This is a genomic window from Campylobacter suis, assembly GCF_905120475.1.
Classification (GTDB): domain Bacteria; phylum Campylobacterota; class Campylobacteria; order Campylobacterales; family Campylobacteraceae; genus Campylobacter_A; species Campylobacter_A suis.
The window spans coordinates 1-111,521 of record NZ_CAJHOE010000002.1 but is presented as its reverse complement, the minus strand read 5'-3'; the positions used below and the strand labels follow the sequence as shown (position 1 = coordinate 111,521).

Below are 111,521 nucleotides of genomic sequence, written 5' to 3'. Positions count from 1 at the left end.
CGGGCAAAACATCTAAGAAGTAAGGGATAGTCAATGACAGCAAAAGTATTAAAAAGAAAACTTGCTCTTAGAATAAAGAGAAAAGCAAGAGTAAGAGGTAAAATTTCAGGTATAGCTGCTTGCCCAAGAGTGTCTATTTTTAAATCAAATAGAACGATTTATGTCCAAGCTATTGACGATGTTACTGCTACAACACTAGTTGCTAGTGATGGTAGAAAACTTGGTATAAAGGCAAATAAAGACGGTGCTGTAGCTCTTGCAAAAGACTTTGCTAAGAAGCTAAAAGATAAGGGTATAAGTGAAGCAAAATTTGATAGAAATGGCTATCTATATCACGGCGTAGTTGCTGCATTTGCTGATGCTCTAAGAGAAAATGGCATCAAGCTATAACCCAAAGGAAGATCAATGCAAAAGTATAATAGAGAAGAATTTGAAGAAGTAATGGTCGATATCGGCAGGGTTACAAAGGTTGTTAAGGGTGGTCGTAGATTTAGATTTACAGCTCTTGTTGTAGTTGGTAACAGGAATGGTCTTGTAGGCTTTGGCTATGGCAAGGCAAAAGAGGTTCCAGATGCTATGAGAAAAGCGGTAGATGATGCATTTAAAAATATCATCGAAGTTAAGCTAAAAGGCTCAACTATACCTCATGATATCGAGGTAAAATATAACGCAAGCCGTATCTTACTTCGCCCAGCTAGCGAAGGTACTGGCGTTATCGCTGGTGGTGGAGCACGCCCTATTTTGGAGCTTGCAGGCATAAAAGATATCCTAACAAAGTCGCTTGGATCAAACAACTCAGCAAATGTTGTTCGTGCTACTATCAAAGCGCTTAGTATGCTAAAAAGCTAAGAGAAAGGAACGAAAATGGCATTAGAAAATTTATCTCCAGCTCTTGGCTCGACACACGAAACTAAGAGATTAGGTCGTGGTCAAGGCAGTGGACAGGGTAAAACAGCAGGTAAGGGTCATAAAGGTCAAAGAGCAAGAAAAGGCTATAATGAGAAGCGTGGTTTTGAGGGCGGACAGCAGCCACTTCAAAGACGCCTTCCAAAAGTAGGCTTTACTTCAAAATTTGAAAGACCTTATGTTATCAATGTAGAGAAGATCACGGCTGTAAAGGATCTTGCTGAGATTACGATAGCAAGCATTGCTAGCGTTCACAAGATCGCAAAAAGTGTTACAAAGATCAAGCTTATCGGTGCGAGCGCAAAAGCTCTTGCTCCAAAGGTAAAAGATAGCAACATTAGCGTTACCGGACAAAAATAATGGATAAAAATTTGCTCAACAAAATTCTCATTACGTTGGCATTTTTATTCGCATACAGGATACTGGCTTATGTGCCAGTTCCGGGCGTTAATGTTGATGTGATTAAAGAATTTTTCAACTCAAACAGCAACAACGCTTTAGGTTTGTTTAATATGTTCAGTGGCAATGCCGCTGAGCGTTTAAGTATCATCTCGCTTGGCATTATGCCTTATATCACATCATCGATCATTATGGAGCTTTTAGCTGCTACCTTCCCAAATTTGGGCAAGATGAAAAAAGAGCGTGACGGCATGCAAAAATATATGCAAATCATCCGCTACTTAACTATAGTGATCACGGTAGTACAGGCTATAGGCGTTAGCATAGGACTACAAAGTCTTGGTGGTAGAGGCGGCGAGCAGGCGATTATGATTGATCTAAATTTATTCATTGCTATTGCTGCAGTTTCGATGCTTGCAGGTACGATGCTACTTATGTGGATTGGTGAGCAGATAACTCAGCGCGGTATTGGTAATGGCATCAGCCTTATCATCTTTGCGGGTATCGTTTCTGGTATACCAAGCGCTATTGGCGGTACGATAAATCTTGTAAACACAAGTGAACTAAATTTCTTAGTTGTTATCGGTATCCTAATCGTTATCTTAGCAACTATCGGTTCGATTATATTTGTGGAGATGGGCGAGCGTCGCATACCGATCTCATACTCTCGCAAAGTTGTTATGCAAAACCAAAATAAACGCATTATGAACTACATCCCTATCAAAGTAAATTTAAGTGGCGTTATACCACCTATCTTTGCAAGTGCGATATTGATGTTTCCTAGCACGATTTTGCAAGCTAGCACAAATAAATACATTCAAGCTATATATGACTTTTTAAATCCAAATGGTTATATGTTTAACCTTCTGACTTTTATTTTTATTATTTTCTTTGCGTATTTTTACGCTTCGATAGTCTTTAATACAAAAGACATCAGTGAAAATTTAAAAAGACAGGGTGGATTTATCCCAGGTGTTAGACCTGGTGAGAGCACGGCTGCATATCTAAATGAGGTCGCAAGTCGCTTGACGCTTGGTGGAGCTATTTATCTGGGGCTTATATCGACACTTCCGTGGGTGCTTGTAAAAACGATGGGTGTTCCATTTTACTTTGGCGGAACATCGGTTTTGATCGTAGTTTCAGTTGCGCTTGATACTATGAGGCGTATTGAGGCTCAGATGTACATGAATAAATACCAAACCCTAAGCGCGGTTGGCCTATAATAATTTTAGCTGGCAAGCTATGCTTGTTAGCTAAAATCTCTTTTTAACATTCTCAAACTAAAATTTTGATATAATTTCCCAAAAAGATTAGGAAAATTTATGGCAATCTCTCTTAAACAACCATCAGAAATTCAAAAAATGCGTGCTGCAAATAAAATTGTCGCAAGGACTTTGGATTATATTCAAGGCGTTATAAAGCCAGGGATTTCGCTTTTAGATATTGATAAAATTTGTGAAGATATGATAAGATCACAAGGCGCAAAACCAGCTTTTAAAGGGCTTTATGGCTTTCCAAATGCTGCTTGTATAAGTGTTAATGAAGTAGTTATACACGGAATACCTAGCGAGTATAAACTAAAAGAGGGCGATATCGTTAGCGTTGATATAGGTTCAAATTTAGATGGATATTTTGGCGATAGTGCACGCACTTTTGGTGTTGGCAAGATCTCATCTGAAGACGAGGCACTTATCGCGTGTGCAAAAGATGCACTTTATTTTTCGATAGATTTTATAGAGGCTGGCATGCACTTTAAGCAGGTTTGCCATGAGCTTGAAAAATTTATCACAGCTCGTGGTTATGTGCCCTTGCGTGGCTTTTGCGGTCATGGTATCGGTAAGCGCCCACATGAAGAGCCAGAGGTGCCAAACTATCTTGAGGGTACAAATCCAAAGGCTGGACCAAAGATAAAAAATGGCATGACATTTTGTATAGAGCCCATGATATGCCAAAAAGACGGCACCCCTATCATAGGTGCTGATAAGTGGGCAGTTACTAGTAAAGATGGACTAAGGACTAGCCATTATGAGCATTGTATCGCCATAGTAAATAATAGAGCCGAAATTTTAAGTTTAGCAGATTAAAAGCTCAAAAATATAGCAATTTTAAAAATTTTACTATATTTTACATAGAGTAAAAATCAAATTTTCACTAAAACTGATAATTAATATTAATATAAGCAAAAATCGCTAAAATGCCAAAACCATTTTTAATCAAAGGATATAAATGAAAAAGACACTTTTGGCACTTTCTGCAATCGCGACTTTTGCTCTAGCAAGTGGAGAGGTAAATATCTACTCTGCTCGCCATTATGATGCTGACACAAAGCTTTATAAGCTTTTTGAGGAAAAGACAGGCATTAAGGTAAATGCAACTCAAGCAAGGGGCGGCGAGCTGATAAAAAAGCTAGAAACTGAAGGCGATAGCTCACAGGCAGATATTTTTATTACTGCTGATGCTGGAAATTTCCATACAGCTAAAACAAAAGGTGTTTTGCAGTCTGTAAAGTCAGAAACACTAGATAAAATCGTTCCAGAAAACTACCGAGATGATGAGGGATTTTGGTATGCTATCTCAAAAAGAGCTAGGATAATCGTCTATGATAAGCGCGACTTTGATGCAAGCAAGATTAAAAACTATGAGGATTTGGCAAATCCAGAGCTAAAAGGAAAGCTACTTATTAGAAGTGCAACCGCTCCATATAGCAAGTCGCTTTTAGCTGCTTTGTTTGAAGCCAATGGCAAAGATGAGGCGATAAAATGGGCAAAAGGAACACTGCAAAATTTAGCTCGCGAACCAAAAGGTGGCGATAGAGATCAGGCAAAGGCTATTTTGGCTGGAGAGGGAGATGTTGCTGTTATGAATACCTACTATATTGGTCTTTTATTAACATCTCCAAAGGCTGATGATGTTGAGGCGGCAAAGGTTTTAGGTATAATCTTCCCCAATCAAGACAATCGTGGAACACATGTAAATATCAGTGGTATAGGTATGACAAAAGCTGCTAAAAATAAAGAAAATGCTCTAAAATTTATGGAGTTTATGGTTAGCCCTGAAGCACAAAAGATCTTGGCTGGCATAAACTATGAGTATCCTATAAACAAAGAGGTTGAGCCACACGAGATAGTTAAAAATTTTGGCTCATTTAAAGAAGATACTACACCACTTTACAAAAGTGTAAAAAATACCAATGAAGCGGTTAAAATTTATGACATGGTTGGCTGGAAGTAAGTGCGAGCTATGAAATTTGGGGCGATCTTACTCGCCCTACTAGTTCTTGTACCGATACTTAGCATATTTTTTGAGATAGCTCTTGGAGATTATTCGCTTTTATCACATTTTTTTGAATATTTATTTTTAAGATACCTTAAAGATACGGTTATAGTATCTGTCGGTGTTTTGATGCTTAGTTTATTCATAGCTACGATTTCAGCGTGGCTGGTTGCAAACTACCGTTTTACTTTATCAAAATTTTTTGAATATGCCCTTATGTTGCCACTTGCAATCCCTGCATATATTTTTAGCTTTTGTTATGTAGGCATAATGGAGCATGGCGGGTATTTTCATGAAATTTTTGGTGTAAGAGTTGATTTTATGAATGTTTATGGGGCGATCTTTGTCCTGTCGCTTTCTTTGTATCCATATATTTATATGTTCGCAAAAACATCGTTTAAAACACAGTCTCAGACGCTTTTTGACGCCTGTAAAGTGTTTAAAATTTCTGCTTTTGCTATGTTTTATAGGGTTGGAATTTTTGTAGCTCGCCCAGCCATTATTGGCGGTGCGATGCTTGTTTTGATGGAGACTTTAAGTGATTATGGCACCGCTGCATATTATGGCGTGCATACATTTTCTGCTGGTATTTTTAAGCTTTGGTTTGATTTAGGAGATAGCTACTCGGCTGCATTTTTGGCTGGTATGCTCATGGTTTTTGTATTTATTTTAATGATTTTAGAGCACATAAATAAAAATAAAAAGTCATACAGCTTTAATACGCACAATATCTCAAAATTCTCTAAACCCATTAAACTGCGTGGCATAGCTTCAGTGGCTGCATTTTTATGGTGTTTAGCTGTTTTTTGTCTTGCTTTTTTATTTCCATTTATGTGGCTTTTTTATTGGTCTGTTGTAACGGCTGATCAGTTTTCATCAGAGTTTGTAAAAATGGCTACAAATTCTTTGCTTTTGGCGGTTGTGGCTTCAGTTTTAATAACAGCTGTTAGCTTTTTTCTAGTATTTGCCACTAGACTTATAAAAAGTAAAATTTTAAACACATTTTTACTTAAATCAACCTCTCTGGGCTATGCTTTGCCAGGTGCTAGTGTTGGACTTTGTGTGATGATTGTCTTTGGTTATTTTGATAGAAATTTTTCTACAACTTTTCTTGCAAGCGGCTTTGCAGTTCTTGTCTTTGGTTATATTGTAAGGTTTTTGGCTACCTCTGTTTATGCTGTTGAAAGCGGATATGCTAAGATACCAGCAACCATAGATGATGCGACGATAATGATTGACAAGCGCCCTTCAATGCTATTTTTTGGTATTCATTTTCCACTCTTGCGACACTTTTTCTCACTCTCGCTTATCGTAGTTTTTATCGATATAATTAAAGAGCTACCACTTACTCTTATCTTGCGCCCACTTGGTTTTGAAACACTTAGTATTAGGGCATTTTTTTATGCATCTGATGAGAGACTTTATGCTGCTGCGATGCCATCTTTTATCATTGTTTCACTATCGCTTGTGGCTGTTGTTTGGCTTGAGATAATTTCTAGGAAAAAGTATGAATGAAATTTTAAAAATCAAAAATTTAAGCAAAAATTTTGGCAAAAAACAGGTGCTAAATGGCATAAATCTGCAGCTAAAAAATAGTGAAATTTTAACTATTTTAGGCGAAAGTGGGTGTGGCAAAAGCACACTTTTGCGTATCATAGCCGGGCTTGAAAGCAAAGATGGCGGTGAAATTTCACTTCTACAAAACTATGGTGTCGCGATGATGTTTCAAAACTATGCTCTTTTTCCGCATCTAAATGTGCGTGAAAATATCGAGTTTGCTCTACATAAAATGGGCAAAAATGAGCGCAAAGCTCGTGTTGATGAACTTTTAGAAAAGTTTAAAATAGCTGAAATTTCAAAAAACTCATGTGATAAAATTTCAGGCGGACAGGCTCAAAGAGTAGCGTTTGCAAGAGCAGTGGCAAACAAAGAGCGATTACTTTTGCTTGATGAGCCGTTTGCAAATTTAGACCACAACTTACGATCAGCACTTCGATCTGAGCTTAAACAGATGATAAAAGAGAGCGAAATCTCAGCGATAATGGTAACACACGATAAAGAAGATGCCTTTGTACTTAGTGATAGTATAGCGCTTATAAAAAGTGGCGAAATTTTAGCCATCGATACGCCAAAAAATTTATATCTAAACCCAAGTAGCCTTGAAGTAGGGCGGTTTTTGGGGGATATGAACTTTATTGATCATGGTAGTTTAGATGGGCTTGATGATAGATTCATGGCTTGGCTTAAAAATAAAAATTTTATGTTTCGTCCAGAGCAAATTTTATCTGGTGGTAAATATAAGGCACAGGTTCTAAGCTCAACATTTTTTGGTTCATTTTATGAGCTTGATTTAAAATTTCATAAACTAAGCTTTAAAGCCAAAATTAGCTCAAATATAAAAATCGATGATATTTTTGAGTTTGACCTGGCTTAAATGAGTTATCATTTGCAAAGAAATTTGAGCTAAAATTAGCTCAAATTTCATCTATGCCTCTAAGATAGCTCCATTGCTAGCATTTGTAACTAGCTTTTGATACTGGCGTAGCCATTTTGAGCTTAAGTTCTTATCTATCGGTTTAAACTCAGCCTTTCTAGAAGCTATTTCGCTCTCATTTAATAGCACATTTATGGAGTATTCATCGACATCTATTTCGATTATATCGCCATCACGCAACAACCCTATCATGCCGCCCTCAGCAGCTTCTGGACTTACATGACCGATACTAAGTCCGCGTGTCGCACCGCTAAAACGCCCATCTGTGATAAGCGCCACATCAGCACCCAAGCCTCTTCCCATTATGAGTGAAGTAGGGCTTAACATCTCTTGCATGCCAGGGCCTCCGCGTGGGCCTTCATAGCGGATGACTACAACATCGCCTTTGCCGACCTTCCCGCTTGAAATTCCAGCTATGGCTTCATCTTGGCTATTAAAACAAACTGCCTTGCCCCTAAATTTACGCTCACCAACGATACCAGCAGTCTTTATAACGCAACCTTGTTCGGCTAAGTTGCCAAACAGTATGGCAAGCCCGCCGACTTTTGAGTAGGCGTTTTCTATCTTATGGATAACTTGTTCATCTTTTATATCGCTTGCTCCTACGCGCTCGCCCAGACTTTCGCCGCTAACGGTTAGGTTATCAAGTGCCAGCATTCCATTATCTCTGCGTGAAATCTCTTTTATCACGGCATTCATACCGCCAGCCCTGCCGATATCTTCCATATGGACATTTGGCAAAGATGGGCTGATTTTAGCTATGTGAGCTATGTTTTGGCTGATCTTATTAAGCTCTGAAATTTGCAAGTTCACTCCAGCCTCTCTTGCGATGGCAAGCATATGAAGCACGGTATTTGAGCTTCCGCCCATCGCCATATCGACCACAAGTGCGTTTCGAACGGCTTTTTCATTTAGGATATTTTTGATTTTAAATCGCTCATCAAGCGCTATCTCACAAATTCTTCTGCCTGCGCGGCGCACAAGCTCTTCACGCTCAGGCGTAAGCGCTAGTATCGTTCCATTGCCACTTAGTGCTATACCCATGGCTTCACATAGCGTATTCATCGAGTTTGCAGTAAACATACCAGAGCAAGAACCGCCACTTGGACAGGCGTTACACTCTATATCTTTTAGCTCTTCAGCTGTAATCTCATTTGTTTCAAATTTACCCACCGCCTCAAACGCAGTAGCCAAATCTATCGGCTCGCCCTTTTTCGTATAGCCCTTTTTCATCGGACCGCCACTAACAAAAACTGTCGGTACATTTACTCTAAGCGCACCCATAACCATGCCAGGCACGATCTTATCGCAGTTTGGCATGCAAACAAGCGCATCAAGCTGGTGTGCGTTCATCACCGTTTCTATCGAATTTGCGATGATCTCGCGACTTGGCAAAGAGTAAAGCATGCCACTATGACCCATCGCGATACCATCATCTACACCGATACAGTTAAACTCAAATGGCACACAGCCATTTTTTCGTATCTCATCTTTTAAAATTTCAGAATATTTATTTAAGAAAAAATGTCCCGGGATTATCTCTATAAAGCTATTTGCCACGCCGATAAATGGCTTGTTAAAATCATCATCTTTTAGCCCAGTTGCCCGAAGTAGTGAGCGGTGCGGGGCACGAGTGTAGCCATTTTTGATTAGATCACTTCTCATAGTTGTTTCCTTATTAAATTTTGTGTATTTTAGCGAAGTTTTGTGAGAATTTGAAACAACAAAATAAATATTTTTAAATTTTTATACAAAATTTGTTTCAAATAGTAGCCAATAATACAAAATCAAGGCTTTGCTCAAAATATAAAAAACAAAAAATCTTTATTTTTGTTACTATTTTTCACAAAGCCAGCTTTTGTTAAGCGTTTTTATTATCCTTGTTATTTTGATCGTTTTTTCGAATTTTGTTTAAAAAATCTCTTGCTACACTGTAAGCTCTGTCGCCTATCTTCTTGGCTTCTTGCTTAATGTCAAGCTGTTTCATCTCATCAAGCTTTTCGCTAGCCTTTTTCTCAAAACCTTCTATCTTTTCATCTAAATTTATATTTTTTGTTCGCTCGTTTAGCTCATTTTTTAACTTCTCAAATTTTTCGCTAGTGCTACTTAAAAATTCATTCACAGTCGCATTTTCTTTAATATCTTCAAGCTTTTGCACTAGCTCTTCGGCTGCTTGTTCGCTTATACGTCTTAGTTTTGCGACATTTGAGTCTAAACTCTCATCAAGTAAGTGCTCGATAGCGCTTCTGCTAGGGTCATTTGTCTGCGCGCCAACATCTTTTATCATCTGTATAAATTTATCTTCAATATCCCTAAGATCTCTAACGATCTTAGCAAGACCTGCCTCGGTTGGGGTAAATTTTGCATTACTTTTAAGATTTTCAAGTGTACGCAAAATTCCCTCTCTTGTACCCTCGATAGCGCCACAAACTAGCTCTTTTGCAAAAATTTTACTCTCATTTGCAACTTCAATCGCACCAGACACGATAGCTTTTGCTATCTCAATTATGCGCCCACTGCTTAGCTCTCCTTCATTTATTGCGTTATAGCTTATATTCTTTGCGATTTGCATAGCCGTCTCTTTTATGTCGCCACCGCTTTCTATAGTGGTTAAAAAAGCACTTTGCACGCTTTCATTAAGTATCCCAAACATCCTTGTTTCACGCATTATCGCACTATTGAGTAAAAGTAAAATTTCATCTTTTCGCTCAATATCGTTTGCGTTTACCAACTCTTCTGCTGCCTCAAATGAAGCTTTTAAAGTCTGCTTTATCTCTGTGCGTTTGTTGGCAATCTTTTTTAACATCTCATCAGCTTGTGCGATAAGTGAAAAAAGCTCACTCTCTTTTTGGCTAATCAGCCTTGCATTTATCTCGCTCATCGCATCTTGTAAATCTTGCATTTTATCCAAATTTTCTGCTTTAAGCTCGGCAAAAAGCTCTAACATCTTTGTATTTATGGCAGATTTTAACTCATCATCTTTTAATGTTTCAAGACCACCAAAAAGTTCGTTTACGCGTTTTTTAAGTTCCATTTTTTACCTCACAATACAAATTTTGCACTCTTTTTTAATGCTGAAAACAGCTCCAATCTTTCACGCTCATTAAATACATGTACGACAACGCTATGGCTTGCATATTTTTTGTCTTTACTAAAATTTGAAAACTCGATTTTGTGTTGCCTGCTGTCATCTATTAATCCACTAACCAACGCATTTATATCTACATGTGCTTCGACTATGACTTTGTATTCCCACATTACTGGGTAGTCTATGTGTGCTTTTTGGTTATTTAGATCGCATATACTCGCCACTTTTGCCTCCACTTTTTGTCTCTAAGACAATGTTTGAAATTTCCATGCTTTTATCTATCGCTTTTATCATGTCATAAATCGTCAAAAGCCCCACACTAACGCCAGTAAGCGCTTCCATTTCAACGCCAGTTTTGCCTTTTATTTTCACACTTACAAAAAGCTTAAAAGCAAAATTTTCTGGCTGCTCTTGGATGTCGCAGTCAACACCTAATATATTTAAAGGATGGCACATCGGTATTAGCTTGCTCGTCTTTTTTGCCCCCATAATGGCAGCTACTACGGCAGTTTGTAGGACTGGGCCTTTTTTACTAGTGCTATTTTTTACCGCCTCAAATGCCTCTTTGCTCATTGTGATAATACCACTTGCGGTTGCTACTCGTAAAGTGTCATCTTTTGGGCTTACATCAACCATTTTTGGACAATTTTTTTCATCTATGTGTGTTAGCATTTTTTACCTTAATCAAATTTTTTAAGATTATAACAAAATAAGTTAAATTTTTCTTGTCGGCAAAGATTAATATTATTTTAAATTATTAAATGAGAGAGATTTGCAAAAAATTTTTCTAAGCCGATTAAATCGACTCAAAATACAAAAATCGAATAATTTTTGTATGTTATTATTTATTAAAACAAAATTTACTGCAAGATTGTATAATTTCAGTGTCCAACAAGAAAAACCTCCTTTTTGTAATAAGCCTCTTTCCCCCAAAGAGGCTTACTTTAAGTTCATATATTTTTACAGTATCATAGCTCCTATAGTAGCACCAATCATCAGTGGAATGTTAAAAAATACAAATGTCGGCACGCAAGTGTCGTAAATGTGGCTGTGGTTGCCATCGGCATTTAGTCCAGATGTTGGGCCAAGGGTGCTATCACTTGCTGGACTTCCAGCGTCCCCAAGTGCTGCCGCTACGCCTATAAGTAGTATGATAGCAGGCGTGCTAAGCCCAAGAGCTAGGCTAAATGGCACATAGATAGAGGCGATGACTGGTATCGTGCCAAAACTAGAGCCGATACCCATCGTGATGAGTAGTCCGATGAGTAACATTAGTAAAATTCCGCCAAGTTTGCCACCGCTTAGCGCACTTGCAAAGCTCACTAGTTCGTCTATGCCACCACTCTCTCTTAGCACCGCGCCAAAGCCAGCCGCCACAAGCATGATAAACGCGATAAATGCCATCATCGCAAGCCCTGAGCTCATGATCTCATCTACTTTGTTATACTCAATGCCTTTAAAGACTATCATTGTAACAAGTCCGCAAAGTGCACCAAGTGGCATAGATGAGGTGTAAATTTGAACACCAAATGCCACCACTGCACCAGCTAGCACAGCCCACTCTTTCGCACTCATGCTAGCATTTAGACTATCACTCACTATCTCACTATCACTGCCAATATACTCACGCTTTTTGCTGTAAAAGATGATAGCTAGCATAAGACCAGCAAGCATAGACGCACCACCTATCCACATCACGCTTGCCACATCGCTTACGCTCACCGTGACACCGTTGTTTCCAAGCTCGCGCATCAAAATCGTATGAAAGATAAGACCAAAGCCCACGCCAAGCGAGACATAAGGCGCTTTAAGTCCAAATGTCAGCGCGCACGCGACTGCTCGGCGGTCGAGTTTTAGCTTGTTAAACAGTGGCAAAAGTGGCGGGATGAGAACGGGGATGAAGGCGATGTGAACGGGGATTAAATTCTGTGACAAGCACGCGATGGCAGCGATACTTAGCACTAGATAGGTTGCCTTTTTGCTCATGACATTGCTTATAGCTCGGATCAAAATAGCGGTCAAATTTGTCCTTGCGATCGCCGAGGCTAGCGCACCTAGCAAGATGTAGCTAAGGGCGGTTTCGAGGTTGCCTTTCATGCCGGTTATGAGGGTGTTTGTCGTGTCTATCATACTCGCGCCACTCACTAGCCCAGCGGTGAGCGCTGAGATGAGGATGGCAAGGAGGATGTTAAAACGAAGCAAACAAAGCACGGTCATAACTAGGATGCTGATTACAACGGGGTTTGTTAGCATTGATTATCCTTTTGGTTTTTTTGAGATTATACACAAAAAAACTTTGATAAAGTTTGTTTTATAAATATTTTTTAAATTAAGTGTAGTAAGTGTTGCGTTTTGAAATGTTTTTTGATTTTATTTTTATCAATTATCGTTTTGGGGCAAAAACCAAAATTTACACTCATCAAAAATGAGTAAAATTTACACCTTTTTATAAACTGCTGAGGTGCTGGTTAAAATGTCATGCAAATTTAGCCTGTCTTTACGAAAAAAGCATATCAGTAATCCTACCACACTAAAGCCTGCCAAAACAAAGCAGATGTAGCGAAAAATGGCGTGAATGAGTGAAATTTTGCGTCCAGTTTTTAGATTTATGAGATAAATTTGCTGTGCTTTATAGCCCGGTGTTTGAGCCTTGAGCGTAAAAAATAACGCACAAATCACGCCAAAAAGCGCTTGACAAACCCCGATGGTAAGCTGTGAATGCAAAAACTCGTCCTTGCCATCAAGAACGACATAGGTTGCGATGTATAAAATCGGCATCATAATGATAAACATATCTATCACAAATGCCTTTATACGGCTTGTTATAGGGGCGATGATAGCCTTTTGCTTTTGTGCTTTTTCAATCATTTTTTGCCTTTTTTATAAATTTAATCGTGCCAAATTTGCCGTGCTTTTTCTAGTTTTATCATAAAATTTAGCCAAAAATATGCTTTAAAAATCTCTTTTTTACCTTTTAAAATTTTAGCTCAAATTTTTTATCAAGTTAAAGTTTGGCTTAAATTTACCATCCAGCTTATATTGCCAATAACATACTTTTTACGGATATAAATTTTATGCCAAATTTGTTGTGCGTTTTAAAAACTAACCGCTTTTTACCGCACAAGCTAAAATTCAGCCTTTTTTGTTAAAAAGCTAAATATAAGTCTAATTTCCACGACTTCCGGGCTTTACAGCCACGCTTCCGTTTTTGCAAAGCGGACAGGACTCTGGCTCATAAATCTCAAACTCAAAATTTCCTAACGCAAAAAGTGGCTTGTCAAACGGCAGTTTGCACTCGGCTTTTCTATCACTTGGGATATTTGAAAGTGAGCAAAAGCCACGATTTGCCAGTGCTGCAAAGCCCGCGACCATCCCGCCAAGCTCCTCGATGATCTTCGCACTCTCAAGTGCTGAGCCACCAGTCGTGATGATGTCCTCACAGATGATAAAACGCTCACCTTCTCTTACTTCAAAATCACGCCTAAGGCTCATCACCCTCTCAACTCGCTCAGTAAAAATGAAGCGTTTTTTAGCCGCACGAGCCAGTTCATACCCCGCCAAAACTCCCCCAAGTGCAGGCGAGCAGACGCTATCATACTCCACGCCACTCCTTGCTATCACGCTTGAGAGCTCATCGGCCAAACGCCCCGCAAGCTCTGGGTTTTCCAAAACCTTTGCACTTTGCAAATAAAACTGCGAATGCTTGCCACTGCTAAGCAAAAAATGTCCCTGTAAATACGCCCCAGCGTCCCTGTAAATCTGCTCTATATTCATCTATGCCCCCTTAAAATTTATGCAATTTTAGCGAATTTGGGCTTAATCGCCAGTTAGCAATATTCGTGTTGTGGCTTTGATTTTACTTATATAGTCGCCTTTAAACGCTGTAAAAAGAGTAAAAATTTCATTTTTAGAATAATATAAAAACATTATAATATATTTGATATTGTTTTTAAAAAAATTGATAAGATTAAGATAACAACAAAAGTAAGGTTTTGTTTTTTGTGTGGTTTAAAATATAAAAACAAGCAAATTATAAAAACCTAGCCAAGAAAAATCTTGGCTAGGCTATCTTAAAATCGGATATATTAAATGGTTATACTTTTAAAAGCTCTGCCTCTTTTTCTTTTACGATTGTATCGATTTTAGAGGTGTAGGTGTCGGTGATCTTTTGTACTTCATCTTGACCTTTTTTGCTCTCATCTTCGCTTATAGCCTTGTCTTTTTCGAGTTTTTTGATCTCATCGTTTGCGTCTTTTCGGATATTGCGAATGCTGACCTTTGCCTTTTCACCAAAAGCCTTTGCGTGTTTAGCGTTTTCTTGGCGCTGCTCTATCGTCATCGGCGGAAAAAATAGCTTTACAGCTTCGCCGTCTGAGTTCGGATTGACCCCTATGTTTGCAGCTTGGATAGCTGAGCTGATGACCTTTATCATGGGTTTTTCCCATGGAGTGATAGTGATAGTTGAAGCGTCTGTGGCAATAACCGTTGCTACTTGATTTAGCGGAGTTTGCGAACCATAATAATCAACATAGACATTATCAACGATATTTATATTTACTTTGCCTGTGCGAAGTGTTGTAAAGTCGCGTTTTAAACCCTCCAAACACTTTTCGCTATGCTCTTTTTGTTTTGTGTAAATTTCATTCAACATTATTTATATCCTTTACTAGAATTTTTGTGCTTACTTTTTTGCCAACTTTTAGGGAGATCCTGACTTTATACTTATCAAGTGGATTTTTAAATTTATAATAAAATGTGTTATCCTTTATAGTTACAGGCATGTAGCTTTTCATGCCAGAAACAAAGAATTTTCCTTTGGTTGTGTTTATGTCATCGTGAATTTGTATACTTAACTCGTCAATGACATTGTTCTTAGGATAGCTTTTTGGGAAAAACCATGTTGCATCAAGGTACTCATCAGCAAAAGCTACGCGCATGTCTGTGTCATTTTTTAAAGGTGTTCTATTTAGGTCAAATACACTGCTTTTAGTAGAAACCGCGCCCGTATTTTGATTTAGCAGCGCTTCAAAGCCAAATTTCTTGGCTGTAGCGATAACCCTATCATCGTATTCGCCGTAGGGATAGGCTAGATACTTTGGTTTTCTGCCCATGTATTTTTCAAAAATTTTTACACCATCAGCAAAGTCTTGAGTAAGTTTTTCTACATTTAAGCCAACCATATGCGGATGAGCGTATGAGTGATACTCAACTTCACCGCCAAGACTTTCAACCTCTTTTATCTGATCAAATGTCATATAGTCGCTGTATTTTCTAGCGCTTGCTTCAACATAGACAAAAAGTGTAAAATCAAAACCATACTCTCTAAACACCTCTAGTCCATCTGTATAAAAGCTTTTAAAGCCATCATCTATAACTAAAACCACCCAGTTTTCTGGCACAGTTTCTTTATTTTGTAGAGTTTTTACTAACTTAGATAGTGCAACAACTTCATATCCATTCTCTTTTATGTAGTCAAACTGCTTGCGTAAAATTTCAGTAGAAATGTTTGCACTCGCATGATTTGGCTCGTTAAAACGGTGATACACAAAGATGTGCGCATCACCAAATAAATATGTAAAACCCAGAAAAAATAGTACTAAAAGTCGTTTCATTTGCTCTGAGGAGCTGCTGGCGCTGCTGGCGCCGAAGGAGTTTGCGCGCCTTGTGGGACTATGCTTTCTATATTTATGCTATCAACTAGCGACTTTTTCATATCTTTATTGTAGAAATATCCGAGTGCAACGGTATTTAGGATAAATAAAACTCCTACAAAAAATGTAAATTTTGCTAAAAAACCAGCTGGACCTTTTGCACCAAATAGGCTTTCGTTGCTCCCGCTGTATGCTCCAAGACCAATGCTTGAGCTTTTTTGAAGCAAGACTGTGATAGTGATGATTATGGCTAGGACAAACTGCAAAATTAAAAATAATAAACTCACGAAAATTCCTTTAAAATTTTAATCGGTCGTGATTATACAAAAAAAGTGCTAAAATTTGGTTAAATTTGCTTTTCTATCTCGTAAAGTTCGTAGCGAATTTCTTTAAAAAGTGCTGAGAATTCAGTATTTATAAGCTTAAAACACTCTTCTAAAACTCTGGCACTCTCTTGTGATCTTTTAAAATTTGCTGTTAAAATTTCACTTAAATTCTGACGCCTCATCTCGCTTTGCGTGCTTTGTTTTAGCACATCTTCACTAGCGTTACGAAATTTTATAAACTCATCTTGTGGTATCTTTGCTTTGTGGCGTAAATTTTTTATTTTTATGGCAAGGGCTTTGTCATTAAAGCCATATCTTTTAATGTCTTCAACGACTCTAAGCCCCTCTTTTAAACGGTTTAAGTTCGCGTCTATTACTCTATAGACGCGCTCATTTTCACTCATCTCTACCAAAAATGCCTAAAATTTGAAGCAGTGAAGTGAAAAGGTTTACAAAGTCAAGGTATAAAGCTACTGCACCTTCAACTGGAGTTTCGTAGTTTCCACGAATGATATTTTGTGTATCATAAAGGATATATGCACTAAAAAGTATCGCTGCTACGCTTGAGATAACAAGTTGCATAATTGGGCTGTGCATAAAGATATTTATAATGCTAGCTACGATAACAACGATAAGAGCGATAAAAAGCATTTTACCCATTGTAGTAAAGTCGCGTTTTGTATTCATAGCAAAAATGCTAAGTCCGCCAAATGCCACTGCTGTTAGTGTAAATGCTTGAGCTACAATGCTTGCACCACTTGGCATAGATAATATCGCAGAAAGAAGTGGAGTTAATGTAAGACCACTAATAAATGTAAAAGCAAACAAAAGCACTAAATTTAGCCCAGCTTTACGCTTAGCCGCCATAAGTCCAAAAAGTAGTGCAAGCTCAACTATTACAAGACCCCAAAACATAAATTTATTTTGTGCAAAGAAGCCAGATAGTGAGTAAATCCCTATATACGCACCCGCGCTCGCAGCAACTAGTGAAGCTGCAAAAAGCTGATAAGTTTGCTTTATAAACGCACTAAGAGAACTTTGCTGATAGCTTTGTTCAACGCTTTCTTGTTGTGAGCTATAATTTCTATTGTATAAACTCATTTTTTCTCCTTTTTAATTTTCTTGCAAATTTAACGAAAAAAAGGTAAATGTGAGATGAAAATTTGCTTAAAAAGACCAAAACTATTCTTAATAAATAAAATTTTGTTATAATATTATGGTTTTAAATTTGGAGGGTAGATGAGTTTATTTTTTCATGGTGCGATAGATTTTATGGAAAATGGCTTTTTAGAGCATAAAGAGCTTTTTGAAAGCTTAGAAAATAACCAAGAGCCAAGCGTGCTTTTTGTATCGTGTGCAGACTCTCGTGTGGTGCCAAATTTGATCACAAATACTTTACCTGGAGAACTTTTTACAGTAAGAAATATCGCAAATATTGTTCCACCGTACAGAGTTAGTGATGAGTTTTTAGCAACAACATCAGCTATCGAGTATGCGTTAAATGTTATTGGCGTAAAGACAGTTATTGTTTGTGGGCACAGTAATTGCGGTGGATGTGCAGCACTTTATGCAGATGAAAAAAAGCTAAAAAACGCACCAAATGTTAGGCGATGGGTGAAGCTAATGGAGCCTATAAAAAATGAGGTTTTAAAATTTTCTAAAGATCCAGCCAAAGTTGCGTGGCTGACCGAGCGACTAAATGTGATAAATTCTCTTGAAAATTTACTAACCTACCCAGGCGTGAGCGAGCGTTATGAACGAGGCGAGATAGAGCTTTATGGGTGGCATTATATCATACAAACGGGCGAGATTTTTAGCTATGATCTAAAAACTGAGAGCTTTAAGCTTTTGGGTTCGGAGTGAATATGAGAAAAATTTTTACTACATTTTTAGTTTTTTTCATAGCTTTAAATTTATATGCAAACACCCAAAATGAGCCATCAAATGAAGGAAATAAAAGTAAAGAGCTAGAGATCTTAAATATCATAGATGCTATACAAACGCTAAATTCACAGCTTAAAATTCTATCCACTCAAGACGATGCAAACAATACAAAAGCTGGCGAAAATATAGCACTTTTAAACACTCAAAAACAAAAACTACTTGAGGTTATACCAGCTGCTATAACAAAGATAAAGATAAAAGATGGAGATAGGCAGAAATTTTATAAGCAAAAAGAGCAACTTCAAAAATCAGTTACTCGCTATGAAAAATCAGGAAACAAGCATGCCTACACTGACTCCGCTATTGCTTTAGAGAAAATTTTAATTAACGAGACATTTGTTAGTGCTATACTTAAGGTTCAAGATGGTTTTAAAAGAGGCATAAGTGCAAAAGATGTAAAGTTTGCTATATCTGAGGCTCTTATCGAGCTTAGTGCGGGATCTTACGCTCGCACAAGGGCTTTAAAAGATGGCGTAGAGGCTGGGAAATTTGATGAGAAGCTCAGTGAGCTTGATATGTTGCGCCAGACATATGAGGAAATTTTAAACTATCTAAAAGATAATGCAGAGCTTTTATCCTCAAGCAAACTGCTTTCTGGACTAAATTTGCAAGTTGCCATTGACTACATTGATGAAAAGACAGAGTTTAGTTTATTTGGCGTGAGTGCAGGAAAGCTTGCTATCATCATTTTTGTGCTCATATTTTTTGTCTCTTTGACTAGAATTTTAGCACTTTTAACCTACAAACTAGCACTTTCGCTCTTTTCTAAAAATGTCCATGCTGAAGACATGAAAGATCAGATAGTAAATATCATCAAAAGACCTATCTCATCGCTACTTATAGCTTATGCGCTAAATGTCTGTGCTAGCATTATCTATCATCCAGCTCCAATCCCTATAAACATAACAAATATATTTATAATCATCTACACGCTGCTTTTTGCGTGGCTGGTTCTAACTATCCTAAATGGATATGGGCTTTTGCTAATTAGTGAGCTTACGAAAAAAACGGGGCGCAAAGAGGTTGTAAATTTAATACTAAAGATCATTTATTTCATTGTGATCGTTATAGCGATCCTTGCTGTGCTTTCTCATATGGGCTTTGATATCTCAGCCATCATAGCTTCGCTTGGTATAGGTGGTTTGGCTGTTGCATTTGCGGCAAAGGATATTATCGCAAATTTTTTCGCTTCAGTTATGTTGCTTTTTGACAACTCTTTTTCTCAAGGAGATTGGATAGTATGTGGCAAAATAGAAGGAACGATAGTTGAGATAGGACTTAGAAATACATCTATAAGAAGCTTTGATAACTCGCTTATATTTGTTCCAAATTCAAAACTAGCAAGTGAAGCCATAGTAAACTGGTCAAGGCGTAGGGTAGGCAGACAGATAAAAATGATAGTTGGAGTTACATACAACTCAACACCAGAGCAAATCGTAAAGTGTATAAATGATATTGAAACCATGCTTTTAGAGCATCCCGGCATATCAAAGCCAGAAAATGGCGGTAGCTTTAGAAGCGAAAACGCAAGATATAAATTTAGACAAAGTATTGTAAGTATAGACGATCTTGCTGGCTACAAGAGCAACCTTTTTGTCAAGCTTGACAAGTTAAATGATAGTTCAATTGATATTTTGATATACTGCTTTTCAAAGACAACGGTTTGGGGCGAATTTTTAGATGTAAAGCAAGATGTTATATTAAAAATAATGCACATAATTAAGGCAAATAATCTAAATTTCGCGTTTCCTAGTCAAAGCCTTTATGTTGAAAGTGGTGATGAGAGTAAAATTTTACCAGAAACAAAAAAAGAAAAAGATCTAATCTAAGGAGAAAAATATGAGTGGTTATGATGATGACTTTGAACTTGATGAAGAGTTTATAGATGATGAGGACGATAGGTCTAATGGCTATAACTATAACTACGATGAAAACGACTATGAGTACGATGACGGCGATAGTGATGAAGATAGTTATGATGGGTATTAATGACTAAATTTCAAATCGAGATCACTGATGAAAAGATAAAGTCTCTTACTAATCTTTACGACTTTGTCCTAGGGATTCTTTTTGTCTTTCATGCAGTGAGCTTGTCGCTTTTTGTTATCGCTAAGACTTACGCTTGTGCCGGTGTAGTTATGGCACTATTTGTAGGCACTGCTTATGTCAAAAATAATGTAAAAAATCAAGATCTCATCTCGCTTTGGATGCATATTAGCATTACTAGTGTAAGTGTCATGGCGACTATTATATTAGGCTTTGATAGTGGTTTTTATGTGCTTGTTATGGCGCTTATTTTTATTAGTTGTACTATCGGTAATAAGCTAATATCTTATATTTTGATATTTATTGAGATTGCCATAGTTTTAGTGTTGTATTTTTTCTTTCAAGAGGGTACTTTACCGCGAGATAACTGGCTTATCAAGCTTTCACATGGAATTTGCTATGTCACTGCATTTTTTATGGTATTTCGTGTAATTTTGTTTGTAAATTCTTTAATCCAAGATAGGTTTAAAAAGATACAAGATGAAAAAGATGAGATCGTAAAAAGCTCGATGTATGACCACCTTACTGGGCTTTTAAATAGGCGAAGCATAGAAGAAATTTTTGAAAAAAAACTAAAACATGCAAAAAATACAAACTCAGTAGTCTTGCTCGGTGATATTGATAATTTCAAGATGATAAATGACATTTATGGGCACATATGGGGCGATAAGATCCTTAAAAATGTAGCCGATGCCCTTAAGGGTACTTTTAGAAAAGATGACATAGTTTGTCGCTGGGGTGGGGAAGAATTTTTGATTATTTTGCCAGAAGTTAAGGTGGATTTTATAGGTGCACTATCAGAAAGGCTATTAAAAAATATAAACTCCATTATGCTTCCAAGCGGTGTGCCAGCGACCATGACTTTTGGTATGGTTGTTTATCTTAGGGGCATAACAGATGAGTTTAACATAGTGGTTCAAAGGGCAGATGCACTGCTTTATAATGGCAAAAAGGCTGGCAAGGATCGTGTAGAGATGGAGATAGTAAAATGATAAAATATCTTTACATGAAATTTGCTGGCAACATGCATATGACATTAAAGCTTCTGGTTGTGGCTGCGCTTTTTATGCATATTGGTTATTTGGTTATATTTGCATTAATGGGGGCTGAAAAGCTCGTGGTGACAAATATCTTTTCAGTTATCACTTATATTTTGCTTGTTGTGATAGTCTTTGAAGATAGTCAAAATTTAAAGATAGCCATTACTATTTTTCAGTTTGAAGTCTTGTTTCACGCAGTTATTTGCATGTTAGTTCTTGGATATGGCTTTGGTTTTGAGCTGTTATTTTTTGCTATGCTTGTAAATTTACTACTAATAACAAATAGCCACAGTAAGCTTACATATTTTGCGCTTATGGCTACTGTGTCGATGTTTGTTGTGCTATTTTGGATGCTTTTTGACAAGCGTGTAGATACTGGCTTTTGGTCGCATTTTTTATTTACTTATAACTTCATTTTGGTCGCATTTGTCTTTGTTTTAATGACTGATTTGCTTGAGGTTTCAAATTCATTTGAGTTACTAAATGTAAAAAAACAAAGAAGCGCCATAAAAGATGCAGCAAATAAAGACCCGCTAACAGGGCTTTTAAATCGCAAATCGCTTGATATATTTGTTCAAGATTATTTACACAATGATGTAAATTTTGCCGTGATTATAGGTGATATCGATAACTTTAAAATGATAAATGATACTTATGGACACAATGCCGGAGATGATGCTTTGGTGCGGATAGCAAGCGTGTTTAAGAGCGTTTTTCGTCACAACGACTTTGTTTGTCGCTGGGGCGGAGAGGAATTTCTTATCATTATCTATGATGTTGAGCCAAGCATTGCACTTGAAACGATGAATAGAGCTAAAAGCTTGATCACACAAACTCCATTAAATTTTGAAGATAAAAAAATAGAGCTAACACTAACTTACGGCATGGTGACACACATTAAAGGAAGTGATATCGATATAGAACAGATGATAAAAAAGGCAGATGATCTACTTTATAAAGGTAAGAAGAGCGGTAAAAACCGCATAGTTACATCGTAAATTTAGGGCATAAGCCCTAAATTTGGTTTATTTGTGAAGTTCGTTTATATAAAACTCAACTGAGCCCATACCCTCTTTTTTTGCCCACTCGTAAGCTTGTGAGACAAATTCCCAGTTTATGTTCTCGTAGAAAGCTTCAAGGTATTTTGGGCGAGCATTAAAGTTATCTATATAATAAGCATGCTCCCAAACATCAACTACAAGAAGCGGAACAAGGTTCTCATTTACTGGAGTTACGGCATTTGAAGTTTGAACGATACGAAGCTTTTTGCTAGCAGTGTCAAAAACTAGCCATGCCCAGCCAGAGCCAAATAGCGTAGTTGCAGCTTTGATAAACTCATCTTTAAAGTCAGCAAAATTTTCAGCCAATGCAGCTTTTAGCTCAGCGCTCGGCTCGCTTTTTTTAGCGATACAGTCCCAGTAAAAGTCGTGATTATACACTTGTGCTGCGTTGTTGTAAAGTCCGCCACTTGACTTTAGTAAAATCTCATACAAGCCCTTGCCTGCAAACTCTCCCTCTTTTGTGAGGTTGTTTAGGTTATTTACATAAGTTGCATGGTGTTTTCCGTGGTGGTACTCACAGGTTTGTGCGCTTACTACGGCGTTTGTATTTGGGTCAAATGGAAGTTCTCTTAGTTTAAACATCTTATCTCCTTTAAAATTATGTGTTTATCATTATATAACAAATTTATAACTAAATAGTTAATTAGATGATATTTTTTATTAGTTAGAATTTTAAACTACATGCCTTTTTCGTAAGATAATGTAAAGTTTTATCGTCGATACAAAAAATGTCACGATAGCAGGACCAAGGATTATCCCCCAAAAGCCAAATGTCGTAATACCTGCTATCATCGCAAAAAAGATCAACATTTCGTTTATATTTGTAGCTTGCTTCACAAGCTTTGAGTTAATAAATTTTATAACAAGCGGTTTTACAAAATTATCCGCTAAAAACGATATAACAACACATGTGTAGATGCAAATGACTATCGCAGCTGTTGTGTTGCCTTGAGCAAATTCATAAAGGCTTATAGGTGCCCAAGCCAAAAGCCCACCAACAACAGGTATCAGTGAACAAAAGGCAAATAAAATCCCCATCAAAAACCCATCATATCCATATATCATCGTGATAAAAGCAAAGAGCATGCCTTGTATGATCATATTTGCTATAGTTGAGTAAAAGACCACACTCATTACATTTGCTACCTCTGAAAGGATAAATCCACTATCTTTGTTATCCATCGGCAGGGCTGTTTTTAAGAAATTTATAAGCTCTGGTCCATACAGTAGGACAAAGAAGAAAAATATCAAGATGATAACTATATCAGTTAAAAATTTTGCGCTCATTTTGCCTAAATTTGCAAGGTTTTGCGCTATGTTTTTAGCGATGTTACCGATGTCTATTTGTGAAAGTAGGCTTTTGATATTTGGCGCTAAAAAATCAAGCGAACTTGGTAGCGTAAAATCATAGTTTTTTATGTAATCAATAGTTGCGGTGACATTTTGCATATTAAAATTCGCAGCGTGGCTTGCAATGCTTATGACTGCATATAAGAATGGAGCGATAAAAAGCGTAAAAAGTGCAAATGTTGTGATGGCGGCTGAGATAGTGCGGTTTTTGTGTGTTAGTTCAAAAATTTTTATATGTATGTTTGAAGTTGCCACCGCCAAAAGAGCAGCGATAAAGATATTTAACAAAAATGGCTGAAATAGATAAAGTAGCAAAGCTAAGGCAAAAAAAACAAAGCCACCGATAAAGATTTTTGAGTTATTCATATTTTTCCTTTTTGGGTGTGATTATAGCAAAAATTTGTGACATTTTATTTTAAAAATATATATAAAATTTTATCTATTTTTAAGTAAATTTTAATGGAGGGGGTAGAATATGGTTACTATTTTATTTAAAAGGAGATTGAATGAAAAAATTAGTTCAAGCGATTGTATTTAGCTGCGGTGTTTTGCTTTTTGGTGGTTGTGCAAGCATTATGAATAACAATCCAGAGAGTTTTAATTTGGTTTCTGAGCCAAGTAGTGCAAAGGTGATTGTAAAGGATGTTAAGGCCGATACGATAGTTTTGCAAAATCATACACCATTTAGTATTACACTAGAGAAAAAGCACGGATTTTTCAGCGGCAAAGAGTATTTGGTGAATGTTAGCAAGGCTGGCTTTAAGGATGTAAGCTTCGCTATAAAGCCAAGTGTTAGCGGTTGGTATATTGGTGGAAATTTGATATTTGGCGGTCTTATTGGCTATTTGATAGTGGATCCTGCAACTGGTGCAATGTGGAATTTGGTACCAGAAAAACATGAGCAAGTAAGCACAGATAAACAGATTATTACCGTTAAACTTTTAAGCGATTTAAGTGAGAGCGAACAAGCAAAACTTAGAGTTAGCGAACCAATAATAAAATAAAATAGGGGGGGGGAAGAGTCTCCCCGTTTTTACTCATCAAACAGCGTTTTTTCACCGTCTATATTTATCTTAAACACCTCATAAGCCTTTACACTAGCTATCCTGCCGCGAGCTGTTCGTTCTATGTAGCCATTTGCGAGCAGATACGGTTCTAGCACATCCTCAATCGTCCCCTCATCCTCGCTCATAGCCGCTGCTATTGTGCTAAGTCCAAGCGGACGGCGTTTGGCTTCGAGTAAAATTTCAAGGTATTTTATATCCATCTCATCAAATCCAAGCGAATTTACTCCAAGTGCGTCAAGTGCCTCTTTGCTACGCTCGTGTGAGATGAAATTCTCGTCATTTATCTCGGCAAAATCGCGTATGCGTTTTAGTAAGCGAAGCGCGATCCTAGGCGTGCCACGAGAGCGTCTAGCCACTTCAAGAGCGGCGTTTTTATCGCACTCTTTGCCAAGCTTAGATGAGGCTATCGTTACTATGCGAGATAGCTCTGATGGCGTGTAAAACTGAAGTCTAAAGTCCATTCCAAAACGATCGCGAAGCGGTGCTGAGATCATGCCAGCACGAGTTGTTGCACCGATGAGGGTAAATTTTGGCAGATCTATTTTGATAGTTTGCGCGGCTGGGCCTGAGCCTATGATGATGTCAAGGCGAAAGTCCTCCATCGCAGGATAAAGCACCTCCTCGATGGCAGGACTAAGCCTATGTATCTCATCTATAAAAAGCACGTCACCCTCTTGTAAATTTGTTAAAATCGCAGCCAAATCCCCACTTTTTTCTATCATCGGAGCGGCAGTCATCTTGATAGCTACGCCCATTTCGTTTGAGATGATGTGAGCAAGTGTAGTTTTACCAAGTCCGGGAGGCCCGTAAAATAGCACGTGATCTAGGCACTCGCCCCTTTTTTTGGCAGCTTTTATGAAGACATTTAAGTTTTGTTTTATCTTTTCTTGACCGATGTAATCATCAAAATTTGCAGGCCTTAAAGAGGTCTCAAATTCGCTCTCAAAACTCACTTTTTCTATCTCGACTATCCTATCCATTTTTCCTACTTTTGAAATTTTCTTTTAATTTTACCAAATTTTTGCTACAATACAAGCCATTATTTTAAGGAAAGCAATTATGGGTATATTTAAAAATTTGGAAGTCGAGTACTCTTATGATATCGCAGAGGAGTTCTTATCGCATTTTTCGCTGATGTGCGATGTGATGGAGCCGCTCATAATTGACTTAAGGCGCCCTGAGAAATACGACACAAACATCAAAGAGCTTTTTAGGATTTTTCACAATATCAAGTCTGCTTCGGGCTTTATGCACACTGATCCGATACTAAAGCTTACTACGCTTGCGGAGGAGGTTTGTGAAGAGGCGAGAACGCTTAAAGGTCCTGCTAATGAGAAATTTGTTGATTGGTTGCTTTTGGTAAGTGATCAGTTTAACAAATACAGAGATGATCTTGACCAAGACGCTGGGTTTTTTAGTATCCTTGAGCCGTTGATTATTAATATTCCGACAAAGCTTGACTAAAATTTAAAAACGCTGTAAAATACGCTTTCTTAATTTATGGGGACGACTTGGCTTCGACAGGAGCAGAGTGGTCGTGGTGGCATGTCGCTTTGGACAAAGCGTAAAAAGTCCAAATTAAATTTAAACGCAAACAACGTTAAATTCGCTCCTGCTTACGCTAAAGTTGCGTAAGTTCAGTTGAGCCCTTTGTCCTTTGATACTATCTAAGAGGATGCAAAGGTTATTTAGATAGTGTAGTTTTGGGGTCTGACGAGCCTTAAAGCGAAGCCTAGTCTTAGTCTAAATTTTGGTTTTGGAAAGTGAGCCTTTTTAGATGAAAATTTCACTTTTGCTAAGCATGTAGAGGCTGCGGTTGTTTTGTTTTTGGACAGGGGTTCGATCCCCCTCGTCTCCACCATTTAAGCTATTATTAAGTTACTTTCAATTCCATTTACTTCCTATAAATGCCTATATATCGTGCTTTAATGCTACTATTAGTTCTATTCACTTCTTTTTGTAGCATAACTGTTTACAATCAATTAGGGCACTTTTAAATTTTAAGGAGATAAAATTCCAAATATAGCCTCACAAACACTTATAGATAAAGATCTTACATTTTTGCAATCAAAAGACAAGCGATATAAAAAAGCCGTGGGTAACCCAAAGGAGCTATATATCTATATTAACCCAAATGGCATAAAGAGTTTTTTTATAAAATATTATAACAAAATCCTAAAGCTAAAAGAGTTTAGGGATGGCATATATGGCGTAGTAGAAGCACGCAAAGAAGCAAATAAACTAATAAAAGAGCTTGAAAGTGGTAAGAATATGGATCAGATTAAAGGAGGGGATGAGAAATATATTTTTAAAAATTTATTCAGTGCTTATACTCTAAAGCTTCTTGCTAAGGGCGATACACAAGACTATGTTAAAAGAGCTTGCAGAACAAATGATAAATACTTCATGCCAAAGCTTGCCAATAAAGATGTCAAGGATATAAAATACAGTGAGCTATATGAAATTTGTAACTCTATCTTTAATCCAGACAACCCAACCAAAAGCAGACTTGAAACATTGCATAGATCGATCAAACACGTTGAAAATGCTTTGCAAATTGCTGTAAAAGATAGATATTTAGAGTATAACTAATATACCTTTTTCTAAATCTATATCTCGCCATTTTGCAGCTGCTGTGTTTGCTGGTCGGTTAGATGTTAAAATTTGCAGATACAGTGCGTTTTTGGTTTGAAAGTCCATTTTTACATCATTTTTTAAATCACTTAGAAATTCTTTTAATGTCTGCTCATCAGTAAGTGCTGGCATATTTGTGCTGATGTTATTTTTCTGTGCAAACTTTTTAGCTGTTAAAAACTCATCTGATAAGCCAAAACTTTGGATCTTTTGCTATATAATCATCTTTGATAGCTATGCTAAATATGGCGTGTAGATGCGTGATGATCTCGTGTATCGTGCGAAGTCTTGACTGAGCAGGGTTGTTTGGATTGAAAATTGGCACTAATATATCACGCAAAGTGCTATATTTTATGTCCTTTGCATCTATTTCGCCTATTTTTGGCAAGATATAATGGGCAAAATGCCCTTTGATTTTGTCTGTGTAACTAGGGTTTAAACCTTTTGAAATTTTGCCATCAAGATAGGTTTGAAACAAGCTTTTGAATTTATATTTGTTGCTTTTACCCTTGATAGTATCTAAATCTTTACCACTTGCAAGCTCTTTTAATATTTTTAAAGCATCTTTTCTAGCTTCGCTAACGCCGTAAATGCTATCTCTAAATTCATCAAGCTTATAAACCTTCTCATCAGCTAGTTTTAGAAAAAATGTTTTCATACTGCTAGGATATATCCAAAGATATAACTATTTTGGGTTACCAATTGCTATTTTCTTTCTAAGATTAGCAGGTTTTAGGTTTCTAATGTCTTTGTTTTGCAGATTTGCCTTTGATATGTTTGCCATAACTTCCCTTTGTTTCGATGTTTTGAGATGATTTTTTAAAGAAAAGCCCCTTAATTTAAAAAAGCCCCCTAGTTATACCCTTCTTAATTGAATTAAAAACATTATATAACAAATGACTTCAAATAAAACGCAATAGAAAGGTTTTAAGCTAAAAAGCCCTAAAAATGGTATTTAATAGAACTAAAAAGAAAGGATTGAAACTTAAAAAAGCTTAAATGGTGGTTAGAGGCAGAATCGAACTGCCGACACGCAGATTTTCAGTCTGCTGCTCTACCGACTGAGCTATCCAACCACCTAAAAAGAAGTGTGATTATACAACAGTAAATATAATTTTTTGCTTAAATTTAAAATATTTTGTAAATTTATCAAAGTTGTGCCACAAATTCCTTAAATTTATCACCTCGTTCGGCATAGCTTTTAAACTGATCCAAACTTGCACAGGCCGGGCTAAGAAGTGCTACTTCATCATTTTTAAGCGATTTTGAAATTTCATTTACGGCATTTTGTAAAATATCGCATTTAACGCACTTTATGCCAAATTTCTCACTTAAAGTAGCTAGTTTTTGAGCATTTGAGCCAATCGCATACACTCGCACATCAAGCCCTTCAAGGCTATCAAAAACCGGACTCATATCCACGCCCTTATCATCGCCACCCAAGATGAGATGAATGCTTTTATTTGCGTATCTTTTTATCGCCTGGATACTCGCGTCGATGTTTGTAGCCTTCGTGTCATTTACCCAAACTCGCCCAAATTTATCGCTAAACTCTTCAAGCTTATTTGGCTCGATAACAAAGCTATGTAAAGCGCCAACATCGCACTTATCTAGTAAAATTTTCTCCACCGCAAGAGCTAAAAGAGCGTCCATTAAAAACGGCGTTTTAAAAGCTATCTCGCTCTCATCTGCACCACAAAATTTAGCCAAATCCGCTTCATTTTCATAGCTTATCACACAGGCTTTTGTAGGCGTTTTTTCGTATGCTTTTGGTACGATAGCCACGCCGTTTTCGCTCATCATACCAAGTGGCTTTAGCTTTGCTTTTTCATACTCATTAAAATCGCCATGCCAGCTAAGATGATCTGGCGTGATAGGCAAAAGCACGTAAATATCAGGCTTTGCGGTGTTTGAGTAGTGCATAGTAAATGAGCTAGTTTCTAGTATCCAAATTTTTGCTTGTGGGTCAAGCTTGGCTAGTGGCGTGCCGACATTTCCACCCATTGCAGAGCCTTGTTTTTCAAGCAGATGCTGCATCATTTTTGTAGTCGTGGTCTTACCATTTGTGCCACTTATCCAGATACAAAAGGGTAAATTTTTAGCGTATTTTTCATAAAAATAGTCATATTCGCTTATCAAATTTTTAGCTTTTTTGATAAGCTCATGGCTTGGTGCGATGCCGGGCGTTGTAATCTCAAGCTTTGAGTTTTCTGCCTTAAACTCGCTTACTGGCAAAAGTGTGTTGCCAAACTCATCGGTAGAAATCTCGCTAAATTTATCATCATAAATGTCCCAGCCACCGCTTTTTGCGATGGCTTTTATCGTGCCGCCATAGCCAAATAAGCTTTTTTTCATAATTCATCCGTTTTTTGTAAATTTTAACTGCGATTTTAACATAAAATTCACAAAATGGATTTAAATTTTAAAACATTGTATTGTTGTTTTCGCTCTTTTCTGGTATGTCTTGGATGATGTCCCAGTGCTCTACTATCTTGCCATCTTTTACACGGAAAATATCCATCGCAGCCTGTCCGCGATCATCTTTATGTAGCTTGATATGGTTGTGGATATAGACTAGATCGCCATCTGCTGTGACGCGTTTTATCTCGGCGCTACTTTGTGGAAATTCTTTAAAAAAGCCAGTTAGTCCGTCCTTGATAGTCTGCTTTCCATCTTTATAAAATGGGTTGTGCTGGATGTAGTCATCAACGATGAGCTTATCTATCATTTCTAGCTTATGCTCGTTAAACAGCTTATTCCAAAACTCAGTCACGAGTGCTTTGTTTTGCTCTTGCAAGCTTTGTTGTGCAAAAAGGGGTGAAAGTGCCACCAACATTACCATGCTCATGAAAATTTTTTTCATACTCAGTCCTTTAAAATTTTTTGGTTGTAATATAAAAAATTACAACGAACCAAAGTATAGTAAAATTTTCTTACAATGTCAATATTTATCTTAGCTTTAACGCAATGAGTGCGACTAAATTTGCCAAAAGTGCGATGATCCAAAAGCGAATGATTATCTTATTTTCCGCCCAGCCTTTCATCTCAAAATGATGATGGATCGGCGCCATTAAAAATATACGCTTTTTGTTTCGGTATTTGTAGCTTGTGGTCTGAAGTATCACGCTAAGAGTTTCTACAACAAAGACAAAACCAACTAGTAGGAGTAAAAATTCATTTTTACTAACAATGCCCATATACCCTATGAAAGCACCTATACTAAGACTTCCACTATCTCCCATAAAAACTTGAGCAGGATAGCAGTTAAACCATAAAAACCCCATCAAAGAGCCAACAAGTGCCGCGGCGATGATAATCACTTCACCAAGCTGTAAAACTTTTGGCAAAAATAGATAGGAGCTAAAAACTGCGTGCCCACTAAGATAGGCAAAAACGCCCAAAGTAAGGAGTGAAAATATCGCTGGAACAGCAGCAAGTCCATCAAGTCCGTCTGTTAAGTTTACAGAATTTGAACTCGCTACAATAACTAAAATCCAAAAAAATATAGCAAAAAAGCCCAAATTTACAATGGGAAATTTATAAAACGGTAAGAAAATTTCCCCACCAAGTGAAGTGAAAAAATAAAGCGAAGCACACACGACTACTGAAAAAAGGCTAAGAAGTATCATTTTGGCTTTGGGGCTGAGTCCTGCGTGGTTTTTTTTGCCTACTATCTTTGAGTAATCATCCAAAAGCCCGATAAAACAAAACAGCACAAGCGTTAAAATTCCTATCAAAACATAGCCATTATCAAGCTTTGCACAAAGAATGCTTGAGATCACGGCTGTCATGACAAATACAACGCCACCCATTGTGGGTGTTTTGCCCTTTTGTTGGTGAGTTTGCGGAGCTAGTTCATAGATTGGTTGATTGGCGTTTTTTGCCTTTGCCCAGCGTATAAATTTTGGCATAAGATAAATTGTAAGTGAAAACGCAATAAAAAACGCAAAGCCAGCACGAACGGTAATGTATTGAAAAAGATTAAGCCCAAAATACGAAAACAAATTTTTGCCCTTTATTTTTAAAAAGGCTAATTTTAGTATAATGCTACTAAAAAAATGATAAATTTGGAGCAAAAATGGCACAAAAAACCATACTTGTGATAACTGATGGCATAGGACACAACGAAAGTGAAAATTTCAACGCATTTGCCGCAGCTAAAAAGCCAACTTATGAGTGGCTGATTAAAAACACGCCAAATACTTTGATAAAGACTTCTGGACTTGCCGTGGGTTTGCCAGATGGACAAATGGGCAACTCAGAAGTAGGACATATGAGTATCGGAAGTGGGCGAGTTTTATATCAAAATTTGGTAAAAATTGACTTAGCTTTTCAAAATGGCGACTTTAAAACCGATGAAAATTTATGCAAAATGTTTAAAACTTGTAAGAGTATTCACATCATCGGGCTTTACTCAGACGGCGGAGTGCATTCGCACCTTGACCACTTTCACGCTATGTATGATTTAGCCCTGCAAAATGGCTGTGACGCACACGCTCACATCATCACAGATGGTCGCGATGTATCGCCAAAATCAGCCTTTGAGTTTGTAAAATCAGCCGAGCAAAAGATGAAAATTTCAACCATTTGCGGTCGCTTTTATGCTATGGATAGGGATAATCGCTTTGAGAGAGTAAAAGCGGCGTATGACGCGTATTTTGGGGTGTTAGAGCCACTTAGCAAAAAGCCAAGCGAGTACATAAACTCACGCTATGAAAATGATGAGCTTGATGAGTTTATAGAGCCTGCTTGTTTTGGTGATTTTAAGGGCATTGGCAAAGATGATGGCGTGATATTTATAAATTTTAGAAATGATCGTATGCGTGAGCTTGTGAGTGCGTTTGGGGGTGAGAGTTTTAGCGAGTTTGAGCGAAAATTTGTAGTTAAAAATCTAATCACTATGACAGAGTATGACGCGAAATTTACCTATCCAGTTTTAATCCCAAAAGAAAATTTGCAAAACACCCTTGCAAATGTCATCGCAAAGGCTGGTAAAACGCAGTTTCACACCGCAGAAACCGAAAAATACGCCCACGTGACATTTTTCTTTAACGGCGGAGTTGAGGAGGCGGAGCTAAACGAAACCCATATCCTAGTGCCAAGCCCAAAGGTAAAAACCTACGATGAAAAGCCACAAATGAGTGCTTATGAGGTGTGCGAGGCTGTGTTAAAGGCGATGGAGGCGGGATATGACTTTATCGTGGTAAATTTTGCAAACGGCGATATGGTAGGGCATACGGGCGATTTTGACGCGGCGGTTAGTGCGGTTGAGGCAGTTGATGAGTGCCTTGGCAAAATCATAAACAAAGCAAAAGAGAAAAACTACGCATATATCCAAACTAGCGATCACGGCAACTGCGAGGCTATGCGTGATGAGAGCGGTGAAATGCTGACAAATCACACGACTTTTGATGTGTATTGTTTCGTGATGGCTGATGGCGTGAGTGAGCTAAAAAGTGGCATGGGGCTTAGCAACATCGCAGCAAGCGTGCTAAAGTGCATGGGACTTGAAAAACCAAGCGAGATGAACGAAGCGATATTTTAAAACTAAACTAATAAAGGAGAAAAGATGAAAGATACAGCACTTGTAATAATAGACATACAAAATGACTATTTTCAAGGCGGCAAATCCGAGCTTTACGAGCCGATAAAGGCAGCACAAAATGCAAAAGCTTTGCTTGAAAAATTTAGACAGCTAGATGCGCCGATTTTTCATGTTCAGCATATTTTTGAGGGCGAAAATGCTCCATTTTTCGCACCAAATACAAACGGCGTGCAAATACATGAGCTATTAACGCCAAAAGATGGCGAATTTGTAGTTATAAAGCATTTTCCAGACGCATTTTTAAACACTGAACTAGGATATGAGCTAGAACGCTTAGATATTAAAAATCTCGTAATTTGCGGCATGATGAGTCACATGTGTATAGATACTAGCGTGCGTTCAGCCGTTGCAAAGGGCTTTAGCGTGAGTCTGGCTCATGATGCTTGCACCACAAAAGAGCTTGAGTTTAACGGCACAAAGATAGACGCAAATACCGCTCACATAGCATTTATGGCTGCGATGAATGGAATTTTTGCGGATGTAAAAACAACCGATGAAATTTTAAAAAATTTGTAAAATTAACCTAAAATTTGTTAAATTTATATGTTTAAAAAATAAAATACAAAGGAAAAAGATGAAAAGGTATTTAAAATTTAGTTTAGCTGTTGCCTTGGCTGGAGTTTTTGCTGGTTGTGCCGAGGTTTCAAATGCTCTAAATAGTATTAACAAAGTTACTAGCGGTGCAGTGCTTGCAACAGAGATAGAGCCAAATGTGATATGTAAGGAGTGGAAAGAAAATGAAGCAAGAGCGGTTCAAAACTACAATGAAAAAATGATAAAATTTAAAGCCAAACTAACCAACATATCATCTCATACACTGCTTGGCAACACCGCTTCATTTAAGTCAAATAGTGCAGATATCACCTATGTGCCAGGATCTGCAAGTGCCGATAATATCGCAACTCTAAGCAAAGGCAAAAACTACATAGTTACCGGCAAAATCACAAGCATATCATACAGCCTTGATCCAAAATCAAAATGTAATATCGGACTAAGAGGCGTTTCAATAGAGAAAAATTAATAAAAGGATAAAAAATGAAATTTTCAGGAAAAAATGTTTTAATCACAGGTGCTAGCCGTGGCATAGGTGCTCAAATAGCTAAAATTTTAGCTCAAATGGGTCTAAAAGTATGGATAAATTACCGCTCAAAACCAGAGATAGCAGACGCTTTGATGAGCGAGATCGTAGCTGCTGGCGGACAGGCTGCGGTTGTGAAATTTGATGTAACAGATGAAGATGAGTTCATAAAGGCTATAAATTTGATAGTTGAATGCGATGGTGAGCTTAGTTACCTTGTAAATAACGCAGGCATTACTAATGACAAACTAGCACTCCGCATGAAAACAGATGAATTTACGGGCGTGATAGATGCAAACTTAACAAGTGCGTTTATAGGATGTAGAGAGGCGTTAAAAGTGATGAGTAAAAAACGCTTTGGTTCAGTTGTAAATATCGCCTCAATCGTTGGCGAGATGGGAAATGCTGGACAGGTAAATTACTCTGCGAGCAAGGGGGGAATGATAGCGATGAGCAAGAGCTTTGCCAAAGAGGGAGCTAGTAGAAATGTGCGTTTTAACGCTATAACTCCGGGATTTATAGAAACTGAAATGACAGCTGTTTTAAGCGATGAAGTGCGTGCAAGTTATGAGCAAAATATACCGTTAAAACGCATGGGAAGTGCCGAAGAGGTAGCTTATGGCGTGGCATTTTTGCTGAGCGATTATGCGACTTACACGACTGGTGAGGTGCTTAAAATAAACGGCGGACTTTATATGTAGGGCTAATTTAAGCTTAAATATTATAAAATAGTGGCGATTTTTTATAAGGAGAACAAAAATGGCAATATTTGATGATGTAAGAGATGTGGTTGTAGAGCAACTTAGCGTTGAACCAGATGCTGTAAAGCTTGAATCAAAAATCATAGAGGACTTGGGTGCTGATAGTCTTGATGTGGTTGAGCTTGTTATGGCACTTGAGGAAAAATTTGGCATAGAGATCCCAGATGGTGAAGCTGAAAAGCTTATAAGTATCTCTGATGTAGTAACTTATGTAGAAAAAATAGGCAAGTAATCTCAAAATTTACTTACTTTACTTAAAACTAAGGAGAAGCATTGAAACGAGTTGTAGTAACAGGCATCGGCATGATCAACGCGCTTGGGCTTGATAAAGAGAGCTCATTTAAGGCTATTTGTGAGGGGAAAAGTGGCGTAAAACGCATAACATCATTTGATGTAACAGACTTTCCTGTTCAAATAGCAGCTGAGATAACAGACTTTGATCCAAACACAATTATGGATGGCAAGGAAGTTAAAAAGGTCGATCGTTTTATACAGCTTGGTATCAAGGCTTCACAAGAGGCTATCGAAGATGCAAATTTAACAGACTTTGACGCCGATATGTTTGGCGTAAGCTCAGCTGCTGGAATAGGTGGCTTGCCAAATATAGAAAAAAATTCACAAATATTAATGGAAAAAGGCGTTAAGAGAATTTCGCCATTTTTCATTCCATCTGCGCTTGTTAATATGCTTGGCGGTATAGTTTCGATAAACCACGGACTTAAGGGTCCAAATTTATCAAGCGTAACAGCCTGTGCAGCAGGAACTCACGCCATATCACAAGGTGCTAAATGTATAATGCTAGGACAAGCCGAGAAAATGCTTGTTGTTGGTGCTGAGGCTACGATATGCGGTGTTGGCGTCGGCGGTTTTGCTGCGATGAAGGCACTTTCTACAAGAAATGACGATCCGCAGCATGCTTCAAGACCATTTGATGGCGAAAGAGATGGTTTTGTGATGGGAGAGGGAGCAGGAGCACTTGTTCTTGAGGAGTATGAGAGTGCAAAAGCTAGAGGGGCAAAAATTTACGCTGAGATAGTTGGATTTGGCGAAAGTGGCGATGCTCATCATATAACAGCGCCTACCCTTGAAGGTCCAGTAAGTGCAATGAAACAAGCTCTTAAAATGGCTGGCGATATCAAGATAGACTATGTAAATGCGCATGGTACTTCAACTCCGACAAATGATAAGAATGAAACTGCTGCATTAAAAGAAATTTTTGGTAGCAACACCCCACCGGTAAGCTCTACCAAGGGTCAAACTGGCCACTGCTTAGGTGGTGCAGGTGCGATAGAAGCTGTTATCTCGTTGATGGCTATGCGCGATAGTATCATACCTCCTACTATAAATCAGTTTACAGCCGACCCTGAGTGCGATCTTGACTATGTTCCAAATGTTGCTAGAAGGGCAGAATTAAATGCCATAATGAGCAACTCTTTTGGCTTTGGTGGAACAAACGGATCGGTTATTTTCAAAAAGGTTAAGTAATGTCAAGCTATCTAGACTTTGAAAAGAGTATCAAGCAAATAGACGATGATATTGCAAGTGCAAAAATCAAAGGCGACGAGCACGCGGTTGAAATTTTAAATAAGAATCTTGAAAAAGAGGTAAATAAGGTCTATAAAAACCTAAATGAATACCAAAGACTTCAGCTGGCGCGTCATCCTGACAGACCTTACTCTATTGACTATGTTAAGCTTTTGCTTAATGATTACTATGAAATTCACGGCGATAGAGCATATCGTGATGATCCTGCCATAGTTTGCTTTATCGGATATTTGGCTGGCAAGAAAGTTGTTGTTATCGGCGAGCAAAAGGGCAGGGGAACAAAAAATAAATTAAAACGCAACTTTGGTATGCCACATCCTGAGGGTTATCGAAAGGCACTTAGAGTTGCAAAAATGGCTGAAAAATTTAACTTACCTATACTATTTCTGATAGACACTCCAGGTGCATATCCTGGTGTAGGAGCAGAAGAGAGAGGGCAAAGTGAAGCAATAGCTAGAAATTTATTTGAATTTGCAAATCTCAAAACACCAACCATAGCTGTTGTGATAGGCGAAGGCGGAAGTGGTGGTGCTTTGGCCATAGGTGTGGCTGATCGCTTGGCGATGATGAAAAATTCAGTTTTTTCTGTTATTTCGCCTGAGGGCTGTGCCGCGATACTTTGGAATGACCCAAGTAAACAAGAGCAGGCTACAAAAGTGATGAAGATAACTGCTGATGACCTTAAGTCTTTAAATCTTATAGATGATGTCATAGCTGAGCCTGTAAATGGAGCTCACCGCGATAAAAATAGCGCAGCAAAGGCACTTGGTGAGTACTTTGTAAATGAGCTTGAAAAGCTTGAAAAGCTTGAGATAGATGAGCTTGTATCAACTCGGCTAGATAAAATTTTAAGTATCGGAGTTTATGAAGAGAACAAATAAACCTTTTATTTTAAAATTTTAAAACTTTTTAAAATAAAGACTTTTTATTTGAAACCTTTTTTATAAAATTTATCCGCTTAATTAATATTTTGCTAATTATAAAGTACTTAAGATATCACTATGTATCTAACTAAAATATTCTAAAACTGCTATAAAAAGCCAAAAAGGCTTAAAAATTTTTCTTTCATAAGTCTATATATTTACAAAATTTAAGCTATAATATTACTACATTTTTATAAGGAGCTAACATGGCAAAAGACGCAGAGCTAGTGAATTTCTCAGAAGATCATGAGTTAAACAACATCCTTAAAAAGCATGGCAAGTCTCAAAGTGCTGATAATCGCAAGGTTTTAGTAGAACTTGGCAAAGAGGCAAAGGCTGCTCTTGGCGGCAAGCGTGTTTTGACACAAGATGAGTTTGGCGAGTTTTTAAAGGATAAGTTAGGCAAACTAGCTTAAATATATAGCTCTTGGTGGTTTTGCCAAGAGCTTATGATAGATTGTAATTAAATTTTTGCTTTTACTATCTCATTTTTTTCATTTACCATTACTACTTTTGGTTTATGCTTTTTAGCTTTTTTTTCGCTCATAGTCGTGTATGCAACGATTATTACGATATCGCCAGTGCAAACCTTGCGAGCAGCTGCGCCATTAAGACAGATCTGCCCTTTTGAGCCCTTTATGACATAAGTACTAAAGCGCTCTCCATTATTTACATTTAAAATTTCAACCTTTTGCCACTCACAAAGTCCAGCGGCTTCTATCAGTTTTTCATCTATACTGATAGAGCCCACATAGTTAAGGTTTGCGTCTGTTACTGTTGCGCGGTGGATTTTACCAGCTAGCACTTCTATTTTCATTTTTTATCCTTTAAAATTTCATTTACAATTTCAGCATCACTAAAATGGTGTTTTACACTCTTAATCTCTTGATAATCCTCATCACCTTTGCCAAGTATTACTAAAGCTTCGTTTTCTTGTAGATTTTCAAGCCCTATCTTTATGGCTTTTGCTCTGTCGGCTTCACGCAAAACCGAGTTATCCAGCTTCATACCAGTGCAAATTTCATCGATAATAGCCTCTGGCTCTTCACTGCGTGGGTTATCGCTTGTTACAATGGCTAAGCGAGCATAATGCTGTGCGATAGCACCCATTTTTGGGCGTTTTGTTCGGTCTCTATCGCCACCAGCACCAAAGACAACAACTAGCTTTTTATGGCGTAAAGCTTGCAAAATTTTCTCCATACCATCAGGAGTGTGAGCAAAATCTACAATAACAAGGGGGTTTCTTGAGACAACCTGCATGCGTCCTTCTACGCCTTTAAATGTCTTAAGGGCAGCAACTATTTTATCATCGCTTGCTACATTTAATCTCCAAAGTGCTGCAAATGCGGCTAGTAAATTTTGTAAGTTAAACTCGCCTTGAAGACTCGAATGCAAATTTACAGCTGTGCCGTTTGGCATTTTTATGTCAGCCATTATGCCACTATCTAAGCTAAAGCTATTTGGCGAAAAGTCAGCGTTATGAAGCGAGTAAGTGGTCGCATTTATAGGGTTAAATTTTACAAATTTATCATCTATGTTAATTATCTTTATACTCTCATCGGCTAAAAAGCTGTTTTTAACACGAGCGTATTCATCCATTGTTCCGTGATAGTCTAAATGATCTTGACTGAGATTTGTAAAAATTTTCAGCGCAAACTCTAGCCCATCAATACGGTTTTGTGCAATGGCATGCGAACTTACTTCCATTACCAAAAACTCACATTTGGCTTTTGTAGCCGCTACTAAATATCCAAGCGTGCCAAGAACGGGAGCAGTTGTGAGCGACTTTACATCTATGCGCTCATCACCGATAAATGCCCCACGAGTACCAGCCAAAGCTGTTTTATGACCAAGTGCATTTAGGGCGTGGGCTATGAGTGTTGCGGTTGTCGTTTTGCCATTTGTGCCAGTTATGCCTATGATGCGCAAATTTTGGTCTATACCCAGCAAGACTTTGGCTTGTTGTGCGTCAACAACCTCTGCCCCTTTGCGTTTTGCGTCATCTGCAAAGCGCTCATTTGCATTAGTTTTTAAAAAGTAACAACCGCTTTCGCACTCTGTGGAGTTGTCTGTTATAAAATTTTTATCTATGTAAATTTTCATCGTTTTTTCTCTTTTTTACTTCAGCAAAAAGTTCATCTATACGCTCATCGGCACCAAACATCACCGCTGCGCTCTCTAGGTAGTTTATGCTCATTTCCAAAAAGTCATTTTTTATAAGATCTCGAACGAACTCCAAAAAGTCATCCTTGTTCGAGATCATGACGCGAGTAGAAAACATGATATTTTCAAATGTTTTTTTAAAGCCATTTTGATTGCTTAAACGCTTAAAGTCATCATACATTATGGCATCTTGTTCTTCAAGCTCATCATCTGACTCGATACTTTTGCTTTCAAGCACTTCAAGTATCTCGTTTAGGCTGTTGTCTTCATTGCGAGCGTCTTTGCTAAATGAGTATTCAAAGAGCATTCTTGCCTCGTCCGGACTCTCTTTGGCAAGGCTACAAAGCATGATGAAAAAGAGTAAATTTTCGCTTTTTTCTTGCTCATAAGCAAGCGAAAAATATGTCGCAGCTTCATCAAATTTAGCTCGTTTAAAGCTTTTAAGCCCTAATTTTTTATAATTTGTCAATGTCAAAGTCCTCGCCTAGCGGTATATTTATAATTTCAAGCTCAGGGTGTATATCTATGCGAAGTTGTCGCTCTATGCCGTATTTTAGTGTCGTGCCACTAGCGGCGCAACCATGGCAGTGCCCGACCAGCCTAACATAAATTTTGCCATTTTTTATACCCAAAAGTTCCATATCTCCACCATCATTTTGTAGCATAGGGCGAACCTTATTAAGCGTTATCTGCACGGGTTTTAGCAGCTCTTCATCACTAAATGGTATCATCTTTCTCTCCAATTTTTACATTTATTATACAACTAAAATTTAAATTTTCACTCAACTAACTCACGGATTAACAGTTGCGGTGTTACAAGCCCGCGAAATGAGTTTTTTGAGATTGAAAATGTTATATCGATATTTTCTCCCACGCGAACATGGCGTGTGAAGTTAAAAAATAGTGCTTCAAGTGTTTTGCCATCTTTTTCTAAAATGAGCTTTAGATGGTTTTGCTCTTTGCCTATCACTCTTTCATTTTTGACTGTTGCTTGGCTTAGTTGAAATATTGGCCGAGGGTTTTTTTGTCCGTAAGGCTCAAAAAACTCCAAAATTTCAAGTAGCTCAAAATCAATCTCATTGGCACTTATATCGCCTAAAAGCTCATCAGAACGGCAAAATTTATGCATATCCATCAAAAAACATGAGCCATTTATAGCCTCTTTAAATTTTTGCAAATTCTCAGACTCACAAACAAGACCCGCTGCACCCTTATGACCACCGTAGCTGCTTAAAAGTGATGAGTGTTGGGCTATAAGCGAAAGTATGTCAAGCTTTCCAACGCTTCTTGCGCTGCCTTTTGCGCGCCCTTTATCGATACTAAAGACGATCGCTGGCTTTTTAAAGTGTTTTGCTAAACGGCTTGCAACTATGCCTATAACGCCCTCATGCCAGTTTTCGCCCCATGTAACGATGATATTTTCATCATTTTCTACATCTTTTAATGAGCTTTCAAAAAGTGCTCGCTCTTCCTCCTTGCGCGAGTTATTAAAATCTACAATCATATCAAGATAATCATTTGCCTCTTTTAAATTTTTGGTGTGTAAAAAGTTAAATGAATTAATCGCATCGTCCATCCTGCCAGCCGAGTTTATAAGAGGGGCGATGAGAAAACTAATGTCATCACACTCAAATTTATCCTTACCGTAGTACTCTTTTATAGCCCTAAATGCTACACGCTTTGAGCTATTTATACGCGAAATTCCAAGCCTTACAAGAAGACGGTTCATGTCGCGAAGCTCCATCATATCAGCGATAATAGCAATGGCAAGCAAATCTAAAAAATTTGCCATATCATACTCAATGCCAAGCACCTCTTTAAGTGCACCAACAACATACCATGCTACCTGCGCACCGCAAATTTCGATATTTGGAAACTCACAATCATCTTGTTTTGGGTTGATAATAGCGTAGGCTTTTGGAAGCTCTGGTGGTGGCATGTGATGATCTGTGATGATCAGATCTATCCCGCGTTCAGAGCAAATTTGTGCCGCTTCATGCGCGCTAATACCATTATCAACGGTTATTATCAAGCTTACATCGCCAAGCTCATCAATGATCTCAGGGTTTAGCCCGTAGCCATCTTTGAAGCGGTTTGGTATGCGAACTTGATAGTTTTTTACCCCTATATCATCAAAAAATTCAGCCATTATCGCACTCGAGATAACACCGTCCACATCATAATCCCCAACGATACCGATGTGTCCGTTATTTTTTATTGCCTCTTTTATGCGATTTGCACCCTTATATATGTCTTTTAGGGCGCTTGGTTTAGGAATTTCTGAAAGCTTTTTATGAATATCTTTTTCAAATCTAAGCTCAAGTAAATTCCTGATATTTTCCTTACTTAGCATTGTCCAAGCTTGCGCCGACAAAACCAAGTATAGTTGGGTTTGGTCTTGTTAGGCGGCTTGTAAATTCAGGGTGAAACTGCACTCCGATGAAAAATTTATGCTCTTTTAGTTCAGCAACTTCTATAAGCCCGTTACTTGTGCCACTTATTTGCAGTCCCGCCTTTTCAAATGCTGTTTTATACTGAGGATTTGCCTCAAAGCGGTGGCGATGACGCTCGATGATATGCTTTTGATTGCCATAAATTTTAGCTAAAAGCGAACCAGCCTTGACATCACATGAGTATGAGCCAAGTCTCATAGTCCCACCAAGTGGGCTTTTATGCGTGCGTATCTGCTCTTTTCCGTGAGCATCAATAAAGCTATCGATGAGATAGATTATGCTATTTTTACACTCTTTGTTAAATTCAACGGAATTTGCGTCCTCCAGTTTTAAAACATTGCGAGCAAATTCTATGAGAGCAAGCTGCATACCAAGACATATCCCAAGATACGGGATATTGTTTTCGCGGGCAAATTTGATTGCTAAAATTTTGCCATTTACCCCACGCTCACCAAAGCCCCCAGCCACAAGGACGCCATCAACATCTTTAAGTAGCTCATTGACATTTTCATCTTCTATCTTTTCACTATCTATCCACTTTAAATTTACCTTTGCATCAAGTGTGGCTCCAGCGTGTATGATACTTTCGGTGAGGCTTTTATAGCTCTCTTTTAGATCCACATATTTGCCAACAAAGGCTATGGTGGTTTCGTTTGTTGGGGCTATGATGCGTTTTACTAGGCTATCCCAGTTTTGCATGTTTGGTTTTAGCTCCCCAAGTCCTAAAAATTCTGAAATAGGCGTCAAAATATCTTGCTTTAAAAATGAAAGCGGTATTTGATATATGCTTTGACAGTCTTGACTCTCAATAACACAGTTTCGTTCAACTCCGCAACTAAAAGCAATCTTATCTTTTAGCTCACGACTTAGCGCCATCTCTGCACGACAAACGATCATGTCTGGCGTTATGCCTATGCGGCGCAATTCACCAACACTGTGTTGTGTCGGCTTGGTCTTTAGTTCACCAGCTACCTTTATATATGGGACTAGGGTTAGGTGGATATTCATCGCATTTTTGCGACCAACCTCACTTTTTAGAGCACGGATAGCCTCTAAAAATGGCAATCCTTCGATGTCTCCCACTGTGCCACCTATCTCGACAATCAAAATTTCCTTGCCCTCGCCAGCCTTTTTAATGCGCTCAACTATCTCGCCCACGATATGAGGGATAACTTGTATCGTTTTGCCTAGATAGTCACCTCTACGCTCTTTTTCTATAACAGAGCTATAAACTCTGCCTGTTGTAAAGTTGTTATCTTGGCTTAAATTTTCATCCAAGAAGCGCTCGTAATGTCCTAGGTCAAGATCGGTTTCTGCTCCATCATCAGTAACAAAAACTTCGCCATGCTCTAATGGGCTCATCGTGCCTGGGTCGACATTTATGTATGGGTCAGCTTTTAAGATGCTTACTTTTAAGCCAGAGTGCTTTAAAAGTGTTGCTATAGAGGCTGCTGCGATACCCTTGCCAAGAGAGCTTAAAACACCACCTGTTACAAATATGTATTTTGTCTGTTTGCTCATATCTTTCCTTTTTTATTTTTTTAATGCTTTATTATATCTTTTTTAAATTTAGTATGGGATTAAAAGGTGAAGTATGGGGGACAAAATCAATTTTTACAAGTAAAATTTAAAGCTGAGAATTTGTATGTAAAAAAGTAAAATATCAAAAAAGTGTAATATTCTAGAGAGCGTATGCTCTCTAGAATGTATAAATTATTCGCTAACTAGCTCTATATAAGCCATCTCGGCAGCATCACCACGGCGAATTCTAGTTTTAGTGATACGAGTGTATCCGCCATTTCTTGTAGCATATTTTGGTGCTACTTCTGTAACTAGTTTGTTTGTGCTCTCTTTATCTTGAAGACTTGCAAAAACTGCTCTATGAGCGTTAAAGTCGCCTTTTCTAGCTCTTGTGATAAGTTTTTCAACATAGCTTCTAAGCTCTTTTGCCTTTGGTAGAGTTGTCTCGATCTTGCCGCTTTTTATGATCGCAATTGCTAAATTTTTAAGCAATGCAGAGCGATGAGATGAGGTGCGACCAAGTTTTCTATATCCGTGTTTATGTCTCATTACCTGTCCTTATTATTCTTTCATTTGTGACTTTAGCTCAGCTATTTTCTTTTTGAGCTGTTCTTTGCTATCTTTTAGCAAATCTGTGCCAACGGGATAGCCGATCTCTTCCATAACGGCTTTAATCTCATCAAGAGATTTTTTACCTAAATTTTTAAGATCTTTTAGTTCGTTTTCATCCATTAAAGCGAGCTCGCCTATAAAGCGAATCTCAGCTTTGTCGATACAGTTAAAGCTTCTTGCACTTAAATTTAGCTCCTCAACCCTAGAGAAAAGCTTTGCATGCTCACCACTTAAATTTGAACTTGGAAGGGGAGCATTAACATCTATATCAAGTACGCCTTTAAAGACTGACATTTGCTGATACATTGCTTCAAGGCTATTTTTAAATGCTTCTATAGGACCAACCTGTCCGTCTGTTGTTATAGTAAAGACTATCTTTTCAAAGTCTGGATTATCTTCAACTAAGACATTTTCGATCTCATAAACAGCTTTTTTAACTGGCGTAAAGAAAGCATCAAGTGCAATATAGCCGTCCTCTATGCTATCTCTTAAATCCTCACTTGAAACATATCCAATACCTTTTTGCATAATAAGACTAAACTCAAGCTTAGCATCTTCGTTTATCGTCGCAAGATATGCATCAGGATTAACAATCTCTACGATATCGTTGCAAAGATCAGCACCAGTAATCTCTTTTGGTCCTTTAAAACTATACTCTATAACCTCACGCTCGCTATCATTTTTTAACTTAAAGCGTAAATTTTTTAAGTTAATAATAAAAAGCGCTACATCTTCAAGCATACCACGCATGCTATCAAATTCATGACTAACGCCTTTTATCTTTACACCAGTCGGTGCAAAACCAACTGTGCTTGAGTAAAGCAGACGGCGAAGTGGGTGCGCAAGAGTTACTGCATATCCAGTTTCAAACGGATACGCAGTAATCTTAGCAACATTTTCACTAACACTCTCAACCTTAATCTCAGTAGGCATATAAGCTGATGTAGTAATCTTTCTCATCATTATATCCTTTATTATTTTGAGTAAAGCTCGACTATGAATCTTTCCTCGATTGGAATGATAACCTCTTCTCTTTCAGGGTTTCTTGTGAAAATTCCATATTTTTTATCTTTTTCAACATCAACCCAGCTAACTATACCAGTTTGTGCCGTTAAATCAACTGCACGAACTATCTGTGGGTTTGATTTTGATTTTTCAGCAACTTCTATCTTTTGTCCTGGCTCAACTCTGTAAGATGGGATATCTACTTTCTTGCCATTTACAAGAATGTGTCCGTGAGTTACTAGCTGGCGAGCAAAACGACGAGTTGTTGCAAAGCCCATTCTATAAACTACATTATCAAGTCTTTGTTCTAAAAGTTGAATCAAAAGCGCACCAGTGTTGCCTTCTCGGCGTGCTGCTTCTTGGAATAGGCGGCGAAATTGCTTTTCACTCACACCATACATAAATTTTGCTTTTTGCTTCTCACGAAGCTGTAAGCCATATTCACTTATCTTTGCTCTTCTTTGTCCGTGTTGTCCTGGGGCATATGGACGCTTATCTAGTGCGCTCTTGCCCGCAAGTCTTCTCTCGCCTTTAAGGGCAAGAGAAACGCCAAGGCGTCTTTCTAACTTCTCAACAGGTCCTGTGTATCTAGCCATAATAATTCTCCTATTTATTCTCTATTATTAGACGCGGCGGCGTTTTGGTGGTCTACAACCATTGTGTGCAAGTGGAGTTACATCTTTAAGGAAAGTTACCTTAATACCCTCAACTGCTCCTACGCTCTTAACCGCAGTTTCACGGCCACTTCCTGGACCTTGAACCTTGATACCGACCTCTTTTATGCCGTGCTCTTTTGCTTTGCTTAGCGCATCTTCAACTGCTTGCTGTGCTGCATATGGAGTTGATTTTTTGCTACCTTTAAAGCCAAGACCACCAGCGCTGCTCCAAGCTATAGCGTTACCCATCTCATCAGTTACAGTAATCATAGTGTTGTTAAATGTAGCACTGATATGAACGATACCTTTTGCTATACTTTTTCTTACGACTTTTTTCTTAACGATTTTTCTTTTTGCCATTGTCTATCCTTAACTACTTAGTCGCTGCGCCGACAGTTTTACGCTTACCCTTGCGAGTTCTAGCGTTTGTCTTAGTCTTTTGACCACGAACTGGAAGCCCTTTTCTGTGGCGAAGACCACGGTAACTACCAAGATCCATAAGTGCCTTGATGTCCATAGCAACTTGCTTTCTAAGATCACCCTCAACGATGTGGTGCTCTTGAATTTCTTTACGGATAGCCGCAGCCTCATCTTCACTTAGCTCATGAACGCGCTTGTCATAAGAAATTTTAACTGCGTCAAGAATTTGACGAGATTTGTGAAGTCCTATGCCGTAGATATATGTTAAGCCATACTCTACTCTCTTTTTGTTTGGTAAATCTACACCTGCTATACGTGCCATCGCTTATCCTTGTCTTTGCTTATGTTTTGGATTTTCGCAGATAACGCGTACGATACCGCTACGTTTGACAATTTTGCACTTGTCACACATCTTCTTTACAGAAGGACGAACTTTCATTGTGTCTCCTAAAAATTTATTCCACTTTTTAGCAAACTGCACACAGGTTTGACGAGTTATCAAACCAACTATTTTCAAAACAAGTGGTGGCTTTGAAAATAATTCTTCATACAGCTTTGTTGCAAAGTGTGGATTATACTGAAAAATTTATTATGTATAGCTTAAAACTTTTTCTGTGTTATATTTATGGGCAAAAAAACGCAGAAATGGCATCGGATAAGTGGATTAGAATTTAAGTAAAAACTAAAACACATTCTTGAGACTAAAATCTAAAACTCAACTTGGGCAAGCCAGAAAATACTGACTATTTATAACGATAAGTTATGCGACCTTTGTCAAGACTATAAGGTGTTAGCTCAACTTTTACGCGGTCTCCTGGCATGATTTTTATATAGTGCATTCTCATCTTGCCTGCGATGTGACAGAGTATCACATGTTTATTGTCTAGTTCGACCTTAAAAGTTGCGTTAGGAAGGGCCTCGACCACATTTCCATCAATCTCTATTACATCATCTTTTGCCATAAATTCCTCTAAATTCTAAAAATTTTTAAACTTTGGATTATACATAAAATAGCTTTAAGCAAAGTTTAAATTTTAATTTCATATAAAATTTTAATCTTTTTTTGTTATAATTTGCTAAAATTTAAAGGTTTTTAAGATGTTTAAAGATTTTGATTTTTCAAAAATGGGCGAAATGCTTGCTCAGGCTCAGCAAAAAGCACAGGAGCTAGAAGCTCAGAGCGAAGCTAAAGAGTATGGCGCCAAGAGCGGTGGAGGTCTTGTTAGTGTTCGCGCAAATGGCAAGGGGGAAATTTTAGACATTAGTATAGATGATAGCTTGCTTGATGATAAGGAGAGTATGCAAATTTTACTAATTAGCGCCATAAATGACGCTCTAAAAGCGGTAAATGACGATAAAAAAGCGATGGCATCGCGCATGCTTGGCAGGCTTGATCTGGGTGGAATAAAGCTATGAGAAAAATTTTGCTTTTTATGCTATTTTGTGGTATTTTGCTTGCTGCTCCACGACCTACGCAAGATGACTTTCATGCATGCTATGTAAAAAACAAAGGCTCGATAGTGGCAGTTAATGGCAACTACGGAGTCGCCATAGCACCAAATTTAATAGCCGTTATAAAAACCTCTAAGACAAATTTAAATGATTATGTAAAATTTGACCCATACTTAGGGCTTTATTTGGTTCGCTCAGCGGTAACACTAGAAGTACCCACTTTGGCTGATGAGACCAATGAAGCGCAGATAAACAAAAGCACTTGGGTGGGAATTTTAAGTGATAATAACAACACCCTAATGGGGCATATCAAGTCCCTTGGCGTAAATCTAGGTGACTTTGACACCCTTAGTTTTGATAGTAATGTAACTGGAGAGCTAAACTCGGCTTGTTGTAAGATGCTAGGCATAGCCATTGGTGCGGATAAATTTATCCCTAATCGCTATTTAAAGCATTTTGCCGCTTATGATGATGTTTATTATGGGGATATAGGTGTAGTTTTTACGCAAAATGAAAAGGGCTTTTTTGTAGTTTCGTCTGATCCAATAGGTAGGGGCAAAGCTTTGGTGGTTGGAGATAAAATTTTAAGCATAAACGGCATTGAACCGTCTAGTTTGCGTGCATTAAACGAGATGATACTTTTTGCTCCCAAAGGCGCTGTGCTAAATATAAAAGTCTGGCGAGATGGCGAAGAAGTTTCATTGATGGTGCCTGTATCTGGAGAGATAAGTGGTGCAAAATCTTTAGTCATACAAGAGAGCGAAAACAACGCTTCTCCGGCCGTTAAGTTAGCGCTTGCTGAACTTTTTAAAGATAGTGAGCCAGTGGCTGAGATGGAAGAAAACTATGATGATCCATCGGCTGGAGCACAAATTTTAAAACGATATGGTATCTTAATAGATAGAAATTTAATCGTTAAAAAGGTTATAGAAGATAGCCAAGCTGCTGCATTTGGTATAGCTGTCGGAGATAAAATTTTACAGCTTGATTTAAAGGAGTATAAAACTCGTAAAGAGCTTTTTGACGCAGTGCCGTTTGAAAAGAGCTTCTTGCTTTTATTTATGCGAAATGACTTTAACTTTTTCTCCAGAGTCAACCAAAGATGAATGAGAAATTTAGTAAGTTTTTAAAACAAAATTTACCATCCGTAAGTAGTTTTCATCCTCACTACAATGACGCTCTTTCTTGTATGTTGCTTGCTGGAGGTAAGCATTTTCGGGCATCGCTTTTGCTTGGTGTTGTAGACGCTCTTTCTGCAGAGCTTACTGACGATGCTATGAGAGTGGCGCTAGCCGTGGAGCTTATGCACACTTATTCGCTTATACACGATGATTTACCAGCCATGGATGATTCTGCTTTAAGGCGTGGTGAGCCTACCATACATAAAAGATATGATGAGGTTACTGCTATACTTGCTGGAGATGCTTTAAATACACATGCTTTTTATGAAATTTCACGCTCAAATTTTAGTGCTGAAATTCGCATACAGTGTGTTGAAATTTTAAGCCAAAATGCTGGAGTGAGTGGCATGGTGCTTGGGCAGGCTATTGATTGTTTTTTTGAAAATAAAAAACTTGAGCTTGATGAGTTAAAATTTTTACACATTCACAAAACTGCAAAACTAATAGCCGCAAGCCTAAAAATAGGTGCATTGATAGCTGGTTGCGATAGCCAAAAATGTGATAAAATTTATGAGCTAGGCTTAAAGCTTGGACTTGCATTTCAGATACATGACGACTTACTAGATGCTACGGCTACTAGTGATGAGGCTGGCAAGCCTACTAAAAATGATGAGAGTAAAAACTCATTTACAAATTTGCTTGGCATTGATGGCGCAAGGAGTGAGCGAGATGTCTTGATAAAAGATATACAAAATGAGTGCAAAGGCCTAAATTCTGGCGTTTTACAAGTTATAAATGAGCTAATAAATAAACATTTAAAGGGATAAATATGCTAAAAAAACAAGCCGATACGATAAGATTTTTATGTGCTGATATGGTTCAGCAAGCAAATAGCGGACATCCTGGCGCACCGATGGGGCTAGCTGATATAATGGTTGTTTTAAGTCAAAAACTAAGACATAATCCAAAAGATCCAAAGTGGCTAAACCGTGATAGATTGGTCTTTTCTGGTGGTCATGCAAGCTCGCTTGTGTATAGTTTTTTGCATCTTAGCGGCTATGATTTAAGTCTTGATGAGCTTAAAAAATTTCGCCAACTTGGCTCAAATACTCCAGGACATCCTGAGATCCACACTCCTGGCGTTGAGGTAGCGACTGGACCGCTGGGTCAAGGCGTAGCAAACGCTGTTGGCTTTGCTATGGCTGCAAAATATGCTGCAAATTTACTAAACACCGAAGAAAACAAAATAATAGACCATAAAATTTACTGTCTTTGCGGCGATGGTGACCTTGAAGAGGGCATAAGCTATGAGGCTTGCTCGTTGGCTGGACATCATGTGCTTGATAATTTGGTGCTTATCTATGACTCAAATAGCATAACTATCGAAGGCGATACAAATGTTGCTTGGAGTGAGAATATAAAAGCTCGCTTTGAGGCGCAAGGCTGGGATGTTGCTCGCATAAATGGACATGACTTTGATGAGATAGAATTTGTGCTAAACGAGGCGCAAAATAAAGAAAAACCATATCTTATTATAGCAAATACAACCATCGCGAAAGGGGCATTGCAGCTTGAAGGAAGTCATCACAGCCATGGTGCACCACTTGGTGAAGAGCTTATTAAAGAGGCAAAAGTAGCTGCTGGCTTTGATCCTGAGCATAAATTTGCAATTGATGAAGATGTATTATTGCGCTTTCGTGCAGCAATAGAGCTTGGAGATCTGGCGCAAGCTGAGTGGGACAAACAACTACAAGCTCTTGATAGCGATAAAAAAGAGCTTCTTTATAACCTTTTAAACCCTGACTTTTCTAAAATTTCATATCCAGATTTTACTGGTAAAAAGGTGGCAACTAGAGATAGTAACGGAGCGATACTAAATGCTATCGCAAAAGCCGTTCCTAGCTTGGTTGGAGGCTCGGCAGACCTTGGTCCATCAAACAAAACTGAGTTAAAAGATGCTGGAGATTTTCCTTCTGGCAAAAATATCCACTATGGTATCCGCGAACACGCTATGGCAGCGATAAATAATGCATTTGCTCGTTACGGACTGTTTTTGCCATATTCGGCTACATTTTTTATATTTAGTGACTATCTAAAACCAAGTGCTCGTATCGCGGCACTTATGGGAGTAAAACACTTTTTTGTTCTTACTCATGATAGTATCGGCGTTGGCGAGGATGGTCCGACACATCAGCCTATCGAGCAGCTTGCACAGTTTAGATCAATGCCAAATTTTTATACCTTCCGACCAGCTGATGGTAATGAAAATGTTGAATGCTGGAAAACAGCGCTTACTCTAAATGCACCATCGGCATTTGTCTGCTCGCGCCAGAGCCTAGAGCCGTTGGGTGAGAGAGTTTTTGGTAGTGTGGCAAATGGAGCTTATTTGTTAAAGCGCTCAAGTGATCCGAAATTTACGCTAGTTGCAACAGGTAGTGAGGTTAGCCTTGCACTAAAAGCGGCTGAAATTTTAGAAAACTCTAATATCGCCACAAATGTTGTCTCCGCTCCTTGCTTTGACCTGCTTTGTGAGCAGCCAAGAGAGTATTTAAATCAGATTTTTGATCCATCAACAAAGATTGTAGCTATCGAGGCTGCAAGTGCATTAGAGTGGTATAAATTTGCAGATGAGATTTATGCTATGAAGAGCTTTGGTGAGAGCGGTAAAGCTGAGGCACTGTTTGAGCATTTTGGTTTTGAGCCACAAAAATTAGCAAATTTTATTAAAAATTTGGACTAATATATTTTAATGTTCGTTTTGGTATTTAACAACCAAGTAAAATTTGCAAAAAGGTACTTATGGATACTTTACAGATTATAGTTCTTGCTTTAGTTCAAGGGATTAGCGAGTTTTTGCCTGTCTCAAGCTCGGCACATTTGGTGCTTGTGCCTGAGCTTTTGGGCTGGCCAGATCAGGGGCTTGCGTTTGATGTTGCCGTGCATGTAGGCACTTTGCTTGCTATATTATTTTACTTTAAAGATAGTTTGTTAAAGTTGCTATTAGATTTCTTTGCTTCTATAAAAGTGCGTAAAAAAGTTGGCGATAGTAATGTAGTTTGGGCGGTTATATTTGGTACGATACCGGCTGGAATTTTTGGGCTGGTTTTTCATGATTTTATAGCAGCTTATGCTAGAGAACCGCTAGTTATCGCTACTACAACTATAGTTTTTGGGTTTGTTTTGTACTTTGCAGATAAGAAAGCTGGACTAAAAAATGAATACAACATAACCATTGCCCTAGCTCTTATTATCGGGCTTGCTCAAGCATTAGCTTTAATCCCGGGCGTTTCGCGCTCTGGTGTGACTATGAGTGCGGCACTTTTGCTTGGTTTTTCCCGTGTTGCAAGTGCAAATTTTTCATTTTTATTATCCATACCTATCATAGTTCTTGCGGGCGGGCTTGAGACGCTAAAGCTTGTAAAAAGCAACGAGCCAGTAGCATTTAATGAGCTTGGACTTGGTGTTATTATCAGTGCTATAAGTGCTTATATATGCGTTAAGCTTTTTATGGCTCTTATATCTCGTGCTAGTATGACACCGTTTGTGATATATAGAATTTTACTTGGATTATTTTTGTTTTGGGTTTTTGGCTTTTAGTGTCAAAATTTAAGCGGTTTTAGTAAATACTAAAACCCCTGTTCGCATAAAATTTTAACTATGCTTTGTGGTAAAATTTCATGCTCTATGGCGTGAATCTTTTTCTCCCAAGCCTCTTTACTCATATCTTTTTCACGCTCAAATGCACGCTGAGCGATAAGTTTGCCACCATCAAGCTCTTCGCTAACCCAGTGCACGCTCACACCACCTATTTGCATATCACTATGAAAGCTTTCATCTATGGCATGTGCGCCTTTAAAAAGTGGAAGTATGGATGGGTGCAGGTTTATGGCTTTTATCTGCGTTGTAAAAACAGGCGTTAAAATTCTCATAAAACCAGCAAGCACTACTAAGTCAATGCTGTTAAGTTTGATCTGCTCAACTAAAGCTTTATCAAACTCCTCTCTTGAGTTAAAGTTTTTGTTTTCTATTATTATCGTTTTGATGCCAAAATTCTTTGCTCTTGTGATACCGTAGGCATCTGGCTTGTTGCATATAGTTAGCGCGACCTCTATATGTGTTTGATTAAAAACTTTGTTATGAACTTGCTCTAATATCGCTTGTAAATTTGATCCACTGCCGCTAAAAAGTACGGCTATGCGTTTTTTAACCATTTTACCCCCTTTATGATGTCGTGTGGTGTGAGTGCGTAGCTATTTGCTTTGAAATTTCTTGCTGCTTGTGCGTGGGCTAAAGTTGCTGTGATGGCGGCTCTTAGTGGGTTAAAACCTTGCGCTAAAAGTCCAGCTATAAGTCCTGAAAGTACATCGCCACTACCACCCTTGGCAAGTAAGCTAGTGCCTTTAGCCAGGATAAAAAGACGACCATTTTTAGCTATGATAGTATTTGCGCCCTTTAAAACCAGCACACCATTAAATTTCTCGCTCCATATTTTTGCATATTTAAAACGCTCATTTTGTAGCTGTTTTGTGCTTAAGTCCGCAATATTAGCCATGCTTAAAAGAGAGCAAAACTCAGCAGGATGCGGAGTTAAAACACACTTTTTGTTTAAAATATCAAAAATTTTATCGCTTCTACAAAGTGAAGCATCAATGACTAGTTTTTTATCTTTTAGGCTTTTAAAGTCTATGTTATTTATATCATTTTCGCAAAGCCCCATGCTAAGGGCTACGACATTCATTTTAGGGGTTATCTTGGTAGTTTGCATGATAGATGCATCAAGCGCTAAAGGTTTTTGGGAGATAATGCTCACAAGCCCTGCGCCAATACTACTTGCAGCAAGCGCTGCTAGCTCGCAAGCTCCGTTAAATGTGCCACTTATAAAGGCTGCGTGTCCAAAGTCGCCTTTGTTTGTATTTTTTCGTGTTCGAAATGGCAACTTAAGCTCTTTTTTAGTTAGCAAATATCCATCTGCCATGCCTTCAAAATTTGCCCTACTTATGCCAAGATCAGCAACTTTTATATGCCCTACAAAATCCTTTGCAAAGTCAGAGTAAAGCCCCAGCTTTGGCGCTCCCATTGTGATCGTAGTATCAGCTTTAAAGCATGCACCTAAAATTTGCCCACTTTCATTTAGTCCGCTTGGAATGTCGCAGGCTATTTTATAGGACTTGAAGCGGTTTAGTCTATTTATAATCTCAACTTCTTTTTGATTTAAGTTTTTGTTCAGCCCAGAGCCAAAAAGTCCGTCTATAACGCACTTTGTACCCTTTAGTGCGGTGCTTAAATCTTTTGAAATTTTTACACCAAAATTTTGTGCTGCATTTAGCTGGAATTTTGACATATCATTTAGCTCATCAAAGTGTAAATATACTTCGCACTTATATTTTTTGGCTAAAATTCTAAGCGCGGCTATAGCGTCTGCAGCGTTATTTCCTTTGCCGGCAATAGCCAAAATTTTACTGCCTTTTTTGATATGCTTGCAAATATGCTTGGATAAAGCATTTGCAGCATTTTCCATTAAAATTTCATTACTAAGCCCTAAATCTATAGCTCTTTCATCAAGTTTTTTTGTGTTTAAAAAAAGTTTTTTCATATACTATCTCGCTTAGTTCTAAAGCTTAGAGCTTCGATGATGTGCGCTTTTTCAATGAGTTGGCTTTGCTCTAAGTCAGCTATCGTACGAGCTACTTTTAGCGTTTTTTTAACACCTCGTTGAGAGAGTGCAAAACGCTTAATCCCAAGCTCTAGCGTCTCTTTTGCCTCGTCTTGAAGTAAGCAAAATTTATTCACATCCGTATCGCTTAGTTTTCCGTTGCTCTCAACCTGTCCTCGTTTTTTACAAAATTTAAAAGCCTTTAAAACCTGCTCGTGAAGCTCTTTAGAACTTACATCAGCACGGTCACTTGATGCTACTTCATCCATTTGTACATAAAGGTCGATACGATCAAGTATGGGCTCTGAAAGGCGTGACTTGTAGCGATTTATCTCGCTTTGAGTGCAAGTACAAGTTAGCTCTTTTGAGAAAAGTTTGCCGCACGGGCATGGATTTAGTGCAGCAACAAAGAGAAATTTTGTCTCGTAAGTAACTTTAGAATTTACCCTTGAGATATGAATTTTATGATCTTCTAATGGCTCACGCAGACTTTCGATGAGCTGTTTTGGAAAATGTACAAACTCATCAAAAAAGAGCACACCCCCATTTGCAAGGGCTATCTCGCCTATTTTTGCAACATTTGACCCACCGCCAAATATCGAGCTTTTAGTGCTTGTGTGGTGTGGCACACGAAAGGCTCTAGTAGAGCTAAATTCGCTATCTTGTAGGTTGAGTGAGCGGTATGCTGCAGCGCTTAAAACCTCTTTTAGACTTTGTGGTGGCATGATATGCACGAGTCGCTTGGCGCACATGCTTTTCCCGCACCCAGGGCTACCTTCAAAGATGATGTTGTGCATACCAGCGGCAGCTATCAAGCAGGCTCTTTTTGCTCTGGTTTGTCCTAAAATATCTGAAAAATCAAGTACAAAATTTTGATTTGGCAGATATTTTTCACCTTCAATCTCAATACTATTTTTAAAAATTTCATGCGAGTTGTCATACTTGCAAGTTTCAGCAAAGTGGTGATCTTTAAAAAAATTTATAGCATCATTTAGTGAGCTAACCCCATAAATTTCAAGGTTTGGAATAGCTGAAGCTTTGTGTGCGATAGAGCTTGGCACCAGCACTTTTGCACTTTGTATCTTTGTACTTAAAAATAGCAAAAGTGAAAACAAATTTGCTGTTGATTTTATACTGCCATCAAGCCCAAGCTCGCCAAAGACAAATATTTTTTCTAAACTTTCTTTACGCTCCAGCGCTATAAGTAATGCGATAGCAAGGTCAAAATGTGATCCATTTTTTGGTATATCTGATGGCGAGAGGTTTATTGTGATTTTTTGTGCTGGAAAACTAAAATTTAGAGCCAAAAGAGCAGACTTTACACGCTCACTACTCTCTTTTATGCTACTTCCAGCAAGTCCTACTATGCTAAAACCTGGCAAACCACGAGAAAAAGTTGACTCAACATCTACTATGTGTAGTCCGTCTAGGTATGTGGCGCATTTTAGGGACTTCATTTATCTTTTTGCTTGTTTTTTTTGTACTCTTTATCAAATTTTTTACGCTTATTAAAACCGATACGCTCGATAAAAAGGTGCCCGTCTAAATGGTCATTTTCGTGTTGTAGCGCAATGGCCAAAAGCCCGTCTGTTTCTATGACTTGCTTGTTTGCAAATCTATCTTGATACCTCACTCTTACAAACTCGGCACGCTTTACATCTTCATAATAGCCAGGTACACTTAAGCAACCCTCTTGAAAGGTAGTCTCTCCTTGTTTTAGTTCAAAAACTGGGTTTATAATCTCAAGTAAGTCAGCTTTGTTTTGCTCTCCGTCTTCATTTACTAAATTTATAATGAGAATTCGTTTTGCTACACCTACTTGTATCGCTGCAAGTCCTATGCCTTCGCTATTTCGCATTGTTTCATACATATCATCAAGTAGGTTATGTAGTTCGCTATTAAATTCCGTCACCTCCGCAGAGCGGGTAAATAGCTTTTTGTTTGGATAGGTTAAAATTTCAAGGATCATTCGGCTTCCATTATTATCGGTTCGCTAGCTGTTGGGTTGTTTTCAAGCGTATCGATAGCCTCTGAGAGTGCCTCTTCCATGCTTTTTTGTTTTGTTAAAGAGTTAGCTACCATTTGTACTTCTAGTGAAATTTCTTGATCATTTTGCTTGACATTTATATTTGATAGCAGTTTTAGAATTCTATTGCTTGCTAGCTTTGCACCAGAGATGTCAGTGTGCTTCATTATGATAGCAAATACTCCATCTCCATAGTGTGCTATGATATCGCTTTGTCTTGATGTTTTTTGTAGTGTGTTGGCTAGAGTTTTTAGCATTGTGCTTTTTTCAGATAAATTTTGCATACCAGAAAAGCTCATAACGCTAGGGCGCAGCAACATAAAAGACGACTTGTATCCATAGCGTTTAACAGAGTCTATCTCGGTTTGCATGGCACCTAACAAAAAGCGTTTATTATAAACATCAAAGACCGAGTCATAAACGGCTTGCTCTTCGATATTTTTAAATATTCTGCCTATCTCTTCATAGTTTATTTTAATAACATCAACATGTTTATCCATAAGAACAGATAGTTTTAGTAAATCTTCATTGAAAGTGCTTATGACATTTTGTGTGGCAAGGATATCCGTGTTGCTTTGAAGTGTGCTAAGATGTTTTTTGGCAATACCTTTCATAAGCGCTAAATTTTTATATATAAGAGCCACGGCTTGAAGCATACTTTTTATCTGACCAAAGCTATGCTTTATCTCTTTTTCAATATAAATTTGCCCATCATGTTGCATTGAGACACTATCTTCTGCATAAAAGTCTAGCGCGCTCCCAAGCTTTTGCCTAAAATCATCTCCACGCTCATCAAGCAACTTATCAAAGTAGATAGAGTAGTTGCTTGGTATAGATGGTATGTTGTTTTGATTTAGCTCATTTAGGACGCTTTGAGAAAATTCAAAGATATTATTTTCTTGCTCTTTTTGTGACCCTATATGCAGACTATCGCCTGTTATGCGAACATTTTCACGCCTTTTACTACTATCTATCTTTACCACGATATTGCCTTATTTAAAACTCTTTTCTAAAATTTTATCTATTAGACCATAGTCTTTGGCTTCGGATGCACTCATAAAGTTGTCGCGCTCGGTGTCTTTTACAATTTTTGCTAGTTTTTGACCAGTATTTTTAGCCAATGTAGCGTTTAAAACATCTTTTAAGCGCAAAATTTCACGAGCATGGATCTCTATATCAGTTGCCTGACCTCTAGCGCCACCTAGTGGCTGATGTATCATAATGCGTGAATTTGTGAGTGCATAGCGCTTTCCCTTTGCGCCAGAGCTTAGAAGAAATGCCCCCATGCTCGCAGCTTGACCTATACAAATCGTGCATACATCAGGCTTTATATAGTTCATGGTATCGTATATGCTAAAGCCGCTTGTTACTACTCCGCCAGGACTATTTATGTATAGATATATGTCTTTATCTGGATCTTCTGCCTCTAAAAAAAGTAGCTGGGCGACAATGGCAGAAGCCATGCCGTCCTCAATCTCGCCACTTAGCATAATAATGCGATCCTTTAAAAGGCGTGAGTAGATGTCATAGCTTCGTTCGCCTTTGCTTGTGCGCTCAACTACAACAGGAACATAATATCCCATTACTCAGCCTTCTCATCGGCTTTTTCAGCTTTTTTGTTTGACTTTTTTTCCTCTTTATTAAACATCTCGTTGAATAATTTTTCCTCAATCATAGACATCTTAATAGCTGGCAACATGCCTTGTTGGCGGTACATATCAAGGTGCTGTTTTGGATCACGACCGCTTCTGTAAGCCTCAAAGTATATCGCCTGGATAACTTCTTGGTCATTTACTTTAACATCTCTTACGCGAGCTAGCTCATCGATGATGAAAGTTAGACGAACGCTATTTTCTGCATCTTTACGAAACTCTTCGCGCTTTTTCATAAGCTCATCTCTATCTTCTCTAAATTTCTTCATCTCATCTTCGCTAAAGCCAGCCCAAGCATTTCTAAACTGCATATCTATCTCTTGCTCGACTATATTTTTTGGTGTATCAAATTTAAATTTCTCTACAACTGCTTCAGCAAATTTTGGCTTTAGATCTTCGTTGATTAATGTTGCCATTTTTTCACTTCGAATTTGCTCTTTTATACGCTCTTCTAGTAGCTCTTCTGTTGGTTTTTCTTCATTTAGCATGATGGCTTTTAATGTATTTTCATCGATAGTTTCAGGGATTTTTCGCTCTTGAATTTCATGTAATTTTACTTTAAAAATAGCTGGCTTGCCTGCCAAATTCGGTGCTCCATACTCAGCCGGGAAAGTAACTTCTATATCTTTTTCTTCGCCTGGTTTTAGCCCTATCATACCATCTTCAAAGCCTGGTATAAACTGTCCTGAGCCGATTTCAAGGACATATCCTTCAGCTTTGCCACCATCAAATGCAACACCATCTACAAAGCCCTCAAAGTCAAATTTTGCAAAGTCGCCATTTTTAAGTGCGCGTTTTTTCTCGACAGTTTCAAGCGGAGCCATCATTTTTAAAATTTCATTTTTCTTCTCATCAATATCTTTTTTAAGCACTCTTGGTGTTGAAAAATCAGGGATAATAGCCTCATATCCAGTAATATCAACAACTGGCTTAAATGATATGGTCATTGTCACATCTGCACCGTTGTCATTGCGCTCAAATTTATCCACTGTCGGCTCGCCTATAACATCAGCATTTGTTTTATTAAGCTCTTTTAGAGCACTTGTTAAAATGTCTTTAAATATCTCTTGTTCTGCATCTTTTTCAAGCTCTGCACCATATCGTTTCATAACGACTGCTGCTGGCACATGTCCCTTTCTAAAGCCATCTATTTTCATATTTTTACTAGCTTGCTTTGCTAGTTTTTCAAGCGCTACTTTTAGTTCTTGCGCGCTTACTTTTGCGACAACTTCGCTATTTACGCTGTCGATTGCTTTGGTTGTGATTTGCATTTACTTCCTTTTTTATAAAAAATTTAAGTAAAAATATAGCAAAATTTTCCTTAATTTTGAAATTTATAGTTTCAAAAGGCGTTTTTTACTAGAATAAGCAGATAAAAATATGGAGAAAAAATGCAAGAAAGTTTTGAAAATTCAGTCAAAAATATGCTAACGATTATAGGCGAAGATATTAATCGCGAAGGACTTCTTAAAACTCCAGAGCGCGTGTTTAAGGCGTTTAAGTTTTTAACAAGCGGTTATGAGCAAGACCCAAACGAAATTTTAGGCGATGCGCTTTTTGAAAGTAGCAATAACGAGATGGTCGTGATGCGGGATATAGAATTTTACAGCCTTTGCGAGCATCATTTGTTGCCTATTATAGGGAGGGTTCATGTGGCTTATATACCAAATGGCAAGGTTGTTGGCCTAAGTAAAATACCACGCATGGTAAATGTATTTGCAAGGAGACTGCAGATACAAGAGCAAATGACAGAGCAAATAGCCACCGCACTTGAGGAGGTTATACATCCAAAAGGTGTTGCTGTGGTTGTTGAAGCTAGGCATATGTGTGTTGAAATGAGAGGAGTGCAAAAGATAAACTCAACTACAACTACATCTGCATTGCGTGGAGCATTTATGAAAAATGGAGAAACAAGAAAAGAATTTTTCTCGCTTATAAACTCACCAAAGGAACATCGCTTTTGAGCTTGGCGCGCCTAAATTCTAAGTTACAAAATGAGCATATACCGCTCTCAAATATCTTTGGTACTATCGTTAAGATAAGTGCTACCACTATAGAGATCACGGGGCTTCGCCCAAGTATAGGCGACATAGTAAACATTGTCGCTAAAGATAAGAGTAAAGATGGTCTTGGTATGGTTACGCAAGTTAGCGATACTATAAGCTATGTAAGCCCATTTGGCTTTGTTGAGGGTTTTAAGATAGGTGACTTTGTCTATGCGAGCGATCAGGGTATGAATATCCCGGTTGGAGAGGCTTTGCTGGGGCGAGTTGTAGATCCTTTTATGCGTCCAGTGGATGGCAAAGGCCCGATAGATACGATAGAGTTTATGCCTATAATGCGCGCACCCATAGATGCCATGAAACGGGGGCTTATAAATGAGCCTTTTAGTGTTGGGATAAAGGCTATAGACGGGCTTCTTACTTGTGGCAAAGGTCAAAAACTTGGGATTTTTGCTGGCTCTGGTGTTGGTAAGTCAACACTTATGGGCATGATAGTAAAAAATACGCTAGCTCCTATAAAAGTTGTCGCGCTCATTGGCGAAAGAGGGCGTGAAGTGCCTGAGTTTATAGAGAAAAATTTAGGTGGTGACCTAACTAGAACAGTTGTCATCGTAGCCACTAGTGATGATAGCTCGTTGATGCGTAAATACGGTGCATTTTGTGCGATGAGCGTTGCTGAGTACTTTAAAGAGCAGGGGCTTGATGTGCTTTTTATCATGGATAGTGTGACAAGATTTGCCATGGCACAGCGCGAGATAGGGCTTGCACTCGGCGAGCCACCTACTTCAAAAGGCTATCCGCCAAGTTCGCTCACTCTTTTGCCACAGCTTATGGAGCGTGCTGGCAAGGAAGAGGGCAAGGGTTCGATAACAGCGTTTTTTACGGTGCTAGTTGAGGGCGATGACATGAGCGATCCTATCGCCGATCAAAGCCGCTCTATCCTAGATGGGCACATAGTGCTAAGTCGCGAATTAACAGACTTTGGGATTTACCCCCCGATTAATATACAAAATTCCGCATCCCGTGTTATGGGCGATGTCATAAATAAGGCTCACAAGGCTGATGCTATGAAATTTAAGCGGCTTTATTCGCTTTTAAAAGAAAATGAAATTTTGCTTCGTATAGGGGCATATCAGCGTGGCAACGACAAAGAGCTTGATAACGCTATCTCAAAAAAGGACTATATGTATGACTTTTTGCGTCAAAACTCAGAGGATAAATTTAGTCTTGAAGAGATACAAGGGCTTTTGGCTCAAGTAAATTCTTAGCTTGATTTTATAACGCCATCTTTTGCCCAGAACTCACCTTTGTTTTGTTTTTCTTTGATTAAGACCATATTTGCCTTATACTCGTGCTCTCTTTCGTTTCTGCTATGATCTAGGTGAAATAAGTTTGCACAGTATTTGCAAGAGCGCATTTTTATACCGATATATTCCAGTCGCCACTGCAAGTCAGTATCATCTCTGCCAGGTGCAAATGGTAATGCTTCATCTATGCCATTTACTTTGAGAATATCGTGTTTAAAACACGAAAAATTTGATGCTACGATATTTAAATTTTTACCAAAAAGTGAGATAATCTTATAGATAAACGAGCCTGGATGAAAGCTTAGTCCTTGTTCGAAATGCCTTGTGCCGGAGCGTTTTAGCAATTGGTACATTTTAATGTAATTTTCTTCTAGCTCACTAGAAAGTAGCTTGCTATTTCTAATTTTACTAGATATATCAGCATCTAAATTTACTCGTCTTCCGCACAATACCGTTCCTGGCTTTGCTAGGAGGATATGAAATTCTATAAAAGTTCTAAATGGAATAGTGTCACCATCTATAAAGATCAAGTATTCGCCATCACTCATTAAAATGGCATTATTTACAGCTTTTGGTTTGTGATTTTTAATATCCTCATGGCTATAGTGTTTGATATTAAAATTTGCTTTGTATGTTTGCAACATTTTTAAAGTTTGTATATCTTGGCAGTCTTCAGCCACTATCACTTCAAAATTTTTATATGTTTGTTTTTGTAAAGCATCCAAAATAAGCCTTAGGGCGACAGGGTCTTTGTATGTCGGTATAATTAAACTTGCTTTCATATTTTAGATCTCTTATTAAATTTATCTATTAAAAGCTTTAAAACACTATTAGCATCTTCGTTTGGCTTGGCTATAAATTCTAGTCGTTTTGCCAGCTTGCCGTCTTTAAAAATAAGCGTTTGACGATGGTAAAATTTCTTGCCATCACTCGTATTTATTGTTTTTAGATTAAGTAAATTTTCAAGTTCAAATTCTTCATCACTAAAAAACTCAAAACTTACGCCAAGCAATCTCTTAAACTCGCTCATGTCAGAGACATTAAGCGAGCTAATGGCATAAATTTCATATCCTTTTTGCTTAAATTTTTCAAGCTCATTTTGATAAATTTTACATTGCCCAGAGCAGCCTGTAAGTCCGCTCATACCAAGAAGTTCTTTGGGCAAAAACTCCGCACTTTTTCCTATTTTGGGCAAGAAAATGATCACAGCATTTTTATCCTTTATAAATTCATTAAAATCAACCTTTTTACCATCTAAATTTCTCATACAAATCCTTAGAATTTTTATAAAATAATAATATGACAACCTTTAAAATAATCTTTTTCTTAGTAAAATTTAGATAAAATCTAGCAAAATTTTACATAAAGGTTGAAATTTGATAGATGTAGTTGAAATTCAAAAGATCCTTCCGCATAGATTTCCATTTTTACTTATTGACAGAGTTACGGCTATAACACCAGCACAAAGTATCGTTGCTTACAAAAATGTAACGATAGGCGAGCCGATATTTCAAGGGCACTTCCCAGGTCATCCGATATATCCTGGCGTGATGATCATAGAGGGTATGGCGCAAGCTGGCGGAGTGCTTGCGTTTAAGTCTATGAGTGATGAGCATCAAGCAGGCATTGAAAACAAGGTCGTGTATTTTATGAGTATCGATGGAGCGAAATTTCGCCACCCAGTGCGCCCAGGCGACAGACTAGAGTATAGACTAAGCGTATTAAAACACAAGGGCAACATTTGGGTGCTTGAGGGCAAAGTTTATGTTGATGATGTGCTTTGCGCCGAGGCAGAGCTAAAAGCGATGATCGTTGATAAATAAGGCAAAATCATGAAAAATATCCACCCAACTGCCGTCGTGGAAGACGGTGCTATAATCGGAGAAGGTGCCAATATCGAGGCTTACGCGTTTGTTAGCCGTGACGTGGTGCTTGGCGAAAATGTCACGATAAAGCAAGGGGCAAGAATTTTAGGCAAGACTAGCATTGGCGATGGTGGTAAAATTTATAGCTATGCGATAGTAGGCGACATACCGCAAGACATCAGCTACCGCGATGAAGAAAACACAGGTGTTATAATCGGCAAAAATGCAACCATTCGTGAGTTTTGCACGATAAACTCAGGCACACACAAGGGCGATGGTATAACTCGTATCGGCGATAACGCCTTTATCATGGCATACTGCCACATCGCTCATGACTGCATTATCGGTAACAATGTCATCCTAGCAAACAACGCCACTCTAGCAGGGCATGTCGAAATGGGCGACTATGCTGTTGTGGGCGGACTTACCCCTGTGCATCAGTTTGTCAAAATCGGCGAAAGCTGCATGATAGCTGGCGCTAGTGCGCTTAGCCAAGATGTCGTGCCGTTTTGTTTGGCTGAGGGTAACAGAGCCTATATCAGGAGCTTAAATTTAGTTGGCATTCGCAGAAGGTTTGATAAGGCTGAGGTTGAAGAGCTTGTGAGTGCTTATAAATTTTTATTTAATCACGGAATAGCCATAAAAGAGCAAGCCAATGAGCTTATCGCAAAAACAAGTAGCGTAAATGTACGAAAAATGTGTGAGTTTATACTTCACACCGCTCGAGGTATCCCACTTGCAAAAGGACGCGAATAATGGTAAATAGATGTAGTTTTTGTGGGAAATTTGAGACAAATGAAGAAAAACTTTTACACAATGAAGATGATAGTGCATTTATATGCGAAGAGTGTGCAAGTGCGGCGTATAACCTTTTTAAGGGCGAAGGCGATGATGAGCCTGCAAGAGCTGACTTTCAAAATATTACGCCAAAGGATTTAAAGGCTGTTTTAGATAGTTATGTTATCGGACAAGAGCATGCTAAAAAGGTCTTTAGCGTCGGTGTTTATAACCATTATAAGAGAATTTTTAAACAAACAGATATAGAGGATGATACAGAAATTTCAAAGTCAAATATACTCCTTGTTGGTCCAACTGGTAGTGGAAAAACGCTGATGGCTCAGACTTTGGCTAAATTTTTAGATGTTCCTATCGCTATTTGCGACGCCACAAGCCTAACAGAGGCGGGATATGTTGGCGAAGATGTTGAAAATATCTTGACTCGCTTACTTCAGGCGGCAGATGGCGATGTAAAAAGAGCTGAGCAGGGGATAGTTTTTGTCGATGAGATAGACAAGATAGCTAGAATGAGTGAAAACCGCTCGATAACTCGCGATGTATCAGGAGAAGGTGTTCAGCAAGCACTTCTAAAAATAATCGAAGGAAGTCTTGTAAATATCCCTCCAAAGGGCGGCAGAAAACATCCTAATCAAGAATTTATACAGATAAATACGCAAAATATTTTATTTGTTTGTGGCGGTGCATTTGATGGGCTTAAGGAAATTATTGAGCGTAGAGTTGGTAAAAATGTTCTTGGATTTACGCAAGATAAACGCTCAAAGCAAGAAAAAGATGAGCTTTTAGGACTGCTAGAAAGCACTGACTTGGTTCATTTTGGCATTATCCCTGAGCTTATTGGCAGACTTCATGTTGTGGCTACTTTAAGAGAGCTTGACAAAGATGACATGATAAAAATTCTTACCGAGCCCAAAAATGCTATCGTAAAACAGTATCAAAAACTATTTGCTATTGATAATGTAAGCTTAAAATTTGATATACAGGCACTTGAGGCGATAGCTGAGCAGGCGATAGAGCGCAAAACTGGAGCAAGAGGTCTTAGGTCTATCATTGAAAATGTCATGCTAGAGACTATGTATGAGCTTCCAGAGCTTAGCGGATATGAGGTTGTCATAAATGATGATGTTGTTAAAAAGGGCGCAAAGCCAGTTTATGTAAAGCAGTAAAATTTAAAGGAAAAAGATGTTATTTGATCAACTTATTGGTTTTTTCTCAAGCGATATGGGTATCGACTTAGGCACGGCAAATACGCTTGTGTTGGTAAAAGATAAGGGTATTATTATAAACGAACCAAGCGTCGTTGCTGTTCAGCGTGAAAAATATGGTAAACAAAAAATTCTAGCCGTAGGACAGGCTGCAAAGGAGATGGTCGGCAAAACTCCAGGTGATATAGAGGCTATCCGACCTATGCGCGACGGCGTTATAGCTGACTTTGATATGACTGAAAAGATGATACGCTACTTTATCGAAAAAACTCACCGTAGAAAGAGCTTTTTACGCCCTCGTATAATCATCTCAGTGCCTTATGGTCTTACGCAAGTTGAGCGAAAAGCGGTTAGAGAGAGTGCTTTAAGTGCTGGCGCTAGAGAGGTTTTTCTTATAGAAGAGCCAATGGCAGCAGCGATAGGAGCTGACTTGCCAGTGCGTGAGCCACAAGGATCGCTTGTTGTGGATATTGGCGGCGGAACAACAGAGATAGGCGTCATCTCTCTTGGTGGTCTTGTTATTAGCAAGTCTATCCGCACAGCAGGCGATAAGATAGATGCTAGCATAGTAAATTATATAAAAGAGAAGTATAATTTGCTGGTTGGAGAGCGAACAGGCGAAGAGATAAAAATTTCAGTTGGCTCTGCTGTTCCGCTTGAAAAAGAGCTAAATATCGTAGTTAAAGGGCGTGATCAAATGACAGGTCTTTTAAGTCGTATTGAGCTAACAAGTGAAGATGTAAGAGAGGCGATGAGAGAGCCATTAAAAGAGATGGCGGACGCTTTAAAGACCGTTCTTGAGATGATGCCGCCTGATCTTGCTGGAGACATCGTTGAAAATGGTGTTGTTCTAACTGGTGGTGGCGCGCTTATAAGAGGACTAGATAAATATCTTTCAGACATTGTAAAACTTCCAGTAAGTGTAGCCGATGAACCACTTTTGGCTGTTGCAAGAGGCACTGGAAAGGCACTAGAAGAGATAGGACTGCTTCAACAATTAAGCAATGAAGACTAAAATTTTACTTTTTATCTTCGTTGTAGGGCTAATAGCTCTATCTATCTATAAAGGCTCTGAAATTTCAAGAGTTACGACTGATCTTAGCAACTCAGTCGTTAGCCTTTATCTAAATTTCGCCCAGTCTGTAAAAGATAGCGTTGGTAAGCACTTTTCACAGGCTTCTCAGATAGAAAAGCTAAAACAGCAAAATGCAGAGCTTGAGCGCTCAGCGACGCTTCTAGCGACATTTGCAAATGAGTTAAATACCGTCTTAAAAGATAAAAACGCTACCGAGTATGACCCTCGTGTTAAGCTCGTGCGTGCGTTAAGCTATGCGAATATGGGCGATTATAGCAAATTTTATGTTGGTGGATTTAGCGACTTTAACGAGAGTAAAATTTACGGACTGATATATCAAGGAAACAGTGCTGGCGTGCTTGTTCAAAAAGAGGGTAAACCGCTTGCACTTTTACAAAATGATCCAAAGAGTATATTTGCTGTGTTTATAGGAGATAAGCAAATTCCCGGTATGGCACACGGCACAAAAAATGGCGTTGTTATAAAATTTATCCCACAATGGCTTAGTGTAAATATCGGCGATGAGGTTTTTACAAGTGGTCTTGATGGCATATTTTTTAGCGGTGTGCCAGTAGGAAAGGTAACGGAAGTGATTGAGGAGAGCTCGTATTACAGTGCTGTGGTAGAGCCATACATGAAGGCTATGACGCCAAATTTTTTATATGTAGTGACAAAGGATAAATAATGCCAAAAAGAACGGACATCAAAACCATTTTGCTAATCGGCTCAGGACCTATCGTTATCGGTCAGGCATGCGAGTTTGACTACTCAGGCACGCAAGCGACTAAAACCCTAAAAGAGCTAGGATATCGTGTTGTGCTGATAAACTCAAACCCAGCTACTATCATGACTGATCCTGATTTTGCCGATGCGACATACATAGAGCCTATAAGCAAAGAGAGCATAAAACGCATCATCGAAAAAGAAAAAATCGATGCCATCTTGCCTACTATGGGCGGACAGGTGGCGCTAAATGTCGCTATGCAGCTTTATGAGGATGGAGCTCTTGGAGATGTGAAATTTCTTGGGGCAAATCCAGAGGCGATAAAAAAGGGCGAAGATAGACAGATTTTTAAAGAGCTTATGAAAAAGATAGGTATGGACTTGCCAAAGTCATCTTACGCACATAGTTTTGATGAAGCGATGAAAGCGGCTACTGAGATAGGCTTTCCGCTGATGATTAGGGCTAGTTTTACTCTTGGCGGTGCAGGTAGTGGTGTGGCTTATAATATAGATGAGTTTCGTGAGCTTGCTGAGCTTGGATTGAGTGCTAGCCCGATAAATGAAATTCTTATCGAAGAGAGCTTGCTTGGCTGGAAAGAGTATGAGATGGAGGTCATACGAGATAAAAATGACAACTGTATAATCGTTTGCTCTATCGAAAATTTCGATCCTATGGGGGTGCATACGGGTGATAGTATCACGGTAGCTCCAGCCCTAACGCTAACAGATAAAGAGTATCAAGTCATGCGAGATGCGAGCTTAGCGATACTTCGTGAGATAGGCGTTGATACTGGCGGAAGCAATGTTCAGTTTGCTATCCACCCAAAAACTGGTCGCATGATAGTTATCGAGATGAATCCAAGAGTCTCTCGCTCATCTGCCCTAGCGAGCAAAGCCACAGGCTATCCGATAGCAAAGGTAGCTACACTTCTTGCTGTTGGATTTAGCCTTGATGAGATCAAAAACGACATCACGGGCACGGCGGCTAGTTTTGAGCCAGTGATTGATTATATAGTTACTAAAATCCCACGCTTTACCTTTGAGAAATTCCCTGGCTCAAGTCCATATCTAGGAACGGCGATGAAGTCTGTGGGCGAGGTTATGGCGATAGGCAGGACATTTAAAGAGAGTGTTCAAAAGGCACTTTGTAGTTTAGAGCGTGATTTGGCTGGATTTAATAGGTTAAATTTAAGCAAAGAAGAGATAGTTTTTGGTCTTAGAAATGCAAATGAAAGGCGAATTCTCATGGTTGCCGAAGCATTTCGCATGGGGTTAAGTGTTGATGAGGTTTATGAGTTTTCAAAGATAGATCCATGGTTTTTACATCAAATTTCTGAGATTGTTGAGTTTGAAAAATGTATTGATATGGATATTTTAAACGATGAAGATTTGCTTAGAACAGCCAAAACTATGGGCTTTTCTGATAAGATGATAGCTGTTTTGATAAATGAAAAAGATAACTTAGAGCTTAGTCAAAATGATATTTATTATGCAAGAGTTAAGCTTGGCATAACACTTGAATATAACGAAGTAGATACTTGTGGTGGCGAGTTTAAGGCACTTACCCCATATCTTTACTCAACTACAAATATCACTAAATTTCCCCCTCAAACAGCATTGAGTGATGAGAGTAAGAAGGTTATGATTATCGGTGGTGGTCCAAACAGGGTGGGGCAGGGTATAGAGTTTGATTATTGTTGTGTGCATGCTAGCTTCGCACTCCGTGATATGGGCGTAAAAACGATAATGTATAACTGCAACCCAGAGACGGTTTCAACTGATTATGATACTAGCGATGTGCTTTATTTTGAGCCGATTGATTTTGAGCATTTAAAAAGCGTTATCGAGCGTGAAAATCCAGATGGCGTGATAGTGCATTTTGGCGGTCAAACTCCACTGAAATTTGCCAAACGCCTAAGCATTTGGGGTGCTAAGATTATAGGAACTACCGCAAGAACTATCGATGTCGCCGAAGATAGAAAGAAATTTAGCGAGTTTATCGATAAGATAGGAGTTTTACAGCCTAAAAATGATACAGCTACAAGCGAAGAGGAGGCTGTGAAAAAGGCGGCGGCTATCGGTTATCCTGTTCTTGTGCGACCTAGTTATGTGCTTGGCGGTCGTGCGATGAGACGCGTGCATAGCGAGGCTGAGCTTCGTGAATACATGAGTGAGGCGGTAAATGTGAGCAACAACTCGCCTGTGCTTTTGGATAAATTTTTGCAAGATGCCACCGAGCTTGATGTCGATGCGGTGAGTGATGGCAAAGATGTTTATGTGGCTGGGATTATGGAGCATATCGAAGAGGCTGGCATACACTCAGGCGATAGTGCTTGTATGCTTCCGCCGATGAGTTTGAGTGATGAGATGATAGCAAAAGTAAGAGCTCAAACTCGCGATATAGCTTTAAATTTAGGCGTTGTGGGGCTTATGAATATCCAGTTTGCTATCTATGAAAACGAGCTTTATATGATTGAGGTAAATCCGCGTGCAAGCCGTACCGTGCCATTTGTCAGCAAGGCTACTGGCATGCCTATCGCAAAGGTCGCTACTCGCGTGATGTGGCAAGGAAATTTACGCGAGGCTTTGAAATTTTATGATAAATATAACATTTTAGATGAGATAAACGGGGTTTTGTTACCTAGAAAGCAGCCGCATTACTGCGTAAAAGAGGCGGTATTTCCGTTTAATAAACTAAGCGGGGCGGATTTGATTTTGGGTCCAGAGATGAAAAGCACGGGCGAGGTTATGGGTGTGAGTGAGAATTTTGATAGTGCGTTTGCTAAAAGTCAGCTAGCCGCGTCAAACATCTTGCCAACTAGCGGAAATGTCTTTTTAACTCTTGCTGATGCCGATAAACGCTACGCACCAGCTATCGCAAAAGATCTTATATCTCTTGGATTTAAGATCATTGCAACTGGCGGAACGCATAAAATTTTAAATGAAAATGGCATAATAGCTGAGTTTGTTTATAAGATAAGCGAGAGCCGTCCAAATATCGAAGATAAGCTTAAAAACGGTGATATAGCTATGGTTATAAATACAAGCGATAGCAAGTCAAGCTATGAAGATGGCAAGAAAATTCGCCAAAATATCATGCGGTTTAAGTTGCCATATTTTACGACTATAAGAGCCGCACTTGTGGCTGTAAGCTCGATAAAATCGCTACAAAACGGTAGAGCATATGATGTAAAAAGCTTACAAGAGTATCTAAGTAAAGGCATATAGGATTTAGATTTGGCGGCATTTTGCCGCCATAAGTAACACAAAAACTCTAATCATAAAGTTAGAAAAAGTGCTTGGAGGTTTTTGACTAGCTTTTTAGCTTGGTTAAAGTTTATCTTCAAGCTCACTAAATTTGCGTACTTTTGTAGGCTTACTAGTGTGTTCGCCTATCATTTTTTGCATCCATATCATATTATACCAGCGTCCAAATTTAAACCCACACTGTTTAAATTCGCCCACAAGTTCGTAGCCTAAATGTTCATGAAAGCGCACACTAGTATCATCTAAGAACTCATCGTTTTGGCTTGATACGCTGATACAAGCATTTAAATTTAGTACACCCATTACTTTTAAAATGTCTTCAAGCTTTGCATAAAGTGCCTTTCCAACGCCACGACCATGCTCATTTTGTGCCACATATACAGATACTTCCACAGCCCAGTCATACGCTGCACGCTCTTTAAAGGCACTCGCATAAGCATATCCTATAAATTTGTTATCGCGCTTAGCGACTATAAAAGGATAGCTGGTCAAAATTTTTTCGATCCTTTGTGAGAATTCTGGCACGCTTGGTACTTCATACTCAAATGTTATAGCTGTGTCAGTTATGTATGGCGCATAGATTTCTAAAAGCTTGCTGGCGTCGCTAGGACAGGCTATGCTAAACTCTAGTTCGTTCATTTTTGTCCTTTAAATTTGATTTATTATAACTAAATTTGCCCTATTTTAGGCAAAAAATTGCTACAATACGCAGATGAAAAGCTTAATGCAAACAAATACTCACACTTTTGGCGTCCTTATAACACTTTTGGGTGGAATTTGCTGGGGTTTTAGTGGTGTTTGTGGGCAGTATTTGTTTGAGCAAGGAGTTAGTGCAAAATGGCTTGTGCCATATCGGTTGCTTCTTGCTGGAGTTATGCTTCTTGCATTTTATGCTACTAAAAATTTTAAGAGCTTTACCGCGCCACTTCGTGAAAAATCACTACTGCCTACGCTTATAACCTACGGTATTTTCGGGCTTATGATGACGCATTATAGCTATTTTTATAGTATTGAACTTTCAAATGCCACTATCTCAACAGCCATTCAGTATAGTGCGCCTGCACTTATTTTAGCTTGGATTTGTTTTAGTGAGCGACGAGCACCACAAAATATGGAAATTTTAGCACTATTTTTTGCTTTGGGTGGTGTATTTTTGCTGGCAACACATGGCGATTTTAGCTCACTTGCTATAAGTCCCAGAGCACTTTTTTGGGCTCTTTTAAGCGCAGTAGGAGTTTGTGTATACTCGCTTATTCCAAAAAAACTAAATGCAAAATTTCCACTTGCGTTAAATCTTGGCTGGGCGATGGTGATAGGTGGATGCGTACTAGCAGGTTTAACCCGTGTTTGGACGCTTGATGGGGTGCAAAATTTATCCCAATTTCTTGCCTTTGCTAGTGTGATTATGATAGGTACGATATGTGCATTTAGCTTTTATATGATGGGCGTTGAGAGTATAGGTGCCAGTAAGGCTAGTTTGATAGCTTGCATTGAGCCTGTAAGCTCTGCATTTTTTGCCTATTTTTGGCTGGATACACGCTTTGAGATGTTTGATTTTATCGGTTTTGCAATGATTATGGTGTGTGTATTTTTGTTATCAAGAAAAAGAAGGGGCATTAGATGATATATCTAGCGCAAACTGATACAACGGCTGGGTTTTTAAGCAAAGATTTAAGAAAGATAAACGCTATAAAAGCTCGTCTGGTAGATAAACCATGCCTTATAGCGACTGCAAAATTTAGTGAGTTAAACAAACTAGTTCGTGTGCCAAATCGTTATAAAAATTTTGTGCGAAAAGCCAAAAAAACTACCTTTTTATATCCAAATAAAAGGGCTATTCGTGTTGTAAAAAATTGTGAGCATGAAAAATTTCTCTTACAATTTGACTGGCTTTACTCAACTTCTGCAAACCTTCATGGCTTAAAATTTGATGAAAATTGGGCAAAAAGTGTTGTTGATATTATAGTCGATAAGCAGCTTTTTGAAGGAAAATCATCAAAAATGTATAAAATTTCACACCGAAAACTACTTAAAATAAGATAACTTTAACTATCTAATATCGCTAAAATAGGAGATTATATAAAAGTATATAAAAAATTTTATGAAATTTTAAGTAAAATTTTACATGTGTTACTACTTGAAACATAAAGAGCCTAAAAATAAAATATAAAACTAACTTTAAGCATAAAAAAATTAATAGCACGATAAAATCCTTATACATTTTAGAAAAAGGAGTATAAGGTGAGCCAAACTCAATATGTAAACACAATACTTGAAAATTTAAAGTTTGCAAACCCAGGTCAAGATATATTTATACAGGCAGTAACGGAGGTTCTTTATAGCCTTGAGCCATTAATCGCAAGAGAGCCAAAGTATAAAAAACATGCTATTTTAGAGCGCGTGACTATACCTGAGCGAGCCTTTCACTTCCGCATAACACACATTGATGATGAGGGTAATCCACGAGTACATAATGGCTGGAGAATTCAGTTTAACTCAGCTATAGGGCCATATAAAGGCGGCATAAGATTTCACCCGAGCGTAAATGTTGGAGTTTTAAAATTTCTTGGATTTGAGCAAATTTTCAAAAACTCGCTTACTAGCGTTGCGATGGGTGGAGCAAAAGGTGGCGCTGACTTTGACCCAAAAGGTAAAAGTGATAATGAGATAATGCGCTTTTGCCAGTCTTTCATGAGCGAGCTTTTCCGTCATATCGCACATACCACAGATGTTCCAGCCGGCGATATAGGGGTTGGAGCAAGAGAGATTGGCTATATGTTTGGACAATACAAAAAGCTGACAAACCGCTTTGATGGTGTTATAACTGGCAAGGGGCTTGGCTGGGGCGGAAGCCTTGCAAGGACTGAAGCTACTGGATATGGTCTTGTTTATTTCACACAAAATATGCTAAAAAAGGCTGGAAATTCTTTGGAGGGCAAAAAGTGCTCCATCAGCGGTAGCGGCAATGTTGCTATCTATACTATTGAAAAACTATATGAATTTGGCGCTTTACCTATAACTGCATCTGATTCAAGTGGGTATATATACGATGAGCAGGGCATTGATGTTAAAATTTTAAAAGAGCTAAAAGAGGTTAAACGCGCTAGAATTAGCGAATATGTAAAACTAAAGCCAAGTGCAAAATTTGTAAGTATAAACGAATATGCACCAGGTAGAAATGGCGTCTGGGATGTCCCTTGTGATGGGGCGTTTCCTTGTGCTACGCAAAATGAGGTTCATCTTGCAGACATAAAAGTGCTTTATGCAAATGGATGTCGCTTTTTAGCAGAGGGTGCGAATATGCCAAGTACCCTTGATACCATAAATTTTATGCTATCGCAAAAAGACTTTTGTTTTGCTCCAGCAAAGGCAGCAAACGCTGGTGGCGTGGCAACTTCTGGTCTTGAGATGATGCAAAATGCAGCGATGTCTAAATGGAGTTTTGAAGAGGTTGATGCTCGACTTCATGGCATTATGAATCATATTTTTGAGACATCTTATGAAACAAGTAAAGAATTTGGCGATACTGGCAACTTGGTGCTTGGTTCAAATATCGCTGGCTTTAGAAAAGTGGCTGATGCGATGATAGATCAAGGTTATGTATAAATTTCTAGTCCTTTCATAAGGACTAGAAAAACTTTAAAATTTTATAATCTTAAAAAAATTGATTAATTATTAAGACTTATTTTCTCTTTGATACCTAAAGTTGGGTAATGTTCGGCATATTCGATAAATTGATAAAGAATTTCAATATATAATAGTATCAAAATTTATTCAATATTGAAAAAATTAGACAAAAATTTTAAACATAAATTTATGAATTTTGCTATAATATTGCAAAAAAGATAAAAAGGATAATTTCTATCCTAATTAAAGGTAAAATTTTGAGAGTATATTTAGATAATAACGCTACTACGATGGTTGATCCAGATGTTTTTGAAGCTATGAAGCCGTTTTACTGTGAAAAATACGGCAACCCAAACTCACTACATAAATTTGGCTCAGAAACTCATCCAGCACTTCGTAAGGCGCTTGACCAACTTTATGCTGGAATAAACGCAAAAGATAATGATGATATTATAGTAACTTCTTGTGCGACGGAAAGTAATAACTGGGTCATTAAAGGTGTTTATTTTGACAAAATAGCTAACGGAGAGAAAAAGCGTGTCATAACAACAGCTGTTGAACATCCAGCAATACGCGCGACTTGTGAATTTTTAAAAGATTTTGGAGTTGAGCTAACTGTGCTTGATGTAAATGAGCAAGGACTAGTTACTCCGGAGCAGCTAAAAGAGGCTATGAGTGATGATGTGGCATTGGTTTCTATAATGTTTGCAAACAACGAAACAGGCATGATATTTCCCATCAAAGAGCTTGCAAGCATAGCTCATGAATACGGAGCACTTTTTCATACTGACGCAGTTCAGGCGGTTGGCAAAATTCCTGTAAATGTAAGAGATCTTGATGTTGACTTTATGAGCTTTTCGGCACATAAATTTCACGGACCAAAAGGTGTTGGCGGGCTTTACATAAAAGATAGTCAAAAACTAAGTAGCTTACTTCATGGCGGCGAACACATGGGTGGAAGAAGAAGCGGTACGCTTGATGTTGCCGGCATTGTTGGTATGGGTCAAGCACTTGAGCTTGCGACAAAATTTATAACATTTGAAAACTGTCATGTTAGAAGGCTGCGGGATAAACTAGAGGATGCACTTTTAGAGCTTCCTGATATTAGCGTAGTGGGCGATAGGCAAAACAGAGTTCCAAATACGATATTAGTCTCAGTAAAAGGGGTTGAAGGTGAAGCAATGCTTTGGGATCTAAATCAAGCTGGCGTGGCTGCTTCAACCGGCTCGGCATGTGCTTCTGAAGCACTTGAGAGTAACCCTATAATGGAAGCTATAGGCGCCGATAGCGATCTTGCACACACTGCACTTCGGTTATCGCTATCTCGTTTTAACACAGAAGATGAGATAGACTATGCGATAGAGGTTATAAAAAAGGCGGTTCTTAGACTGCGGTCTATATCAAGTACCTTTGCCTACACGCCAAAAGGGCATGTGAGTGGTTTATAGTATTATTAGACTTTAGTAAATTTAAATAAAAGCACGATGAAAAGAGGAAAAAATGGCAAAAAATAGTTTAATCGGAGGTTCTATCTGGGATGAGTATTCTCAAACCGTTCAAGATAGGATGAACAACCCAAAATATATGGGAGAGATAACAGAAGATGAGGCAAAGGAGCGTGGTGCAAAGCTAATAGTGGCTGACTTTGGGGCTGAAAGCTGTGGCGATGCTGTTAGGCTTTACTGGCTTGTTGATGAAAAAACAGATACGATAATCGACGCAAAATTTAAGAGCTTTGGCTGCGGTACAGCCATAGCAAGCTCTGATACGATGGCTATGCTTTGTATAGGAAAAACAGTTGATGAGGCGGTTAAGATAACAAATATAGATGTTGAAAAGGCCATGCGAGATACACCTGAAACACCTGCTGTACCACCACAAAAAATGCACTGTTCGGTTATGGCATACGATGTTATAAAAGCCGCAGCTGCAAGCTATAAAGGTGTGGATCCTGATCATTTTGAAGATGAGATAATAGTTTGCGAGTGTGCACGCGTAAGTCTTGGAACGATAAAAGAAGTTATAAGGCTAAATGATCTTCATACCGTTGAAGAGATAACGCAATTCACAAAAGCTGGTGCATTTTGTAAGTCTTGCGTGAAACCTGGTGGACACGAGGACAGGGAGTATTATTTGGTTGATATATTAGCTGAAACTAGATCTGAAATGGAGCAAGAGCGCCTTAAAAAGCAGGCAAACGCAAAAGCTCTTGGTGATGAGATAAAATTTGAAGAGCTAAGTGTTGTTGGACAGCTAAAAGCTGTTGAAAGTACGCTTGATGCTGAAATTCGCCCTATGCTTATGATGGATGGAGGTGATATGGAGGTTATTGATATACAAAAAGCTGGCGATGAAAATATAGACATATATATTCGTTATCTTGGTGCTTGCTCTGGCTGTGCAAGCGGAGCTGGTGGGACACTTTATGCGATAGAAAATGTCTTACAAGAAAAGCTTAGCAAAAAAATTCGCGTAATGCCTATTTAACCCTACAAAAGAGTCTTAGGACTCTTTTAAATTTTTATAACCCAAAAATTTAAAATTTCTGCTATACTTACGAAAATTTTTTTAAAGGAAAATGATGGAATTCCTAGCTTGGATGAGTTCGCCAGAGGCTTGGCTGTCGCTTGTTACTTTGACTGCACTTGAGATAGTGCTTGGCATTGACAACATAATCTTTATAGCTATTTTAGTAGCAAAACTACCTGAGCATCAACGCGATAAGGGTAGAATTTTAGGCCTTGGATTTGCAATGGCTACAAGGGTGTTGTTGCTACTTTCGCTATTTTGGATCATGAAGCTTACAACGCCTTTATTTAGCGTGTTTGGTTTTGAGATAACTGGGCGTGATCTGGTCTTGATACTTGGTGGATTGTTCTTGATAGCCAAATCAACAACCGAAATCCACTCTAGTGTTGGTGGTGAAGAGCATGAGCATAAAGATGGAAAAACATATGCTAGCTTTGCTATGGTGATCACTCAAATCGCCATTCTTGACATTGTATTTTCGCTTGATAGCGTTATTACCGCAGTTGGTATGGCAGATCATATAGAGATCATGATACTTGCCGTTATAATAGCAGTTGGTGTTATGATGGTAGCTTCAAAATCCATCTCACACTTTGTTGATAATAATCCAACCATTAAAATTTTAGCTCTTGCGTTTTTGATACTTATTGGCTTCTCGCTAGTTGGCGAAGGCTTAGGGCTTCATGTGCCAAAAGGCTATATCTACTTTGCTATGGCATTTTCGCTAATTGTTGAAATTATTAACATTTACGCTAGAAAAAAGGCAAAACATTAAAACAAAGCGTGTTTGACACGCTTTGTTGTTTTATATAGCGTTTATTTTAGGGTTTGATGTATAGTCAGCTTATTGTAAACAAGAAAATACACCTACCATTTTCTGTTGTTCTTTTTGATAAATTAGGCTAATTGTTTGTTGTAAAAAAGCAGTGAAATAAATTTTAGAAAAGATACAATGGTGGAGTTAAGCGGGATCGAACCGCCGACCTCTTGAATGCCATTCAAGCGCTCTCCCAGCTGAGCTATAACCCCAAAAAATGAAGTTACATTTTACATCAAAAAGGCTTATAAAAATTTGAAATTTTATTAAAATTTATCAAAATAAAATAAAATTTTAAGCAAATTTTGGTTAGAATTGCACTTTTTAATGCGGGAATAGCTCAGGGGTAGAGCACAACCTTGCCAAGGTTGGGGTCGCGAGTTCGAATCTCGTTTCCCGCTCCAGTTTTTAACTAGCCCAGGTGGTGGAATGGTAGACACAAGGGACTTAAAATCCCTCGGATTTTTTTTCCGTACCGGTTCAAGTCCGGTCCTGGGCACCACTTTGTAACTGGCGACATGGCCAAGTGGTAAGGCAGAAGCCTGCAAAGCTTTTACCCCCGGTTCGAATCCGGGTGTCGCCTCCAAATTTATAACAGGAGTGAGCTATGAAGTTTTTATCTTTGTTGGTCGCAGCTATGTTTTTTGTCGGTTGTTCAAATACTTGGCATGGTGTTAAAGAAGATACTCATAATGCAAAAGAGTGGACAAAAGATAAAGTTAATGACGGCGCTACTTATGTAAAGGAAAAAACTGAGTAGTTATAGCAAATTTTAAGCTAAATCTGCTATAATTCACAAGTTCTTTTCGCGGGAGATGGCTGAGCGGTCGAAAGCGGCGGTCTTGAAAACCGTTGAGGTGTGAAAGCCTCCTGGGGTTCGAATCCCTATCTCCCGGCCACTTGCTTTAAAAATTTCATTCGAATTTATTGCTTTTTATAACAAAGTTTTGAAAAATGTTTTTTCATTATTTACCGCAATATTGTTTATTTAAAATATAAAAAATATTGCACTACTTTACTAGGCTAGGCAATCTTATAATTTTTAAGATAAAACAAAAATATCAAAAATTCTATTAGTATACTATTTTAAATTTCATCATTAAGTATTTTATTTGAAAAAACAAAGTATTAAAACCTTATCCAAAAATAAAAAGTTCTAAAAACCCATATATATCTTAAAGATAAAATGTAGAAGTAAAACATCAAAAAACTGGTAAAATTTCAGTTATTTTATGCTAAAAATTTTAGCCATATCTGATATATTTTGTCAAAAACCCTAGTTTTTAGCACAAAATCTATTATTTTGCAAAGCTTTAAATACTATAATCATTTTACCCCTTAAATTCTATAAAATTTGCATAACATAAAAATAAAACAATAAAACTAAAAATTTTTATAGATTTTATATAAAAAATACGCTACTATTGATGAAATTTTTATAAAGGAGAATTCATGACGGGTATCGGGCTTATTGTAGTATTTGTCATAGCTATTGCTTTGATGATTTGGATGATATCAAAGTTAAATGTCCATCCATTTTTGGCATTAATGCTTACATCACTAGCACTTGCGTTAGTGGCTGGAGTAAATGTTAGCAAAATTCCAGCTATCATAGGCGATGGCTTTAGTGGCATATTTAAAAGTATCGGCATCGTTATCATCTTTGGAGCGCTCATAGGAATGGTGCTTGAAAAGACTGGTGCGGCTTTAAAGCTGGCTGACATGGTTGTAAATGTTGTAGGCTCAAAGCGTCCAGAACTTGCAATGTTGATAATGGGTTGGATCGTAGGTATCCCAGTTTTTTGCGATAGTGGCTTTGTTGTGCTTGATCCTATCCGCCGTGCACTTCGTAAAAAGATCGGAGCAAGCCCAGTGGGTATGGCTGTTGCCCTAAGTGCTGGCTTGTATGCTTCGCATGTTTTTATCCCTCCAACTCCTGGTCCGATAGCTGCGGCTGGAGCGATTGGGGTTGATTCAAATTTATTGCTTGTGATTATTGTGGGTGCGGTGGTTTCTATCCCAGTGCTTACAGCTGCTTATATATATGCAAAATTTATCGGTTCAAAGATAGATCTTGTTGAAAATGATACCGAGCTTTCTAAGAGCTATGAGGAGCTTATTAAGGAATACGGAAAGCTTCCAAGTGGCTTTTTAAGCATTGCGCCTATACTAATGCCTATCATTTTTATGGCGCTTGGCTCTATAGCTAAAGTTGCTGGAGTTAGCGGTACCGCTGGCGCTCTTCTTGCCTTTTTGGGTAATCCTATAATCGCCCTTGCTATTGGCGTTGTATTTGCCATTATTTTGCTTCTTGATACGAATAAAATTTCAATTTTTAATACTTTAACAAACGATACGCTAAAAGTTGTAGGTCCTATACTTTTCATCACTGCAGCTGGTGGTGTGCTTGGTAAAGTTATCACTGAGGCGGGATTTGTTGCTTACATCAAGGAAAATGCACAAGTTATTAGCGCGGCTGGAATTTTCTTTCCATTTATCATCTCGGCTATCCTAAAAACCGCACAAGGTAGCTCAACTGTAGCCATCGTGACTACCGCATCTATCATGGGCATGTTTAGTGCTGGCGACTCACTGATGAGTGCGCTTGGTTTTACGACTGAGATAGCTGGTGTGCTTGTTGTTATGGCTATTGCAGCGGGTGCTATGTGCGTCTCTCATGCAAATGACAGCTATTACTGGGTTGTTACAAATTTCAGCGGCATGAACCCACAACAAGGCTATAAGACACAGACTACCTTAACGCTTATAATGGGTATAGTCGGTATGCTGAGCGTATTTGTTTGCTCCTTGGTTCTTTTATGAGAATTTTAGTTGCAATAGACTCATTTAAGGGCTCACTAAGTTCGCTTGAGGCTGGTAATGCCGTTAAGAGTGGCATAAAGCCCCTTTGCGATGAGGTCATAGTAAAACCTGTGGCAGACGGTGGCGAGGGTACTGTAGAGGCCCTTGCTGACGCTCTTGGCGGTAAATATATCGATGTCATAACGCAAAATCCACTAGGCGTGAAAATTCTAGCTCGCTATGCGATGGCTGGCGAGCTAGCTATTATGGAGATGGCATCTGCTTCTGGTCTAACTTTGCTTGAAAAAAATGAGCGTAACCCATTAAAAACAAGCACTTATGGATTTGGACTGATGATAAAAGATGCTATCAACAAAGGTGCTAGAAAATTTATCATCGGTATAGGCGGAAGTGCTACAAATGACGCTGGTACTGGCATGCTTAGTGCTTTAGGTTTTGTTTTTTACGATAAAAGTGGAAATTTGCTTGAAGGAAACGGTGCAAACCTTTCTAAGATCGCTAAAATTTCAACTCTAAACACCATTAAAGAGTTAAAAGAGTGCGAGTTTTTGGTTGCCTGTGATGTGGATAATCCACTTTTTGGAAAAAACGGCGCAGCCTATGTTTATGGACCGCAAAAAGGCGCTGATGAGTCCATGGTAAAAGAGCTTGACTCTGGGCTTGTTAGCTTTGCTAGTGTTGTAGATAAAGAGATAGTAGCTCAGACTTGGAAACTTCGCGGTTCTGGTGCTGCGGGTGGGCTAGGGTATGGTTTTGTAAGTTTTTTAAATGCAAAACTAAAGCCTGGTGTGCAGATTATAACTGAGGAAATTTTGCTTGAAGATGAGATTAAAAGAGCTGATTTAGTTATAACCGGCGAGGGTCGTATGGATTTTCAAAGCTCTATGGGCAAGACACCAACTGGCGTGGCAAAGCTTGCTAAAAAGTATGACAAGCCTGTTATCGCTCTTGCGGGGAGCGTTTCAAAATGTGCTAATGAGTGCAACAAAAATGGTATAGATGCCTTTTTTAGCATACAAAATGAGCCTATTAGTCTTGATGAGGCGATGAAAAAAAGCGTTGCAAGCGAGAATTTAAAACGAGTTAGCGAGCAAGCAGTAAGACTCTTTTTACTTAGAAGATAAATTAAAGGGGGCGTTTGCACCCTTTTTAACTATATCAGCCAAATTTACCTTTTATATATTGCTTTGTTTTTTTCTCATTCGGATCTTTGAAAATTTGCTCCGTTTCTCCAAACTCAACCAAGTCACCCATATGAAAAAAGCCAGTATAGTCTGAAATTCTAGCTGCTTGTTGCATATTATGAGTAACGACAACTATGCTAAACTCATGCCCAAGTTCGCTCATAAGCTCCTCTATAATGCCTGTTGATATAGGATCAAGTGCCGAAGTTGGCTCGTCCATTAGTATAAGCTCTGGCTTAACGGCAATGGTTCTAGCGATGCATAAGCGTTGTTGCTGACCGCCACTTAGCGTAGTTGCTGGAGTTTTGAGCCTATCTCTTACTTCGTTCCAAAGCCCAGCTTTTTTAAGGCTATCTTCAACTAACATATCGCACTCACTGCCCTTTTTTACCATCCTATGCACAAGCGGTGCGTAGGATATATTTTCATAAATGCTTTTTAAAAATGGGTTTGGCTGCTGAAAGACCATGCCTACGCGCCTTCGTACCTGGGTTTCATCAACTTGACTTTGGTAGATATTTGTGCTATCTATTAAAATTTCACCTGAGATTTTGACATTGTCTATTAGGTCATTCATGCGATTAAAACAGCGTAAAAATGTACTTTTCCCGCAGCCTGATGGACCGATGAGTGCGGTGATCTTGTTTTGTGCTATTTTCATATTTATGTTATTTAGCGCCTTTTTTTCGCCGTAATAAAGGGTTAAATTTTTACTTTGCGCTTTGATTTTCATCATTGTGCCTTTTTGTTGATTTTATTTCTTAGGATTATTGCTAGTAAATTTAGTGAAAATGTTATAAAAAGTAGCGTGAGTATAGCAGCGCTGGTCTTTTGTACATATATTAGCTCTGGGCTTCCTGACCAGATGAAAATTTGTGACGGCATGACGGCTGATGGGCTAAAAAGACTTGTTGCCATCTCTGGAACAAAGGCTATCATGCCAACTATCATAAGCGGAGCAGTTTCGCCGATAGCTCCAGCCAGTGCCATTATAATCCCAGTTAGTATCCCACTCCAAGCACTCGGCAAGACATGGTCTTTTATGACTTGAAATTTATTTAAACCCAAACTATATCCAGCTTGCGAAATGCTTTCAGGCACCGATCTTAGTGCGCTTCTTACGCTTACTATAATCACAGGCAAGCTCATAATGCCAAGCACTAAGCCGCCTACGATTATCGAGCTTCTTGGCAGTCCAAAGAAATTTATAAATACCGCAAGTCCGAGCAGTCCAAAGATGATTGAAGGGACTGCGTTTAGGTTATTTATGCTAATTTCTATAAATTTGCTAAATTTATTGTCCTTTGCAAATTTTTCTAGATAAATTCCGCTCGCAAGCCCTACTGGAAACGCTGACATCATGGCTACGCACATAACTAAGACACTGCCAAATATAGCTGATAAAAAGCCTGCATTTTCTGGAATTTTTGAGTCACTTTTTGTAAAAAAGTCAAGACTAAATTTGTTTATTATAACGCCTTTATTTCTAAGGTTTGCCACTTGGCTTATTTGCGTCTCATTTAGCTTAGAGACTCCTAGCTTAAGCTGTGATTGAACATCTGCATTTGCAGTAGCTAGAGTTTGTATCCTATCTCCAGCCTTGGCATTTTGTAATCTTAATAGTGCTGGTAGCTCTCTTATCCATGCACGCGATATAAACTTTTTATATTCACTTTCAAATGAGTAAGGATTTGCTAGTAAATTTTCAGTTACTACAAACTCAGTTTTTATATAAAATTTGCTAAATTCTCCAACTCCATTTTTTATCAATGTTCCTAAAAATAGCAACAAAAATGCTACGCAAAGCCAAAATGAAGCCTTGCAAAAGCCTTTAAATATCGCGCCTTTTAACTTTCTCATTGTGCTGCCTTATAGATTTGCGATTTTGTATTTACGCTGGTAGGCTCGCGAGATCAAAACAGCTATAAAATTTATCACAAAAGTTATAGCAAATAGCGTAATCCCAAGGGCAAAAGCGCTTAAAGTTAGTGGATTATCAAATTCTTGATCGCCGCTTAAAACCTCTACTATTTTAACCGTCACTGTTGTCATGTCTTCAAGTGGATTTAAACTAAAATTTACTCTCAAACTAGCAGCCATAACCACTATCATCGTCTCACCAAGAGCCCTTGAAAGTCCGAGCAAGCATGCCGCGATGATCCCTGGCATGGCTGGTGGCAAAACGGCAAATATTATACTTTCTTCTTTGCTTAGTCCCAAGCTAAGAGCCCCGTAATGTAGTTTTTTAGGCACTTGACAGAGTGTATCATCGCAAAGACTGGCTATCATGGGGGTTATCATCACGCTCATCACAAGCCCTGCGCTTAAAGCGTTGTTGTGCGAAGCATCTAGCCCAAAAAACTCCGCCATACTAACAACAATTGGTGCAACAAAAATCGCAGCAAAAAAGCCGTAAACAACACTTGGTACTCCGGCTAAAATTTCTAAAAATGGCTTTAAGTAGGCTCTTTTTTGTTTTGAGCAGTATTGGCTTAGGTAAATTGCCGTGAAAATTCCAAGTGGAAATGCCGTTAAAACAGCTATTAAGCTGATGTAAAATGTTCCAAAAAATAATCCAAGTGAGCCAAAACTACCATCTTTGCCCAAAAATGCATCGTGTGGAGCCCAGTGAAAACTCAGGAAAAAATTTGTAAAACTTTGAGTGGAGAAAAATTTCATAGCCTCAAATAAAATAGAAGCTAAAATCATTAGTGTGCAGATGATAGAAACTAATGAAGCTGCGAAAAGTAGGGCGTATGTAAGGTTTTGTGAGCCTTTGTTTTTAAAGCTCAAAGGCTCAAAGCTAAGGGCTGAAATTTTGCCCTTAAAAGCGTAGTAGCATCCAAAAGTAAGCACAAATAATGCAAGATAAAGCACGATAAGCCTTATTGGATAACTTTGCCTGATTTTACCATCTCAACAGATAGTTTTTGTGGATCAGCAGCATTTTTACGCATAGCAGCAAAGCTGTCTTGATTAAGTGATATTAACCCTAAGCTCTTTAGTGCGCCGTCTTTGCCTATCATAGCTTGGCTTATGAAAAGATCTATAAAGGCTGGAATTTCATCATTTGCTTTGAAATTTTCATTTTTTACATAAAAATAAAGGCTTCTTGCTAGAGTGTAGCTACCATCTGCTACGCTTTTTTCGCTTGGCTTTATGCCATTTATCCCAACAGCTGCGACTTTGCTACCATTTTCAGCCAAATACCCATACCCAAAAATGCCATAAGCGTCTTTGTTTTGGGCTAGTTTTGCGACTATTAGGTTGTCGTTTTCACTTGATGGAACATAAGCTCCATCTTCTCTTATAGAGCCATATTTGCCCGCTTTTTCGCCGTATTCTTTAAAATTTTTAGAGGCTGCTTGCATGAGCTGTTCTTCAAAGCTATCTCTTGTGCCAGATGTTGTTGGGGGCCCATAAACTAAAATTTCCTTATCAGGTAAGCTTGCATCTATCTGGTTCCATTTTTTGTAAGGGTTATCCACCAAAGCACCATTTTGCGGAATTTGTTTGGCAAGAGCCAGGAAAATTTGCTCTTTTGTTAGGCTTAGTTCCGCATTTTGTTTATTTTGTGCCAAAACGATACCATCATAGCCTATCATAAAGCCTGAAATTTGGTTTATGCCATTTTTCTCACACTCTTGAAATTCGCTTAGCTTCATAGGTCTTGAAGCGTTTGCTATATCTATACCCTTTTGTGATGCGCAAAATGCCTTAAAGCCGCCACCTGTTCCAAGGCTTTCAACGATAGGAGCTTTTTTGCCCTTTAGCGCTGCAAATTCCTCTGCTACAAAGCTAGAAAATGGAAAAACTGTCGAGCTACCAGCGATCCTGATTTGCTCAGCATAAGCTACCATACAAAGTAAAGAGGCTGCAACTACACTTTTAAAAACTTTCATTTTGTTCTCCTTTTTTGATGTTTGATGAAATCTTACAAAGAGTTAGAAACATTTTGGAAACATAAAATTTGGCTAAAATTTTGTAAATTTGTATTATAATCTAGCATTAAAAAAGGGGGCAAAATGTCTGGGCTAGTCGTGATAATTGACGATGAAAAAGATCTAGTTGAGCTACTTGAATATAACTTGCAAAAGGCTGGATTTGAGACTTTTGGCTTTTATAACACCAAAAAAGTTGAGCAGTTTTTAGAAGAAGAGGATGTTGATTTACTCATCGTAGATAGAAACTTGATACATGCTGAGGGGGCTGAGTTTGTTTTAGAGTTACGAAAAAAAGGCTTTAATCATCCTGTGATATTTTTATCAGCCAAAGATAGCAAGAAAGAGCAGCTACAAGGCTTTGAAAGTGGCGGAGATGATTATATCACGAAACCTTTTGATATGGATGACCTGATAGTACGCGTAAAGGCAGTGCTAAAACGAACAAAAAAAGAGGCTAATGTATATAAATTTAAAGATATTTTTCTGGATTTAAGCTCGGCAAAAGTTCTGGTTAAAAATAGTGAAGTTTTGCTCAGCAAGCTTGAAATTTTACTACTCTCAGAGTTTATAAAAAATAAAAATCTTATCCTTTCTAGAGAGTATCTCGCAGATAAAATTTGGCAAAATGACGAAACTAGCGAAAAGACGATAAATATTGCCATAAAGCGACTGCGTGAAAAGCTTGGAGGTGAGTATATCGTGGCGGTACGCGGTCAAGGATATAAAATTTGCTGAAGAAATTTGCTCTTTTTTGCTTTCTTGTGGTGGTCTTTGCTGCTACGATTAGTTACTTTAAAAGCCCTGCCGTTTGTGCTTTGGTGTTAGCTTTTTTTATGATTTTACTAATTTGTGCTTTGGTGTATAAAGATACAAAAAGATTAAAAGAAAAAATTTTAAACTATGAAGAACACATGGATAAAAACGGGTTTTTCTTTGATGAAAATGCTGAGATTAGCACTAGTTTGGATGAGCTTTTTTTGCAGATAAAAGAGAAAAATAAAAAACTAACTAAAAAATCAGCCAAGATAAAACTAAGGAATTCGCAACTACAAGGACTTCTTGGCTCTATATCGCATGAGTTTAAAAACCCTATTGCTGTGATAAATGCTGCTAGCCAAACTATAAAAAATGATCCTCAAATGGATGAAAAAACAAGAGCAAATTTTATAGAAAAGATCGTTAGAAATAGCCAAAATATCGTGGCGTTGATAGATCGTGTAAATTTGCGTTCGAGTGAAAATTTAATCGCTCAAAAAAGCAAATTTGATCTTGGAATTTTGGTTAAAAATATTCAAAACGAACTCTCGTCGCGCTATATGGATAGACAAATTTTATACACTCAAAAAAGTGTCATGATAACGGCAGATGAGACGCTGATGCGGCAAGTCATTATAAATTTGGTTGAAAATGCGCTTAAATACTCTTTAGATGAGGTTGTTATAAGGCTTAACGAAAACTCTCTTCTTGTGTGTGATAAGGGTGTCGGTATTGAGGCAAAAGAGATAAAGCTAATAACCAAAAAATACTTTAAAACTAGCGATAATAATAAGACAAATTCATTTGGGCTAGGGCTTTATATTGTAAAACAGATACTAAAAATGCACGACTTTGAGCTAATTATAAACTCGCAAAAGGATAAGGGCTCAGAATTTGGATTTAAATTTTTATAATATTTAATTATTTCAGTTTATGCTCGGGGTAAAATTTTGCTTAGTAAGAGATATTAAAAGAAAATTTATTATTTTATAGGACTATCTTTTGTAAAAATTAGAGAAATCAAGAGTAAAGTATGGTGCGGATGAGAGGACTTGAACCTCCATGCCGTGAAGCGCCAGATCCTAAGTCTGGTGTGTCTGCCAATTTCACCACATCCGCACAAAAACAAAATAAAGTGGTACGCCCAAGAGGATTCGAACCTCTGGCCTACGGCTTAGAAGGCCGTTGCTCTATCCAGCTGAGCTATGAGCGCATGTTGGATAATCCAAAAAGTGGCGCGCCCGATAGGAGTCGAACCCATAACCTACAGATCCGAAGTCTGTCGCTCTATCCAATTGAGCTACGAGCGCCCAAAGTGGGGTGAGTGATGGGAATCGAACCCACGACCCTCAGGACCACAATCTGATGCTCTAACCGACTGAGCTACACTCACCATGTCATGGTCGGGGTGAAAGGATTCGAACCTTCGGCCCTCTGGTCCCAAACCAGATGCGCTAACCAGACTGCGCTACACCCCGTAGTGTGAGTAATGTGCCACTACGTCATTAAAAAAGCGTATTTTAACTAAAAAAAGTTTTATTGTCAATTAAAATTTGCTTAATTTCATAAAAATTTAAAATTTTCAACAAACGCTTATTTTAGCAGTTCTAAAGACGCTTTACAAAGCGAGACGAATTCGTTATCGATGTTGCTATTTACGCATTCATTTAAGTATTTTCTTGCTTCGTTTGGCTCTTTTCGTGCTATATGTATGTCAGCCATTAAATTTAGCGCACGACTGCGTTCAAGCGGTTTTAGTTTCAGGTTTAAGATGTATTTCGCCTCATCAAGTGCGTCAGCTAAATTCCCCATTTTTAATGAAGCGTGCGAGTATAAGAAATTTAGATCCGGTGTAAAAACATTTATACGCACCGAATTTGCTAGCTCTAGCGCCTTTTTTGCATATGTGGTCGTGTTTGCGTAATCACTCTTGCTAAATGCAAATTTTGCTAGTGCGTCAAAGCTTTCTATTATCTTAAAGTCTTGCCCACGAAGCTCTTCGATGGCGCCCATCGTCCTTATGGCGTCATTTAATCGGTTTAGTTTAATAAGCGAGTAAAAGCGGTCATAAAGTGCCGGTGTAGGGTCAGCATAAGGCACGCTAGCACCCAAAGAGAGTGCGTCATTTGCGGCATTTACACTATCTTCATACATTTTTAATTGTCTTAAATCAGCAGAAAGCTTAACCAACCACTCGACTCTATCCTCAAGATTTTTATCTTGTATATGAGACTTGGCTAAATTTAGTGCTTTTTCGTGGCGAGCTGTGCGCTTTAAGCAGTCATGCAACTTAAACTGTGGAAGCTCTAGTGTGTTTACATCATACGCTTCGAGTAAATTTATTACTATCTGGCAGTCGTTATCTCTAATGCCTTGCTGGGCTAGCGCCAGAGCTGAGCGATTTATGATATCCATTGAAGCAGTTAGGTTAAGATCCTTTGCTTGTTGTGTAAATTCAAGTGCTTGCTTATAGCGTTTTTCATTAAAATTTAACTCAACTGCGCTTGCAAGCGCCTTTATGCCTATATCACTTTTGTCGTACTTTTGCATTAAAAGGTCGTAGTATTCGTAAAGCTTAGTGGAATTTGTCTCTCCAAGATCAAAAAATAGCCTACCTAGAGTGCTTTGAACCTCTGCTAGATAATCCCCGTCTTTAAATTCCTTCTCGTAGCGTTTTAGGTAGTCGTATGCTTTTTGTGTTTGGTTATCATCAGCAAGTGCAATACCTAAATTTTTAAGCGCAACTTCATAAAATTCGCTTTTTGAGTCATCTTCATTTGCTATTATCTCATAAATTTTAGAGGCTATATCGTGCATATTTCGTTCATCAAAAATTTTTGCAAGATCCATGGCTTTTGGCTGGTTGGCTAAGAAAAATTTCTGATTTGCGTTTAGTATTTTTATAATGTAGTTTTTAGCCTCTTCAATGCGGTCTTTTTCGATGTTTGCGCTTGCTAAGCTAAGTGCGGCTCTACTTGCGATATCGATATCATCGGTATTATAAAGGACATACTCATATAGCCCAGTCGCCTCTTTTTGACCAGAGTTTTTATAAATTTCATCAGCATAATCAAGCATCGCAAGCTTGCTAAATTTAGACTTCGTATGCTCTGTTTTTAGTAGATCTACTGTGTATTTTGCATCGCTGTTTAAATTTTGCTTGATATATGCTCGAGTTACTAGGTAAAGTACCTCTGGATAGTTCTCGTCAGAGGCAAATTTACGCATCCAAGCCTTGCCCTCTTCAACTATATTTGTATGATCAAAGTCTATATCTATGGCGTCTTCTTCATTTTCTAAAGCTTTTCCCATAGCCCTTAGTCGATAAAGTAAAAATTCACTTGAAAATATACTATTTGGATGGCGAGTTATCGCACTTTTTGTCTCTGCTAAAACTCGGTTAAAGTTGCCGGCTTCATAGGCTTGTTTGATATTTATGTAAAGATCTATATCGTTGCTATCCATAGCCTCCATCGGTGCTTTGCTAAAGTCAAGTGCCCCGATACTTGGCAATAAAAGCTCATCAAATTTGGGTGCAAAATTTATACCATTTTGTGCATTTTTGTCAAATTCACTAAGTTTTGGATCTATTACTATACTAAAACGCTTGGAAATTCTAGAGTTGTTTTTAAAAATTTCGCTATTTTCATGAAGTTTATTTTCTAAGTTTAAAAGCCTAGAATTTGCCTTTGGAAGCACTATGATAAAGAGCTTGCCGTCTTGTTTTTTGTAGCGTATATCCATTAAGGCAAGATCGACATCATCGATATTTACCATGCCATCATCATCTATCATGCATGCAAAGCGTTTTGTATTATAGGCAAGGATCTGCTCTACGCACTCAAATTCATTTTCATCGCTAAGGGTTATAACGCTATATGGCTTGCCATCATCTGTGCCACTGTTTATACTAAGTGTTAGGCTAAGAGCTAACACGGGCAAAAGTAAGATGGCTAAAAATTTTTTCATCTATATTTTAAACCTTGGTAAGCTTTACAAGCTCAAAGCAGTAGCCTTTTAAATTTGGCGCATATAGTAATGCGACAACGCCCTTTATATCGTCATTTTGTTCAAATTTTATCTCATCATCAAGTAGGCATAATTTTACTTTATCGCCGTTTTTTATCTTGCTAACAAGGGCAAAATTTAACCCTCCAACAAGCCTTAGCTCTTGTGAGTTTATCTTATAAACAACACTTCCATCAAAATTTTCCAACTCTTTTAGCTCGCATAACTTACCAGTGGTTTTATACTCATGTTGTTTTGCGTCTGCTAAGATGATATTTTTATCTAAAATTTCTAAAAACTCAAATAGCATTTGTGCGTCAGGGTGGGTAAAAAATGAGCTGTCTATGATGATATTTTCAGTATCTTTTAGCCATTCACAAAGTGTTTCAAACTCCTCTTCACCGACATTGCACTCACCACTTAAAAAGCCGTCATCAAGCTCATCAAAGTAACTTTGCGTAGCGCCAGAGTACTTGCAAAGTAGGGCTAAAACATAGCTTATAGAGCCTATTTCACAGCGTATGTGAGCGTCTTTATTAAGCGCAGGATCTTGAAAATATGATATATACCTATGCTCGCAGAGCGATAACTCGCTAGATAGTTTTTCATTTGTTAAGCTTAGTAAATTTGCTAGGCTTAATGTTTTTTGGTGGTTGAAATTTACAAACTTCATCTGCCGCCTTTAAAATTTTTAAACATTTTATACAAAAACCTTTTAAAAAAGGGTAAATTTAGCTCTCTTCTAGCTTGCTTGTAGCATCTTTACTTGCACTTTCGCGTTCAGCACCAACTAACTCTCTTATTGTGCCATCTTTTGCTAGGAAAATTCTTTCTGCTACATCAAAATACCCATCATCGTGGCTGATAGCCAGTATGCTAACCCCCCTCTCTTTTATAAGTGGTAAAATTTCTCTATAAAATACTCGTTTAAATATCGGGTCTTGATCTGCCGCCCACTCATCAAGTACCAAAAGTCCTGGGTTTTGAAGTAGTGCTATAAATAGACTCAAACGCTTTCGCTGCCCCTGCGAGAGAGCTGTCGTGCTAAGTCTTGCTTGCACGACCTTAACCTTATCATCTATCTCAAGCAAAGACAAAAGCTCATCGACTTGATCTTTGCTGGCTTCATTTGCGTTTTCATCAATGACTTGAGAAAATAGATAAAAGTCGCTAAATATCGCACTTATATTTGTCTGATACTCTCTTAAATTTTCTTCAGTAACTGGGTTTGAGTCTATTAGAATTTCTCCACTATTTGGACGCAAAAGTCCGCATAAAACATTTACAAATGTGCTTTTGCCGCTGCCATTTTTACCTATCAAAAATACAATCTCACCCCGCTTTATGCAAAAGTTTATATCCTTAAGCCCAAAGCCTTGAGCGTATGAAAAATCGACATTTTTTAAGCAAATTTCTTGCCAGTTTTTAAACAAATTTTCACGCTTTTTAAAATCAGCTTTAAAATTTACAAACTCTAGTTTTGAAATTTTATCTAGGCTGACTTTTGCACTAAGTGTCGTTGGTATAGCACCCATCATTGATAAGATAGAGCCACGCAAAAATAGTATCGCTAGGCTCATCGTAACAGCTATTTCAAGGCTAGCAAGCTCGTAAGCAAGGCACAAAAATATGCAAAGCCCAACAAGCCCTAGAAGCATTATATTGCTAAAGTTGTTGCCGATAGAGTGGTAGATGTCAGTTTTTATCATACTTGCCATCTTTTCATTTGCCACCACATCAAGCTCGCCGTATGTTAAAAACGCTCGTTCTGGGCTTAGGCTAAGCTCTCTGTGACCCTCGACTATATCGTTGTAGCTCGCTTGCAGCTCATCATCTTTGGCTCGTGAGATTTTAAAATTTTTATGTACATGCTTCATCAAATAGGCGTTTATCAAAAGTATCACGCTCATCCAAATAGCAACAAAGATGAAAAGCTTGGGCGAGATGTAAAATAGATATGCGCAAACCGCAAATAAAAAAACAGAGCCTTGAAGCAAGCTTGGCGCACTCATGAAAGCAAAGGATATGGTCTTTATGTCGCTATTTAGACTTGCAATGATTTTTGCTTTGCCGATTACATTTATCTGGGCGTTTGGCGTGTCTAGAATTTGCTTTACTAAGCGTTTTCGTATAGTATAAACAAGCTTATGTCCGAAATTTGAAAGAGTGATATTTGCATAAACTGAAAGTGCAAAAAAGGCAAGCAAAAGCCCCATAAATTTTGCTAAAACCACTCCATCAAAGCTCTTAACACTTAAAAGCTCATCATTTATAAACGCTAAAGTTGCTACACCAAGCCAGCTATATGCAAGTGTTAAAATAGTTATGAGTAGGAGTTTGGCGATGTTTGCCTTTAAAATTTCTCGTATCATTTTATCTCACAGATAAAGTCTAAAACCCTAGTTTGCTTGATAATGTCGTTTGTAAGGGAGTTTTTAAACTCATCTTGTTCGGTAAGCTCATCTATGTAGCTTGCTTTTTCGTCACTAAAAAGCCTATTTATAATGGCAAAATCGCCCACAAGTGCACCTTTATTTTTTTGCAAGATGAGTTCTATCTTGCTTGCAAATGGTGTGCGTAAATTTTGATTTAAAAATGGATAGTAGTTGCTTACAGTCCTTGCAAAAAGGGGCTTTTCTTTGCTCCAAGTGGTACAAATCCCATCACTTGCTACAAAGACCATGCTTTGTATAAAACCTGGTTTTACTTCATAAATTTTTATGCCTTTTGAATTTTGAAGCTTGACTTTTTGGTCTAAATTTATGGTTTGATTTGTATCTAAATTTAGTAGCACTAAGCCGATTTCGCCTATTTTTTGTATGATAAAATTTTCTTTACCAGTTAAAGTTTTCAGATGAGTGATATTTGCCATATCGCTTGCATTTTTATCGTTAAATTTTGCATAAAACCCCATCTTTTGAAGGCTTAAGTCATTTTCATAATACTCATACAAAACAGCTTTTGTGGTTGTAGCGCTAATCTCTTTTTTTGCGGTACAGCTAGCAAAAAGTAGTGTAAAAGCCGCAAGAAAAACTAGCCTAAAAAGCTTCATTTTATAAAATAATCCCCATCAAAACTTACCAGTGAGTACTTTCGCTCATTACCAAGACTGCTTTTTAGCTCATCAATATCTAAAAACTCAAGACTATCAGCACCGATATACTCTCGCACTTGTTCAACGCTTTTGTTTGCACTTATAAGCTCTTCAAAGCTTGGCGTATCAATGCCGTATCGCTCAGGGAATTTTAACTCAGGGCAAGCCACTCTAAAGTGTATCTCGCGCACTCCAGCATGACGAAGTAACTCGACTATCTTTTTTGATGTTGTCCCGCGAACTATGCTGTCGTCTATAACCACAACGCTTTTATCTTTTAGTACCGAGCTCATTGGATTTAGTTTTAGCTTAACTTTTAAATTTCTAATCTCTTGTGTTGGCTCGATAAATGTCCTGCCAACATAGTGGTTACGCACGATAGCCAGCTCAAATGGTATACTGCTTGCATTTGCATACCCAAGTGCGGCTGGCACCCCACTATCTGGTACAGGTATGACAAAGTCAGCCTTAACCTTGCTTTTTTTAGCAAGCGTTTCGCCCATTTTTTTGCGAGCTTCATAGACTGATTTACCTTCTATAACACTATCTGGACGAGCGAAATAGATGTATTCAAACGCGCAAATTCTAGACTCTGGCTTAAAGAGCTCTATGCTTTCAAACTCACTCTTTCCGTGCTCAAATATTATCATCTCACCAGGTTTGACATCTCTAATAAACTCAGCCTCGACAAGATCAAACGCACAAGTTTCGCTGGCTATGATATATCCACCATCTTTTAAACGCCCTAAAGATAGAGGTCTAACCCCGTAGCGATCCCTAACAGCAAAGACTTTGTGTCTGGATTGAAAAAGCAGGCAGTATGCACCTTTTATCTTTTCTAGGGCTGATATGATACGCTCTTTTAAATGTGGGCTGTGGTTTTTTGCGATGAGATGTACGATATTTTCTGTATCCATGTTTGTTTGAAATATCGCACCATCACGGATCAGATCATTTCTAACTTCATCTTTATTGACTAAATTTCCGTTATGAACGACTGAAATTTGCCCTAGCGAGTAGTTTGCGGCTATTGGCTGAGCGTCTCCGCTAGAGCTTTTGCCAGCAGTTGCGTAGCGATTATGTCCGATTGCCATATCGCCTTTTAGTTCATTTATGATTTTTGCTGAAAAGACATCGGTAACAAGCCCATTTCCTTTAAATGTTGTTATCTCTGCGTTATCACAAACACTTATGCCACTTGCCTCTTGCCCCCTATGCTGCATAGCAAATAACGCATAATACGCAGTCTTTGCAGCACTTGGTGAGTTTATAACGCCCACTATCGCACACATTTTTACCCCTTTTAGTTTTAAATTTATAAAATATTAAACGCCTTAGGCTCTGTCTTATCGCCCAAATAACACTCTTTTTTGCCTAAAATTATGAAAGCTTGATGGCATTTAAGCCCATAATTTTATAAAATTTATCAATTTTACTCAAAGTCCCAAGCAGTCGTTTATAGTGTATCTTGCATTTGGTTGATTTACTAGCCAAATCGCCGCTTTTATAGCTCCTTTTGCAAAGGTTGCACGACTTGTTGCAGTGTGGTTTAGCTCGACAAACTCCCCGTCGTTATAAAACCCAACCGTATGCCTGCCAACGATATCGCCACCACGAAGTGCCATAACCGCGATACTATCTTTTTCACGCTCTCCACTCATGCCCTCTCTGCCAGTTATCATAACATCTTTTAGTTCTAGTTCTCTTGCATTTGCCGCTGAATTTGCAAGGGTTAGGGCGGTGCCACTTGGTGCGTCTTTTTTATGTTTATGATGCATTTCAACTATCTCTATATCAAATTCACGAAGTGCTTTGGATGCGGTAAAAACTAGGTGGTTTAGTATAGCAACTCCAAGGCTCATATTTGAAGCCCAGAGTATTGGCATAGCGTTACTTGCTGTATTTATAAGTGCGTCACCTTCTTCGCCAAGTCCAGTTGTTCCAATAACTAGTGGTTTTGGATTGGTGCGGGCATAGTTTATCAAATTTATTGCACCTTGTTTTATCGTAAAGTCAATCACAACATCGCTATTTGCAAAAAGCTCATCAAGGCTATTTGCTATAAGAACGCTTTTATCAAGATGATGAGTGATCTCATCGACTGAATAAACCACATTTAGTTTAGCTTTTTCATTGCCATTTAGGCACCTTGCTATCTCTTGTCCCATCTTGCCACTAGCGCCGTGAATGCCGATTCTTATCATAGGTTGCTCCATAAATTTTATGCTTTGATTATATTAAAAAAGGTATAAAAAGTAAGTTAAATTTAGTTTTAAACAAAGGCAAGGGGCTTTAAGCCCCTATTTTACTCAGCAGGCGCCTTGCTTTGCAAGAAGCGATTTAGCGTCTGCACCTCTTCGCCTGTAAGGGCTGAGTTGCCTATCATAGACTCAACCACGCTTGGCCAGACATTTGCACTAAACTCATCATATCCGTGAAGTGCATGACAGCCACCACAGCGCTCTTTAAACAAATTTTCACCAGCCGTGTGAATGATACCTATATCGCCCACTAACGCCTCTTTTTTTACAAAGCCTTTTAGCGTGACCTCATCCCACTCATTATCGTAGTCATCTTTATGTTTTTTGACGATTTTAAATGTCTTTTGTGGGTTTTCAACCGTTATATCTTGTTCTAAAACACCAACCCTTGCATAAGCGTTTGGCGTCTCTCCCGGCACAAAGCCAGTGTAGCTTACTTCGATATATTCACCACTCTGCTTGCCGGCTGTTACCTTTGCGCCAATTAGTAGCTGACCAAGTGGCTTGCCACCGACCTTATCTAAGATCGGTGCAGGCGTATTTACAAACATATCAGCCGCAAACAAGCCACCAGCTAGCAACGCACCCACAGTGCTAATAGCTAAAATTTTCTTCATTCATTAACCCTTCTTGCTAAACTTAGGCTGCGAAAAGACCTGAAGCTCAGGTAGCTCGCCGTCAAATTTCTTTATCTCGACCAAGGCTGTTGCTTGATTACCCATGGCTAGACTTGAAGTAGGCTCGTTAGGGATAAGGACATTGACATTACCGTGCTTGCAAAGTCCTTTTTTATCTGGATCCCACCAGCCGCCTTCTTGCATTCTGACAACACCGCGCTTGACATTTTCAGTCACGATGACACCACCTAGTATCTCGCCTCTGTCGTTGTAAATTTTAACCACATCGCCAGTTTGTAGCTCTCTGGCCTTTGCATCCTCAGGATGTATCCAGATAGGCTCTCTGCCTTTTACCTCTTCAAGATTTCTTAGCCAAGTGTTATTTAGCTGGCTGTGAAGGCGGTATTTAGGGTGTGGCGATACTAAATTTAGCGGATACTTTTTAGTCTTATCGCTTCCTAGCCACTCCATAGGCTCCATCCATGTTGGATGACCCGGGCAGTCGGCATAGCCTGCTTTTTCTATCTTTTTAGATACGATCTCTATCTTGCCAGATGGTGTGCCAAGGCGGTTTATGATAGGATTTTTTCTAAACTCAGCCATTTTGACATACTCTTTTGCGCTTTGTGGCACTTCAAATTTCACAAAGCCCTTCTCCCAGAACTCCTCAAAGCTTGGCATAGCGATATTGCTAGCGTCTGCTTTTTTCTTAGAAGCGTCATAAAAATGTCTTATCCACTCTTCTGCACTCTTACCCTCTGTAAATGCGTTAAGCTCGGTCTCGCCGATCTGCTTTAAGATACCAGCATAGATGTCGTAGTCATTTTTGGCTTGTGCGTATGGCTCGGCGATCTTATGCATGGCGATGATAAATTTGTTTGTATGTGATTTTGTTATGTCGTTTCGCTCTTGCTCTGTGGTGGCTGGTAGTACTATATCAGCCATCCTAGCAGACGCAGTCCAGAAGCAGTCTTGAACGATGAAAGTCTCAAGCTTTTCAAATGTCTTTGCCATCATTTTTGTATCAGGATGGTGGTGATATGGGTTACCGCCTGCCCAGTAAGCCATCTTTATCTCAGGATATGTTAGCTTCTTGCAGTTAAAATCAACCTCTTTGCCAGGGTTGTTTATACAATCAAGAATTCTAGAAACCGGTATAGCGATATTATTACGATTTTTCCACTCGCCATCTATGCTCGGCACTATACTCATCGAGCCAAGTCCTGGAAATGCTGCAGATGTCGATGTCGTAGCGCCTTGTGAGCCGTTTAAATTTGCACTTAGTGCGTTACCAGTAGGTGCTGCTGGACTTGGGCAACCGCCATCTGAGTAGTGATAGCCAAAGCCGTATCCACCACCCTCAGTACCGATCTGTCCGATAAATGCCGCAAGTGTTGCTAGCATCCAGTGAAACTGCTCACCATGGTGCGCTCTTTGCGGACCCCAGCCGCCCATTAGCATAGTCGTTTTACTACCAAAAATTTTAGCCAAAGTTTTTATGTCTTGCTCATTTACACCGCAAATTTTAGCCGCCCAAGCTGCGTCTTTTACGACCTTATCTTCGCCTTCGCCTTTTAGATAGGCTTTAAACTGCTCTGCACCGCTTGTATATTTTTTCAAGAAATTTTCATTTGCTACGCCAGCTGCCATCATCTCATAGCATATCGCCATCATGAGCGGAATGTCTGTCGTAGGATTTACAAACACATGCTCTGCGTTTAAATACTTTGAAGTGTTGTTATAGACTGGATCTATCGTGATGACTTTGACCCCGCGCTTTTTCATCTGCTCTTTTAGCTTTCTAAAGTAGATGTAGCTCTCGTGATCTGGCACGCCCCATGCGATTTGGTTTGTATTTATAGGATCTGCTCCCCAGATGACTACGACTTCGGTGTGTTTTAGTATCATAGGCCACGCTGTTTGAAGGGCGTTGCTCTCATCGGTGCCTGTGATGTAAGGCATGATGGCGCGGATAGCGTGCGTTGAGTATGTAAGCGTCCTTGTTGTGTAGCCTCCAAGGATATTTAGCATCCTGCCAAGAAGGGCTTGTGGGTTATTTACACTTCCGACGCTATACCAGCCGTAGCTTCCGCCGTATATCGCGCTAGCGCCGTGCTCTTTATAAACACGCTTTAGCTCATCAGCCACTAGCTTATACGCCTCATCCCAGCTTATCTCGACCCACTCATCTTTACCGCGCTTGCTCTTGTCGCTTTTATAGCCCTTTTCAAGGTAGCCTTTTCTAACGCTTGGCTTTGCGATACGAGTTTGATCGTATGTCCTAGCTAAAACGCCCTCTGTTAGCGTAACAGGGAAGAAGTCTATCTCTGTCGCGTCCATCATGCCTTCAAATTTGCCGTTCTTGCTTAAGCCCTTTATCGCGCCAAAATGGCTCGCACTCATCTTTGCTGGCATGTCTCGTTCATTAGGTTATCACTAATGAAGCTTGAAGCATTTACGCTACTAGCACCAGCCGCCACTGCAGCGGCACCTTTTAAAAAATTTCGTCTTTGCATTTTTTCTCCTTTGGTTAGAAAGATTAGGAGTAGTGTAACGCAAAATTTGTTAAGGACTGCTTATATTATTAAGAAAAAATATTACTTTTTGTAATTTAAGTTCTATTTTGATATTGGTATTGATTTTAGAAAAAATATATCAAATTTTTAGATATTATCCTATCTTTTGTGCGTTCGTGTTTGCTGGCTTTCCAAGCCATAGCACATAGCTGATGGGTGTCGTTTATATCAAATTTTATCTTTGTTAGGTCTATGTATTCTACTCTTAAGCAAACTTGCTTATCAAGTATGACTGGAGCTATGGTTAGGTTTAAATCACTAATAGTGCTTAATCTTGCCCGAGCAGAGTGATAAACATCTATCTCATCTAGGATAGTGTTTATTTTTATGGCTGCGTATTTGACATCCATATTTTGAGGCTCTTTTATAAAAAGAGGGATAGATAAAGATGATATTATGGCTGCAAAAACACCTATGACTACGATGTCTGTAAGAGAAAAATTTTTGATATCCATCTTAGTAGCAACTTATTTTAGTTATATGCATAGTTTTGCTAAAATATGGCGGAAACGGCATGCTCACAGTAAATGGCATGCTTTTTTTAGCAGGAAGGTTTTTTACGACGCTAAATTTGTACTCAACGGTATTTGGCTTGTCATTTTGGTTATCGTTAAAAAGCCATGAAAACATGCTAAGTCCGCTTGGTTTGAATAAATTTTCGCCTTTTAGGCTGTCCCTATTTAGTGGCTGATTTACAAGTTTTACTGTAAAGTTACAGTTGCTTATCGTAAAACGACCGATGTTTGTAACTGTGCCTTTAAAAACAATGCTTTCGTTCATTAATACTCGGTGGCTTGTTACATTGTCTAGCCTGCCCTTTTTTGTATATTTATCAATCACCAACATCAAAAAGACAATAAGTGCAGTTGTAACTAAAAAATTTGTAAAAATAAGTGGCACCAAAAGCTTTCTATCCGCCCTTGTTGAAAGTATCAAAAAAAGGATAGATAAAAGAGTTAAAATGCCGATAATAGCATAATGTACGATGGTAAAATAACTAGCACTCATTCAAAACACTCCGTTTTTACTGTTGTATTATAATCAATAAAAGCAAAATTTTCCACAACAGTTGTGAGTTCTTTAGTCGCACCTGGGTGCAGTGGCTCACCTATGTATATCGACTTTACGCGAAAAGGGTTTATAGCATTTACAAAATTTTTAAGCTCTTGGTCTGAATTTGCGTAAAAACCGATGTTTATCTTGCAAATTTGAAATGTATTTTTTGATAAATTTGTAATGTTTAGATCTACAACAAGATTATCAGAGTATTTTAACTGTTTTAGATAAAGGGGTGAAATTTCAGTTGGTCTAAGCCTTTTTGAAAGCTCTAAATTTGCGTAATACCCTCCCACAAAAAGCGCTATCACATCAAGTAAGATGATTAAAAAACCTATTTGCCACCACCATTTTATGGTGCAGTAAAAACCGATTAGCATTAACAAGATAAAACATAAAACAACCCATCCATACGCCATGTAGTCAATCAAATTTGCATTTGCCAGGATAAATAGCAGGTCTTGGCGTAGTGTTGTTAGCATTTAGCTTTGCCTTGAGTTTTTCTCATCGATCCCACTTAGTCCAAACCTACGAGCAAGTTCGGTTTTGATGCGTTCTGGATGGATGTTGTGCATTGCAAGAGCTACAATCGTGTGAAAGTAAAGATCGGCTGCCTCATACACCATATCTTCTTTATTTTTTTGTAAAATTTTATTAAGGTTTACGATCTCATCTGTAAGCATAGCTATGTCTAGTATGCTTAGCTCGTCTTTTACTTCGGTATTTGCTTGGCTTAAAATTTTGTTTATTTTTTGATTTGCAGTATCTAGGCGTTCGTTTGTGCTGGCGATATTTTGTGAAATTCTTGTAACATCCTTGCCCGCCATAACAAATTCAGTCGCCTCTTCGCCTACTTTTTTTAAGATGGCGTTTTCTCCTTTTGAAAATAGCTTTGCAACATACGAACTCTCAGGGTTTGCATTTAGCTTGCGCTCAAGCACAACATGATAAAGCTCGTCGATGATGTCATAGCTTGGCTGTGAGCTAGGCGATGGTTTTTTAGTTTCTATATTTAAATTTTGCAAATTTATTTGGTTAAAAAAGCAAGACTTTGCGCCAGTATGGCAGGCTGCACCGCCATTTTGTATGACTTTTAGTAGCAGTGTGTCGTTATCACAATCAAGGCTAGCAGATATGATTTTTTGTGTGTTGCCACTCTCTTCGCCCTTTTTCCAGATACGATTTTTAGTGCGTGAAAAGTAGTGGGCATAGCCTGTTTTTAGGCTTAGATCTAGCGCTTCTTCGTTCATGTATGCAAGCATTAAAATCTCATTTGAGCTATCTTCTTGAACTATAACAGGTAGTAATCCGCTAACTTTTTGCCAGTCTATATTTATCATTTTTCATTCCAAATTTGTATCAAATTTAAATGCTTTCATAAGAGCTTAAATTTAGACAAATAGTGGCAAGGTCAAGCCTTGCCAGTTTTATTTATTTTTCTATCGCGCTTTGTTTTGCTTTGTCTTTTGTATCAACCCAGATATTTGGCACTGCACCACCTGGTGTTAGGAAAATTTTTGCGTCACTATTTTCACGCAATGCTTCATTAAATTTGCCTTGAGTTTCGATCTGTTTTAGGTGCAATAGATTGCTATCTAAGCTTTTTGCAACCTCTTTGTTTGCATATGCTTGTGCGTCAGCTTCTATTTTTACAGCATCAGCTTTACCTTGTGCCTCTATGATAACTGCCTTTGCCGTACCCTCAGCAAGGGCTGCCTTTTTAAGTGCTTCTTGATTTGCACGCTCGACCTCATACTTTGTTCGCTCAGCCTCTTGTTTTGCTATTTGAACGCGCTCGATCTGCTCTTTTACCTTTTCAGGCAAGATTATCTCACGAAGCTGGACTGTGAGTAGCTCGACTGGCTTATTTGGCTGAGCGTCGATGTCTTTACGGATACCGTCATCTATGGCGGTTGCTATCTCGTTACGCTTTGTTGGAAGCTCTTCTGCTGTGTATTTACCAGCTATGCTACGCACCACATCACGCACGACAGGATCTACTATCTTGCTCTCCCAGCTAAAGCCCCATGCAGCGATAGTTTGCGGTGCATTTTCAGGATTTAGACGGTACTGAACCGTGATGTCTATGCTAACTGGCAAGTTTCTAGCGTCCAAAACGGAGATAGAGTTTTTGCGGATTATCCCCGCTGTGTTTATGCTCTTTATCGCTCCCTCGCCCATATCTTCGCCTGATGTGTAGTTTATCAGTCTTACACGAGTATCGACGATGGCTACCTTTTGGATAAATGGTATGAAAAAGTGAAAGCCTGGCTGAAGTGGGCTTGGCTCGTACTTACCCGCTGTTGATTTGATACCGACTTCACCTGAGTTGATGATGACAAATGGCTGAGTTATGGCTATGATGGCAACTATAGCTATGATAACATACGCTACAGCACCCATTTTGCCAAAACCATCAGGCATTTTTGGTTTTTTAAAATTCATTCTTGGTGGCTCATTTGAGTCACCTCCGCCACCATTTGACCCACCGCTTGAGTTGGTATTTTTGTTCTTTTTGTTAAAATAGTCATTTAAATCTGCTGGCATTTCTTTCCTTAAATTAAATATATGTTAAAAACGATGAGTATTTTTCATTTCGTCCGTAAACTACATCAAAATACGCATCTTGTAAGCGTTTTGTAACCTCTCCACGCTCGCCACTACCAATCACACGGTTGTCGATATTGCTTATCGGAGTTACCTCGGCTGCTGTGCCTGTAAAAAAGGCTTCATCGGCTGTGTAGGCTCTATCTCTTGTGATACGCTCACGACGAATTTCTATACCTAAATCTTTTGCTATCATCAAAACCGTATCTTGCGTTATACTAGCTAGACTGTTATCATTTGGCGGGGTTATTAAAACACCGTTTTCCACTATAAAAAAGCACTCGCCTGGACCCTCTGAAACATATCCTTCGCTATCTAGCAATAGTGCCTCGTCATAGCCAGCGTCTTTTGCTTCATAGTTTGCCATTTGTGAGCTTAGATAGTTTGAGCTAGCTTTTGCACGGCTCATCTGACCTGCGACATTTAGCTTTGTAAAGCTTGAAATTTTTACTCTTATACCCTTTTTAAGCCCCTCTTCACCAAGATACGCTCCCCACTCCCATGCGGCGATAGCTGTATTTACAGGCGCTTTTGTGTGAGCAAGCCCCATGATACCATATCCTAGATAAACTAGTGGGCGGATATAGACATTGCCTTTAAATTTATTTGCTCGAAGTAGCTCTATTTGCGCCTTTTCTAGCTCTTTTTGGCTAAATTTTATATCCAAAACGGTCATTTTTGCTGATTTAAAAAGCCTTTTTGTATGCTCATCAAGACGAAATATAGCCAATCCCTTATCCGTCATATAGGCTCGCGTACCTTCAAATACGGCATTTCCATAGTGTAATGAGTGTGTTAAAATATGCACATTTGCTTCATCCCATTTTACAAGTTTTCCATCCATCCAGATAAACTCAGATGCGTTCATTTTATGCCTTTCAGATTAAATTTGCCCCAATTCTAGCAAAAAATGTTTAACATTTCCCATAGGTGTGTTAAATTTGCAATTTTAAGGCTTATTTTACTAAGTTATTTTACAAGATCAGCCAAGACTTTTGCGGCGTGATCCTTTGCTTTTACGCTTTTATAAACCTTTAAAATTTTACCATCTTTGCCGATAACAAAAGTTGTGCGAACTATGCCAAGATACTCTTTTCCGTAGTTTTTTCGCACTTGCCACACGCCATAAAGCTTAGCCACCTCTTTGTCTGGGTCGCTTAGCAAGATGTGTTTTAAGCTTTGCTTTGTGCTAAATCCAGCATGACTTTTCACACTATCAGGACTAACCCCAACTATAATGCTATCTGTACCGATAAAGTCATCATAAAGTGCGCTAAATTCGCATGCTTGTGTTGTGCAGCCTGGGGTGTTGTCTTTTGGGTAGAAGTAAAGTACAACATTTTTCCCAACAAAATCTTTTAAATTAACGCTTACTCCATCGCTATTTTCTAAGCTAAAATTTGGAGCTATATCCCCATCTTTTAGTGTCACTTTGCGCTCTATATCTGCTTTACTAAAATCACTCATTTACTCTCCTTTAATACATTTTCAAGACTCATACCACCAGTACCTATCGAGCTTGCATCAAATGTCTCGATATAAATTTGTACCCTTTCGCGCTTTTTGCCAAGCACACTCACCATAGTTTGTGTTATTTGGGATATAAGCTCTTGTTTTTGCTCTTTTGTAGGCTCTGGTCCAGCCATTTTTATGTTTATAAAAGGCATATTTTCTCCTTTGTTTTTGTGTAATTTTAAAATTTAAAAGATAAATAAAGCTTTAAAATTTTAAAATAACGAAAAAAGGATGGAAAATGGATTACAATAAATCAAACCGTGGCGTCGTCTGCTTTTTTTATAATCTTATGCAAAAGCCTATTTTTTTTATAGCTCTTGCACTCTTTGCTGCACTCTTTGCTGCACTCTTAAAATTTACAGCCTTTAATGAAGCGCAGCTTGGTATACAAAATGTTGCATTTTATGCACTTTGTGTGCTGTTTACTGGACTTTTGTTTATCTCACTTAATCCAAAAAGCTTTATAATCAAACTTGCTGGCTTTTTAATCTCTTTGCTAGCAACTTTTGTTGCATTACATAATACAAGCGAGCTTGACTCATCTCTATTTTATGTGCTTTTGGCGTTTGGTGCGCTTTTGCTTTATTTGGTTTTAAGCTGGTTTGTTTATAACGCAAGAAGTAGCGAGATAAACGACTTATAGTCCATAGGCTTTTTTTAAATTTGTCAAATTTGACGAGGCATTTAAAAGTAGCATATCGGCTAAAACAAGCCTTATCATTGCTGTTGCCACGACGCTTCCACGCACACCAATACATGGATCGTGCCTGCCACGAAGCTCAAAGCTAGTATCCTTACCTTCTAGATTTATACTATGTTGGGTTTTAAATATTGATGGCGTAGGCTTAAAGTGGCTTTTTATAACTATTTGCTCGCCATTACTCATGCCACCAAGTATGCCACCAGCATGATTTGTAAGAAATTTTTCCTTTTGGCTCATTTGGTCGTTATTTTGCGAACCTTTTAGGCGACTTGCATTTATCCCTTCGCCTATTTCTACTGCTTTTACTCCGTTTATACCCATTAAAGCAGCTGCTAAAGCAGCATCAAGTTTGTTATAAAGCCCCTCTCCAAGGCCAGCTGGCACACCACTAGCTATGCTTAATACGCTAGCTCCGATACTATCGTGACTTTTGCGAGCTTGCATGATAAGCTCTTTCATCTCACTTTCATTGCCAAGAGAAAAAATTTCAGAGTTTTGCGCTAATTGCCAGTCTATAAGGCTAGTCGTCACATCGCCTACGCTTAAAACCCCACTTTTTATGCTAATTTCAAATTCATCTAAGAGCATTTGCGCAAAAGCCCCGCCAGCCACACGCACAGCAGTTTCTCTAGCCGAGCTTCGTCCGCCACCACGGTGATCTCTTATGCCATATTTTGCAAAGTAGCTAAAGTCAGCATGCCCGGGACGAAAAATTTCACGCAAGTTTTCATAGTCGTTTGACTTTTGATTTGAGTTAAATATCGCAAAACCTATCGGCGTACCAGTACTTAAACCATCAAAAATTCCGCTAAATATTTCAACCTTATCAGCTTCATCTCTGGCTGTAGCAAATTTATTTCGTCCTGGTCGTCTTTTGTTAAGTTCGCTTTGTAAAAAATCAAGATCGATTTTAATACCTGCAGGAAAGCCGTCCATAACGCCACCTATGGCTACACCATGGCTCTCTCCAAATGTTGTAAGTCTTAGTTTTTCTCCAAAAGTATTCATCTAATGCCTTAGTTTTTCATCTTTTCAAGTGCTATTTTTGCTGCAAGTTGTTGAGCCTCTTTTTTTGAGCCACCGATCGCTCGTGAAATTTCTTTACCATTTAAAATGAGTGCTATCTCAAATTCTTTCTTGTGATCGGGGCCAAAACTGCCTACTAGCTCGTAAGATGGAGTGACGCCAACAGTTGCTTGAGTTAGCTCTTGCAGAGCGGTTTTGTAGTCTTTTACAAGGCTTGTTATGTCTATTTGTGGAAAGCAAATTTCTAGCAAATTTATAGCTACTTTGCGTGCAGTTTCAAGCCCAGCTTCAAGATAGATGGCGCCTATTATGGCTTCGTAAGCGTCGCTTAAGATACTAGGTTTCATGCGACCGCCGTTATTTTCTTCAGCTTGTGAAATATTTATAAAATCGCCTAAGTTTAGGTGTTTTGCCATTACAGCAAAGCTCTTTTCATTAACCAGTGCAGCGCGTAGCTTACTCATATCTCCCTCTGCGATGCGTTCAAATTTGCGAAATAAATACTCTCCAACTATAAGATCCATAACAGCATCGCCCAAAAACTCAAGGCGTTCGTTGTTATAGTGTAGTTTAGTGCTTTTATGAGTTAGTGCTTCGTTTAAAAGTTTGATATTTTCAAATGTATATCCTAGGTTCTTTTGTAAATTTTTCACGATTAACCTTTCATCTGGATCTTTGCTGCTTCTTGTCTTGCAAGTTCGTCGCAACGCTCATTTTGCGGGTGCCCGTTATGTGCTTTAAGCCAGTTTGCACTTACTTTATGTGGTTTTGAGATTTGTATATACTCTTGCCAAAGATCAATATTTTTGACATTTTTGAAATTTTTTTTGACCCAGCCATCAAGCCAGGCGTTTATAGAATTTGCCACATATGAGCTGTCCGTGTAAAGCTTGACATTGCACGGCTCTTTAAGTGCTTTTAGTCCCTCTATAACGGCGCGAAGCTCCATTTGGTTATTTGTAGTTTGGCTCTCCCCTCCGCTTAGCTCTTTCTTTGCGCCATTAAACTCCAAAATGCACGCCCAGCCGCCAGGACCAGGGTTATTTAAACATGAGCCATCACTAAAAAGGCATACTGTTTTCATTTGCAACTTCTGTGATATGTGGTAAAATTTTTACACTGCCAAGCTCATGGCACATCGGACAGCGGTAAAAGTGCATAGGAAATGAGTTTTTGCAGTGTTTGCACACATAGTTAAAACTAAGCCCAGCTCCATTAAAGCCAGCATCATTTAAGCTTTTAAGAACATTTAGTTCAAAACCATTAATGTCGCAACGCTCATTTATCACACCTTTTGCTTTAAATAGCGCTTTATAGTTCTCATCTTTTAAATTTATGGCATTTTCTTGGGCGTAAACAAGGTCTATAACATCTTCAAGATTAGCAAATTCGTTAAGGTTATTTAGGTTTATGTCTTGCCTTATGTAAAGCTGCATACACATGCGTTTTAAAAGCTTAAACTCATCTTTCATCTCTAAAATTTGCTCTACTTTTTCTTGCGGGCTTAATGCTTTATCATCTAAAATTTTAAGAGCCTTAATATAGGCTTCGTTTGCACTTACATCAATACCAAGCTCGCTTAGTGCAACCAGAGTATCAAGTGCATCGTCATAGCGTTTTAGCTTTTCATCTATCATAGTAAGATGACGCAAAGCAATCGCATTTCGTGGGCTTAGTTCTACTGACTTTAAAAATACCTCCATAGAATTTTGCAAAAAGCCAGCCTTAAAATACGCTTGCCCAAGTTCTGTTAAAACAAGCTCTTTTTCATGCTTATTTTGCACCTTTTCAAGCGCTATGACATAAACTGCGATAGCCTTTTCAAAGTCGCCATTTTTAGCAAATGTGCTACCTAGCATACAAAGACTTTGGGCATCAACATCAAGCTTGCTTAGCATATCTTTATGCTCTTTGCTAAGGGCGTTTGAGGCTTCAAATTTCTGTATAAATTTCTCCAGTCTTCGCTTTTCGTCTTTGCCTCTAAACACACCCCAAGCATAGTTTAAGATAGCCACCATTAAAATGATTGCAAAAAGCACAACAAGTCCAAAAATAGGGTCACGATGCTCAATAAAAAATATATCCATGCTCATACTTTATAAATTTTTTAAGCCCATTATAGCCAAATGATTGTATAATCTCGCTTATGATAGAGCAAAATAGTATAGAAAAATTACTAGATGTAACCGATATTGTCGATGTTGTAAGCCACTACATACCTGTAAAAAAAGTGGGGGCAAATTTTAAGTGCGTCTGCCCATTTCACGATGATAAAAATCCAAGTATGAGCATAAGTCCATCAAAACAAATTTACCACTGCTTTTCGTGTAAGGCTGGCGGAAATGCGATAAAATTTGTAATGGAGTACGAAAAACTAAGCTATCCAGAAGCGATTGAAAAGCTTGCTAGTATGTCAAATTTCACCCTTTCTTATACAAAAGATACGCCAAAGATAAAGGACGATAAGCGTATTTTAGAGGGTGCAAATGCGATGTATCGTGCCGATCTTTATAAAAATGAAGAGGCTTTACGCTATCTTTATTCGCGAGGTATAAATGATGCGATGATAGCTAAATTTGAGCTTGGATGGGCAAGTGATAGCCAAAAGACGATACGCTTTTTGCAAAACGAGCAGATAGAGCCAAAAGAGGCTCTTAATGTTGGTATCGTAAAACAAAATGAGCAGGGAATTTATGCTAGTTTTAGCCATCGTATTACATTTCCCATTTATAGTCATAACTCAAAGCTAGTTGGCTTTGGGGGACGCACCATATCAAATCATCCAGCCAAATATATAAACAGTCCGCAGTCTGAAATTTTTGACAAATCGCGGCTATTTTATGGGCTAAATTTAGCAAGGACAAATATTGCTAAAAAACATCAGATTATCATTTGCGAAGGGTATCTTGATGTTATCATGTTGCATTACGCAGGTTTTGATAACGCCGTTGCGGTGCTAGGAACGGCACTTACAGAAAAACATTTGCCACTTTTAAAGCGTGATGAAGATTTAAGCGTAGTTCTTTGTTTTGATGGTGATGACGCGGGCATACATGCAGCCGTTCGCTCAGCTCATCTTTTAAGCTTAAATCAAATAGACGGCTCAGTTGTTATTATCGAAGGTGGTGCAGACCCAGCCGATATGGTTGTAAGTGGAAAGATAGAGTATTTACAGCGTCTTTTTGACTCTGGAGTGGAGCTTGGCGAGTTTTATATAAGGCATATCATAAAGGGTTATGACCTTAATAAGCCAGTACAAAAACAGCGTTGCTTGGATGAAATTTTAGCCTACACAAAGTCGCTAAAAGCTATCATCGCACAAAGCTATGCTCCACTTGTAGCTAGCCTTTTAGGTATAGATGTTGGCTCTTTAAATCTTGGTGGCATAAGAAGTAATGTAAATTTTAGACCCCAAGCCTACACAAAACCACAGCCAAAAACAGCTAGCGAGCAAAAAAAGGATATTTTAGAATTTGCTATCTTAAAGGCTATCTTGGCTGATAAAAATTTAAAACAAAATTTACTTGATATGGGCATAAATCACGAATTTTTCTTTCATCATGCTCAGACATTTAAAGCCATTATCTCACCAAATAGCGATGATAGCGACAAATACATCTGTGAGCTTGAGTTTGATGATAGTGCTTTGGCTATCGACAGCAAGGAGAAATTTGATAAAGCCATAGCAAACTTAAAACTAAAACATTTCCAAAGAAAGCAAGCCGATATTAAAAACTCAAACGATGAAGATAAATTTGAAAAGCTCGCTATCTTGGGAAAGATAATCTTAAATTTACAAAGGCAAATATGAAAGCATTAGCGTTATTTAGCGGCGGTCTTGATAGTATGATCGCTATTAAACTTCTAACAGATCAAGGTATTAAAGTTACCGCACTTCACATTGATACTGGTTTTGGAGCAGAGGCAGAAAAATTTGCCACGCTTGAAAAAAGGGCAAATTTAGCAGGAGCTGATTTTAAGGTTGTAGATATTCGTAGTGCATATCTTCAAGATGTACTTTTTAACCCAAAATACGGCTACGGAAAGCAGTTTAACCCATGTGTTGATTGTCATGGGTATATGTTTAAAGTGGCTTTAAATATGCTTGAGAGTGAAGGTGCTAGCTTTATAGTGACGGGCGAGGTTTTGGGTCAGCGACCTATGAGTCAGCGTAGGGAGGCTATGAAGCAGGTTAGAAATTTAGCTGATGATGAAGATGAGCTTATACTAAGACCTATGTGCGCTAAGCTTTTTGAGCCAACAAAACCAGAGCGTGAAGGCTGGGTAGATCGCCAAAAGTTGCTTGATATAAGTGGAAGGGACAGAAAGCCACAACTTGCTTTGGCAGCGAAATTTGGCTGGGGAGAGAGTGACTTTGCAACACCTGGTGGCGGATGTTTGCTTACTATTGAGAGTTTTGCGGTAAAGATAAAAGAGTATTTAAAATTCGATGATAATATGCGCGATATAGATGTTGCTTGGCTAAAGCTTGGTAGACACCTGCGGTTAAAAAATGGTGCAAAACTTATTATTGGGCGAGATGAGAGTGACAACAATGCACTTTTGGCAAATCCAAACGATAAATTTCACGCTATAAATTTTGATCCTAAAGATGAGATAGTAGGAGCAAAGAGCTTTTTAAGCGTTGGCGCAGATAATGAAGATGCAAATTTTGCTGCTCGTCTTGCCCTTGCTTATACAAGAGCTGCAAAAGATAGAGAATTTAGCGTAAACATAGGAGATAAAAATTTAGTCGTTAAACCATTTGATGATAAAATCATTGCTCAAGGCTTTTTTGTTAAATAATTATTTGCCATAAAAATTATAAAATCATAAAAATTATAAAATCATAAAAATTTCAAAAACAACACAAGGAGCAGTGCATGTTAAATAAAGTTGCGAATAAAATCGCCATAATCGTAATTGCTGTTTTGGCAATAGCGTTTACTATCTTTTCGTATATAAGTTACCAAAAGACTAAAGATTCTATGATGAATCTTTCAAAGCAATCGAAAGCTACATTAGCTCAAACGGCTCAAATCTATCTTGATCGCTTTTTGGATCCTGGTATTAGGGCTGTAAATGAGTCTGTTAGATACTTTGAAGCATATCCAGATTTTCTTACTACGCCTTATGGTAAGGCAAATTTAAAAACTGAGATGCCACGCATGGGTGCCACAGCTGTAAGTGATGAGCTTTTTATTGGTTTTTTAGATGATGGAGCGTTACGATCCGTAACATTCCCAAAGGATGATTTACCAAAATATTACGAACTAACATTAGAAAAAGATAATTATGATGCTAGAAGTCGTGGATGGTTAAAAAAAGCTATTGAAACAGGTAAAGTAGAAGTTACAACACCTTATGTTTCAAGTGCTTCTCAGGCTTTGGTAACAAGTGTTGTAAAAGTTATTAAAGTAGATGGTAAAAATATTGCTGTTATGGGTTCTGACATCGTTCTTACAAATCTAAAAGACGCTGTTGCAAATATGAAAGATAGTGAAACAGGTGTTATTGCGATTGTTGACCCTGTGTCGCAAAAATTTGTTCACCACTCAAATCCCGACCTTGTTATGTCAGACTCTGAAGTGGCTAAAAAAGGTGTGTCTATATGGATAAATGGCTACAAAGAGCATGGAAAAAATGCTTTTGAATATAGTTTTGGTGGGGTTGATAAAATAGGGGCTTGCCAGGTTTCAGAAAGTTCCGGCTGGCTTGTATGTTCGTCTAGCAATATGTCAGATTATGACGCAGCTTTAAATGAAGCACTTATGACACAAGTTGTATTCTCTATAATTTTTGTAATATTAATTGTTGTTATACTGGTATTTGCAATAACTCGTTTCCTACGCCCACTTGGCAGTATATCTGACGGTCTAAACTCGTTCTTTAAATTTCTAAATTATGAGATAAAAGAGCCAGTTTCTATACCAGTAAGTAGCAAAGATGAATTTGGTGTTATGGCAACTCTTGTAAATGATAATATAGCCAAAATTCAAGATGGCAAACGCCTTGAAAACGAATTTATCTCTCAAGCAAACAACTTCGTTGACAAGATAAAAGCTGGTGATTTTACAGCTACTCTTAATGCTAATGTTGCAAACCCAGCCCTAAACGAACTAAAAGAGACATTTGCTCAACTACAAAGAGCTCTTAAGGATGGTATAGCTAATAATGTAGTAGAGCTAAGTGGCTTACTAGATAAGTTTAAGA

General features: G+C 38.4%; 121 protein-coding genes, 11 tRNA genes and 1 other RNA gene (1 of these 133 running past the window's edge). 58 read left to right on the top strand and 75 right to left on the bottom strand.

The features are described 5' to 3' along the window. The 9 genes from rplF to LQV35_RS05420 all read left to right on the top strand — a co-directional run. Positions 1 to 23 carry the 3' portion of a 50S ribosomal protein L6 gene (gene rplF / locus LQV35_RS05460; RefSeq protein WP_230056867.1) on the top strand. Its footprint begins 514 nt before the window's first position, so only the last 23 of its 537 coding nucleotides appear in the window; its start codon lies beyond the left edge, outside the window; its stop codon occupies positions 21 to 23. A 10-nt stretch (positions 24 to 33) separates the two neighbouring features. Next, on the top strand, positions 34 to 390 hold the full coding sequence (gene rplR / locus LQV35_RS05455) for a 50S ribosomal protein L18 (protein ID WP_230056866.1): 357 nt from the start codon (positions 34 to 36) through the stop codon (positions 388 to 390). A gap of 15 nt (positions 391 to 405) precedes the next feature. Then, positions 406 to 849 carry a 30S ribosomal protein S5 gene (gene rpsE, locus LQV35_RS05450; protein ID WP_230056865.1) on the top strand — a complete coding sequence of 148 codons (444 nt, stop codon included), beginning with the start codon at positions 406 to 408 and terminating at the stop codon, positions 847 to 849. Positions 850 to 864: 15 nt separating this feature from the next. Then, on the top strand, positions 865 to 1,266 hold the full coding sequence (gene rplO / locus LQV35_RS05445; protein ID WP_230056864.1) for a 50S ribosomal protein L15: 402 nt from the start codon (positions 865 to 867) through the stop codon (positions 1,264 to 1,266). After that, positions 1,266 to 2,528, top strand: a complete 1,263-nt coding sequence (gene secY, locus LQV35_RS05440; RefSeq protein WP_230056863.1) for a preprotein translocase subunit SecY — start codon at positions 1,266 to 1,268, stop codon at positions 2,526 to 2,528. The genes rplO and secY overlap by 1 nt, the downstream gene beginning before the upstream one ends. A gap of 99 nt (positions 2,529 to 2,627) precedes the next feature. Continuing rightward, positions 2,628 to 3,389 (top strand): type I methionyl aminopeptidase, encoded by a 762-nt coding sequence (gene map / locus LQV35_RS05435; protein ID WP_230056862.1) that lies wholly within the window; start codon positions 2,628 to 2,630, stop codon positions 3,387 to 3,389. A gap of 142 nt (positions 3,390 to 3,531) precedes the next feature. Beyond that, complete coding sequence (locus tag LQV35_RS05430; protein ID WP_230056861.1) at positions 3,532 to 4,536, top strand: Fe(3+) ABC transporter substrate-binding protein; 1,005 nt, start codon at positions 3,532 to 3,534, stop codon at positions 4,534 to 4,536. Between the two features lie 9 nt (positions 4,537 to 4,545). Beyond that, positions 4,546 to 6,093: an ABC transporter permease gene (locus LQV35_RS05425; RefSeq protein WP_230056860.1), complete on the top strand. Its 1,548-nt coding sequence runs from the start codon at positions 4,546 to 4,548 to the stop codon at positions 6,091 to 6,093. Continuing rightward, positions 6,086 to 7,012: an ABC transporter ATP-binding protein gene (locus LQV35_RS05420; RefSeq protein WP_230056859.1), complete on the top strand. Its 927-nt coding sequence runs from the start codon at positions 6,086 to 6,088 to the stop codon at positions 7,010 to 7,012. Before LQV35_RS05425 ends, LQV35_RS05420 begins: the two co-directional genes overlap by 8 nt. A 51-nt stretch (positions 7,013 to 7,063) precedes the next feature. Here LQV35_RS05420 and ilvD read toward each other — a convergent pair whose 3' ends face one another. The 12 genes from ilvD to LQV35_RS05360 all read right to left on the bottom strand — a co-directional run bounded on the left by ilvD (position 7,064) and on the right by LQV35_RS05360 (position 17,238). Next, the gene (gene ilvD, locus LQV35_RS05415; RefSeq protein ID WP_230056858.1) at positions 7,064 to 8,737 is read right to left on the bottom strand and encodes a dihydroxy-acid dehydratase; all 1,674 of its coding nucleotides are present in this window, start codon (positions 8,735 to 8,737) and stop codon (positions 7,064 to 7,066) included. Positions 8,738 to 8,933: 196 nt separating this feature from the next. After that, positions 8,934 to 10,106 carry a hypothetical protein gene (locus LQV35_RS05410; RefSeq protein ID WP_230056857.1) on the bottom strand — a complete coding sequence of 391 codons (1,173 nt, stop codon included), beginning with the start codon at positions 10,104 to 10,106 and terminating at the stop codon, positions 8,934 to 8,936. Between the two features lie 8 nt (positions 10,107 to 10,114). Continuing rightward, entirely contained in the window at positions 10,115 to 10,384 is a 270-nt protein-coding gene (locus LQV35_RS05405; RefSeq protein ID WP_230056856.1) for an HP0495 family protein, read from the bottom strand. Next, positions 10,359 to 10,832 (bottom strand): cyclic pyranopterin monophosphate synthase MoaC, encoded by a 474-nt coding sequence (moaC, locus tag LQV35_RS05400; protein ID WP_230056855.1) that lies wholly within the window; start codon positions 10,830 to 10,832, stop codon positions 10,359 to 10,361. Before moaC ends, LQV35_RS05405 begins: the two co-directional genes overlap by 26 nt. A gap of 288 nt (positions 10,833 to 11,120) precedes the next feature. After that, the gene (locus LQV35_RS05395; RefSeq protein ID WP_230056854.1) at positions 11,121 to 12,413 is read right to left on the bottom strand and encodes a Na+/H+ antiporter NhaC family protein; all 1,293 of its coding nucleotides are present in this window, start codon (positions 12,411 to 12,413) and stop codon (positions 11,121 to 11,123) included. Between the two features lie 183 nt (positions 12,414 to 12,596). Next, entirely contained in the window at positions 12,597 to 13,028 is a 432-nt protein-coding gene (locus LQV35_RS05390; protein WP_230056853.1) for an RDD family protein, read from the bottom strand. Between the two features lie 297 nt (positions 13,029 to 13,325). After that, positions 13,326 to 13,934, bottom strand: coding sequence for an orotate phosphoribosyltransferase (gene pyrE, locus LQV35_RS05385; RefSeq protein WP_230056852.1), 609 nt, complete (start codon positions 13,932 to 13,934; stop codon positions 13,326 to 13,328). A 319-nt stretch (positions 13,935 to 14,253) separates the two neighbouring features. Further along, positions 14,254 to 14,811, bottom strand: coding sequence for a ribosome recycling factor (frr, locus tag LQV35_RS05380; RefSeq protein WP_230056851.1), 558 nt, complete (start codon positions 14,809 to 14,811; stop codon positions 14,254 to 14,256). Beyond that, positions 14,801 to 15,772 (bottom strand): polysaccharide deacetylase family protein, encoded by a 972-nt coding sequence (locus tag LQV35_RS05375; RefSeq protein ID WP_230056850.1) that lies wholly within the window; start codon positions 15,770 to 15,772, stop codon positions 14,801 to 14,803. Before LQV35_RS05375 ends, frr begins: the two co-directional genes overlap by 11 nt. Next, complete coding sequence (gene secG, locus LQV35_RS05370; protein ID WP_230056849.1) at positions 15,769 to 16,098, bottom strand: preprotein translocase subunit SecG; 330 nt, start codon at positions 16,096 to 16,098, stop codon at positions 15,769 to 15,771. The genes LQV35_RS05375 and secG overlap by 4 nt, the downstream gene beginning before the upstream one ends. 59 nt (positions 16,099 to 16,157) lie before the next feature. Further along, positions 16,158 to 16,541: a thiamine-phosphate pyrophosphorylase gene (locus LQV35_RS05365; protein ID WP_230056848.1), complete on the bottom strand. Its 384-nt coding sequence runs from the start codon at positions 16,539 to 16,541 to the stop codon at positions 16,158 to 16,160. Then, positions 16,534 to 17,238, bottom strand: coding sequence for a Bax inhibitor-1/YccA family protein (locus LQV35_RS05360; protein ID WP_230056847.1), 705 nt, complete (start codon positions 17,236 to 17,238; stop codon positions 16,534 to 16,536). The genes LQV35_RS05365 and LQV35_RS05360 overlap by 8 nt, the downstream gene beginning before the upstream one ends. A gap of 138 nt (positions 17,239 to 17,376) precedes the next feature. Between LQV35_RS05360 and LQV35_RS05355 the strand changes: the two genes are divergently transcribed. From LQV35_RS05355 to LQV35_RS05335, 5 genes are read left to right on the top strand one after another with little or no spacing between them, the layout of a single operon-like run. After that, complete coding sequence (locus LQV35_RS05355) at positions 17,377 to 18,000, top strand: carbonic anhydrase (RefSeq protein ID WP_230056846.1); 624 nt, start codon at positions 17,377 to 17,379, stop codon at positions 17,998 to 18,000. A gap of 2 nt (positions 18,001 to 18,002) precedes the next feature. Then, positions 18,003 to 19,910, top strand: coding sequence for a mechanosensitive ion channel family protein (locus LQV35_RS05350; RefSeq protein WP_230056845.1), 1,908 nt, complete (start codon positions 18,003 to 18,005; stop codon positions 19,908 to 19,910). 10 nt (positions 19,911 to 19,920) lie between these two features. Beyond that, positions 19,921 to 20,070: a hypothetical protein gene (locus LQV35_RS05345; RefSeq protein WP_230056844.1), complete on the top strand. Its 150-nt coding sequence runs from the start codon at positions 19,921 to 19,923 to the stop codon at positions 20,068 to 20,070. Continuing rightward, a complete protein-coding gene (locus LQV35_RS05340; protein ID WP_230056843.1) occupies positions 20,070 to 21,119 on the top strand; it encodes a GGDEF domain-containing protein in 1,050 nt (349 codons plus the stop codon). The genes LQV35_RS05345 and LQV35_RS05340 overlap by 1 nt, the downstream gene beginning before the upstream one ends. After that, entirely contained in the window at positions 21,116 to 22,165 is a 1,050-nt protein-coding gene (locus LQV35_RS05335) for a GGDEF domain-containing protein (protein ID WP_230056842.1), read from the top strand. Before LQV35_RS05340 ends, LQV35_RS05335 begins: the two co-directional genes overlap by 4 nt. Positions 22,166 to 22,192: 27 nt before the next feature. Here LQV35_RS05335 and sodB read toward each other — a convergent pair whose 3' ends face one another. Both sodB and LQV35_RS05325 read right to left on the bottom strand, forming a co-directional pair. After that, positions 22,193 to 22,810: a superoxide dismutase gene (gene sodB, locus LQV35_RS05330; protein ID WP_230056841.1), complete on the bottom strand. Its 618-nt coding sequence runs from the start codon at positions 22,808 to 22,810 to the stop codon at positions 22,193 to 22,195. Between the two features lie 90 nt (positions 22,811 to 22,900). Next, a complete protein-coding gene (locus LQV35_RS05325) occupies positions 22,901 to 23,944 on the bottom strand; it encodes an AI-2E family transporter (RefSeq protein WP_230056840.1) in 1,044 nt (347 codons plus the stop codon). 140 nt (positions 23,945 to 24,084) lie between these two features. Between LQV35_RS05325 and LQV35_RS05320 the strand changes: the two genes are divergently transcribed. Beyond that, the gene (locus LQV35_RS05320) at positions 24,085 to 24,582 is read left to right on the top strand and encodes a hypothetical protein (protein WP_230056839.1); all 498 of its coding nucleotides are present in this window, start codon (positions 24,085 to 24,087) and stop codon (positions 24,580 to 24,582) included. A gap of 29 nt (positions 24,583 to 24,611) precedes the next feature. Here LQV35_RS05320 and ruvB read toward each other — a convergent pair whose 3' ends face one another. Beyond that, positions 24,612 to 25,625, bottom strand: coding sequence for a Holliday junction branch migration DNA helicase RuvB (gene ruvB, locus LQV35_RS05315; RefSeq protein WP_230056838.1), 1,014 nt, complete (start codon positions 25,623 to 25,625; stop codon positions 24,612 to 24,614). A 79-nt stretch (positions 25,626 to 25,704) separates the two neighbouring features. On the opposite strand from ruvB, the gene LQV35_RS05310 reads away from it, so the two are divergent. The 3 genes from LQV35_RS05310 (at position 25,705) to LQV35_RS05300 (ending at position 27,237) form a co-directional block, all read left to right on the top strand. Continuing rightward, positions 25,705 to 26,109 carry a phosphorelay protein gene (locus LQV35_RS05310; RefSeq protein WP_230056837.1) on the top strand — a complete coding sequence of 135 codons (405 nt, stop codon included), beginning with the start codon at positions 25,705 to 25,707 and terminating at the stop codon, positions 26,107 to 26,109. 38 nt (positions 26,110 to 26,147) lie between these two features. Then, positions 26,148 to 26,506: a transfer-messenger RNA gene (gene ssrA, locus LQV35_RS05305) on the top strand. A 200-nt stretch (positions 26,507 to 26,706) separates the two neighbouring features. Next, positions 26,707 to 27,237 (top strand): Arm DNA-binding domain-containing protein, encoded by a 531-nt coding sequence (locus LQV35_RS05300; protein ID WP_230056836.1) that lies wholly within the window; start codon positions 26,707 to 26,709, stop codon positions 27,235 to 27,237. Here LQV35_RS05300 and LQV35_RS05295 read toward each other — a convergent pair. The 6 genes from LQV35_RS05295 to mraY all read right to left on the bottom strand — a co-directional run bounded on the left by LQV35_RS05295 (position 27,223) and on the right by mraY (position 31,283). Further along, positions 27,223 to 27,411, bottom strand: a complete 189-nt coding sequence (locus LQV35_RS05295; protein WP_230056835.1) for a hypothetical protein — start codon at positions 27,409 to 27,411, stop codon at positions 27,223 to 27,225. The two genes, LQV35_RS05300 and LQV35_RS05295, sit on opposite strands and share 15 nt — an antisense overlap. A 49-nt stretch (positions 27,412 to 27,460) precedes the next feature. Next, positions 27,461 to 27,937 (bottom strand): phage integrase central domain-containing protein, encoded by a 477-nt coding sequence (locus tag LQV35_RS05290; protein ID WP_230056834.1) that lies wholly within the window; start codon positions 27,935 to 27,937, stop codon positions 27,461 to 27,463. Between the two features lie 342 nt (positions 27,938 to 28,279). After that, positions 28,280 to 28,355 (bottom strand) — tRNA-Phe (locus LQV35_RS05285). Positions 28,356 to 28,428: 73 nt separating this feature from the next. Beyond that, positions 28,429 to 29,634: a UDP-N-acetylmuramoyl-L-alanine--D-glutamate ligase gene (murD, locus tag LQV35_RS05280; RefSeq protein ID WP_230056833.1), complete on the bottom strand. Its 1,206-nt coding sequence runs from the start codon at positions 29,632 to 29,634 to the stop codon at positions 28,429 to 28,431. Positions 29,635 to 29,701: 67 nt separating this feature from the next. Beyond that, positions 29,702 to 30,142 carry a nuclear transport factor 2 family protein gene (locus LQV35_RS05275; RefSeq protein ID WP_230056832.1) on the bottom strand — a complete coding sequence of 147 codons (441 nt, stop codon included), beginning with the start codon at positions 30,140 to 30,142 and terminating at the stop codon, positions 29,702 to 29,704. An 85-nt stretch (positions 30,143 to 30,227) separates the two neighbouring features. Next, complete coding sequence (mraY, locus tag LQV35_RS05270; protein WP_230056831.1) at positions 30,228 to 31,283, bottom strand: phospho-N-acetylmuramoyl-pentapeptide-transferase; 1,056 nt, start codon at positions 31,281 to 31,283, stop codon at positions 30,228 to 30,230. A gap of 74 nt (positions 31,284 to 31,357) precedes the next feature. Between mraY and gpmI the strand changes: the two genes are divergently transcribed. From gpmI to LQV35_RS05230, 8 genes are all read left to right on the top strand, one after another. Next, positions 31,358 to 32,824 (top strand): 2,3-bisphosphoglycerate-independent phosphoglycerate mutase, encoded by a 1,467-nt coding sequence (gene gpmI / locus LQV35_RS05265; RefSeq protein ID WP_230056830.1) that lies wholly within the window; start codon positions 31,358 to 31,360, stop codon positions 32,822 to 32,824. Between the two features lie 24 nt (positions 32,825 to 32,848). After that, entirely contained in the window at positions 32,849 to 33,400 is a 552-nt protein-coding gene (locus tag LQV35_RS05260) for a cysteine hydrolase family protein (protein WP_230056829.1), read from the top strand. Between the two features lie 58 nt (positions 33,401 to 33,458). Then, positions 33,459 to 33,905, top strand: a complete 447-nt coding sequence (locus tag LQV35_RS05255; RefSeq protein WP_230056828.1) for a hypothetical protein — start codon at positions 33,459 to 33,461, stop codon at positions 33,903 to 33,905. Positions 33,906 to 33,919: 14 nt separating this feature from the next. Further along, complete coding sequence (gene fabG, locus LQV35_RS05250; protein ID WP_230056827.1) at positions 33,920 to 34,663, top strand: 3-oxoacyl-ACP reductase FabG; 744 nt, start codon at positions 33,920 to 33,922, stop codon at positions 34,661 to 34,663. A 58-nt stretch (positions 34,664 to 34,721) separates the two neighbouring features. Next, positions 34,722 to 34,955 carry an acyl carrier protein gene (gene acpP, locus LQV35_RS05245; RefSeq protein WP_230056826.1) on the top strand — a complete coding sequence of 78 codons (234 nt, stop codon included), beginning with the start codon at positions 34,722 to 34,724 and terminating at the stop codon, positions 34,953 to 34,955. A 41-nt stretch (positions 34,956 to 34,996) separates the two neighbouring features. Then, positions 34,997 to 36,208: a beta-ketoacyl-ACP synthase II gene (locus LQV35_RS05240; RefSeq protein WP_230056825.1), complete on the top strand. Its 1,212-nt coding sequence runs from the start codon at positions 34,997 to 34,999 to the stop codon at positions 36,206 to 36,208. Then, a complete protein-coding gene (gene accA, locus LQV35_RS05235) occupies positions 36,208 to 37,149 on the top strand; it encodes an acetyl-CoA carboxylase carboxyl transferase subunit alpha (protein WP_230056824.1) in 942 nt (313 codons plus the stop codon). Before LQV35_RS05240 ends, accA begins: the two co-directional genes overlap by 1 nt. A gap of 248 nt (positions 37,150 to 37,397) precedes the next feature. Then, positions 37,398 to 37,607, top strand: coding sequence for a hypothetical protein (locus tag LQV35_RS05230; RefSeq protein ID WP_230056823.1), 210 nt, complete (start codon positions 37,398 to 37,400; stop codon positions 37,605 to 37,607). Between the two features lie 47 nt (positions 37,608 to 37,654). On the opposite strand, the gene panD is transcribed toward LQV35_RS05230, so the two are convergent. The 13 genes from panD to infA all read right to left on the bottom strand — a co-directional run bounded on the left by panD (position 37,655) and on the right by infA (position 46,983). Beyond that, complete coding sequence (gene panD, locus LQV35_RS05225) at positions 37,655 to 38,008, bottom strand: aspartate 1-decarboxylase (protein WP_230056822.1); 354 nt, start codon at positions 38,006 to 38,008, stop codon at positions 37,655 to 37,657. Continuing rightward, complete coding sequence (locus LQV35_RS05220) at positions 38,005 to 39,294, bottom strand: UDP-N-acetylmuramoyl-L-alanyl-D-glutamate--2,6-diaminopimelate ligase (RefSeq protein WP_230056821.1); 1,290 nt, start codon at positions 39,292 to 39,294, stop codon at positions 38,005 to 38,007. The genes panD and LQV35_RS05220 overlap by 4 nt, the downstream gene beginning before the upstream one ends. Further along, on the bottom strand, positions 39,275 to 39,829 hold the full coding sequence (locus LQV35_RS05215) for a histidine kinase (protein ID WP_230056820.1): 555 nt from the start codon (positions 39,827 to 39,829) through the stop codon (positions 39,275 to 39,277). Before LQV35_RS05215 ends, LQV35_RS05220 begins: the two co-directional genes overlap by 20 nt. Further along, positions 39,810 to 40,085, bottom strand: coding sequence for a NifU family protein (locus LQV35_RS05210; RefSeq protein WP_230056819.1), 276 nt, complete (start codon positions 40,083 to 40,085; stop codon positions 39,810 to 39,812). The genes LQV35_RS05215 and LQV35_RS05210 overlap by 20 nt, the downstream gene beginning before the upstream one ends. A 47-nt stretch (positions 40,086 to 40,132) precedes the next feature. Then, positions 40,133 to 41,707, bottom strand: coding sequence for a single-stranded-DNA-specific exonuclease RecJ (gene recJ / locus LQV35_RS05205; RefSeq protein WP_230056818.1), 1,575 nt, complete (start codon positions 41,705 to 41,707; stop codon positions 40,133 to 40,135). Then, positions 41,697 to 43,328, bottom strand: coding sequence for a CTP synthase (locus tag LQV35_RS05200; protein WP_230056817.1), 1,632 nt, complete (start codon positions 43,326 to 43,328; stop codon positions 41,697 to 41,699). Before LQV35_RS05200 ends, recJ begins: the two co-directional genes overlap by 11 nt. Positions 43,329 to 43,520: 192 nt before the next feature. Next, a complete protein-coding gene (rplQ, locus tag LQV35_RS05195; RefSeq protein WP_230056816.1) occupies positions 43,521 to 43,877 on the bottom strand; it encodes a 50S ribosomal protein L17 in 357 nt (118 codons plus the stop codon). A gap of 12 nt (positions 43,878 to 43,889) precedes the next feature. Next, positions 43,890 to 44,900 carry a DNA-directed RNA polymerase subunit alpha gene (locus tag LQV35_RS05190; protein ID WP_230056815.1) on the bottom strand — a complete coding sequence of 337 codons (1,011 nt, stop codon included), beginning with the start codon at positions 44,898 to 44,900 and terminating at the stop codon, positions 43,890 to 43,892. Between the two features lie 14 nt (positions 44,901 to 44,914). Then, positions 44,915 to 45,541: a 30S ribosomal protein S4 gene (rpsD, locus tag LQV35_RS05185; RefSeq protein WP_230056814.1), complete on the bottom strand. Its 627-nt coding sequence runs from the start codon at positions 45,539 to 45,541 to the stop codon at positions 44,915 to 44,917. Between the two features lie 27 nt (positions 45,542 to 45,568). Next, positions 45,569 to 45,961, bottom strand: a complete 393-nt coding sequence (rpsK, locus tag LQV35_RS05180) for a 30S ribosomal protein S11 (RefSeq protein ID WP_230056813.1) — start codon at positions 45,959 to 45,961, stop codon at positions 45,569 to 45,571. A 13-nt stretch (positions 45,962 to 45,974) separates the two neighbouring features. Then, the gene (rpsM, locus tag LQV35_RS05175) at positions 45,975 to 46,343 is read right to left on the bottom strand and encodes a 30S ribosomal protein S13 (protein ID WP_230056812.1); all 369 of its coding nucleotides are present in this window, start codon (positions 46,341 to 46,343) and stop codon (positions 45,975 to 45,977) included. 3 nt (positions 46,344 to 46,346) lie between these two features. Then, a complete protein-coding gene (rpmJ, locus tag LQV35_RS05170) occupies positions 46,347 to 46,460 on the bottom strand; it encodes a 50S ribosomal protein L36 (protein WP_169938237.1) in 114 nt (37 codons plus the stop codon). A 304-nt stretch (positions 46,461 to 46,764) separates the two neighbouring features. Then, positions 46,765 to 46,983 carry a translation initiation factor IF-1 gene (infA, locus tag LQV35_RS05165; protein WP_009649712.1) on the bottom strand — a complete coding sequence of 73 codons (219 nt, stop codon included), beginning with the start codon at positions 46,981 to 46,983 and terminating at the stop codon, positions 46,765 to 46,767. 136 nt (positions 46,984 to 47,119) lie between these two features. Here infA and LQV35_RS05160 point away from each other — a divergent pair, with 136 nt between their 5' ends. Genes LQV35_RS05160 through LQV35_RS05140 form a run of 5 tightly spaced genes read left to right on the top strand, consistent with a single transcriptional unit; the run spans position 47,120 to position 52,191 of the window. Beyond that, on the top strand, positions 47,120 to 47,437 hold the full coding sequence (locus tag LQV35_RS05160) for a YbaB/EbfC family nucleoid-associated protein (protein WP_230056811.1): 318 nt from the start codon (positions 47,120 to 47,122) through the stop codon (positions 47,435 to 47,437). Continuing rightward, positions 47,434 to 48,579: a DUF7488 domain-containing protein gene (locus LQV35_RS05155; RefSeq protein ID WP_230056810.1), complete on the top strand. Its 1,146-nt coding sequence runs from the start codon at positions 47,434 to 47,436 to the stop codon at positions 48,577 to 48,579. Before LQV35_RS05160 ends, LQV35_RS05155 begins: the two co-directional genes overlap by 4 nt. Further along, positions 48,576 to 49,421 (top strand): polyprenyl synthetase family protein, encoded by an 846-nt coding sequence (locus tag LQV35_RS05150; RefSeq protein ID WP_230056809.1) that lies wholly within the window; start codon positions 48,576 to 48,578, stop codon positions 49,419 to 49,421. The genes LQV35_RS05155 and LQV35_RS05150 overlap by 4 nt, the downstream gene beginning before the upstream one ends. A gap of 2 nt (positions 49,422 to 49,423) precedes the next feature. Then, a complete protein-coding gene (gene tkt / locus LQV35_RS05145; RefSeq protein ID WP_230056808.1) occupies positions 49,424 to 51,334 on the top strand; it encodes a transketolase in 1,911 nt (636 codons plus the stop codon). 59 nt (positions 51,335 to 51,393) lie between these two features. After that, entirely contained in the window at positions 51,394 to 52,191 is a 798-nt protein-coding gene (locus LQV35_RS05140; RefSeq protein WP_230056807.1) for an undecaprenyl-diphosphate phosphatase, read from the top strand. 29 nt (positions 52,192 to 52,220) lie between these two features. On the opposite strand, the gene purN is transcribed toward LQV35_RS05140, so the two are convergent. Genes purN through tig form a run of 7 tightly spaced genes read right to left on the bottom strand, consistent with a single transcriptional unit; the run spans position 52,221 to position 59,196 of the window. Next, a complete protein-coding gene (gene purN, locus LQV35_RS05135) occupies positions 52,221 to 52,805 on the bottom strand; it encodes a phosphoribosylglycinamide formyltransferase (protein ID WP_230056806.1) in 585 nt (194 codons plus the stop codon). Next, on the bottom strand, positions 52,787 to 54,187 hold the full coding sequence (locus tag LQV35_RS05130) for an NAD(P)H-hydrate dehydratase (RefSeq protein WP_230056805.1): 1,401 nt from the start codon (positions 54,185 to 54,187) through the stop codon (positions 52,787 to 52,789). Before LQV35_RS05130 ends, purN begins: the two co-directional genes overlap by 19 nt. Further along, entirely contained in the window at positions 54,184 to 55,704 is a 1,521-nt protein-coding gene (locus tag LQV35_RS05125; RefSeq protein WP_230056804.1) for a YifB family Mg chelatase-like AAA ATPase, read from the bottom strand. Before LQV35_RS05125 ends, LQV35_RS05130 begins: the two co-directional genes overlap by 4 nt. After that, positions 55,701 to 56,216 (bottom strand): peptide deformylase, encoded by a 516-nt coding sequence (def, locus tag LQV35_RS05120; protein WP_230056803.1) that lies wholly within the window; start codon positions 56,214 to 56,216, stop codon positions 55,701 to 55,703. Before def ends, LQV35_RS05125 begins: the two co-directional genes overlap by 4 nt. Continuing rightward, positions 56,213 to 57,256 carry a GGDEF domain-containing protein gene (locus LQV35_RS05115; RefSeq protein ID WP_230056802.1) on the bottom strand — a complete coding sequence of 348 codons (1,044 nt, stop codon included), beginning with the start codon at positions 57,254 to 57,256 and terminating at the stop codon, positions 56,213 to 56,215. The genes def and LQV35_RS05115 overlap by 4 nt, the downstream gene beginning before the upstream one ends. Before the next feature lie 9 nt (positions 57,257 to 57,265). Further along, positions 57,266 to 57,856, bottom strand: a complete 591-nt coding sequence (clpP, locus tag LQV35_RS05110) for an ATP-dependent Clp endopeptidase proteolytic subunit ClpP (RefSeq protein WP_230056801.1) — start codon at positions 57,854 to 57,856, stop codon at positions 57,266 to 57,268. After that, on the bottom strand, positions 57,856 to 59,196 hold the full coding sequence (tig, locus tag LQV35_RS05105) for a trigger factor (protein ID WP_230056800.1): 1,341 nt from the start codon (positions 59,194 to 59,196) through the stop codon (positions 57,856 to 57,858). Before tig ends, clpP begins: the two co-directional genes overlap by 1 nt. Positions 59,197 to 59,316: 120 nt before the next feature. On the opposite strand from tig, the gene folE reads away from it, so the two are divergent. Both folE and fliI read left to right on the top strand, forming a co-directional pair. Next, entirely contained in the window at positions 59,317 to 59,889 is a 573-nt protein-coding gene (gene folE, locus LQV35_RS05100) for a GTP cyclohydrolase I FolE (protein WP_230056799.1), read from the top strand. Next, positions 59,886 to 61,196, top strand: coding sequence for a flagellar protein export ATPase FliI (gene fliI, locus LQV35_RS05095; protein WP_230056798.1), 1,311 nt, complete (start codon positions 59,886 to 59,888; stop codon positions 61,194 to 61,196). Before folE ends, fliI begins: the two co-directional genes overlap by 4 nt. On the opposite strand, the gene LQV35_RS05090 is transcribed toward fliI, so the two are convergent. Further along, positions 61,193 to 62,017 carry a glycosyltransferase gene (locus LQV35_RS05090; RefSeq protein ID WP_230056797.1) on the bottom strand — a complete coding sequence of 275 codons (825 nt, stop codon included), beginning with the start codon at positions 62,015 to 62,017 and terminating at the stop codon, positions 61,193 to 61,195. The genes fliI and LQV35_RS05090 overlap by 4 nt on opposite strands. After that, the gene (locus LQV35_RS05085; protein WP_230056796.1) at positions 62,014 to 62,502 is read right to left on the bottom strand and encodes a redoxin domain-containing protein; all 489 of its coding nucleotides are present in this window, start codon (positions 62,500 to 62,502) and stop codon (positions 62,014 to 62,016) included. The genes LQV35_RS05090 and LQV35_RS05085 overlap by 4 nt, the downstream gene beginning before the upstream one ends. A 109-nt stretch (positions 62,503 to 62,611) precedes the next feature. On the opposite strand from LQV35_RS05085, the gene fabZ reads away from it, so the two are divergent. Genes fabZ through carB form a run of 6 tightly spaced genes read left to right on the top strand, consistent with a single transcriptional unit; the run spans position 62,612 to position 70,126 of the window. Continuing rightward, positions 62,612 to 63,058 carry a 3-hydroxyacyl-ACP dehydratase FabZ gene (gene fabZ / locus LQV35_RS05080; RefSeq protein WP_230056795.1) on the top strand — a complete coding sequence of 149 codons (447 nt, stop codon included), beginning with the start codon at positions 62,612 to 62,614 and terminating at the stop codon, positions 63,056 to 63,058. A gap of 9 nt (positions 63,059 to 63,067) precedes the next feature. Beyond that, on the top strand, positions 63,068 to 63,856 hold the full coding sequence (gene lpxA / locus LQV35_RS05075) for an acyl-ACP--UDP-N-acetylglucosamine O-acyltransferase (RefSeq protein ID WP_230056794.1): 789 nt from the start codon (positions 63,068 to 63,070) through the stop codon (positions 63,854 to 63,856). Beyond that, complete coding sequence (gene clpX, locus LQV35_RS05070; protein ID WP_230056793.1) at positions 63,856 to 65,061, top strand: ATP-dependent Clp protease ATP-binding subunit ClpX; 1,206 nt, start codon at positions 63,856 to 63,858, stop codon at positions 65,059 to 65,061. The genes lpxA and clpX overlap by 1 nt, the downstream gene beginning before the upstream one ends. A gap of 16 nt (positions 65,062 to 65,077) precedes the next feature. Continuing rightward, positions 65,078 to 66,115: a rod shape-determining protein gene (locus LQV35_RS05065; protein WP_230056792.1), complete on the top strand. Its 1,038-nt coding sequence runs from the start codon at positions 65,078 to 65,080 to the stop codon at positions 66,113 to 66,115. Next, on the top strand, positions 66,105 to 66,860 hold the full coding sequence (gene mreC, locus LQV35_RS05060; RefSeq protein WP_230056791.1) for a rod shape-determining protein MreC: 756 nt from the start codon (positions 66,105 to 66,107) through the stop codon (positions 66,858 to 66,860). Before LQV35_RS05065 ends, mreC begins: the two co-directional genes overlap by 11 nt. Further along, on the top strand, positions 66,860 to 70,126 hold the full coding sequence (gene carB, locus LQV35_RS05055; RefSeq protein ID WP_230056790.1) for a carbamoyl-phosphate synthase large subunit: 3,267 nt from the start codon (positions 66,860 to 66,862) through the stop codon (positions 70,124 to 70,126). The genes mreC and carB overlap by 1 nt, the downstream gene beginning before the upstream one ends. Positions 70,127 to 70,228: 102 nt before the next feature. Here the strand turns inward: carB and LQV35_RS05050 are convergent, their stop codons facing one another. Further along, a complete protein-coding gene (locus LQV35_RS05050) occupies positions 70,229 to 70,804 on the bottom strand; it encodes a GNAT family N-acetyltransferase (protein ID WP_230056789.1) in 576 nt (191 codons plus the stop codon). A gap of 85 nt (positions 70,805 to 70,889) precedes the next feature. Between LQV35_RS05050 and LQV35_RS05045 the strand changes: the two genes are divergently transcribed. The 6 genes from LQV35_RS05045 (at position 70,890) to LQV35_RS05020 (ending at position 77,096) form a co-directional block, all read left to right on the top strand. After that, positions 70,890 to 71,789 (top strand): DMT family transporter, encoded by a 900-nt coding sequence (locus LQV35_RS05045; RefSeq protein ID WP_230056788.1) that lies wholly within the window; start codon positions 70,890 to 70,892, stop codon positions 71,787 to 71,789. Further along, on the top strand, positions 71,786 to 72,208 hold the full coding sequence (locus LQV35_RS05040) for a Sua5 YciO YrdC YwlC family protein (RefSeq protein ID WP_230056787.1): 423 nt from the start codon (positions 71,786 to 71,788) through the stop codon (positions 72,206 to 72,208). Before LQV35_RS05045 ends, LQV35_RS05040 begins: the two co-directional genes overlap by 4 nt. 198 nt (positions 72,209 to 72,406) lie before the next feature. Next, on the top strand, positions 72,407 to 73,771 hold the full coding sequence (gene gdhA, locus LQV35_RS05035) for an NADP-specific glutamate dehydrogenase (protein WP_230056786.1): 1,365 nt from the start codon (positions 72,407 to 72,409) through the stop codon (positions 73,769 to 73,771). A 278-nt stretch (positions 73,772 to 74,049) separates the two neighbouring features. Next, positions 74,050 to 75,240: a NifS family cysteine desulfurase gene (locus tag LQV35_RS05030; protein WP_230056785.1), complete on the top strand. Its 1,191-nt coding sequence runs from the start codon at positions 74,050 to 74,052 to the stop codon at positions 75,238 to 75,240. A 52-nt stretch (positions 75,241 to 75,292) separates the two neighbouring features. Next, entirely contained in the window at positions 75,293 to 76,279 is a 987-nt protein-coding gene (locus LQV35_RS05025) for an iron-sulfur cluster assembly scaffold protein (RefSeq protein WP_230056784.1), read from the top strand. A 94-nt stretch (positions 76,280 to 76,373) separates the two neighbouring features. Then, positions 76,374 to 77,096, top strand: coding sequence for a TerC family protein (locus LQV35_RS05020; RefSeq protein WP_230056783.1), 723 nt, complete (start codon positions 76,374 to 76,376; stop codon positions 77,094 to 77,096). Positions 77,097 to 77,274: 178 nt separating this feature from the next. On the opposite strand, the gene LQV35_RS05015 is transcribed toward LQV35_RS05020, so the two are convergent. After that, positions 77,275 to 77,350: transfer RNA gene (locus tag LQV35_RS05015), tRNA-Ala, on the bottom strand. Between the two features lie 117 nt (positions 77,351 to 77,467). Here LQV35_RS05015 and LQV35_RS05010 point away from each other — a divergent pair. The 7 genes from LQV35_RS05010 (at position 77,468) to LQV35_RS04980 (ending at position 81,085) form a co-directional block, all read left to right on the top strand. Continuing rightward, positions 77,468 to 77,542 (top strand) — tRNA-Gly (locus LQV35_RS05010). A gap of 11 nt (positions 77,543 to 77,553) precedes the next feature. Beyond that, positions 77,554 to 77,640 (top strand) — tRNA-Leu (locus tag LQV35_RS05005). Between the two features lie 10 nt (positions 77,641 to 77,650). After that, positions 77,651 to 77,724 (top strand) — tRNA-Cys (locus LQV35_RS05000). A gap of 21 nt (positions 77,725 to 77,745) precedes the next feature. Continuing rightward, on the top strand, positions 77,746 to 77,898 hold the full coding sequence (locus LQV35_RS04995; protein ID WP_230056782.1) for a hypothetical protein: 153 nt from the start codon (positions 77,746 to 77,748) through the stop codon (positions 77,896 to 77,898). 49 nt (positions 77,899 to 77,947) lie between these two features. Further along, positions 77,948 to 78,037, top strand: a tRNA-Ser gene (locus LQV35_RS04990). Positions 78,038 to 78,590: 553 nt separating this feature from the next. Then, positions 78,591 to 79,961, top strand: coding sequence for a GntP family permease (locus LQV35_RS04985; protein ID WP_230056781.1), 1,371 nt, complete (start codon positions 78,591 to 78,593; stop codon positions 79,959 to 79,961). Further along, the gene (locus tag LQV35_RS04980) at positions 79,958 to 81,085 is read left to right on the top strand and encodes a glycerate kinase (RefSeq protein ID WP_230056780.1); all 1,128 of its coding nucleotides are present in this window, start codon (positions 79,958 to 79,960) and stop codon (positions 81,083 to 81,085) included. The genes LQV35_RS04985 and LQV35_RS04980 overlap by 4 nt, the downstream gene beginning before the upstream one ends. A gap of 34 nt (positions 81,086 to 81,119) precedes the next feature. Here the strand turns inward: LQV35_RS04980 and pstB are convergent, their stop codons facing one another. The 4 genes from pstB to LQV35_RS04960 form a co-directional block, all read right to left on the bottom strand. Continuing rightward, positions 81,120 to 81,872 (bottom strand): phosphate ABC transporter ATP-binding protein PstB, encoded by a 753-nt coding sequence (gene pstB, locus LQV35_RS04975; RefSeq protein ID WP_230057009.1) that lies wholly within the window; start codon positions 81,870 to 81,872, stop codon positions 81,120 to 81,122. Between the two features lie 5 nt (positions 81,873 to 81,877). Further along, positions 81,878 to 83,005 carry a phosphate ABC transporter permease PstA gene (gene pstA / locus LQV35_RS04970; protein ID WP_230056779.1) on the bottom strand — a complete coding sequence of 376 codons (1,128 nt, stop codon included), beginning with the start codon at positions 83,003 to 83,005 and terminating at the stop codon, positions 81,878 to 81,880. Between the two features lie 9 nt (positions 83,006 to 83,014). Then, positions 83,015 to 83,938 (bottom strand): phosphate ABC transporter permease subunit PstC, encoded by a 924-nt coding sequence (gene pstC / locus LQV35_RS04965; RefSeq protein ID WP_268250093.1) that lies wholly within the window; start codon positions 83,936 to 83,938, stop codon positions 83,015 to 83,017. A gap of 92 nt (positions 83,939 to 84,030) precedes the next feature. Beyond that, positions 84,031 to 85,047, bottom strand: coding sequence for a PstS family phosphate ABC transporter substrate-binding protein (locus LQV35_RS04960; RefSeq protein WP_230056778.1), 1,017 nt, complete (start codon positions 85,045 to 85,047; stop codon positions 84,031 to 84,033). Between the two features lie 123 nt (positions 85,048 to 85,170). Between LQV35_RS04960 and LQV35_RS04955 the strand changes: the two genes are divergently transcribed. Both LQV35_RS04955 and LQV35_RS04950 read left to right on the top strand, forming a co-directional pair. After that, positions 85,171 to 85,824 carry a response regulator transcription factor gene (locus tag LQV35_RS04955; protein WP_230056777.1) on the top strand — a complete coding sequence of 218 codons (654 nt, stop codon included), beginning with the start codon at positions 85,171 to 85,173 and terminating at the stop codon, positions 85,822 to 85,824. A gap of 98 nt (positions 85,825 to 85,922) precedes the next feature. Continuing rightward, a complete protein-coding gene (locus LQV35_RS04950; protein WP_230056776.1) occupies positions 85,923 to 86,759 on the top strand; it encodes a sensor histidine kinase in 837 nt (278 codons plus the stop codon). Positions 86,760 to 86,879: 120 nt separating this feature from the next. On the opposite strand, the gene LQV35_RS04945 is transcribed toward LQV35_RS04950, so the two are convergent. From LQV35_RS04945 to LQV35_RS04840, 22 genes are all read right to left on the bottom strand, one after another. Further along, positions 86,880 to 86,964, bottom strand: a tRNA-Leu gene (locus LQV35_RS04945). Positions 86,965 to 86,981: 17 nt separating this feature from the next. Then, positions 86,982 to 87,058: transfer RNA gene (locus LQV35_RS04940), tRNA-Arg, on the bottom strand. A 20-nt stretch (positions 87,059 to 87,078) separates the two neighbouring features. Further along, positions 87,079 to 87,155, bottom strand: a tRNA-Arg gene (locus tag LQV35_RS04935). 6 nt (positions 87,156 to 87,161) lie between these two features. Then, positions 87,162 to 87,238 (bottom strand) — tRNA-His (locus LQV35_RS04930). A gap of 7 nt (positions 87,239 to 87,245) precedes the next feature. Then, positions 87,246 to 87,323 (bottom strand) — tRNA-Pro (locus LQV35_RS04925). A gap of 115 nt (positions 87,324 to 87,438) precedes the next feature. Continuing rightward, positions 87,439 to 89,814, bottom strand: a complete 2,376-nt coding sequence (locus LQV35_RS04920) for a tetratricopeptide repeat protein (RefSeq protein ID WP_230056775.1) — start codon at positions 89,812 to 89,814, stop codon at positions 87,439 to 87,441. 7 nt (positions 89,815 to 89,821) lie between these two features. Further along, positions 89,822 to 90,526 (bottom strand): hypothetical protein, encoded by a 705-nt coding sequence (locus LQV35_RS04915; protein WP_230056774.1) that lies wholly within the window; start codon positions 90,524 to 90,526, stop codon positions 89,822 to 89,824. Between the two features lie 58 nt (positions 90,527 to 90,584). Continuing rightward, positions 90,585 to 92,225, bottom strand: a complete 1,641-nt coding sequence (locus tag LQV35_RS04910; protein WP_230056773.1) for a multidrug ABC transporter permease/ATP-binding protein — start codon at positions 92,223 to 92,225, stop codon at positions 90,585 to 90,587. Then, complete coding sequence (locus LQV35_RS04905) at positions 92,222 to 92,905, bottom strand: DUF8095 domain-containing protein (protein WP_230056772.1); 684 nt, start codon at positions 92,903 to 92,905, stop codon at positions 92,222 to 92,224. The genes LQV35_RS04910 and LQV35_RS04905 overlap by 4 nt, the downstream gene beginning before the upstream one ends. After that, the gene (gene purF / locus LQV35_RS04900) at positions 92,902 to 94,239 is read right to left on the bottom strand and encodes an amidophosphoribosyltransferase (RefSeq protein ID WP_230056771.1); all 1,338 of its coding nucleotides are present in this window, start codon (positions 94,237 to 94,239) and stop codon (positions 92,902 to 92,904) included. Before purF ends, LQV35_RS04905 begins: the two co-directional genes overlap by 4 nt. A 144-nt stretch (positions 94,240 to 94,383) precedes the next feature. Beyond that, a complete protein-coding gene (gene dapB / locus LQV35_RS04895) occupies positions 94,384 to 95,151 on the bottom strand; it encodes a 4-hydroxy-tetrahydrodipicolinate reductase (RefSeq protein ID WP_230056770.1) in 768 nt (255 codons plus the stop codon). Positions 95,152 to 95,252: 101 nt separating this feature from the next. After that, positions 95,253 to 95,825 carry a hypothetical protein gene (locus LQV35_RS04890; RefSeq protein WP_230056769.1) on the bottom strand — a complete coding sequence of 191 codons (573 nt, stop codon included), beginning with the start codon at positions 95,823 to 95,825 and terminating at the stop codon, positions 95,253 to 95,255. A 3-nt stretch (positions 95,826 to 95,828) separates the two neighbouring features. Continuing rightward, positions 95,829 to 98,240 (bottom strand): molybdopterin-dependent oxidoreductase, encoded by a 2,412-nt coding sequence (locus tag LQV35_RS04885; RefSeq protein WP_230056768.1) that lies wholly within the window; start codon positions 98,238 to 98,240, stop codon positions 95,829 to 95,831. Further along, positions 98,225 to 98,341 carry a twin-arginine translocation signal domain-containing protein gene (locus LQV35_RS04880; protein ID WP_230056767.1) on the bottom strand — a complete coding sequence of 39 codons (117 nt, stop codon included), beginning with the start codon at positions 98,339 to 98,341 and terminating at the stop codon, positions 98,225 to 98,227. Before LQV35_RS04880 ends, LQV35_RS04885 begins: the two co-directional genes overlap by 16 nt. A gap of 125 nt (positions 98,342 to 98,466) precedes the next feature. Continuing rightward, positions 98,467 to 98,856: a hypothetical protein gene (locus tag LQV35_RS04875; RefSeq protein ID WP_230056766.1), complete on the bottom strand. Its 390-nt coding sequence runs from the start codon at positions 98,854 to 98,856 to the stop codon at positions 98,467 to 98,469. A 1-nt stretch (position 98,857) separates the two neighbouring features. Then, on the bottom strand, positions 98,858 to 99,409 hold the full coding sequence (locus LQV35_RS04870) for a DUF2393 family protein (protein ID WP_230056765.1): 552 nt from the start codon (positions 99,407 to 99,409) through the stop codon (positions 98,858 to 98,860). Continuing rightward, positions 99,406 to 99,939: a DUF2393 family protein gene (locus LQV35_RS04865; protein WP_230056764.1), complete on the bottom strand. Its 534-nt coding sequence runs from the start codon at positions 99,937 to 99,939 to the stop codon at positions 99,406 to 99,408. Before LQV35_RS04865 ends, LQV35_RS04870 begins: the two co-directional genes overlap by 4 nt. Then, positions 99,940 to 100,797, bottom strand: a complete 858-nt coding sequence (gene hisIE, locus LQV35_RS04860) for a bifunctional phosphoribosyl-AMP cyclohydrolase/phosphoribosyl-ATP diphosphatase HisIE (RefSeq protein WP_230056763.1) — start codon at positions 100,795 to 100,797, stop codon at positions 99,940 to 99,942. It abuts the gene before it with no gap. Between the two features lie 91 nt (positions 100,798 to 100,888). Continuing rightward, positions 100,889 to 102,004, bottom strand: a complete 1,116-nt coding sequence (locus tag LQV35_RS04855; protein WP_230056762.1) for a prohibitin family protein — start codon at positions 102,002 to 102,004, stop codon at positions 100,889 to 100,891. 13 nt (positions 102,005 to 102,017) lie between these two features. Beyond that, the gene (locus tag LQV35_RS04850; RefSeq protein ID WP_230056761.1) at positions 102,018 to 102,932 is read right to left on the bottom strand and encodes a branched-chain amino acid transaminase; all 915 of its coding nucleotides are present in this window, start codon (positions 102,930 to 102,932) and stop codon (positions 102,018 to 102,020) included. 101 nt (positions 102,933 to 103,033) lie between these two features. Then, positions 103,034 to 103,531 (bottom strand): thioredoxin-dependent thiol peroxidase, encoded by a 498-nt coding sequence (bcp, locus tag LQV35_RS04845; protein ID WP_230056760.1) that lies wholly within the window; start codon positions 103,529 to 103,531, stop codon positions 103,034 to 103,036. Continuing rightward, positions 103,528 to 103,731: a tautomerase family protein gene (locus LQV35_RS04840; RefSeq protein WP_230056759.1), complete on the bottom strand. Its 204-nt coding sequence runs from the start codon at positions 103,729 to 103,731 to the stop codon at positions 103,528 to 103,530. The genes bcp and LQV35_RS04840 overlap by 4 nt, the downstream gene beginning before the upstream one ends. Positions 103,732 to 103,817: 86 nt before the next feature. Here LQV35_RS04840 and LQV35_RS04835 point away from each other — a divergent pair, with 86 nt between their 5' ends. Then, the gene (locus LQV35_RS04835; RefSeq protein WP_230056758.1) at positions 103,818 to 104,222 is read left to right on the top strand and encodes a hypothetical protein; all 405 of its coding nucleotides are present in this window, start codon (positions 103,818 to 103,820) and stop codon (positions 104,220 to 104,222) included. Here LQV35_RS04835 and aroC read toward each other — a convergent pair. Genes aroC through LQV35_RS04815 form a run of 4 tightly spaced genes read right to left on the bottom strand, consistent with a single transcriptional unit; the run spans position 104,217 to position 107,395 of the window. Beyond that, on the bottom strand, positions 104,217 to 105,290 hold the full coding sequence (aroC, locus tag LQV35_RS04830; protein WP_230056757.1) for a chorismate synthase: 1,074 nt from the start codon (positions 105,288 to 105,290) through the stop codon (positions 104,217 to 104,219). The two genes, LQV35_RS04835 and aroC, sit on opposite strands and share 6 nt — an antisense overlap. A gap of 8 nt (positions 105,291 to 105,298) precedes the next feature. Then, positions 105,299 to 105,961, bottom strand: a complete 663-nt coding sequence (rnc, locus tag LQV35_RS04825) for a ribonuclease III (RefSeq protein ID WP_230056756.1) — start codon at positions 105,959 to 105,961, stop codon at positions 105,299 to 105,301. A gap of 2 nt (positions 105,962 to 105,963) precedes the next feature. After that, positions 105,964 to 106,392 carry a ribonuclease HI gene (gene rnhA / locus LQV35_RS04820; protein ID WP_230056755.1) on the bottom strand — a complete coding sequence of 143 codons (429 nt, stop codon included), beginning with the start codon at positions 106,390 to 106,392 and terminating at the stop codon, positions 105,964 to 105,966. Continuing rightward, positions 106,370 to 107,395, bottom strand: coding sequence for a hypothetical protein (locus tag LQV35_RS04815; protein ID WP_230056754.1), 1,026 nt, complete (start codon positions 107,393 to 107,395; stop codon positions 106,370 to 106,372). The genes rnhA and LQV35_RS04815 overlap by 23 nt, the downstream gene beginning before the upstream one ends. A gap of 59 nt (positions 107,396 to 107,454) precedes the next feature. On the opposite strand from LQV35_RS04815, the gene dnaG reads away from it, so the two are divergent. The 3 genes from dnaG to LQV35_RS04800 all read left to right on the top strand — a co-directional run. After that, positions 107,455 to 109,119: a DNA primase gene (gene dnaG / locus LQV35_RS04810; protein WP_230056753.1), complete on the top strand. Its 1,665-nt coding sequence runs from the start codon at positions 107,455 to 107,457 to the stop codon at positions 109,117 to 109,119. Then, the gene (locus LQV35_RS04805; RefSeq protein WP_230056752.1) at positions 109,116 to 110,114 is read left to right on the top strand and encodes an argininosuccinate synthase domain-containing protein; all 999 of its coding nucleotides are present in this window, start codon (positions 109,116 to 109,118) and stop codon (positions 110,112 to 110,114) included. The genes dnaG and LQV35_RS04805 overlap by 4 nt, the downstream gene beginning before the upstream one ends. A gap of 77 nt (positions 110,115 to 110,191) precedes the next feature. Beyond that, a partial coding sequence (locus tag LQV35_RS04800; protein ID WP_230056751.1) for a PDC sensor domain-containing protein occupies positions 110,192 to 111,521 on the top strand: 1,330 nt, incomplete at its 3' end.

Coding starts and splice junctions, on each gene's coding strand:
- rplR (WP_230056866.1), top strand. CDS start 34: ATGACAGCAAAAGTATTAAAAAGAAAACTTGCTCTTAGAATAAAGAGA.
- rpsE (WP_230056865.1), top strand. CDS start 406: ATGCAAAAGTATAATAGAGAAGAATTTGAAGAAGTAATGGTCGATATC.
- rplO (WP_230056864.1), top strand. CDS start 865: ATGGCATTAGAAAATTTATCTCCAGCTCTTGGCTCGACACACGAAACT.
- secY (WP_230056863.1), top strand. CDS start 1,266: ATGGATAAAAATTTGCTCAACAAAATTCTCATTACGTTGGCATTTTTA.
- map (WP_230056862.1), top strand. CDS start 2,628: ATGGCAATCTCTCTTAAACAACCATCAGAAATTCAAAAAATGCGTGCT.
- LQV35_RS05430 (WP_230056861.1), top strand. CDS start 3,532: ATGAAAAAGACACTTTTGGCACTTTCTGCAATCGCGACTTTTGCTCTA.
- LQV35_RS05425 (WP_230056860.1), top strand. CDS start 4,546: ATGAAATTTGGGGCGATCTTACTCGCCCTACTAGTTCTTGTACCGATA.
- LQV35_RS05420 (WP_230056859.1), top strand. CDS start 6,086: ATGAATGAAATTTTAAAAATCAAAAATTTAAGCAAAAATTTTGGCAAA.
- ilvD (WP_230056858.1), bottom strand. CDS start 8,737: ATGAGAAGTGATCTAATCAAAAATGGCTACACTCGTGCCCCGCACCGC.
- LQV35_RS05410 (WP_230056857.1), bottom strand. CDS start 10,106: ATGGAACTTAAAAAACGCGTAAACGAACTTTTTGGTGGTCTTGAAACA.
- moaC (WP_230056855.1), bottom strand. CDS start 10,832: ATGCTAACACACATAGATGAAAAAAATTGTCCAAAAATGGTTGATGTA.
- LQV35_RS05395 (WP_230056854.1), bottom strand. CDS start 12,413: ATGCTAACAAACCCCGTTGTAATCAGCATCCTAGTTATGACCGTGCTT.
- LQV35_RS05390 (WP_230056853.1), bottom strand. CDS start 13,028: ATGATTGAAAAAGCACAAAAGCAAAAGGCTATCATCGCCCCTATAACA.
- pyrE (WP_230056852.1), bottom strand. CDS start 13,934: ATGAATATAGAGCAGATTTACAGGGACGCTGGGGCGTATTTACAGGGA.
- frr (WP_230056851.1), bottom strand. CDS start 14,811: ATGTTGAATGAAATTTACACAAAACAAAAAGAGCATAGCGAAAAGTGT.
- LQV35_RS05375 (WP_230056850.1), bottom strand. CDS start 15,772: ATGAAACGACTTTTAGTACTATTTTTTCTGGGTTTTACATATTTATTT.
- LQV35_RS05365 (WP_230056848.1), bottom strand. CDS start 16,541: ATGAGTGAAAATGAGCGCGTCTATAGAGTAATAGACGCGAACTTAAAC.
- LQV35_RS05360 (WP_230056847.1), bottom strand. CDS start 17,238: ATGAGTTTATACAATAGAAATTATAGCTCACAACAAGAAAGCGTTGAA.
- LQV35_RS05355 (WP_230056846.1), top strand. CDS start 17,377: ATGAGTTTATTTTTTCATGGTGCGATAGATTTTATGGAAAATGGCTTT.
- LQV35_RS05350 (WP_230056845.1), top strand. CDS start 18,003: ATGAGAAAAATTTTTACTACATTTTTAGTTTTTTTCATAGCTTTAAAT.
- LQV35_RS05345 (WP_230056844.1), top strand. CDS start 19,921: ATGAGTGGTTATGATGATGACTTTGAACTTGATGAAGAGTTTATAGAT.
- LQV35_RS05340 (WP_230056843.1), top strand. CDS start 20,070: ATGACTAAATTTCAAATCGAGATCACTGATGAAAAGATAAAGTCTCTT.
- LQV35_RS05335 (WP_230056842.1), top strand. CDS start 21,116: ATGATAAAATATCTTTACATGAAATTTGCTGGCAACATGCATATGACA.
- sodB (WP_230056841.1), bottom strand. CDS start 22,810: ATGTTTAAACTAAGAGAACTTCCATTTGACCCAAATACAAACGCCGTA.
- LQV35_RS05325 (WP_230056840.1), bottom strand. CDS start 23,944: ATGAATAACTCAAAAATCTTTATCGGTGGCTTTGTTTTTTTTGCCTTA.
- LQV35_RS05320 (WP_230056839.1), top strand. CDS start 24,085: ATGAAAAAATTAGTTCAAGCGATTGTATTTAGCTGCGGTGTTTTGCTT.
- ruvB (WP_230056838.1), bottom strand. CDS start 25,625: ATGGATAGGATAGTCGAGATAGAAAAAGTGAGTTTTGAGAGCGAATTT.
- LQV35_RS05310 (WP_230056837.1), top strand. CDS start 25,705: ATGGGTATATTTAAAAATTTGGAAGTCGAGTACTCTTATGATATCGCA.
- LQV35_RS05295 (WP_230056835.1), bottom strand. CDS start 27,411: ATGCCAGCACTTACTGATGAGCAGACATTAAAAGAATTTCTAAGTGAT.
- LQV35_RS05290 (WP_230056834.1), bottom strand. CDS start 27,937: ATGAAAACATTTTTTCTAAAACTAGCTGATGAGAAGGTTTATAAGCTT.
- murD (WP_230056833.1), bottom strand. CDS start 29,634: ATGAAAAAAAGCTTATTTGGCTATGGCGGCACGATAAAAGCCATCGCA.
- LQV35_RS05275 (WP_230056832.1), bottom strand. CDS start 30,142: ATGAAAAAAATTTTCATGAGCATGGTAATGTTGGTGGCACTTTCACCC.
- gpmI (WP_230056830.1), top strand. CDS start 31,358: ATGGCACAAAAAACCATACTTGTGATAACTGATGGCATAGGACACAAC.
- LQV35_RS05260 (WP_230056829.1), top strand. CDS start 32,849: ATGAAAGATACAGCACTTGTAATAATAGACATACAAAATGACTATTTT.
- LQV35_RS05255 (WP_230056828.1), top strand. CDS start 33,459: ATGAAAAGGTATTTAAAATTTAGTTTAGCTGTTGCCTTGGCTGGAGTT.
- fabG (WP_230056827.1), top strand. CDS start 33,920: ATGAAATTTTCAGGAAAAAATGTTTTAATCACAGGTGCTAGCCGTGGC.
- acpP (WP_230056826.1), top strand. CDS start 34,722: ATGGCAATATTTGATGATGTAAGAGATGTGGTTGTAGAGCAACTTAGC.
- accA (WP_230056824.1), top strand. CDS start 36,208: ATGTCAAGCTATCTAGACTTTGAAAAGAGTATCAAGCAAATAGACGAT.
- LQV35_RS05230 (WP_230056823.1), top strand. CDS start 37,398: ATGGCAAAAGACGCAGAGCTAGTGAATTTCTCAGAAGATCATGAGTTA.
- panD (WP_230056822.1), bottom strand. CDS start 38,008: ATGAAAATAGAAGTGCTAGCTGGTAAAATCCACCGCGCAACAGTAACA.
- LQV35_RS05220 (WP_230056821.1), bottom strand. CDS start 39,294: ATGAAAATTTACATAGATAAAAATTTTATAACAGACAACTCCACAGAG.
- LQV35_RS05210 (WP_230056819.1), bottom strand. CDS start 40,085: ATGATACCATTTAGTGATGAAGAGCTGCTAAAACCCGTGCAGATAACG.
- recJ (WP_230056818.1), bottom strand. CDS start 41,707: ATGCTAAGTAAGGAAAATATCAGGAATTTACTTGAGCTTAGATTTGAA.
- LQV35_RS05200 (WP_230056817.1), bottom strand. CDS start 43,328: ATGAGCAAACAGACAAAATACATATTTGTAACAGGTGGTGTTTTAAGC.
- rplQ (WP_230056816.1), bottom strand. CDS start 43,877: ATGAGACATAAACACGGATATAGAAAACTTGGTCGCACCTCATCTCAT.
- LQV35_RS05190 (WP_230056815.1), bottom strand. CDS start 44,900: ATGAGAAAGATTACTACATCAGCTTATATGCCTACTGAGATTAAGGTT.
- rpsD (WP_230056814.1), bottom strand. CDS start 45,541: ATGGCTAGATACACAGGACCTGTTGAGAAGTTAGAAAGACGCCTTGGC.
- rpsK (WP_230056813.1), bottom strand. CDS start 45,961: ATGGCAAAAAGAAAAATCGTTAAGAAAAAAGTCGTAAGAAAAAGTATA.
- rpsM (WP_230056812.1), bottom strand. CDS start 46,343: ATGGCACGTATAGCAGGTGTAGATTTACCAAACAAAAAGAGAGTAGAG.
- rpmJ (WP_169938237.1), bottom strand. CDS start 46,460: ATGAAAGTTCGTCCTTCTGTAAAGAAGATGTGTGACAAGTGCAAAATT.
- infA (WP_009649712.1), bottom strand. CDS start 46,983: ATGGCAAAAGATGATGTAATAGAGATTGATGGAAATGTGGTCGAGGCC.
- LQV35_RS05160 (WP_230056811.1), top strand. CDS start 47,120: ATGTTTAAAGATTTTGATTTTTCAAAAATGGGCGAAATGCTTGCTCAG.
- LQV35_RS05155 (WP_230056810.1), top strand. CDS start 47,434: ATGAGAAAAATTTTGCTTTTTATGCTATTTTGTGGTATTTTGCTTGCT.
- LQV35_RS05150 (WP_230056809.1), top strand. CDS start 48,576: ATGAATGAGAAATTTAGTAAGTTTTTAAAACAAAATTTACCATCCGTA.
- tkt (WP_230056808.1), top strand. CDS start 49,424: ATGCTAAAAAAACAAGCCGATACGATAAGATTTTTATGTGCTGATATG.
- LQV35_RS05140 (WP_230056807.1), top strand. CDS start 51,394: ATGGATACTTTACAGATTATAGTTCTTGCTTTAGTTCAAGGGATTAGC.
- purN (WP_230056806.1), bottom strand. CDS start 52,805: ATGGTTAAAAAACGCATAGCCGTACTTTTTAGCGGCAGTGGATCAAAT.
- LQV35_RS05130 (WP_230056805.1), bottom strand. CDS start 54,187: ATGAAAAAACTTTTTTTAAACACAAAAAAACTTGATGAAAGAGCTATA.
- LQV35_RS05125 (WP_230056804.1), bottom strand. CDS start 55,704: ATGAAGTCCCTAAAATGCGCCACATACCTAGACGGACTACACATAGTA.
- def (WP_230056803.1), bottom strand. CDS start 56,216: ATGATCCTTGAAATTTTAACCTATCCAAACAAAAAGCTATTTACCCGC.
- clpP (WP_230056801.1), bottom strand. CDS start 57,856: ATGGGATATTATGTTCCTGTTGTAGTTGAGCGCACAAGCAAAGGCGAA.
- tig (WP_230056800.1), bottom strand. CDS start 59,196: ATGCAAATCACAACCAAAGCAATCGACAGCGTAAATAGCGAAGTTGTC.
- folE (WP_230056799.1), top strand. CDS start 59,317: ATGCAAGAAAGTTTTGAAAATTCAGTCAAAAATATGCTAACGATTATA.
- LQV35_RS05090 (WP_230056797.1), bottom strand. CDS start 62,017: ATGAAAGCAAGTTTAATTATACCGACATACAAAGACCCTGTCGCCCTA.
- LQV35_RS05085 (WP_230056796.1), bottom strand. CDS start 62,502: ATGAGAAATTTAGATGGTAAAAAGGTTGATTTTAATGAATTTATAAAG.
- lpxA (WP_230056794.1), top strand. CDS start 63,068: ATGAAAAATATCCACCCAACTGCCGTCGTGGAAGACGGTGCTATAATC.
- clpX (WP_230056793.1), top strand. CDS start 63,856: ATGGTAAATAGATGTAGTTTTTGTGGGAAATTTGAGACAAATGAAGAA.
- LQV35_RS05065 (WP_230056792.1), top strand. CDS start 65,078: ATGTTATTTGATCAACTTATTGGTTTTTTCTCAAGCGATATGGGTATC.
- mreC (WP_230056791.1), top strand. CDS start 66,105: ATGAAGACTAAAATTTTACTTTTTATCTTCGTTGTAGGGCTAATAGCT.
- carB (WP_230056790.1), top strand. CDS start 66,860: ATGCCAAAAAGAACGGACATCAAAACCATTTTGCTAATCGGCTCAGGA.
- LQV35_RS05050 (WP_230056789.1), bottom strand. CDS start 70,804: ATGAACGAACTAGAGTTTAGCATAGCCTGTCCTAGCGACGCCAGCAAG.
- LQV35_RS05045 (WP_230056788.1), top strand. CDS start 70,890: ATGCAAACAAATACTCACACTTTTGGCGTCCTTATAACACTTTTGGGT.
- LQV35_RS05040 (WP_230056787.1), top strand. CDS start 71,786: ATGATATATCTAGCGCAAACTGATACAACGGCTGGGTTTTTAAGCAAA.
- LQV35_RS05025 (WP_230056784.1), top strand. CDS start 75,293: ATGGCAAAAAATAGTTTAATCGGAGGTTCTATCTGGGATGAGTATTCT.
- LQV35_RS05020 (WP_230056783.1), top strand. CDS start 76,374: ATGGAATTCCTAGCTTGGATGAGTTCGCCAGAGGCTTGGCTGTCGCTT.
- LQV35_RS04995 (WP_230056782.1), top strand. CDS start 77,746: ATGAAGTTTTTATCTTTGTTGGTCGCAGCTATGTTTTTTGTCGGTTGT.
- LQV35_RS04985 (WP_230056781.1), top strand. CDS start 78,591: ATGACGGGTATCGGGCTTATTGTAGTATTTGTCATAGCTATTGCTTTG.
- LQV35_RS04980 (WP_230056780.1), top strand. CDS start 79,958: ATGAGAATTTTAGTTGCAATAGACTCATTTAAGGGCTCACTAAGTTCG.
- pstA (WP_230056779.1), bottom strand. CDS start 83,005: ATGAGAAAGTTAAAAGGCGCGATATTTAAAGGCTTTTGCAAGGCTTCA.
- LQV35_RS04960 (WP_230056778.1), bottom strand. CDS start 85,047: ATGAAAGTTTTTAAAAGTGTAGTTGCAGCCTCTTTACTTTGTATGGTA.
- LQV35_RS04955 (WP_230056777.1), top strand. CDS start 85,171: ATGTCTGGGCTAGTCGTGATAATTGACGATGAAAAAGATCTAGTTGAG.
- LQV35_RS04950 (WP_230056776.1), top strand. CDS start 85,923: ATGATTTTACTAATTTGTGCTTTGGTGTATAAAGATACAAAAAGATTA.
- LQV35_RS04920 (WP_230056775.1), bottom strand. CDS start 89,814: ATGAAAAAATTTTTAGCCATCTTACTTTTGCCCGTGTTAGCTCTTAGC.
- LQV35_RS04915 (WP_230056774.1), bottom strand. CDS start 90,526: ATGAAGTTTGTAAATTTCAACCACCAAAAAACATTAAGCCTAGCAAAT.
- LQV35_RS04910 (WP_230056773.1), bottom strand. CDS start 92,225: ATGATACGAGAAATTTTAAAGGCAAACATCGCCAAACTCCTACTCATA.
- LQV35_RS04905 (WP_230056772.1), bottom strand. CDS start 92,905: ATGAAGCTTTTTAGGCTAGTTTTTCTTGCGGCTTTTACACTACTTTTT.
- purF (WP_230056771.1), bottom strand. CDS start 94,239: ATGTGTGCGATAGTGGGCGTTATAAACTCACCAAGTGCTGCAAAGACT.
- dapB (WP_230056770.1), bottom strand. CDS start 95,151: ATGATAAGAATCGGCATTCACGGCGCTAGTGGCAAGATGGGACAAGAG.
- LQV35_RS04890 (WP_230056769.1), bottom strand. CDS start 95,825: ATGAAGAAAATTTTAGCTATTAGCACTGTGGGTGCGTTGCTAGCTGGT.
- LQV35_RS04885 (WP_230056768.1), bottom strand. CDS start 98,240: ATGCCAGCAAAGATGAGTGCGAGCCATTTTGGCGCGATAAAGGGCTTA.
- LQV35_RS04880 (WP_230056767.1), bottom strand. CDS start 98,341: ATGCAAAGACGAAATTTTTTAAAAGGTGCCGCTGCAGTGGCGGCTGGT.
- LQV35_RS04875 (WP_230056766.1), bottom strand. CDS start 98,856: ATGGATATCAAAAATTTTTCTCTTACAGACATCGTAGTCATAGGTGTT.
- LQV35_RS04870 (WP_230056765.1), bottom strand. CDS start 99,409: ATGAGTGCTAGTTATTTTACCATCGTACATTATGCTATTATCGGCATT.
- LQV35_RS04865 (WP_230056764.1), bottom strand. CDS start 99,939: ATGCTAACAACACTACGCCAAGACCTGCTATTTATCCTGGCAAATGCA.
- hisIE (WP_230056763.1), bottom strand. CDS start 100,797: ATGATAAATATAGACTGGCAAAAAGTTAGCGGATTACTACCTGTTATA.
- LQV35_RS04855 (WP_230056762.1), bottom strand. CDS start 102,004: ATGCCAGCAGATTTAAATGACTATTTTAACAAAAAGAACAAAAATACC.
- LQV35_RS04850 (WP_230056761.1), bottom strand. CDS start 102,932: ATGAACGCATCTGAGTTTATCTGGATGGATGGAAAACTTGTAAAATGG.
- bcp (WP_230056760.1), bottom strand. CDS start 103,531: ATGAGTGATTTTAGTAAAGCAGATATAGAGCGCAAAGTGACACTAAAA.
- LQV35_RS04840 (WP_230056759.1), bottom strand. CDS start 103,731: ATGCCTTTTATAAACATAAAAATGGCTGGACCAGAGCCTACAAAAGAG.
- LQV35_RS04835 (WP_230056758.1), top strand. CDS start 103,818: ATGGATTACAATAAATCAAACCGTGGCGTCGTCTGCTTTTTTTATAAT.
- aroC (WP_230056757.1), bottom strand. CDS start 105,290: ATGAATACTTTTGGAGAAAAACTAAGACTTACAACATTTGGAGAGAGC.
- rnhA (WP_230056755.1), bottom strand. CDS start 106,392: ATGAAAACAGTATGCCTTTTTAGTGATGGCTCATGTTTAAATAACCCT.
- LQV35_RS04815 (WP_230056754.1), bottom strand. CDS start 107,395: ATGGATATATTTTTTATTGAGCATCGTGACCCTATTTTTGGACTTGTT.
- dnaG (WP_230056753.1), top strand. CDS start 107,455: ATGATAGAGCAAAATAGTATAGAAAAATTACTAGATGTAACCGATATT.
- LQV35_RS04805 (WP_230056752.1), top strand. CDS start 109,116: ATGAAAGCATTAGCGTTATTTAGCGGCGGTCTTGATAGTATGATCGCT.